General features: G+C 69.6%; 70 protein-coding genes and 8 pseudogenes. 39 read left to right on the top strand and 39 right to left on the bottom strand.

The window, feature by feature from the left end; all coding sequences use genetic code 11:
* Nucleotides 1-435, top strand: a 435-nt coding sequence (locus tag AB0915_RS10300; protein ID WP_366690653.1) for a hypothetical protein, incomplete at its 5' end; no start/stop codon positions are given.
* 181 nt (nt 436-616) lie between these two features.
* Nucleotides 617-1,405, top strand: a pseudogene (locus AB0915_RS10295) (transposase); the annotation flags it as partial.
* 22 nt (nt 1,406-1,427) lie between these two features.
* On the opposite strand, the gene AB0915_RS10290 reads toward AB0915_RS10295, so the two are convergent.
* Nucleotides 1,428-1,622 carry a hypothetical protein gene (locus AB0915_RS10290; protein WP_366690652.1) on the bottom strand — a complete coding sequence of 65 codons (195 nt, stop codon included), beginning with the start codon at nt 1,620-1,622 and terminating at the stop codon, nt 1,428-1,430.
* A 147-nt stretch (nt 1,623-1,769) separates the two neighbouring features.
* On the opposite strand from AB0915_RS10290, the gene AB0915_RS10285 reads away from it, so the two are divergent.
* Both AB0915_RS10285 and AB0915_RS10280 read left to right on the top strand, forming a co-directional pair.
* On the top strand, nt 1,770-2,129 hold the full coding sequence (locus tag AB0915_RS10285; RefSeq protein WP_366690651.1) for a helix-turn-helix domain-containing protein: 360 nt from the start codon (nt 1,770-1,772) through the stop codon (nt 2,127-2,129).
* Nucleotides 2,130-2,305: 176 nt separating this feature from the next.
* Nucleotides 2,306-4,522 (top strand): S8 family serine peptidase, encoded by a 2,217-nt coding sequence (locus tag AB0915_RS10280; protein WP_366690650.1) that lies wholly within the window; start codon nt 2,306-2,308, stop codon nt 4,520-4,522.
* Between the two features lie 193 nt (nt 4,523-4,715).
* Here AB0915_RS10280 and AB0915_RS10275 read toward each other — a convergent pair whose 3' ends face one another.
* Nucleotides 4,716-5,090, bottom strand: coding sequence for a hypothetical protein (locus tag AB0915_RS10275; RefSeq protein WP_366690659.1), 375 nt, complete (start codon nt 5,088-5,090; stop codon nt 4,716-4,718).
* Here AB0915_RS10275 and AB0915_RS10270 point away from each other — a divergent pair.
* A pseudogene (locus AB0915_RS10270) lies at nt 4,971-5,261 on the top strand (transposase); the annotation flags it as partial. The gene AB0915_RS10275 and the pseudogene AB0915_RS10270 overlap by 120 nt on opposite strands.
* Before the next feature lie 201 nt (nt 5,262-5,462).
* Here AB0915_RS10270 and AB0915_RS10265 read toward each other — a convergent pair.
* From AB0915_RS10265 to AB0915_RS10250, 4 genes and pseudogenes are all read right to left on the bottom strand, one after another.
* Nucleotides 5,463-5,636 (bottom strand): annotated as a pseudogene (locus tag AB0915_RS10265) (ISAzo13 family transposase); the annotation flags it as partial.
* Nucleotides 5,637-5,855: 219 nt separating this feature from the next.
* On the bottom strand, nt 5,856-6,377 hold the full coding sequence (locus AB0915_RS10260; protein ID WP_366690649.1) for a hypothetical protein: 522 nt from the start codon (nt 6,375-6,377) through the stop codon (nt 5,856-5,858).
* A gap of 125 nt (nt 6,378-6,502) precedes the next feature.
* Nucleotides 6,503-7,372, bottom strand: coding sequence for an ABC transporter permease (locus tag AB0915_RS10255; protein ID WP_366690648.1), 870 nt, complete (start codon nt 7,370-7,372; stop codon nt 6,503-6,505).
* Nucleotides 7,369-7,983, bottom strand: a complete 615-nt coding sequence (locus AB0915_RS10250) for an ABC transporter ATP-binding protein (protein ID WP_366690647.1) — start codon at nt 7,981-7,983, stop codon at nt 7,369-7,371. The genes AB0915_RS10255 and AB0915_RS10250 overlap by 4 nt, the downstream gene beginning before the upstream one ends.
* Before the next feature lie 414 nt (nt 7,984-8,397).
* Between AB0915_RS10250 and AB0915_RS10245 the strand changes: the two genes are divergently transcribed.
* A complete protein-coding gene (locus AB0915_RS10245) occupies nt 8,398-9,759 on the top strand; it encodes an NAD(P)-binding domain-containing protein (RefSeq protein WP_366690646.1) in 1,362 nt (453 codons plus the stop codon).
* A 25-nt stretch (nt 9,760-9,784) separates the two neighbouring features.
* Nucleotides 9,785-11,005 (top strand): wax ester/triacylglycerol synthase domain-containing protein, encoded by a 1,221-nt coding sequence (locus tag AB0915_RS10240; protein WP_366690645.1) that lies wholly within the window; start codon nt 9,785-9,787, stop codon nt 11,003-11,005.
* 64 nt (nt 11,006-11,069) lie between these two features.
* On the opposite strand, the gene AB0915_RS10235 is transcribed toward AB0915_RS10240, so the two are convergent.
* Nucleotides 11,070-12,386, bottom strand: coding sequence for a wax ester/triacylglycerol synthase domain-containing protein (locus tag AB0915_RS10235; protein ID WP_366690644.1), 1,317 nt, complete (start codon nt 12,384-12,386; stop codon nt 11,070-11,072).
* Between the two features lie 924 nt (nt 12,387-13,310).
* Here AB0915_RS10235 and AB0915_RS10230 point away from each other — a divergent pair.
* The 7 genes and pseudogenes from AB0915_RS10230 to AB0915_RS10200 form a co-directional block, all read left to right on the top strand.
* Entirely contained in the window at nt 13,311-14,498 is a 1,188-nt protein-coding gene (locus AB0915_RS10230; RefSeq protein WP_366690643.1) for an SDR family oxidoreductase, read from the top strand.
* Nucleotides 14,499-14,531: 33 nt separating this feature from the next.
* The gene (locus tag AB0915_RS10225; RefSeq protein ID WP_366690642.1) at nt 14,532-16,115 is read left to right on the top strand and encodes a PfaD family polyunsaturated fatty acid/polyketide biosynthesis protein; all 1,584 of its coding nucleotides are present in this window, start codon (nt 14,532-14,534) and stop codon (nt 16,113-16,115) included.
* Between the two features lie 56 nt (nt 16,116-16,171).
* A complete protein-coding gene (locus AB0915_RS10220; protein ID WP_366690641.1) occupies nt 16,172-22,267 on the top strand; it encodes an SDR family NAD(P)-dependent oxidoreductase in 6,096 nt (2,031 codons plus the stop codon).
* 215 nt (nt 22,268-22,482) lie between these two features.
* On the top strand, nt 22,483-29,094 hold the full coding sequence (locus AB0915_RS10215; RefSeq protein WP_366690640.1) for a beta-ketoacyl synthase N-terminal-like domain-containing protein: 6,612 nt from the start codon (nt 22,483-22,485) through the stop codon (nt 29,092-29,094).
* On the top strand, nt 29,012-30,085 hold the full coding sequence (locus tag AB0915_RS10210) for an ABC transporter ATP-binding protein (RefSeq protein ID WP_366690639.1): 1,074 nt from the start codon (nt 29,012-29,014) through the stop codon (nt 30,083-30,085). The genes AB0915_RS10215 and AB0915_RS10210 overlap by 83 nt, the downstream gene beginning before the upstream one ends.
* Nucleotides 30,082-30,327, top strand: a complete 246-nt coding sequence (locus tag AB0915_RS10205; RefSeq protein ID WP_366690638.1) for a hypothetical protein — start codon at nt 30,082-30,084, stop codon at nt 30,325-30,327. Before AB0915_RS10210 ends, AB0915_RS10205 begins: the two co-directional genes overlap by 4 nt.
* Nucleotides 30,317-30,856 (top strand): annotated as a pseudogene (locus AB0915_RS10200) (SAM-dependent methyltransferase); the annotation flags it as partial. The gene AB0915_RS10205 and the pseudogene AB0915_RS10200, both read left to right, overlap by 11 nt.
* Before the next feature lie 113 nt (nt 30,857-30,969).
* Here the strand turns inward: AB0915_RS10200 and AB0915_RS10195 are convergent.
* Together AB0915_RS10195 and AB0915_RS10190 are read right to left on the bottom strand one after the other, a co-directional pair.
* Nucleotides 30,970-31,743 (bottom strand): hypothetical protein, encoded by a 774-nt coding sequence (locus tag AB0915_RS10195; protein ID WP_366690637.1) that lies wholly within the window; start codon nt 31,741-31,743, stop codon nt 30,970-30,972.
* Nucleotides 31,740-32,543, bottom strand: a complete 804-nt coding sequence (locus tag AB0915_RS10190) for an IS3 family transposase (RefSeq protein WP_366690636.1) — start codon at nt 32,541-32,543, stop codon at nt 31,740-31,742. The genes AB0915_RS10195 and AB0915_RS10190 overlap by 4 nt, the downstream gene beginning before the upstream one ends.
* A gap of 306 nt (nt 32,544-32,849) precedes the next feature.
* Between AB0915_RS10190 and AB0915_RS10185 the strand changes: the two genes are divergently transcribed.
* From AB0915_RS10185 to AB0915_RS10135, 11 genes are all read left to right on the top strand, one after another.
* Nucleotides 32,850-33,368, top strand: a complete 519-nt coding sequence (locus AB0915_RS10185) for a cupredoxin family copper-binding protein (protein WP_366690635.1) — start codon at nt 32,850-32,852, stop codon at nt 33,366-33,368.
* Entirely contained in the window at nt 33,365-34,315 is a 951-nt protein-coding gene (locus AB0915_RS10180) for a metallophosphoesterase (protein ID WP_366690634.1), read from the top strand. The genes AB0915_RS10185 and AB0915_RS10180 overlap by 4 nt, the downstream gene beginning before the upstream one ends.
* Nucleotides 34,312-34,770: a hypothetical protein gene (locus tag AB0915_RS10175; RefSeq protein ID WP_366690633.1), complete on the top strand. Its 459-nt coding sequence runs from the start codon at nt 34,312-34,314 to the stop codon at nt 34,768-34,770. The genes AB0915_RS10180 and AB0915_RS10175 overlap by 4 nt, the downstream gene beginning before the upstream one ends.
* A 773-nt stretch (nt 34,771-35,543) precedes the next feature.
* Nucleotides 35,544-36,755 carry a hypothetical protein gene (locus AB0915_RS10170; protein WP_366690632.1) on the top strand — a complete coding sequence of 404 codons (1,212 nt, stop codon included), beginning with the start codon at nt 35,544-35,546 and terminating at the stop codon, nt 36,753-36,755.
* 5 nt (nt 36,756-36,760) lie between these two features.
* On the top strand, nt 36,761-37,126 hold the full coding sequence (locus tag AB0915_RS10165; RefSeq protein ID WP_366690631.1) for a hypothetical protein: 366 nt from the start codon (nt 36,761-36,763) through the stop codon (nt 37,124-37,126).
* Nucleotides 37,114-38,739, top strand: a complete 1,626-nt coding sequence (locus AB0915_RS10160; RefSeq protein ID WP_366690630.1) for a hypothetical protein — start codon at nt 37,114-37,116, stop codon at nt 38,737-38,739. The genes AB0915_RS10165 and AB0915_RS10160 overlap by 13 nt, the downstream gene beginning before the upstream one ends.
* Nucleotides 38,736-39,155 carry a hypothetical protein gene (locus AB0915_RS10155; RefSeq protein ID WP_366690629.1) on the top strand — a complete coding sequence of 140 codons (420 nt, stop codon included), beginning with the start codon at nt 38,736-38,738 and terminating at the stop codon, nt 39,153-39,155. Before AB0915_RS10160 ends, AB0915_RS10155 begins: the two co-directional genes overlap by 4 nt.
* Nucleotides 39,152-39,565: a hypothetical protein gene (locus AB0915_RS10150; protein ID WP_366690628.1), complete on the top strand. Its 414-nt coding sequence runs from the start codon at nt 39,152-39,154 to the stop codon at nt 39,563-39,565. The genes AB0915_RS10155 and AB0915_RS10150 overlap by 4 nt, the downstream gene beginning before the upstream one ends.
* Entirely contained in the window at nt 39,562-40,782 is a 1,221-nt protein-coding gene (locus AB0915_RS10145) for an acyl-CoA dehydrogenase family protein (protein WP_366690627.1), read from the top strand. Before AB0915_RS10150 ends, AB0915_RS10145 begins: the two co-directional genes overlap by 4 nt.
* 407 nt (nt 40,783-41,189) lie before the next feature.
* The gene (locus AB0915_RS10140) at nt 41,190-41,354 is read left to right on the top strand and encodes a hypothetical protein (protein ID WP_366690626.1); all 165 of its coding nucleotides are present in this window, start codon (nt 41,190-41,192) and stop codon (nt 41,352-41,354) included.
* Between the two features lie 4 nt (nt 41,355-41,358).
* Nucleotides 41,359-41,925: a DUF6529 family protein gene (locus AB0915_RS10135; protein ID WP_366690625.1), complete on the top strand. Its 567-nt coding sequence runs from the start codon at nt 41,359-41,361 to the stop codon at nt 41,923-41,925.
* Nucleotides 41,926-42,280: 355 nt separating this feature from the next.
* Here the strand turns inward: AB0915_RS10135 and AB0915_RS10130 are convergent, their stop codons facing one another.
* Nucleotides 42,281-44,338, bottom strand: coding sequence for a phosphocholine-specific phospholipase C (locus tag AB0915_RS10130; protein ID WP_366690624.1), 2,058 nt, complete (start codon nt 44,336-44,338; stop codon nt 42,281-42,283).
* A 429-nt stretch (nt 44,339-44,767) separates the two neighbouring features.
* On the opposite strand from AB0915_RS10130, the gene AB0915_RS10125 reads away from it, so the two are divergent.
* The gene (locus AB0915_RS10125) at nt 44,768-45,106 is read left to right on the top strand and encodes a hypothetical protein (protein ID WP_366690623.1); all 339 of its coding nucleotides are present in this window, start codon (nt 44,768-44,770) and stop codon (nt 45,104-45,106) included.
* Here AB0915_RS10125 and AB0915_RS10120 read toward each other — a convergent pair.
* Nucleotides 45,057-45,173: a hypothetical protein gene (locus tag AB0915_RS10120; RefSeq protein ID WP_366690658.1), complete on the bottom strand. Its 117-nt coding sequence runs from the start codon at nt 45,171-45,173 to the stop codon at nt 45,057-45,059. The genes AB0915_RS10125 and AB0915_RS10120 overlap by 50 nt on opposite strands.
* Before the next feature lie 103 nt (nt 45,174-45,276).
* Here AB0915_RS10120 and AB0915_RS10115 point away from each other — a divergent pair, with 103 nt between their 5' ends.
* Entirely contained in the window at nt 45,277-46,374 is a 1,098-nt protein-coding gene (locus tag AB0915_RS10115) for a hypothetical protein (protein WP_366690622.1), read from the top strand.
* 40 nt (nt 46,375-46,414) lie between these two features.
* Here the strand turns inward: AB0915_RS10115 and AB0915_RS10110 are convergent, their stop codons facing one another.
* Nucleotides 46,415-46,867 (bottom strand): YbhB/YbcL family Raf kinase inhibitor-like protein, encoded by a 453-nt coding sequence (locus AB0915_RS10110; RefSeq protein ID WP_366690621.1) that lies wholly within the window; start codon nt 46,865-46,867, stop codon nt 46,415-46,417.
* A gap of 110 nt (nt 46,868-46,977) precedes the next feature.
* Here AB0915_RS10110 and AB0915_RS10105 point away from each other — a divergent pair, with 110 nt between their 5' ends.
* A complete protein-coding gene (locus AB0915_RS10105) occupies nt 46,978-47,529 on the top strand; it encodes a nucleoside-triphosphatase (protein ID WP_366690620.1) in 552 nt (183 codons plus the stop codon).
* An 82-nt stretch (nt 47,530-47,611) separates the two neighbouring features.
* Here the strand turns inward: AB0915_RS10105 and AB0915_RS10100 are convergent, their stop codons facing one another.
* Nucleotides 47,612-47,746 carry a hypothetical protein gene (locus AB0915_RS10100; protein ID WP_366690619.1) on the bottom strand — a complete coding sequence of 45 codons (135 nt, stop codon included), beginning with the start codon at nt 47,744-47,746 and terminating at the stop codon, nt 47,612-47,614.
* A gap of 260 nt (nt 47,747-48,006) precedes the next feature.
* Here AB0915_RS10100 and AB0915_RS10095 point away from each other — a divergent pair, with 260 nt between their 5' ends.
* Nucleotides 48,007-48,852 carry a polysaccharide deacetylase family protein gene (locus AB0915_RS10095; RefSeq protein WP_366690618.1) on the top strand — a complete coding sequence of 282 codons (846 nt, stop codon included), beginning with the start codon at nt 48,007-48,009 and terminating at the stop codon, nt 48,850-48,852.
* Between the two features lie 331 nt (nt 48,853-49,183).
* Here the strand turns inward: AB0915_RS10095 and AB0915_RS10090 are convergent, their stop codons facing one another.
* From AB0915_RS10090 to AB0915_RS10075, 4 genes are read right to left on the bottom strand one after another with little or no spacing between them, the layout of a single operon-like run.
* Nucleotides 49,184-49,999, bottom strand: coding sequence for an ABC transporter permease (locus AB0915_RS10090; protein ID WP_366690617.1), 816 nt, complete (start codon nt 49,997-49,999; stop codon nt 49,184-49,186).
* Nucleotides 50,000-50,042: 43 nt separating this feature from the next.
* Nucleotides 50,043-50,927 (bottom strand): ABC transporter permease, encoded by an 885-nt coding sequence (locus tag AB0915_RS10085; RefSeq protein WP_366690616.1) that lies wholly within the window; start codon nt 50,925-50,927, stop codon nt 50,043-50,045.
* 13 nt (nt 50,928-50,940) lie between these two features.
* Complete coding sequence (locus AB0915_RS10080) at nt 50,941-52,143, bottom strand: ABC transporter substrate-binding protein (protein ID WP_366690615.1); 1,203 nt, start codon at nt 52,141-52,143, stop codon at nt 50,941-50,943.
* A 53-nt stretch (nt 52,144-52,196) separates the two neighbouring features.
* Nucleotides 52,197-53,231: an ABC transporter ATP-binding protein gene (locus AB0915_RS10075; RefSeq protein WP_366690614.1), complete on the bottom strand. Its 1,035-nt coding sequence runs from the start codon at nt 53,229-53,231 to the stop codon at nt 52,197-52,199.
* Between the two features lie 113 nt (nt 53,232-53,344).
* Here AB0915_RS10075 and AB0915_RS10070 point away from each other — a divergent pair, with 113 nt between their 5' ends.
* The 3 genes from AB0915_RS10070 to AB0915_RS10060 all read left to right on the top strand — a co-directional run bounded on the left by AB0915_RS10070 (nt 53,345) and on the right by AB0915_RS10060 (nt 56,326).
* Nucleotides 53,345-54,154, top strand: a complete 810-nt coding sequence (locus tag AB0915_RS10070) for a GntR family transcriptional regulator (protein ID WP_366690613.1) — start codon at nt 53,345-53,347, stop codon at nt 54,152-54,154.
* Between the two features lie 4 nt (nt 54,155-54,158).
* Nucleotides 54,159-54,941, top strand: coding sequence for a cache domain-containing protein (locus AB0915_RS10065; protein WP_366690657.1), 783 nt, complete (start codon nt 54,159-54,161; stop codon nt 54,939-54,941).
* Between the two features lie 515 nt (nt 54,942-55,456).
* On the top strand, nt 55,457-56,326 hold the full coding sequence (locus AB0915_RS10060; RefSeq protein ID WP_366690612.1) for a hypothetical protein: 870 nt from the start codon (nt 55,457-55,459) through the stop codon (nt 56,324-56,326).
* A 79-nt stretch (nt 56,327-56,405) separates the two neighbouring features.
* On the opposite strand, the pseudogene AB0915_RS10055 reads toward AB0915_RS10060, so the two are convergent.
* Nucleotides 56,406-56,960 (bottom strand): annotated as a pseudogene (locus tag AB0915_RS10055) (DUF4032 domain-containing protein); the annotation flags it as partial.
* A gap of 1 nt (nt 56,961) precedes the next feature.
* Nucleotides 56,962-57,591, bottom strand: a complete 630-nt coding sequence (locus tag AB0915_RS10050; protein WP_366690611.1) for an alpha-ketoglutarate-dependent dioxygenase AlkB — start codon at nt 57,589-57,591, stop codon at nt 56,962-56,964.
* A 363-nt stretch (nt 57,592-57,954) separates the two neighbouring features.
* On the opposite strand from AB0915_RS10050, the gene AB0915_RS10045 reads away from it, so the two are divergent.
* The 3 genes from AB0915_RS10045 to AB0915_RS10035 all read left to right on the top strand — a co-directional run bounded on the left by AB0915_RS10045 (nt 57,955) and on the right by AB0915_RS10035 (nt 63,201).
* Nucleotides 57,955-60,501: an ATP-dependent Clp protease ATP-binding subunit gene (locus AB0915_RS10045; RefSeq protein WP_366690610.1), complete on the top strand. Its 2,547-nt coding sequence runs from the start codon at nt 57,955-57,957 to the stop codon at nt 60,499-60,501.
* Nucleotides 60,502-60,728: 227 nt separating this feature from the next.
* On the top strand, nt 60,729-62,054 hold the full coding sequence (locus tag AB0915_RS10040; RefSeq protein WP_366690609.1) for a geranylgeranyl reductase family protein: 1,326 nt from the start codon (nt 60,729-60,731) through the stop codon (nt 62,052-62,054).
* Between the two features lie 400 nt (nt 62,055-62,454).
* Nucleotides 62,455-63,201 carry a DUF4118 domain-containing protein gene (locus AB0915_RS10035; protein ID WP_366690656.1) on the top strand — a complete coding sequence of 249 codons (747 nt, stop codon included), beginning with the start codon at nt 62,455-62,457 and terminating at the stop codon, nt 63,199-63,201.
* Here AB0915_RS10035 and kdpC read toward each other — a convergent pair.
* The 8 genes and pseudogenes from kdpC to AB0915_RS09995 all read right to left on the bottom strand — a co-directional run bounded on the left by kdpC (nt 63,182) and on the right by AB0915_RS09995 (nt 70,812).
* The gene (gene kdpC, locus AB0915_RS10030; RefSeq protein WP_366690608.1) at nt 63,182-63,850 is read right to left on the bottom strand and encodes a potassium-transporting ATPase subunit KdpC; all 669 of its coding nucleotides are present in this window, start codon (nt 63,848-63,850) and stop codon (nt 63,182-63,184) included. The two genes, AB0915_RS10035 and kdpC, sit on opposite strands and share 20 nt — an antisense overlap.
* A 32-nt stretch (nt 63,851-63,882) precedes the next feature.
* A complete protein-coding gene (gene kdpB, locus AB0915_RS10025; RefSeq protein WP_366690607.1) occupies nt 63,883-66,012 on the bottom strand; it encodes a potassium-transporting ATPase subunit KdpB in 2,130 nt (709 codons plus the stop codon).
* Complete coding sequence (gene kdpA / locus AB0915_RS10020; RefSeq protein ID WP_366690606.1) at nt 66,012-67,676, bottom strand: potassium-transporting ATPase subunit KdpA; 1,665 nt, start codon at nt 67,674-67,676, stop codon at nt 66,012-66,014. The genes kdpB and kdpA overlap by 1 nt, the downstream gene beginning before the upstream one ends.
* A 12-nt stretch (nt 67,677-67,688) precedes the next feature.
* Nucleotides 67,689-67,778 carry a K(+)-transporting ATPase subunit F gene (kdpF, locus tag AB0915_RS10015; RefSeq protein WP_366690605.1) on the bottom strand — a complete coding sequence of 30 codons (90 nt, stop codon included), beginning with the start codon at nt 67,776-67,778 and terminating at the stop codon, nt 67,689-67,691.
* Between the two features lie 370 nt (nt 67,779-68,148).
* Nucleotides 68,149-68,459, bottom strand: a pseudogene (locus AB0915_RS10010) (class I SAM-dependent methyltransferase); the annotation flags it as partial.
* A gap of 95 nt (nt 68,460-68,554) precedes the next feature.
* Entirely contained in the window at nt 68,555-69,559 is a 1,005-nt protein-coding gene (locus tag AB0915_RS10005; RefSeq protein WP_366690604.1) for a MerR family transcriptional regulator, read from the bottom strand.
* Between the two features lie 3 nt (nt 69,560-69,562).
* A complete protein-coding gene (locus AB0915_RS10000; protein ID WP_366690603.1) occupies nt 69,563-70,225 on the bottom strand; it encodes a HEAT repeat domain-containing protein in 663 nt (220 codons plus the stop codon).
* Between the two features lie 275 nt (nt 70,226-70,500).
* Entirely contained in the window at nt 70,501-70,812 is a 312-nt protein-coding gene (locus tag AB0915_RS09995) for a hypothetical protein (protein WP_366690602.1), read from the bottom strand.
* A 397-nt stretch (nt 70,813-71,209) separates the two neighbouring features.
* Here AB0915_RS09995 and AB0915_RS09990 point away from each other — a divergent pair, with 397 nt between their 5' ends.
* Entirely contained in the window at nt 71,210-72,472 is a 1,263-nt protein-coding gene (locus AB0915_RS09990) for a phosphatase PAP2 family protein (RefSeq protein ID WP_366690655.1), read from the top strand.
* A 479-nt stretch (nt 72,473-72,951) separates the two neighbouring features.
* Here AB0915_RS09990 and AB0915_RS09985 read toward each other — a convergent pair.
* The 4 genes and pseudogenes from AB0915_RS09985 to nthB form a co-directional block, all read right to left on the bottom strand.
* Nucleotides 72,952-73,035, bottom strand: a pseudogene (locus AB0915_RS09985) (IS5/IS1182 family transposase); the annotation flags it as partial.
* Between the two features lie 153 nt (nt 73,036-73,188).
* A complete protein-coding gene (locus AB0915_RS09980) occupies nt 73,189-73,551 on the bottom strand; it encodes a nitrile hydratase accessory protein (RefSeq protein ID WP_366690601.1) in 363 nt (120 codons plus the stop codon).
* On the bottom strand, nt 73,548-74,147 hold the full coding sequence (gene nthA, locus AB0915_RS09975; protein WP_366690600.1) for a nitrile hydratase subunit alpha: 600 nt from the start codon (nt 74,145-74,147) through the stop codon (nt 73,548-73,550). Before nthA ends, AB0915_RS09980 begins: the two co-directional genes overlap by 4 nt.
* A complete protein-coding gene (gene nthB, locus AB0915_RS09970) occupies nt 74,144-74,815 on the bottom strand; it encodes a nitrile hydratase subunit beta (protein WP_366690599.1) in 672 nt (223 codons plus the stop codon). The genes nthA and nthB overlap by 4 nt, the downstream gene beginning before the upstream one ends.
* A gap of 91 nt (nt 74,816-74,906) precedes the next feature.
* Between nthB and AB0915_RS09965 the strand changes: the two genes are divergently transcribed.
* From AB0915_RS09965 to AB0915_RS09955, 3 genes are all read left to right on the top strand, one after another.
* Entirely contained in the window at nt 74,907-75,266 is a 360-nt protein-coding gene (locus AB0915_RS09965; RefSeq protein WP_366690654.1) for a Mu transposase C-terminal domain-containing protein, read from the top strand.
* A 383-nt stretch (nt 75,267-75,649) separates the two neighbouring features.
* Complete coding sequence (locus tag AB0915_RS09960) at nt 75,650-75,829, top strand: hypothetical protein (protein WP_366690598.1); 180 nt, start codon at nt 75,650-75,652, stop codon at nt 75,827-75,829.
* Between the two features lie 31 nt (nt 75,830-75,860).
* Nucleotides 75,861-76,616, top strand: coding sequence for a class I SAM-dependent methyltransferase (locus AB0915_RS09955; RefSeq protein WP_366690597.1), 756 nt, complete (start codon nt 75,861-75,863; stop codon nt 76,614-76,616).
* Here AB0915_RS09955 and AB0915_RS09950 read toward each other — a convergent pair.
* The 8 genes and pseudogenes from AB0915_RS09950 to AB0915_RS09915 all read right to left on the bottom strand — a co-directional run bounded on the left by AB0915_RS09950 (nt 76,602) and on the right by AB0915_RS09915 (nt 82,481).
* A complete protein-coding gene (locus AB0915_RS09950) occupies nt 76,602-77,603 on the bottom strand; it encodes a sugar kinase (protein ID WP_366690596.1) in 1,002 nt (333 codons plus the stop codon). The two genes, AB0915_RS09955 and AB0915_RS09950, sit on opposite strands and share 15 nt — an antisense overlap.
* Nucleotides 77,600-78,025: pseudogene (locus AB0915_RS09945) on the bottom strand (SMP-30/gluconolactonase/LRE family protein); the annotation flags it as partial. The gene AB0915_RS09950 and the pseudogene AB0915_RS09945, both read right to left, overlap by 4 nt.
* Nucleotides 78,026-78,044: 19 nt before the next feature.
* On the bottom strand, nt 78,045-78,692 hold the full coding sequence (locus AB0915_RS09940; RefSeq protein ID WP_366690595.1) for a bifunctional 4-hydroxy-2-oxoglutarate aldolase/2-dehydro-3-deoxy-phosphogluconate aldolase: 648 nt from the start codon (nt 78,690-78,692) through the stop codon (nt 78,045-78,047).
* Nucleotides 78,680-79,531: a hypothetical protein gene (locus tag AB0915_RS09935; RefSeq protein ID WP_366690594.1), complete on the bottom strand. Its 852-nt coding sequence runs from the start codon at nt 79,529-79,531 to the stop codon at nt 78,680-78,682. Before AB0915_RS09935 ends, AB0915_RS09940 begins: the two co-directional genes overlap by 13 nt.
* Nucleotides 79,532-79,536: 5 nt before the next feature.
* Complete coding sequence (gene dgoD, locus AB0915_RS09930) at nt 79,537-80,682, bottom strand: galactonate dehydratase (protein WP_366690593.1); 1,146 nt, start codon at nt 80,680-80,682, stop codon at nt 79,537-79,539.
* Nucleotides 80,679-81,422 (bottom strand): FadR/GntR family transcriptional regulator, encoded by a 744-nt coding sequence (locus AB0915_RS09925; RefSeq protein ID WP_366690592.1) that lies wholly within the window; start codon nt 81,420-81,422, stop codon nt 80,679-80,681. Before AB0915_RS09925 ends, dgoD begins: the two co-directional genes overlap by 4 nt.
* Before the next feature lie 40 nt (nt 81,423-81,462).
* Nucleotides 81,463-82,221 carry an SDR family NAD(P)-dependent oxidoreductase gene (locus tag AB0915_RS09920; RefSeq protein ID WP_366690591.1) on the bottom strand — a complete coding sequence of 253 codons (759 nt, stop codon included), beginning with the start codon at nt 82,219-82,221 and terminating at the stop codon, nt 81,463-81,465.
* Between the two features lie 71 nt (nt 82,222-82,292).
* Complete coding sequence (locus AB0915_RS09915; protein ID WP_366690590.1) at nt 82,293-82,481, bottom strand: hypothetical protein; 189 nt, start codon at nt 82,479-82,481, stop codon at nt 82,293-82,295.
* Nucleotides 82,482-83,164: the final 683 nt, after the last annotated feature.

Raw genomic sequence — 83,164 nt, 5'->3', positions numbered from 1 at the left:
TGGGCAATGTCATGCGGAGCATCCTGCCGCGTCACGCTCGCCCCCGACCATCCGTTTATCCGGACGGTCGGGGGCGCGTACGTCCCCGGTGACGCCGGACGCGCCGTATGGGCGATGAGTCCGCAGTACCTTGCCGGCATGGCGAGCAAACGGCGGCCGTACTGGCGCACCCTCAGGTCGCCGACCAGCCTCGTCCTGTACCGGACCCCGGACGGATGGAGGTACGCCGTCCACTTCACCGGGCCGGCCGGCATCGCCGACGGCGCGCTCGCTGGTCCTCCGCCCTCGTCCGAGCCGGACATCGCGCAGGCGGCCCTGGTTCAGAAGGCGGAGGAACTCACCCACCGCCGGCTCGACGTCCTCTGGCACGCACCCGATCAACCGAACTGGTGGACCGGCACGGTCACCATCGCAGGGCCACTTCCACCTGCCTGAAGCCGGCGCACCGATGCGGTCGGAGTACTAGACCCCGACGGCGTCGGCCATCGCACCCCCAGCAGCAACCTCTCCGTACCAGTGCTGCTGTCGAAACCCGTGAACATTTCGATTCCCTCTCGGGCGGCGGCTGCCTCCCAAACCGGTGTACATCCGCTGCCCGTTCTCGCGGACAGAGCCACTGGCCAAACTGACCGACTTCCTGGTTGCCGAGGGGGTGGTCGACGACATCAGCCACGAGGGCCTGCGGGTCCTGCTTCGCCAGGAGGGCGTGTCCTTTCAACGCATAAAGACCTGGAAGACCTCCCACGACCCCGACTACGCCACCAAGAAGGCCCGCGTCGAGCACCTCTACGCGATCGCCGACGGCGAGGTCATACCCGAGCAAGGCGAGCCCGACGTCATCTTCTGCCTGGACGAGTTCGGCCCGCTCAACCTCCAGCCCCACCCCGGACGACAGTGGGCCGAGCGCGGCGGACGGCACAAGGACCCCGACCGGGAACCCCGGCCCCGGCGCCGGGCGACGTACACCCGCCCGCACGGGGTCCGGCACCTGTTCTCCGCCTACGACCTGGCCAAGGACAAGCTCTACGGACACATCAAGCCCAAGAAGAACCGCACGAGGTTCCTGGAGTTCTGCCGCTACCTGCGCAGCCTTTACCCGCTGGAGATCCGTATAGCGATCGTGCTCGACAACTTCTCCCCGCACCTGACCACGAAGAAGGACACCCGAGTCGGCGACTGGGCCGCAGCCAACAACGTCGAGTTCGCCTACACACCAACCAACAGCTCCTGGCTCAACCGCATCGAGGCCCAGTTCACCGCCCTGCGCTACTTCACCCTCGACGGCACCGACCACGCCAGCCACAAGGAGCAGGGCAGCATGATCCGCCGCTACATCATCTGGCGAAACCGCCACGCCACCGACGAACGCCTACGCCAAGTCGTCGACAGGGCAAACGTTGTCTGATGCGGCACTAGAGGGCGAAGCCTCAGGTGGTGGCGGAGCCGCCGTAGCGCAGGCGCATGAGCTTGATGCCTTCGCCGTCGGCCAGTTCGCCGTCCACGTAGGCGAACTGGCCGCGGTGGCGGATGTGCACCGCGGCAAGTTGGGGCCAAGTGGTACGGGCTCGTGTGGTGAGTTTCTGGGCGAGGGAGGACTTGGTCGACTCCGGCATGGTGGGCATGGGGTCATCCCGCCTGGTGGTGGTTGAGAGGGCTGCGGCAACATCCAGGCGGAAGATCCACTTCTGCTGATCGGCCGCCCTGCCTTGCCCGTTGCCGCCGCCCGCCGGATATCGCTGACCACCTCACAGAGGCATCGACTGAAGAAGATGGCCTATGGCCACAAGACCGCCTACCACACCCGGATGCGCGCACACGTCGTGCTTCATACGGCCCGGGGCCGTTCCCATGCGCGTATCGCCCGGGAGACCGGTCTGCACCTGGACACCGTGCGCACGTGGCGACGCCGGTTCGCCGAGGAGGGCATCTCGGGGCTGACCGACCGAAAGCGCTCCGGCCGGCGACCCTCGTTCACCGCGCTGCAGGCCGCCCAGGTCAAGGCCCTGGCCCCAACTGCCCGCCGAGACCGGGGCGCCGCTGTCCCGCTGGTCATGCCCGGAGCTGGCCCGCGAGGCGTGGCCAGCGGCGCCGGCTACGCGCTGCGCCGGTGGTTGGCACGGCGCCGGTAACCGGCCGCCCGCCTGGCACGCACCGTCCATGGAACATCCGCCAGCGCTGCCACGTCACGGATCGCCCGGCCTCTGGTGCTTACTTCCAACGTAGATACAAACGTGTCCGCCGACGCCTTGATCCGCTCCCGGAGGAGGAATAGCATCCGGCGCAATCGATCTTGGAGGGGGTCGGAGTGTCGAACACAAAACGCGTGAAGCCGGCGCTGATCGCAACGCTGATACCGATAGTGGTGCTCGGCGTCGCCGCGCAGCCGGCGATGGGGCAGGTGCCCGTGCCACCGCCGATCAAGACCTACGAGGGAGATCCCGGCCGGCTCGGCGACGCGGCGAGCTGGCGTACCCCTGAGTTCAAGCGGGACGCCGGCCTGGTGTCGATGGGAGCCGAATTCGCCTACGCCGCCGGCTACTCCGGCACCGGGATGAACATCGGCGTCGTCGACTCGGGCGTCTTCGCCGGGCACGTCCGGGAGCACGGAAGCCTGGACACGAACTACGCGGTCGGGGACCGCTACTTCTCAGTGGAGGCCCAGGGCGGCCAGACGGGCCCCACGCCGGGGTTCTACAACCCGGCGCTCAACGACAGCCACGGCACCCACGTCAGCGGGACCATCGGTGCAAGCCGCGACGGCGTCGGCGAGACACAACCGGCCGGGCCGGAGGCCAACATGCACGGCGTTGCGTTCAACAGCAACGTGTACATGGGCAACACCGGCAAGACGGACGGCGTGCTCTACGGTCTCCTGCCGGCGAACGCGACCGCCGCGCAGACGCCGGACGACGCCTACATCGGCAATGTCTACCGGGCCGTGAACTCCGCCAAGACGGCAAACGGCGAGCCCATCAGAATCGTCACCAGCAGTTGGGGTAGCCAGCCCAAAACGGAAAACTACAACACGTATGACGCGCCGCCCGGCAGCCCGGCGGGCTTCGGTCTGAACACGGCATGGCGCCTCTGGTCCACTCCGGACGGCGTCGTCGACGCGAACGGCAGCGCCGCCCACTGGCTGAACGGTGCCATCGAGGCCGCGCGTACCGGCACGGTCATCCAGTTCACCGCCGGTAACAGCGGCTACGTGAACCCGTCGCCGCGAGGCGCCGCGCCGTACTTCATGCCCGAGTTGGAGGGCAGCTGGTACACGACGTCGGGGATCAACCCCACCCAGGGGCGCACGTTCAACCCTGACGGCTCCGTCCTGGTCCCCGGCCAGCAGACGTTCAACCAGTGCGGCGTCGCGAAGTGGTCCTGCGTGACGGCGCCGGCCAACACCATCAACAGCACGACCGTGTCGGTCGTCAACGGCGTGCCCGAGCCCCGTTACGGCAGTTCGTCGGGGACGTCGATGGCCGGCCCGCACTCGGCGGCCGCACTGTCGTTGATCATGCAGCGCTTCCCGTACATGACCAACGAGCAGGCGCTCTACACGATGTTCACCACCGGCCGGCAGAACAACACGATCAGTGACGCGGCGGGCAGCGCCGTGCTGAACCCCACCAGCGGCCAGATCGTGCAGGTGCCGGACAGCCGCAACGGCTGGGGCACGGTCAGCCTGCGGGAGGCCATGAACGGCCCGGGCCAGTTCCTGGGGCCGTTCGTCGTCGACACGCAGGGGCGCGACGACGTGTGGTCGAACGACATCTCGGATGTCGCGATCCGGGCCCGCCAGCAGGAGGACGCCGCCGAGGCGGCCGCCTGGGCGGCGACCAAGGCCGCCAAGGGCTGGACCACGGGCCTGCCGGCCGACGCGAGCGACGCCGACAAGTCGGACTACGCCATCGGGGTCCGCCGTGAGCTGGCCCGCAAGGCCCGCGCCTACGAGGGCAGCCTCACGAAGCGTGGCGCCGGCACCCTGTTCCTCACCGGCAGCGAGACCTGGCACGGGACGAGCACCGTCCTCGACGGCAAGCTCTCGGTCGTCGGCTCGCACGCGAGTCCTATCGACGTGCGCGGGGGAACGCTCGGCGGCAGCGGCACCGTGGGTGACAGCATCGACGTCAGCGGCGGCGTGCTGCAGCCCGGTCTCACGGCCGACGAGGCCGCGCAGATCACCGGCGCTTCCGGGTCCGCAGGCAATGTCCTGAACGTCGGCGGGAACGCGACCATTGGCAAGCAGGGTCGCGTTGCCGTCACGATCTCCGACGACCGGGACTACACGAGCGTCCGGGCGGCGGGGAACCTGGTGCTGGACGGTGAGCTGGACCTGGACGTGCGGGGCAAGCTGACCCCGGGCACCGTGTTCACGATCATGAGCGGTAGCTCGATCAAGGGCGCCTTCCACGCGCTGCCGGAGAACCGGGCCCTGAACGTGGGCGGTTACCTGTTCCGGGTGTCCTACAAGAACAACAGCATGACGCTGACCGTCATGCACGCGGTGCCGAACAACGGGAATTGAGCCGTGACCCGTTAACTCAACTCGGCTTGACCACGGTCGAGCCGTGGTGAAGGGGCAGAAAGGAAGGGTGGGCCGCGACGCCGATCTCGCCGTCGCGGCCCATCGATTCACGTGGTCATCTGTTGCGACCGGGCGTCGACTCAGCCGCGCCGAACCCGTGTCGCTCGACCTCTGACGGCCGACGGAGCTCCATCTACTGGGCAGGCGCCGCCGGCCCGGAGTCGGCCACCCAGCCCGGTTGGGCGGCGACGAACGCGTCGACGGTGTCGTCCCGGACCGCCTGCAGCAGTTGCATGCTGGTCGGGCTGGGGATCTCGGCGCTGCCGACGCCCGGCACGGTGCGGCTGTTGAACGTGCCGTTGGTGGTCTTGATCGTGGTGATCGAGTCGGGGCGGATCCTCCGCAGGGCAAAGGCCCAGTCCTCCAGGCCGGCTCCCGTCTGTCCGAGGTGCTGGCCGTCGGGACCAGTCGATCCACGCGGCTGCGGCTGGTCCGTGCTCTGCCCGATCCCGAGGCCCGCACGCCCAGGGTGCTGGGCGTGGACGAGTTCGCCCTGCGCAAGGGGCACGTCTACGCCACGATCCTGGTGGACATCGAGACCCACCCGGTCGACGTGCTGCCCGACCGGGCCGTGGACACAGTCGCCGCGTGGCTGGCCAGTCATCCCGGTGTCGAGGTGGTCTGCCGTGACCCCTCCACCGTCAACGCCGAGGCAGCACGCCTGGGAGCGCCCCCCGCCGTCCACGTCGCTAATCGCTGGCATGTCTGGCACAACGTGGTCGAAGCCGTCGAGAAGACCGTCGTGAGCCACCGCGCGCTCCGCCTTCTGGGATACACCCCGCCGACCAAAGGTGCCCTGCACCACTCAGACTCCCCTACGTCCTTCCGCGGGACTGCATCCGGGCCAGAGAGGACGGCGGACCCGACCTCACCGCCCCGTATCCACCTCGGCGGCTTTCTTGCGCCCGCCGCCGGGGCGGCGGACCCGGACCAGCGGCTCCGCCCCCGCTTCCCACTCCTCGACGCCCTTGCGGACGGTGGTCCCGCCGGCTTCGGCCGCCTGCGAGACGGCCCGGCTCCCGCCGTGTCCCAGGATCCGGGCCTCGTCCCCCATCAACAGACGGCGCTGGCGCTCGTCCAGGCGCGGAAACAACACCGCGAATCTCACAGGCGGGGTCTCGTCTGACGCTTCCGCACCGTCGGCCAAGACTACGACCGCGGCCTCGACACCCTTGCGCACAGCTACGGAGTCGATGTGGCCGACTGAGGCCGTCGGGTCGGACCACGGACGGAACGTCAGGCGGCGGACGGGGGCGTCATCCGACGGGTCTCGCTACCAGCCGGCCTTCACTCCGTTGTAGGCCGTACGGCAGTCGGCGTTGGTGGCCTCCACGGCGAGCTTCTGCATGGCGTTCTGCCAGACCTTCTTGGCCACCTTCTCCAACTCCCGTGCCTGGGCGGGGACGTTCGGGGCGTACTTCTTGATCGTCCCGATGGCGGAGGTGGTGAACTTGTTGCACGCGGGTCCGGAGGCTTTCCGGTAGCGGGTGTCAAGGTCCGTGGCCACCGCTTGGCCGTTCTTGGTGGCCCAGTTGTTCCAGGCCGCACACGCCTCCTGGGTGAAGGCCTGCTGGTCGGCCTCGCTCAGGTTCCCGACCTCGTTCAGCATGGCGGTCTGGACCTTGTCGGGGACCGTGAAATCCGTGACGGGGAACTTGTCGAGGGTTGTGAGCAGCGCCTCCTGACACGCGGGCGGCAGCGGAGCCGCCTGCGCGGAGGAGGGGAAGGCCAGGGCGGAGGCGGACAGGAGAGCCGCAGTGAGGACCGCGTGCTGGACGGTACGCGAAAGAGTCATGAGGGTGGTGCTCCTTGCATGAAGAGTGTGGTGGTCAGGGGACGAATCAACGCCCGGTTACAGAACGATCTCCAGCTCCCGCAGGTCACGGCGGCTGTCCGGCCGGACGGCCGGTGGCCCGCCGGTCAGGTGGGTCGTACGTGCTGTGCGGCTGCGCCGGGCTCCATCGTGTGCGCGGGCGCGCCCGCGTTCACGCCGGGCCCGGAGTGGTCTGGGGTGCGTCGATTCCGTTCCGGTGGGAGTGCGTCGCGGGTACGCCGGCGGAAGACCATGAGCCCGGCCAGCGCCGCCCCCATGAGCCAGAGCAACTGGATCACGAGGCCCTGGGCCACCGGCGCGTGGGAAAAGGCCGCGGACATGCTGGCCTGCACGGCTCCGTACGACGGCAGGAAGCGCACGACGGCACTGTCCGACCCGGAGCTCGACAGGGGGTTCTGCAGGGCGGTATCGATGATGCTGATCATCAGGATGGCGAACATGCCCTCCACCTCACGGCGGAGCATCGAGCCGAAGACCACTCCGAGCGCGCCGTAGGTCAGGGCGGCGCAGAACAGCGCGACAGCGAGCATGAGGGGTTGTCGGGGGGACCAGGCGAAGCCGACGGCGGCCGTGGCGTATGCCGCGACGGCGGCGCAGACCAGGGTGAGCGCGGAGAGCTTGGCGAGGACCAGGTGGTGACGCGGGTACCCCGCCATGGCCAGGCGCCGATCGAAGGCACCGCCTGTGAAAGTGGCGGCGAACATCATGAAACCGGCGATCAGGGTGACCGCGTTCAGCGCGCCGGTGATCTGGGTGAGGTTGTTGCCGGGTGGGGTCAGGACCTCGTCCGTAGCCCGCAGCCGGAACGGCGCCGGCCGGTCGGGAATGGTCACGTAGGCCAAGGCGATCCATACGGGGATGTACAGCACCACCAACAGCATCGCGAACCGGTTGCGGGCGTGACCGATCAGCGCGTACCGGGAGGCCGTGGTGAACAGGGACCAGTGCCGCCTCATGCCGCCGCCTCCGCACACCGGTCCTGGCGGTGGAGGCGCCCGTCCTCCAGGCGCCACAGCTGGTCCAGCCGGTCGATGTCGTACGCCAGGTGCGAGACGACCAGCACCGAGCGGCCGGCGTCGCGCAGCCTTGTCGCCAGCTCCCAGAAGCGCAGATACGTCTCCCAGTCGAAGCCCTGGTAGGGCTCGTCCAGCAGTAGCACGTCCGGGTCGTGCATGAGCGCGAGGGTCAGGTTCAGCTTCTGCCGTGAGCCCCCGCTGAGCAGACCCGCACGCTGGTCGAGGTACTCGGTGAAGGCCAGGGTCTCCATCACTTCCTCGGCTCGCCGCAGGTCCGCGAGCCCGAAGGCGTGCCGGAAGAAGTCCAGGTGCTGGCGGACGGTGAAGGAATCGTCCAGGACGACGGACTGCGGGCAGTAGCCGAACCTGCCGCTGTGGTGCACCGAGCCCCGGTCCGGCCTGAGTTCACCGGAGAGGATCCTCAGCAGCGTCGTCTTGCCGGCGCCGTTCTCCCCGACGATCCCGGCGAGGATCCCGGGCCGCAGCCGGAGATCGACGCCCCGTAGAACGGCGTGCTGCCGGTAGGAGTGGTGTACATCTGTGACGTCCATCGCGCTGCTCCGTTGTGCCAGGTCTTCCGGATGGCCACGGAACCGGTCCGCGTCTTTCGAATCGGTGGCGGAACCGGGCCGCCCGTGCCCAACGAGCGGGCAGCGCAACGGAAACGGCGCCAGGAGCGGTTCCGTTCCACGGCGTCAATCCGGCGCACACCGCTTCACGCGTGCGGCGGTTTTGCCGGCCGAAGCAGGTTTCGGGGCAACCGGGGAGGCTAGCGTGGCCAGGACCGGGGTGTCGGCAGGTCCGCCCAGGTTCCGCCCCGGTCCACGGGTCAGGTACCGGGCCCGGGCGTCCAGGTCCGCCCGCCCTGACGCCGTCGCCGCGCCCCTCTGGCGGTCCTGTTCACATGGATGCCGGAGACGTCACGCACGTACGAGGAAGGTCGGTCAGTCATGCGGAGAACATGTGTGATCGGCGCCGGCCCGTCCGGCCTGGCCGCGAGCAAGGTCCTTGCCTCGCGGAACGTTCCGTTCGACTGCTTCGAGGCCGGGACGGGCATCGGCGGACTCTGGCGGTACGGCAACGACAACGGCATGTCGGGGGTGTACGCGTCGCTGCACGCGAACATCTCGAAGGAGAGCATGTCGTTCTCCTCCCTGGCCATGCCGGAGACCTACCCGGTCTTTCCGCACCACAGCATGGTCCTGGCCTATCTGGAGAATTACGCCGCGTCGTTCGGCCTGCACCGCCACATCGTGTGCGGCACAAGGGTCACCTCGGTGCGGCCCCGGGGCGACGGAAGCTGGGAGGTGGTCTGCCTGCGCCGCGGCGACGCGGCAGAGGAGACGCGGCGATACACCGAGGTGGTGGTGGCCAACGGGCACCACTGGGACCCGCGCCTCCCGGCCCCCGCCGTGCCCGGTGCCGAGGAGTTCGAGGGGACTGCGATCCACTCGCACGACTACCGCGCCCCTGGCCCGTACGCCGGCCGGCGGGTGCTGGTGATCGGCATGGGCAACTCCGCGTGCGAAATCGCGGCGGAGATCTCGCGTACGGCGGCGCGGACGTTCCTCTCCGCGCGCGACGCGGCCCATGTGTTCCCCAAGATGCTGCTCGGCCGTCCGGCGGACCACCTGGCGTGGAGCCCGCTGGCCGATCTCCCGCGGTTCCTCAAGGACCCGGCGTTGCGGCTCCTCCTGCGGCTCACCCGCGGTGCCCCGGCTCATTACGGGCTCCCCGAACCGCTCCGCGGACCGCTCGCAAGCCACCCCTCCACTTCCGACGAACTCCTCGTCCAGCTGGCCCGGGGAGCGGTCACACCGAAGCCCGGCGTCAGTTCCTTCGGCCGGGACACAGCGGCCTTCAGGGACGGCAGCCGTGAATCGGTGGACGCCGTGGTATACGCCACGGGCTACAAGATCTCCTTCCCCTTCCTGGAACCCTCCGTGTTCGCCGCCCCGGACGGCCGCACGGAGCTCTATCTGCGCACGGTCCCGCCCCGCATCCCCGGGCTCTACTTCATGGGGCTCGCGCAGCCCTCCGGTGCGGCCTTCCCGCTGCTCGAACCGCAGGCGGAATGGATCGCCGAGCTGATCGAGGGCGCGGTCGCCCTGCCGTCGCCGACGGACATGACGCGGGCGATCGCGCGCGAGTGGCTCCGCCATCGCAAGACGTACGTGTCCACCTACCGCCACGGGATCGAAATTGACTTCCACTCCTACCGAAGAGCCCTTCGCCGGGAACGCCGAGCAGGCAGCCGTCGGGCACGCGGCGCCGTCCCGGCCCTGCCCGCCGTGGCCGGCCTCGCCCCGGCAGCCGACGCCATGTGATCCGCTCAGCCAGGTGTTCCAACGGATGTCCGGCACACACCAGTTGGCGGTGGGGTGGGCGGTGCGCTTCCGTGGGGAGCCGCCCTCACCGGACGCCTTGCGCCGGCACGTACGGGCCAGGCTCGCGGACCTTCCGACGCTGACCCACCGTGTCGAGGCGGAGCTGGGGCCTCGTCCCTGCTTCGTGCCCGTCCCGGACCTCGACCTGCGTCAGCATGTACGCGGTCTCCTCGTGACGGATCCCCGGGAGCGGTGGCAGGACTGTGTCCAGGAAGTGCTGGTGCGGCCGCTGCCGACCGCACCCCGCCCGCCCTGGGACCTCTGGCTGATTCACGGGTACACCGGTACCACTGGCCTGCCCGAGTACGTGCTGGTGTTCCGCATCCACCACGCTCTGGAAGACGGCGCGGGGCACCACTACGTACTACGGACGCTGTTCACCCCGCGCGTCGCACCGCAGAAATCGCCCGCTGTCCAGGACACGCCTCCGCCCGCCGACGGCGTGGGGCGGGGCTCCTCCCGTGCCGTGCTGGGCATCATGGGCGACGTAGCCCGGAGCCTGCGGGGCACCGGCACCTGGTCCGTGTTGCGTCGGCCGCCGACGGGGAAGCTCGCCACGGCCGTCGGGACGGTGGAGACCCGGCGGCTGCTCGCTGTCTCCCGGGCCCTGGGTACCGACGTCAGCACGGTCTTCCTGACCGCGCTGACCGGGGCGATGCGGGCTGTCGCCCTGGCCGAGGAAGAGCGTCCGGCTCCTCTCACACTCCTCTGGCCCCTGTCGGTCCGGACCGGTGGCGAACGGGGCGCGGTGGGCAACTTCCTCACCATGGTGCGTCTCCGGCTGCCCTGTGAGGAGCCCCTTCCGCTGCGCCGTCTCGCCTCGTTCTCACGCCAATTGGAGCCCGGGCGCGTCGAGCGGAGGATGCACACCTCCCGCGCTCTCATGCGGCGCGCGCCGCGTCCGGTGAGCCTTGGCACGCTGCGACTGCTCATGCGTCCGCGCCACGCCTCCCTCACCGGCACCTATTTCCCCGCGGCCGTGCCACGGCCGGTCCTCGGTGAGGCACGGATGGACGGCGCGCTCGGGCTGGGCGCTCCCCTGCCGGGCCAGCTCTGCCATCTGACGCTGCTCAGGTACCGGGCCGAGTGCACGCTCTCCGTCGTCCACGACACGGCGTTCGCCCACGGCTCGGACCTCCCGGGGCTGTGGCTGACGGCCCTGGCAGAACTCGAAGCGGTGGTCTGACACAGACATCTTGGCCCGGGGGCCGCACCCGAGCGGGTCCGTAGGGCCCCCGGTGCCGCCCCGTTCACACCGGCGCCGAGGTCCCCTCCAGTTCACCCACGGCCTTCTCCCACAGTTCCGGAAGGAGTTCCCCGAGCGGAAGGGCGCGGTCGGCCACGAAGGACACCTCGGTCCAGCTCCCGAAGAACGACAAGCCCACTCCGAAAAGATGCCCGGGCACGAGCAGGGGGAGCAGGGCGACGCCCGTCACCTGGCTGTCCCCCAGGCTTCCCTTGTCGGCGACCGGCATGGACGTGGCCATGACGTCGGTGACGCGCGGGGAGAGCATCCTTCGCAGGTACCACTCGGTCGGGCGGTCCGGCATGTAGCGGACCAGGTCCTGAATCGCCTGCCGCCATGCCTCGCCCCGCAGTTTCCGGGTCATCGCCATGACGTGCTCCAGTCGCCGAAGGGGCGAGTCGCCGTCCTGGGTCCGGGTCCCGCGTTCCGGGGCGGTCCGCACGGGCAGCTCCAATGGCAGGGCGAAACAGCGGTTGCCCCAGGTCTGTTCCTCGTCCGGGCGGCGTGCGTCGACGGGCAGCAGTGCCGTCACCCGGGGAAGCGGTACACCGGACTTGGCCGACCAGACCGACAACGCCCCGGCGAGCGCGGCCAGATGGGCGTCGTGGGCCGATCCGCCATGTGCCGTACCGATCCGGCGGAGGGCGTCCGCCGGTACGCGCCCCCGCCACAGCCGCCGCTCTCCCGTGGGAACGAAGGGGATGGCCGGACGGTGGCCGCGAACGGCGAGGGAGTCGGCCAGGAACACCGTGGTCAGCCCGACTGCCGTGCCCACCCGCCGGGGCAGACCGGCCAGGCGGCCCTTCCTCGGCACCGGGCGGGCCGAGGGCTCCCCCTCGCCCAGCATGGCCCGGAACGTCATCGCGGCGGCCGAACCGTCCTGGCAGGCGTGGTGGAAGCGGTAGCACAGGGCGTACTCGTCGGGCGCACGGCCGTGGACCAGCCAGAACCCCCAGTAGGTGCCGGGCGCGAACGGCGCGTTGAGCGCGGTGTGCAGGGCGGCGTCCCACCCCGCGGGCCCCCTTGCGACCACCTCGTGGACGTGCCGGTCAACGGTGAAGGCCGCATCCGGCCGCCACCGGGGGCGCCGTGAGCCGCCCTCGACCCGGCTCGTGAGCAGGGGCAGCCGGCCCAGGCGTAAGCCCACGTACGCGCGGAGGTCTGCCAGGCTCGGGGGCGGACCGCTCAGGTACACGACGCCACCGGCGTCCCAGCGGACGTCGGGGTGGCGGCGTTCCATGCTGAGGAACGCGCGGTCGAGCGAGTGGGTGGGGTGGCTGGGGAAGGGAACGGACTGGGCTGACGGATCGGACACGGGCATCGGGGAACTCCAGTTCGTGACAACGGACGGGCAGGCGGGGCGAGGCCGGGCGCTCGGCCACCCCGACCGACCGGGACGGACCACCGGTCAGAAGGGCCGCCGACCAGTGCGAGTCCGCAGCGACGCCGAACGCGTCACCTCGCCCTGAATGAGACCGACCAGCGATAGGGAGCGTGGAGTAAGGAGCGGGTCGAGAGCCGAGTCTGGGCGTTCAGCGGGAGGAGAGCGCTGCGGCGCTGCGCGCGACGAGCGGTGTGCGTCCAGGCGAGAGCTGTCGGCACGCGACGCCGCGGGCCCTCTTACCGGTCGGTCTCAGTACGGTTTATATCCGGCCGCGGTGAACGGTCGTACGCGCCCGCAGCCCCCGAAGCACGTGCTCCCCTCCTGCCGTACCGGGCTCGTCGCCCGGCACCGCCCGCCGGCGGGGACGCGGACCCGCCCGGGACCGCCTACCGGCCACCGCCCGCGAGATCACCCGAAAGGGGGACGGCCCTCCCGGCGGCCCGCTCGGTCCCGCTGCCTCCGTTGCGTCCGTACGGCCAGGCGCCCCGGCCCGCGGCGGGGGCGCCGACGAGCCGCCCGGGACACACACGGACCGTGGCGTGGGTACTTCGTTCGGGTGAGCCGGTGGGATCGGGGGCTCCATCACCGTCCGCCGTCTGGCACTGTGTGCCCTGCGCCAGTGGTCATCAAGCCCGGGAGAGGGCCTGAGGAGCCCCCGGCGGGGCCGGAGGACCGGCGGACGCCCGTTGCACCGGGTCGGCCGGATGAGTCAGGCCGCGCACGCCGCGACCGCCGGTGTCATGCCGCGCCGTGGGACGGCCGGATGCATCTCGCTCCTGGCCGCCGCAACGGCCCCGGCGTCAACCGCCATCGCACGCGGTTAGTGGTCCTGTCCCTTTCCGAGCTCTTGGAGCCAAGGTCATGCACGTCGCCCTCACCGGCGCCACCGGATTCCTCGGACTGCGCCTGCTGCGCTGTCTGCTCGACACGCACCGGTCGGTGACGGTCCTCGTCCACGCGGGGTCCGGTGACGCGCTGCGCCGCATCACCCGGTTCTTCGCACTGACCGGCGCTCCCGAGCCGTTCGTCGCCGAACTCCCCGACCGGCTACGGGTGGTGGAGACCGAGTTGGAGCAACCCAGGCTGGGGCTGCCCAGGCGCGCGTTCCAGGAGTTGGCCGACGGTCTCGGCGCGATCTGGCACAGCGCGGGCAGCATCAACCTGGAGGGAGACCTTCCCGAGCTGCGCCAGACCAACGTCGAAGGGACCCGGCATGTACTGGAGTTGGCCGCCGCCGGACGCGAGAGACCCGTGGTCCACCACGTGAGTACCGCTTTCGTGGCCGGGAGTCGGCGTGAGGGGGTGGCGTATGAGGACGAGCTGGACGACGCGTACGGCTTCGAGAACGCCTACGAACGCTCCAAGTACGAGGCGGAGGTGTTGATCCACGCGTGGTCGCGGGAGCACCGCCGTCCGGTCGTGGTGCTGCGGCCGAGCATCCTCGTCACGGACCTGCCGCCGCACCCGGAACTGCCCTCGCATCCGCTTCAGGCCATCGAGCGGGTCCTGCGCGACGCGCGACGCACCGTCGGTCCCGGGAGCCTGGGCCACGACGGCGACGGGCCCGGCGGCCCCCACGGCGCCGACCCGGGCGGCCGTCCCCGCGTCCGGTTGGTGGGTCATCCGCACGGCCGGCTGAACCTGATGCAGGTGGAGCACGCGGCGGAGGTCATGGTGCGGCTGGCCGGCCGGACGCCCTCGGGCGGAGTCGACACGTACCACATCGTCCATGACCGCGACGTGCCCGTGCTGACGATCGCAAGCCTGCTGGAACGGCTGGTTCCGTTGTCGATCGACCTGGTCGCCACGAAGCCGGACGACCCGTCGGCGCTGGAGGCCCTGGTGGACTTCTACCCGGGCCTGACTGCCTACCTGACCCACCGACGGCGCTTCGACGACACCCGGGTCCGGGCCCTGTTCGGGCCGTCGGCGGCCTCCGGCCGGGTGGACCTCGACTACCTGTGGTCCGGCCTGGTTCCGAGGGACCGGGTTCCCGCCGGGCCGCCGCCCACGCCCACCGCCGCCTTCCATTCCGCCCGGCACGCCTGATCCGCACACCTCCTCTCCCGCTGGAGCCCCTCCGTGTCCGTCCTCTCCGCTCCCGACGCCCCCGCCGCGTCCCCGCCGGTCTTCTCCCCCGAGGAGATCGCCACCCGGGCCCGACGGATCCGGGAACCCGTACACATCGTCAGCGGGCCGAGCGGCCGTGAGCTGGGAATCGCGACCGGCCCCGTACCCGACGGCCCGGTGCTCGGGACGCTGCCGCCGCTGTACCCCGAGTGGCTCGGCGGCCGCACCTTCTGCGAGGCGCACGGCGTCCGTTTCCCTTATGTGGCGGGCGAGATGGCGAACGGCATCGCGACCACCCGGATGGTGTCCGCGATGGCCCGGGCGGAGATGCTCGGGTTCTTCGGCGCCGGCGGCCTGGCGTATGCCGAGGTGGAGCGGGCCGTGCACGCGCTGGCCCAGGAGTTGCGGTCCCGGCCGAACTGGGGCGTGAACCTCATCCACTCACCGGCCGAGCCCGCGCTGGAGTTCCGCGTCGCCGAGCTGCTGCTGCGCTGCGGTGTGCCCCGGATCTCGGCGTCGGCGTTCATGGAGCTGACCCCGGCTGTCGTGTTGTGCTCGGCCCGGGGACTGCGCCGGGGCGCCGACGGCGGGATCGTCCGGCGCACGCGGATGCTCGCCAAGGTCTCCCGGCCCGAGGTGGCCGAGAGGTTCCTCTCGCCCGCCCCGGCCGCGCTGCTGCACCGGCTCGTCGCGCAGGGGAAGCTGACCCCGGAGGAGGCCGACCTGGCGGCCCTGGTGCCGGTGGCCGAGGACATCACCGTGGAGGCCGACAGCGGCGGTCACACCGACAACCGGCCGTTGTCGGCGCTGCTGCCGAGGATCGTCCTGCTGCGCGACGCGCTGTGCCGGCGGTTCGGCTACCGCCGGCCGGTCAGGATCGGCGCGGCCGGCGGGCTGGGCACGCCGGACGCGGTGGCCGCTGCCTTCGCCCTGGGCGCTTCCTACGTGGTCGTCGGATCGGTGAACCAGACGGCCACCGAGGCGGGCCTGTCCGAAGAGGCCAAGGCGATGCTCTGCGAGGCGGATGTCGCCGATGTGGCCATGGCGCCGGCGGCGGACATGTTCGAGCTGGGTGTCACGCTGCAAGTGCTGTCCCGGGGGACGATGTTCGCCCAGCGGGCCGGCAGGCTCCACACGGCCTACCGGGCGCACGGTTCGCTGGAGGAGATCCCGCCCGCGGTGCGCGCCGCGATCGAACGGGACGTGCTGCGCGCCTCGTTCGACGAGGTCTGGCAGCGCACGCGCGCGTTCTGGGAGCGGCGCGATCCCTCGGAGATCACGCGTGCGGAGACCGATCCCAAGCACCGTATGGCGCTGGTCTTCCGCTGGTACCTGGGCAGTTCCAGTCGGTGGGCGATCACCGGCAAGGCGGCCCGGCGTGCCGACTACCAGATCTGGTGCGGGCCGGCGATGGGCGCGTTCAACCGCTGGGTCGCGGGCACATTCCTGGCCGAACCGGCGAACCGGTCCGTGGTGCAGATCGCGCTCAATCTGCTCGAAGGCGCCGCGGTGCTCACCCGCGCCCACCAACTGCGCACCTACGGAGTTCCGTTGCCGCCCGAGGCATTCGCCTACACCCCGTGCGGGCTGGCATGAGCGGCCCCGGCGCCCCGGAGGCGTCAGCAGCAGCCGTCCACCCCCGAGGAGATGCCGTGTCCGCCACCGCCCCTGGGCAGGTGCCCATCGCCGTGGTCGGTGTCGGCGCCCTGGTGCCCGGCGCGACGGACGCGGCCGGCTACTGGCGGATCGTGACCGGCGGCCGGGACCTGATCACCGAGGTGCCCGCCTCCCGCTGGCTGGTGGCGGACCACTACGACCCGGACCCGGCCGCCCCCGACAAGACGTACGCCCGCCGGGGCGCCTTCCTGCCGGAGGTGGACTTCGACCCGTTGGCGTACGGTGTGCCGCCCGCCAACCTGTCGGCGACGGACACCTCCCAACTGCTCGCCCTGATGGTCGCCGACCAAGTGCTGTCCGACACCGGCGGTCTGTCGGGCGTGGACCGGGACCGGATCGGCGTCGTCCTCGGCGCGGCCGCCCTGGAGCTGCTCCCGCACATGTACGGGCGCGCCCATCGCCCGGTGTGGCTGAAGGCGTTGCAGGAGAGCGGTCTCGCCGAGGCCGAGGCGCAGGCCGTGTGCGACCGCATCTCTGCGCACTTCAGCCCATGGCAGGAGTCGACCTTCCCGGGCCTGCTCGGCAATGTCGTCGCGGGCCGGATCGCCAACCGGTTCGACCTGCACGGCACCAACCACACCACCGACGCCGCCTGTGCCAGCTCCCTGGCGGCACTGTCCACGGCGGTCGGTGAGCTGGCGCTCGGGCGGGCCGACCTGGTGATCAGCGGCGGTGTGGACACCGGGAACGACATCGGCATGTTCCTGTGCTTCTCCAAGACGCCCGCGCTCTCCCGCACCGGTGACTGCCGACCGTTCTCGGATGCGGCGGACGGCACCATGCTCGGCGAAGCGGTCGTCATGTACGCACTGAAGCGGCTGTCCGACGCGGAGCGGGACGGCGACCGGATCCACGCGGTGATCCGGGGCATCGGCACCTCGTCCGACGGCAGGAGTACGGCGATCTACGCGCCACTTCCCGACGGTCAGGCACGGGCTCTGCGACGCGCCTATGAGGAGGCGGGCTACGGTCCGGAGACCGTGGAGCTGGTCGAGGCACACGGGACCGGCACGAAGGCCGGTGACACCGCCGAACTGACGGCGCTGCGCGAGGTGTTCGAGGCGTCGGGGCGTACGGACGGGCAGTGGTGCGCGATCGGCTCGGTCAAGTCGCAGATCGGCCACACCAAGTGCGCGGCGGGCGCGGCGGGGCTGCTCAAGGCGGTCATGGCCCTGCACCACAAGGTGCTGCCGCCGACCATCAAGGTCGACCGGCCGATGCCGGCGGCCGCCGCCCCCGACGGCCCGTTCTACGTCAACACCGAGGCCCGGCCGTGGGTGCGGTCCGCCGGTCATCCGCGCCGGGCGTCGGTGTCGAGCTTCGGCTTCGGGGGCAGCAACTTCCACGTCACGCTGGAGGAGTACGTGCCCTCGGGCACCCCGGCCCGGGTGCCGTCGCGCCATCGCTCCGCGCCGAGCGAACTCGTCCTGTTCAGCGGCGCGTCGCCGTCCGACCTGGTGCCGCCGGAAACGTGCGGCGACCGTCCGCTGGCTGCGCTCGCTCGGGAGAGCCACAGCGCGTTCTCGCCCACCGACCCGGTGCGGCTGGCCGTCGTCGCCACGGGCACCGAGGACCTGAGGAAGAAGTACGCACAGGCGCTCACCCTGATCCGGCAGCGGCCCGGCACGGCGTTCTCGACACCGAACGGCGTCCGGTACGCCTTCGGGGACCCCACGCCCGGCCGTCTCGCCTTCCTGTTTCCGGGGCAGGGATCCCAGTACATCGGGATGGGCGCCGACCTCGCGATGCTGTCGCCGGCCGCCCAGGCCGTGTGGGACCGGCTGGGCGGGACCAGGTTCGACGGGCGGCCCCTGCACCGGGTGGTGTTCCCGCCGCCTGCCTTCGCCGACGAGGAACGCGCGGCCCAGGCGGCACGTCTGGCCGCCACCGAGTGGGCGCAGCCCGCGCTCGCGGTGCACGCGCTCGCACTGCTGGACGTACTGCGGGGTCTGGGACTGCAACCGGACTGCGTGGCGGGCCACAGTTTCGGTGAGCTGGTGGCGCTGCACTGCGCGGGTGTCCTGGACGCCGATTCGCTGGTCGGTCTGGCCCGCAGACGCGGTGAGCTGATGCGGGACGCGGCCGTCGCACCGGGCGCGATGCTGGCCGTGGCGGCGGACCGCGAGCACGTGGTGGCGGTGCTGGCCGGTGACGAGTTCGGCGACATCTGGCCGGCCAACCTCAACTCCCCCAGCCAGGTGGTGCTTTCGGGTACGACGGAGGCTGTCGCGCGCGCCGAGAAGGCGTTCGCGGCCGAGGATGTCGGCACGCGCCGGCTGACCACTTCGACCGCTTTCCACAGCCCGCTGGTCGCCCCGGCCGGTGAGCCGCTCGCCGCGTTCCTGCGCACGGTCCCGCTCACGGAGCCCCGGATCGAGGTGTACGGCAACGCGGACGCGGCACCGTACCCGTCGTCGCCCGACGAGGTACGCCGCCGGATCGCAGGCCACCTGGCCTCACCGGTGCTCTTCCAGGACCAGATCGAGGCGATGCACGCGGCGGGGGTGCGGACCTTCGTCGAGGTCGGCGCGGGCACCGCGCTGACCGGCCTGGTCGGACAGATCCTCGGTGACCGCGAGCACGCGGCCGTCCCCCTGGACCGGGCGGACCGGTCCGGGGTCAGCACCCTGCACACCGCGCTCGGCGAACTCGCCGTACGCGGTATCCCTCTCGACTTCGATCCCCTCTGGGCGCCGTACGCCTCGCCTGGAACCTCAGTGAAGGAGCGCAAGCCCCGGATGACCGTGAAGATCAGCGGAGCCAACTACGGTCAGCTCTACCCGCCCCGCACCGAAGCCGCCGAACCACCGCCGCCCGCACCCACGCTGGAACGCAGGCCGGAACACCACCCGCATCCCGCCCCCGCCCCCTCGTCCGACATCCCGACGGTTCCCATGTCCGCGTACACACCCGCTCCCGCCCACACTCCGGAGCCGTCGGCGTACGAGACGGCGCCCGCCCAGGAACCGGAGCCCGCGTACGGAGCCGAGCCGTCGCACGACCCCGGGCCCGCCTACGACCCTGTGTCCACGTACGGTGCCGAGCCCGATGCCGCCCTCGGCGCCGAGTGGTACGCCGCGGTGGAGAGCGTCCAGCGGCAGACGGCGGAGGCCCACGCGGCCTGTCAGCGCATGCTGACCGAAAGCCATATGGCTTTTCTGCGGATGGCCGAGACCACCCTGGCCGCGATGCTCGGGGTACAGGGCATCGGCGGTGTGCTCGACGCCCCGGCTCCCCCGGCACCGCTGCCACTCCCCCGGCCTTCGCCACCCCGGCGGGCCCCTGCACCCGTGACACCGCCCCCGGCAGCGGTCGGCGTTCCCGGGGCCATGCCCGCCTTGGTACCCGCCGTGCCCGGCGAGGCGCCGTCGCCCGCACCGGTCGCCGCCGAGGAACGGGCCCCGGCCGCCGTCCCGGTGGACCCCTCGGCACCGGCCGCCGATGCCGCACCTCTGTCGGCACCGGAACTGGAGGAATTGCTGCTCTCGGTGGTGGCCCGGCTCACCGGCTACCCGACGGAGATGCTCAACGTGGACATGGAGTTGGAGGCGGATCTGGGAGTCGACTCGATCAAGCGCATCGAGATCCTGTCGGCCGTACGCCGGAGGGTGGGCGACGTGGCGACGGGAGACGTCGGACAGCTCGGTAAACTCCGCACGCTGCGCGAGATCGTCGAGGCGCTCACCGCGGCCGGCCGACCGCCCGGCGCCCCGGCGCCGGACTCCCCGGCCGTGGCCGAATCCCCCGCCGGGACGGCCGCCGCCGTCCCGGCGATCCCCGCCATGCGCACCGGGTCCGGGCAGGAGACGGCGCTGACGAGGCTGGTGCCGCGCGCGGTGGAGTCACCGGTGTCCGGCCTGGCGACGGCGGGGCTCCTGGACGGGCCGCTCGTGGTGACGGGCGGGGGCGCCGACGGCGCCGCGATCACCGCCCTCGTCGCGCGGAAGCTGGCGGAGCACGGCGTGGACGCCACCGCCGTGGCGGAGGTGCCCGAGGATGCGCGCGGTGTCGTGCACCTCGGCGGGCTGACCGGGGGCGGCACGCCGGACGATGCGCGGGAGGTCCACCGGTCGGTGTTCCGCGCGGCGCGCGCGGTGGCGGCACAGGCCGCCGAACGGGGCGGACTGTTCGTGACCGTGCAGGATACCGGAGGCGACTTCGGGCTCGGCGGCCACGCACCCGACCGCGCGTGGCTGGGCGGCGTCGCTGGTCTGACCAGGACCGCGGCGAAGGAGTGGCCGGGTGCCTCGGTCAAGGCCGTCGACTGCGAGCGGGGTGGTCGGAGCGACGAGGAGGTCGCCGAGGCGATCGTGCGGGAACTGCTCGAAGGCGGCCCCGTTCCGGACGTAGGTCTCCGCGCGGACGGTACCCGCATCACCCTGCGGACGGTACCCGCGCCGGTGATGCCCGGTAAGACCTGGCGGATCACCTCGGAGTCGTTGATCGTGGCCACCGGAGGGGCCCGCGGGGTGACCGCCGCCGCGCTACTGGACCTGGCCAGGACCCACCGTCCGCGGATCGTGCTGCTCGGCAGGACGGCACCGGCTCCCGAGCCCGCAGGGCTCGCGTCGGCCGCCGACGCACCGACGCTCACCCGTCTACTCTCCGAGCGTTCGACCGAGGACGTGGAGAACTCCTCGCCTGCCCGGATCGCGGCGCGGGCCCGGGAAATCCTGGCCGCGCGCGAAGTGCGGGCAACCCTGGCGGCGCTGGAGGCGGCGGGGTCCCCCGTCCGGTACGTCCAAGTGGACGTCCGCGACGGCGACGCCGTCGCCGCCGCACTGCGCGACGTACGTGACGCGTGGGGGCCGGTCACCGGCATCGTGCACGGTGCGGGAGTACTGGCCGACAAGCGGATCGCCGACAAGACCGACGAGCAGGTCGAGCAGGTGATGTCCACCAAGGTGGACGGTCTGCGCGCGCTGCTGGCCGCGACGGCGGACGATCCGCTGGACGTGATCTGCCTGTTCTCCTCAGTGGCCGCCGTGTTCGGCAATGCGGGGCAGAGCGACTACGCCATGGCCAACGAGATCCTGGGTCAGGTCGCGTCCGCCGAGCAGGCCCGCCGCCCTGGCTGCCTGGTGCGGTGCGTCGCCTGGGGTCCGTGGCGCGGCGGCATGGTCACGCCCGCTCTGGCCGGGCATTTCGGCCGGTCCGGGGTTCCGCTGATCCCTCTGGAGCAGGGGGCGGCCGCTTTCACGGCCGAGCTGGACGGCACAGCCGGCGAGGCCCGCGTCGTCCTGGTGGCCGGAGACGATCCGGCGGCCCTGTCCCCGGCCGGCGATCCGCGTCCGGCACAGCTGCTGGTCCGGGCGGACAACCTGCCACAGCTGGCCGACCACGCGCTCACCGGGGTTCCCGTGCTGCCCGTGGCGATGGTCCTGAACTGGTTCGCAGGGGCGGCCACCGCCTGGCTGCCAGGTGCCGGCCCACTCGTCCTGCGCGACCTGCGGGTGTACAAGAAGTGCACCCTGCCCGAACTGGCCGGCACAGGCCACCGGCTCACCGTGCACGGCAGCCGGGGCGCGGCCGGTTCGCCGTCGGGGCTGGAGGCGGAACTGCGCGGGGAGAACGGGGTTGCGCACTTCCGGGCCGTGCTGGACACCGGGGCCGAAGAGCAGGATCCGGCCACGTGGGGCAGCCCGGACGGCCTCAAGCCGCTGGACCGCACCGAGTTGTACGACGGGGAGAGCCTCTTCCACGGCCCCCGCTTCCACTCCGTCCGCTCGCTGCACGGTGTTTCAGAGCACGGAGCCGAGGCGATCGTCGCGGGCGTGCGCGTCTTGGAATGGCCGGGTGAGCACTGGTCGCTCGACCCGGCCGCCATCGACGGCGCGCTCCAACTCGCCCTGGTCTGGGCGCAGGAGGTACTCGATGCGGCGACGCTGCCGATGGCCGTCGCGGAGTGCAGGGTGCACCGGCGCGGCCCGGTGGACGGCAGCGTGCGGTGTGTGCTGCGAGGCCGCAAGGTTCACAGCACGGGGGCGCGCTGCGACGCGGCGCTGATCGACGCCGACGGAGCCGTCCGTCTGGAACTGCTCGGCGTGGAACTCGTCCGCCGCCCCTCCTGAGAGCCTGTCGGGTGACCTTCGATCGGAGAGCGGACGCGGCGTGGTGCGTGCGATTCCAAGGCGCCGGGATGGCCTCGTAGCAAAGCTACCAGGGCATTTCGGCAACGCCGGAAGCGTGCGTGCCACGCCGTGGCCACCCGATCAGAGGTCGCCCGACAGGCTCTGAGCCCCGGCCCCTCCGAACCAGCCCCGCCCTGCCGTGAAGTGAGACCTGCATGACATTCGAACCGATCGCCGTCGTCGGCCGGGGCTGTGTGCTGCCCGACGCGCTCGATCCGGACACGTTCTGGGACAACATCGCCGCGGGCCGCACCAGCCTGTCGGCCATCCCGGAGGGCCGGTGGCGGCTGCCGCGCCACTGGGCCATGGGCTCGGTGGACGACCACCTCGACCGCACCTGGACCGATGTCGGCGGGCACGTACGGGGGTTCGAGTCCGTCTTCGACCCGAGCGGTTTCCGCATCGCCCCGGAGCGGATCCTGTCGCTGGACCCGCTCTTCCACTGGGTCATGTACGGCGTCCGGCAGGCGCTCACGGAGGCGGGCCGCGAAGGCCCCCTGCCGCGCGCGGGGCTGGTGCTGGGAAACCTGTCCTATCCCACGCCCACAGGGGCGGCTTTCGCCGAGCACGTCTGGCTGTCCGCCCAGCGGCCCCCGCTCCGTGACGCCTTGTTGACGGGAGAGCGCCGGGAGCGGCCCGACGCCCGGAATCGCTTCTCGTCCGGGCTGCCCGCCCGGCTCGCGGCCCGAGCCCTCGGATTGGGCGCGGGCGCGTGGTCCCTCGACGCCGCCTGCGCGTCGTCGCTGTATGCCATCAAGCTGGCGTGCGACCGGCTGCACGACGGCACGGCGGACCTGATGGTGGCCGGTGCGGTCTCCCGGGCGGACCCCCTCTATCTGCACGTGGGCTTCTGCGGGCTGTCCGCGACGAGCCGCACGGGGCGCAGCCGGCCCTTCCACCGGGACGCGGACGGGCTGGTGCACGGCGAGGGCGCCGGGTTCGTCGCCCTGATGCGGCTGTCCGAGGCCCGCACCGCCCATCTGCCCGTGCTCGGTGTGATCCGCGGTGTCGGGTTGTCCAACGACGGGCGCGGCACCGGGCTGATCAGCCCGTCGGAGGAGGGCCAGGTCCGGGCCATGCGCCTGGCGTACGACGTGGCGGGCGTCGCGCCCGAGACCGTGTCACTCGTCGAGTGCCATGCGACGGGGACGCCGGTCGGGGACGCAGTGGAGGCGCGCGGCATGGCCCGGGTCTTCGGGACCGGTGACGACGTGCCCATCGGTTCGGTGAAGTCGAACGTCGGGCACCTGCTGGCCTCGGCGGGCGTGGCCGGGCTGCTGAAGGTGCTCGGCGCGCTGCGTGCGGGGATCCGTCCGGCGACGCTCGGCGCGGAACGGCCGCTGGAGGCGCTGGCGGGCACGCCGTTGCGGGTGTTGACCGCGCCGGAACCGTGGTCGGGGCCGCGCCGGGCGGCGGTGAGCGCGTTCGGGTTCGGCGGGACCAACGCCCATCTGGTGGTGGACCTTCCGGACGGCGACCCGGTGTCCGGTGTACCGCAACCGATCCGCCCCGCCGCCGTGCCCGCCCCGATCCGGGTACAGGAATCGCCGGGCGGCCGTACGCCGGTGGCGATCGTCGCCCTCGGCGCCCGAGTCGGCGACGGGACCTGTACGGAGGACTTCCGGCGGGCGGTGCTGGGCGGTGAGCGGCGTGGCCCCGCCCCCGAAATCGCTGTGGAGTTGAGGGACCTGTGCTTCCCGCCACTGGCCCTGAAGCGAACGGTGCGCCATCAGCTCCTGGTGCTGGAGGCCGCCCGGGAGGCCGTCCGGTCGGTGTCCCTGCCCCGGGAGCGGACCATGGTGGTCATCGGCATGGGGGTGGACCCCGAGGTGGCCCGGGCGGGCGCCCGCTGGAGGGTTCCCTATTGGCTGGAGCAGGCCGGACCCTTCGCCACGGCACCGTCGGCGGACCTCGCCCGGGACGCGTTCGTGCCGCCCGTGACCGCGGAGGGGGTGGTGGGCACCATGCCGAACCTTGTGGCGAACCGGATCAGCACCCAACTCGACCTGGCGGGCCCAGGTTTCGCGGTCTCGGCGGAGGAGGCGTCCGGGCTGGTGGCACTGGAACTCGCGGCCCGGGCCCTCCGTTCGGGGGAGGTCGACGCCGCGCTCGTCGGTGCCACCGACCTGTCCTGCGAGGCGGTGCATCAGACCGCCCAGCGGGATCTCGGCCGCGAGGACGAACCGGGGGACGCCGCCGTCGTCCTGGTCCTCAAGTCCTTGGACACCGCGCGCAGGGACGGCGACACCGTCGTCGCCCTGCTCGACGAGGACACCGCCGGCGCACCCGACATGGTCATCGGGGACGGCCCGGACGCGGTGTTCGACCCGGCGTCGGCCTTCGGGCGCGCCCACGCCGCGTACGGGCTGATCTCCGTCGCGGTCGCGGCGCTCTCGCTCCAGCACCGCGCGGTGCCGCGTCCGGGCGGTCCTGCGGACACTGCGACCGTCGCGGACACCGCGAAGGCCGTGGTGACACCGTTGGAAGGGCCCACCGCGAGTGTCCGGCTGCGCGCGGGAGACGCTCGGCCGTGGCTGCGGGGCCCGGCTCCGCGCCTGCACGTCTTTTCGGGGGCCGACCGCCGGGAGGTGCTGGCCGCGCTGGAGTCCGGTGCGGAGTCCGACGCCGGACCGGCCCGGCTGGCACTCGTGGTCGACGACGACGCGTTGCCGGGCCGCAAGGAGGCCGCCCGCCGCTGGCTGGCCGAGGGCGGGACCCGTCCGGCCGATGTGCTGTACCGGGACAGGCCGGTCACGGGGCAGACCGCGTTCGTGTACACCAACGGCTCGGCCGCGTACCCGGGTATGGGCCACGAGCTGATGCTCGCGCTGCCGTCGCTCGGCGAGGCCGTCCGTGCCAGGCACGGGGCGATCGGTGCACGACTGCGGTCCCAGGCGGAGCGCGGAGTGCTCGACCAGATCTGGGGTGCCGCCGAACTCGCCGTCTGCCACACCGTGTTCACCCGGGAGGTGCTCGGGCTCCGGCCGGACGCCGCTCTCGGGTACTCCTCGGGCGAGTCGGCCGCCCTGGTGGCGCTGGGTGCCTGGCCGGACGCCGCAGGGCTGTACGACGCCACCCGGGACAGCGGTCTGTTCACGACCGAACTCACCGGTGAACTCCGGACGGTCCGGCGCCGCTGGGAGCGTCTGGGCGTCCAGGGCCGGCGCTGGTCGAGCTATCTGGTCAGTGCGCCCTTGGAGGCGGTCCGTGCCGAGCTCGCCGCCGAGGTCGCAGTCCATCTGATGGCGGTGAACGCCCCCGGAGTCTGCGTCGTCGGCGGCGAGTCCCGCGCGTGCGCGGCCGTCGTGGCCAGGATCGGCGCCGACCGCGCGATCGAGCTCGACTACGACATGGCCGCCCACGCACCGGAGTTGGCGGAGATCCGAGAGGTATGGCGTGCGGTCCACCATCGTCCGACCGTCGACGTGCCCGGTGTGCGGTTCTACAGCGGGGCCACCGGGCAGTCGTACCGGCCGACGGCCGAGCGAGCCGCCGAGGCGCTCACCGCGCAGGGACTGAACACGATCGACTTCGCGGCCACGGTCGAGCAGGCGTGGGCCGACGGTGTCCGGGTCTTCGTGGAGCACGGGCCGCGCAAGCTGTGCACCGGCTGGATCAAGCGGGTACTCGGCGACCGGGACCATGTGGCCGTCGCACTCGATGCCCCGGGCGATACTCGGCTGCGGCAGCCCTGCCTGGCGGTGGCCGAACTCGTCGTCGCGGGCGTGCCGGTACACGCCGACGAGTTGTTCGCCCGGCTCGCGGAAGCCGCCACGGAGGTCCCCCGTCCCGGGCCCACCGTCACCGTGCCCGTACCCGTGCCTCCGTGTCTGCCGCCGCTGGAACCGGCCCTGGTCACCCTGCCCCGGGCCCCTGAGCTGGCGCCGGTACCGGACCGGGAGGCCGGCCGGTCCGACGCACCGACCGGCGTGGCCGTGCCCTGTCCCGGTACCGTGGGGCTGCGCCCCCTGCCGGACGTCCGGCCGACAGGCTCAGACGGGTGGGATCCGCGGGCGGCGGGCGCCCGTGCCGCAGTCCTCCGGCAGAGCCTGCAGGTCGCCGCGCTGCACCAAGAGATCATCGCCGGGCACACCGAGGCCCATCAGCGGTTCCTGCAGATGTCCGCTCTCGCCGTCACCGCGCTGCGGAGCACCGTGCCCGTTCCCGTACGGCCACCGGGCCTCCCGGCACCGCGTCCGACCGCCGGGCCGCCGCCGGTCCCCGTACGGCCCACGACCCGCTCGGTGTTCCTGCCCGCTTGCCCGCCGGAAGCGGCAACCGCACCGCCCCAGAGGCCGGGGCCGAAGTTCGACCGCGCCCAGCTGGAGCACCTCGCCTCCCGGGAGATCTCCACGCTGTTCGGCCCGCGGTTCGCCGAGCAGGACGGGTACGCGGTGCAGACACGGATGCCCGAGCCGCCGATGCTGTTCGCGGACCGGGTCACCGGCATCGACGCCGTGCCGACGGCGCTCGCCGCGCCCGGCCCGGTGCGCACCGACGGGACGATCTGGACAGAAACCGACGTCCTGCCCGACAGCTGGTACCTGGACTCCACCGGACGTATGCCGGCCGGGCTGCTGATCGAGGCGGGGCAGGCGGATCTGCTCCTGCTCAGCTGGCTGGGCGTCGACCTCCTCAGCCGGGGCGAGCGCGCCTACCGGCTGCTCGGCTGCGAGGTGACGTACCACGGCAGCCCGCCGCAGCCGGGCGAGACCCTGTGCTACGAGATCCACATCGACGGCCACGCGGAGCACGACGGCATCCGGCTGGCCTTCTTCCACTACGACTGCTACGTGGACGGAGAACTCCGGCTCAGCATCCGCGAGGGCCAGGCCGGGTTCTTCACCCCCGAGGAACTGGCGGGTGGCGGAGGTGTGCGGTGGGATCCCGCCGAGCGGCCGCCCGGCGACGACCTGCCGCTCGACCCGCCCGCAGTGCGCTGCGGACGGACCCGCTTCAACGCGGACCGGGTGCGGGCCCTGGTCGAGGGGCGGCCGGCGGACTGCTTCGGCCCCGGCTGGGAGGCGACGGCGGCCCACGTCCGCTCACCGGGACTCGACGACGGCAGGCTGCGGCTGGTGCACGAGGTGACCGCGTTCGACCCGGCCGGAGGGCCGTGGGGCCGCGGCTATCTGCGGGCCGAGACCCCGCTGTCGCCGGACGACTGGTTCTTCGCGGGGCACTTCAAGAACGACCCCTGTATGCCGGGCACCCTGATGCTCCAGGGCGGTCTCCAAGCGATGGCGTTCTACCTGGCGGCCATGGGCTTCACCATGAACCGGGACGGCTGGCGTTTCGAGCCCGTCGACGGTCACCCCTGCAAGGCGATGTGCCGAGGCCAGGCGACTCCGGTCGGCAGGCGGGTCGTCTACGAGGTGTTCGTGCGCGGTGTCTCGGCCGGGCCGGTGCCGACGCTGTACGCCGATGTGCTGGGCTCGGTGGACGGGACGAAAGCATTCCTGGGCCAGGACGTGGCGCTGCGGCTCGTGCCCGACTGGCCGCTGTCGCACTGGCGGCGCTCGGGCCCGCCCATCGCGCAGGGCAGCGGTACACCGGTGCCGCTCCCCTTGCTCGGCGGGCTGGCCGGGCACCGGGAGGAGAAGCCGGTGGCGACGACGGCCGATGGATTCCCCTTCGGCTACGCCTCGTTGCTGGCGTGTGCCTGGGGCAGACCGAGTGAGGCGTTCGGCACCGCGTACGAGCCCTTCGACGGCACCCGTAAGGTCGCGCGGCTGCCCGGTCCCCCCTACCACTTCATGAGCCGGATCGTCTCGGTGGACGGTCCGCAGGGCGGTATGCAGGAGGGCAGCAGTGTCGTCGCGGAGTACGACGTGCCCGCGCGGGCCTGGTACTTCGAGCAGAGCGGCGGCCGTACGATGCCGTTCGCCGTCCTGATGGAGATTGCGCTGCAACCCTGCGGGTGGCTGGCCTCTTACGTGGGCAGCGCGTTGACCACCGACACGGATCTGCTGTTCCGCAACCTCGACGGGTCGGGAACGGTCACCGGTGAGGTCACTCCGGCGACGGAGACGGTTCGCACCCATGCTGAACTGACTCGTATCTCCCACAGCGGGGACATGATCATCGAGTCGTTCCGGGTGAGGTGCACGGCCGACGGCGTGCCGCTGTTCGAACTCTCCACGGACTTCGGCTACTTCCCGCCGTCGGCCTTCGACCACCAGCAGGGCCTCACGGCGTCGGCCCAGGACCGGGCCCGTCTCGACGAGCCCTGCGAGCGTGTGGTCGATCTGACCGCCCGGCCCGCTCGTTACTGTGCCGGGGAACCGCGGCTGCCGGGCCCCATGCTGCTGATGCTCGACCGGATCACCGGCTGCTGGCCGGACGGGGGCAGCATGGGGCTCGGGCGGCTACGGTCGGAGAAGATCGTGGTCCCGGACGAGTGGTTCTTCCGGGCGCATTTCTTCCAGGACCCGGTGCAGCCGGGGTCGTTGGGTGTCGAGGCCATGTGCCAGCTGCTCCAGTACCACCTGCTCGAGCGCGGCGCGGCGGACGGCATCCCACGCCCCCGGTTCGAGCCGGTGCTGCCCGGCCGCGAGACAACCTGGACGTACCGCGGCCAGATCACCCCGGCCAACCGGCTGATCCGGGTGGACATGGACATCGTGGAGAGCGGCACGGACGCGCGGGGGCCCTATGCGAGGGCGGACGCGTCGCTGTGGGGCGATGACACGTGCATCTACCGAGTGCGCGGGCTGGGCATGCGTGTGGTGTCCGACGCGCCTCCTGGGTCCTCACCCGCTCCGTGACGCGAGTGCCCGGCTGACCTCGCTGGTTCAACAGGTCAACCGCCTCTACGAGGAACTGCTGTTCCTCACCGACACCGAGGACGCCATCACTCTGGTAACCGAGAACGCCATCCCCACCACCGGCGCTCCGCTGCCGGCCCACGTCCACCAGATCCACGTGGACAACGTGTCCTACACCTACCCCGGGGCCGACTCCCCTGCGTTGCAGAACGTCAGCTTGAGGGTGCGCCGCGGCGAGGTGACCGCGCTGGTGGGCGCGAACGGATCCGGCAAGACCACCCTGACCAAGGTGCTGTCCGGACTGCTGCTGCCCCCCGGCGGAAACGTGTGGTGGCAGGACGCCGACGGCAGCGGGCAGGTCGAACTCCGGGACGCCAACCGGGCGGAGATCTTCTCCATGGTGGGGCTGCTCGCGCAGGACTTCCCTCGCTGGGAGATGACCGCGGCCGCGAATGTGGCGATCGGCGCCGGCGACCGCGTCCGCGACATGATCCAGGTCAGGGCCGCAGCGCTGTCCGCCGGCGTCTTCAAGCTGATCGAGAGCCTGCGCCACGGCTGGGACTCCATCGTCTACAAGGGCTACGAGCGCGGCGTCCAGCTCTCGGGCGGACAGTGGCAGAAACTCGGCACGGCGCGAAGCCTGTACCGAGGCGCCCCATTTCTCCTGGTCGACGAGCCGACCTCGGCGCTCGACCCGCACGCGGAAATCGCCGCGTTCGAAGGCCTGTGGTCCCTCGCGGAAGAAGGCCACGCAGTTGTTCTCGTGACCCACCGCCTCGCGGCCACGGCCAACGCCGACCGCATCTACGTCCTCGACCAGGGTCGGGTGGCCGAAGAAGGCGCGCACGAGCAGCTCATGACCCGGCCTGACGGCATCTACCGGGGCATGTTCACCGCTCAGGCCGCCCAGTACGGGGCAGACGCCCCGACCGTTCCTTCGCAGGCCGGGCACGCCTCGACGCCGGATCCAGGGAAGGGCGGCTCGCAGTGAACGTCTCTGCGCCGGACAGCAGCCTGTGGCGGCATGCGGATTTTCGGAGGTACTGGGGCGGGCAGGCCGTCACCGTCGCCGGTTTCGGGATCACCGCCATCGGTATCCCGGTCATCGCCGTGGTGGACCTGCACGCCTCCACCATGCACGTGGCACTGATCGCCGTCGCGGGGAAGGTCGAGCAGCACCACGACCGGGTTGCCGCCCGGCCTGCTCCATATCCGCGCGTCCAACACCCATGAGGTCGCCCAGCGGCTCGCCCCCGAGACCAGGATCGTCTACGTCGACCACGACCCGCTGGTCCTCGCGCACGCCCGCGCCCTGCTCACCTCGACCCCCGAAGGTGCGACCGCCTACGTCGACGCCAACCTGTCCGACCCTGATCGCATCCTGGCGGCCGCCGCCGAGACGCTGGACCTCACCCGCCCCACCGCCCTGATTCTCAGCAACATCCTGGGCCACATCGCTGACTACGACCATGCACGCGACACCGTCACCCGCCTGATGGACGGACTGCCGTCCGGCAGCTACCTCTCCATCAACGACGGTTCACGGGGCACCGACGCCGACTACGAACAGGCCCAGGACGCGTACAACGATACCGGCGCCGTACCGTACTTCCTGCGCCCCGTCGGCGAAATCGCGGCGTTCTTCGACGGTCTGGAACTTTTGGACCCCGGGGTCGTGTCGGTCCCGTTCTGGCGCCCGGACCCCACTTCCCCCACCCCGGAACCCATCGGCGAGCACGGCGGTCTCGCCCGCAAGCCATGACACCTTGACGGATCGGGCCCGCGTACGACTGGACAGACCGCCGTCTCGTGCGAGACGGCGGTCTTGTCACACGCACGCGTGGCCGACGCCCCAACCTGCGACGAACGCCGCTCTCATGGCCGGCGCTGCTCACGGCCGCGACCCTGACCGAGGATTCCGTCACTCCTGACGGCCCCGGTAGCATCGCTGTCAGCGAGATTGATCACGACCTCGGACTCGGGTTCCCGGCGGCTGGCGCGGTGAGCCCCTTCGGCAGCCTCCCCCATTCGCTTACGCATCGACCTGACATATTCACTCTGGCCGATTCCGTGTGGCCACTGTGTCGCCCCGAGGCCCATGTGGTCCCGCGGAGGGGCTCGACCCGCGACCGGCCATGGGCCGGCATCCCACAGCGGCTGGGCGTGGGCCGGAGGTGACGGCAAGGTGGATGGGCCACTGACTGAAGTTCCCGCTGATCTTGGACAGCGGATGGTTACGCTGCGGGGGCGAGGTCTTGCGTCGTCAAATTCCTGGTCTCGACCGGGGTGACGTACCCGTACACGGGATGCTTCCGCAGGCGAGTGCGGTTGAACTCGACCTCGATGAAGCGGATGACATGGGCCCTGGCCGACGCGTGGAACTCCGAGACGGATGGTCCCGATCTCTGCTTTGAACAGACCGAAAAAGCTTTCGGCCGCGGCGTAATCGTCACGTGAGCCCGTTCTTCCCATACTCTGCCTCGACTTCAACTCCCTTATCTGGCTGCTGTATTCACGCGCGGCGCATTCCGAGCCGCGATCCGAATGCGCGCTGCAGCCCTCCTTCAAAGCGCCCCGCCCGGCAGCCATCTTCAGCGCATCAACAACGAGCTCGGCGCGATGGTGATCGACCATCGCGTACCCGATCACTTCACGTGTCGCCAGATCGATGACCTTCGCGAGATACCACCAGCGGCGAGGGTGGGCAGACAGGTGATGTCCGAGACCAGCTTCGTGCCGGGCTCGGCGGCGGTGAAGTCGCGCCCGAGCAGGTCGGGTGACGGGGCGACTTTGGTGCCGGCCTTGGTCAGGCTCCGGCGCTTGCGGCGGGTGTTCCCGCGGATGTCGCGCTCACGCATGATCCGTTCGACCTTCTTCCGGTTGATCCGCCTGCCCGTGCGTCGTAGGGCCGCGGTCACTCGCGGGGCCCCGTAGGCGCCCCGCGAGTCGGTGTGGACCTGCCGTATCTCCCCGACAAGCTCCTCCTCGGCCGCCTGCCGGGTCTCGGCGGCGGGGCGGGCCGCGAAGTAGGCGTAGCGGGCCGAGCGCGTCACCTTCAACGCCCGACAGAGCAGCGGCACGCTGTAACCGCCGGGGTTGCCCCGGGACGTCTTCTCCGCGTCGACGAACGCATAGCGTACTGCTGCTTCGTCCTGTGCTGCGCGAAGAAGGCCGTCGCTTTTCCGAGCACCTCGATCGTCTGCTCCTGCTCGCGGACCTTGCGCCGCAGCCGGACCAGTTCCTCGCGCTCCGCCGCCGTCAGGGAGCCCGCCGGCCCATCGCCCCCGGTCGCTCTTCGCCTGCTTGACCCAGCCCCGCAGGCCCTCGGTGCTGACCCCGAGCTCCCGGGCGACCCCGGCCACCGTCCGCCCGGAGGAACGGACAAGCTCAACGGCGTCCTTCTTGAACTCGGTCGTGTACCGCTTGCTCGCGTTGCTCTTTTTACTCACTACCTGGACTGCTTCCTCCGGGACCCATACGTCCCAGTATCAAGCTGTCCCGACCTAGGGGAACTTCACCTGGCTCCAGGCGTACTGTTACCCGCCGCCGCAGTGAAACAACGAAGACTTCGCTGTGGGATTCGTTTCGCTGAATGGAATCTACTGTCCGCCCACTTAAAGTAACCCACCGGGTTACGCCCCTTCAAATTCCCCCGGGAGGGCATATCCCGGTCGCCTATCTGCCTGAAACAGGCAGATCCCGGTTTGCTCTTGGATCACACCCGCCCGTGCGGCGGGGAACGCCTAGAAAGAACGATGACCATGAATGCGAACTCCTCTGTGCGGGTCCGGCGGTCACGCACGTGCCTGGCCGCTGTCGCTGTTGCCGGAGCACTCGGACTGCTCAGTGCGTGCGGCGGATCATCACAACCCAAACCATCGGGTGCACTGAGTCCCGGCACTGGCCAGACCCTGCCTGGAACGCCCGGTACCTCCGGAACCGGCGGTACCGTCAGCCCGCCACCAACCACGCCCTCGACCTCACCTACCGCCAGCCAATCGTCCGCTCCGGCGTCCGCCAACGCGGTGACGATCAAGAACTTTGCGTTCTCCCCGGCCAAACTGACGGTCAAGGCGGGCACGAAGGTGACCTGGACCAACACCGACTCCGACACTCACACCGTCACCAGTAAACAAGGATCGGGCGGGCCGCTGAAGTCGGCAGGCCTAGCCACGAATGCCACCTACAGCTACACCTTCACCAAACCCGGCACCTACGCCTACTACTGCACCATCCACCCGTTCATGACGGCCACCGTGGAGGTGACCCCATGACCGAACCCCCACACGACTCCAACGGCGGCGGCAAGCACGGCATGTCCCGCCGTCAGCTCATGCGGCACTCCGCCTGGTTCGGTGGCGCCGTGGTCCTGACAGTCACCGGGGGAGAGGTGATCAGCCATATCTCCGGTTCGACGGACCCCACCCCGGCGGGCAGCGCAGACCTGCGATTCGTGCAGATTTCCGACAGCCACATCGGCTTCCATGGTCCGGCCAACCTGAATGTCACCGGAACGCTCACCGCAGCGATCAACCAGGTCAACTCACTCGGATTCCGCCCCGACTTCGTCATGCACAGCGGCGATCTGACACACCTTTCCACCCCCGCCCAGTTCGACCAGGTCAAGCAGATGCTGTCGCAGCTGCGCACGGACCGGATCTTCACCGTGCCGGGCGAGCACGACTCGATCGGAGACAACGGACGCGCATACCGACAAACTTTCGCCAAAAACACCCTCGGCGACGGCTGGTACAGCTTCGACACCCACGGTGTGCACTTCATCGCGCTGGTCAACACTCTGCACCTTGAGCATCTCGGCCACCTGGGCAGCGATCAGATCGATTTCTTCCGCAAGGACATCGCCGGCCTGTCATCGGACACCCCAATCGTCGTCTTCAGCCACATCCCGTTGTTCGCGATGTATCCGAAGTGGGGCTGGGGCACCGACGATGCGGTGCAGGTGCTGTCGATGCTGCGCCGTTTCTCCTCAGTCACGTGCCTCAACGGGCACGTCCACCAGTTGTTCACCAAGACCGAGGGCAACATCACCTTCCACTCGGCCGCCCCCACCTGCTACCCGTTTCCCAAACCCGGCCACGGCCCCGGCCCCATTCCCCAGGTGCTGCCCGCCGGACGCCTCAAGGACGCACTTGGCATCCGCACCGTCAACTACCGGCAGGGCAGCCACGCACTGGCGGTCAAGGACGAGAAACTCACATGACCACCCGGAGCCTGCCCGCCCTCGCCTTGCGCTTGGTGCTCGCCACCACGCTCGCGGCAAGCGGATACATCCACGCCCAGCTGTACATCGACGGATACCGCTTCATCCACGTCATCGGCCCGCTGTTCCTGCTGCAGGCCAGCGCCGCCTTCGCAGTTGCCGCACTTCTCCTGTTGGCGGCACCCCTGCTACTCCGAATCGCCGCCGCCGCAATCGCCATTGGCGCGCTCGCCGGATTCGCCGCATCCCGCACCATCGGATTGTTCGGGTTCACCGAACGCGGCCTGCAGCCCGCTCCGCAGGCCCTGCTCAGCCTTATCGCCGAGACGCTCACCCTGCTGATTGTCGCGGCCTGGCAGGCATCGGAGGTCCGGCGACACCGTCGCACCCGGCCGCACCACGACGAGACCAGCCGAGCGCGGCCCAACCTCCGCACCACGGCACCGGACAGATGAACCAGACACCGACGCGCCTCCCACGCGGTGGACACCACTCGGCGCGGTGACCCGCCCGCCGGCCGACAAGTGGCAGGCCGGCTATCGAAGAGGGAGCATAGGCAGGAAGCGTGCGCTAAATGCGTTGGCCGCGTGTCCGCGCGAACGGTAAAATTCTTCAGAAAGCGCACCTGAATGACTACAAGGCGCGAATTTCTTGCACGGGCTGCGGAATATGCGCAGTGGGGTGACGTGATTTTGTTACCCTGAGACGCGCCCTTTCGGTTCGCGACGCTAGCACAGTAGGTGGTCACGAGCGGGACGGATACGCGACTCGACCGTGCGTGTCGGTCTAAAACCAGAGCGTTTATCAGGGTTTTGTTTTCGAGTGACAGGCGGACACGTCGATCCCAGGGCACCCCCCGAGAGTTGAGTGCCGCCTGCCGGACTTCGCCACTCCACCAGTAGGAATATCCCGAACACTCGATCGGAAACGGGGCCTGCGCATGGGATGGCTCACCTTCGGTTACTTCATATCGTATGTTCCGTACGCCATGCTGGTGAAGGCACTGGCCAGCGGAGTGACTCCGCTGTCGGGGAAGCCGATCAGCGGCTTTGAGTTGCTGCCCGCAGCCGTCCTCGGACAGCTCGTGGTGATGCCTGTGTTCGTAGCCCTGTCGGGTTGGTGGCGGCACATGCGGCGGGGTGGGATCGGGGGGCGTCGAATTCCAGTGGCGGGTCGGGAAACGTTGGCAGCCGGCTTCTTCGCTTCGCTCATTATCGGCACCACCACGATGAACTACACCTTTTCCGGCGTATCGATCCTCTTCATGCTGTTGTTGATGCGTGGGGGAGTTCTGATTGTCTCTCCGTTGGTCGACAAGGCGCGCAAACGGCGGGTGACGGCATCTTCCTGGGTGGGGTTGTGCCTCAGCCTGATCGCGGTTTCAGTGGCACTCGGTGATGTGAACAGCTACCACCTCACCCTGGCTGCCGTGCTGAGCGTCCTGATCTATCTCGTTGGCTACATGGGCCGGTTCGAAATCATGAGCCGGGTGGCCAAGTCGGGGGTTCTCGCAACAGACCGTCGCTTCTTCGTGGAGGAGCATGTCGCCGCACCGGTTTGGCTGGCTCTGCTGCTGGCGGCAGGGGCACTGGCCGGGCAAGCACAGTTGCGTGCGGGCTTCACCACATTCCTCGGTACCCCTGTCGCGTTGGCGGCGGCGGGTATAGGCGTGGCGTACGAAGTGCTGTTCGTGTTCGCTTCGCTGATCTACCTCGACCGGCGCGAGTACACCTGGGGCGTGCCGGCATGGGCGTTCGCCAGCCTGATGTCCGGTCTGGCCGCCTCCTTCTCGCTGGCGTGGGTGGCCGGGCTGCAAGCTCCGGGGGACGCTCAGCTCCTCGCGCTCGTCTTCGGCGTCGGCGCGGCGGCGGCGCTGTGCTACCCGTCGGCCGTCACCTGGTGGAGGGTACGCGCCACCGGGGCGGTGTGCCGCGTACTGTTCGTCTGCGGCGGGAACACCTCCCGTTCCCCCATGGCCGAGGTCATCGCGTGGGCCCAGGCCGCGGAGGCGGGAGTCGCGTACGCCTTCCGGTTCTCCAGCGCGGGTGTTGCGACGACGCGGCCTGGGGACCCGATGGCTCCCGAAGCCAGGTCCGCGCTCGCTGAGCTCGGACTGGACCGAGTGCCGGGCCGGGGGAATCCCTGGCTTCACCGAGCACGCCCGGTCACCCCTGAGCTCTGCCGGGACAGCTCCGTCATCTACTGCATGACCCGGGCCCATCGCCACGGGGTGATCGCCATGGCACCCGAGGCCGAGGGCCGCACCCTGTGTCTGGATCCGCGCTGTGACATCCCCAATCCGGAGGGGCAGTCCTCGGAGGTGTACGGCCGGTGCGCCCGGCACATCCAGCGGTCCGTCCGCGTCCGCCTGGGGGAACTCCTTCGCTCCGACCTCCTCGCGGCGCACCGTCGAACCGCAACACCCGGATGGGGCAGGTGATCGCGGTGATCGGCAGCATCCCGCAGGTGTTGGTGGACGCCCTGTGCGAGGCGTTCGACCGCGGTGATCGGCCCACGCCTGATGACGCCAACCGGCTACCGTCGCTGGACGACATCGTCGAACGCCGTACCCGCGCCGCCAGGCCGGGAGCGCTGCCGGCCAAGGGAGACGCCGCCGCGGACATCGCCGCCGCACGGGCCCACCTCCGCGACAACCTGCGCTTCTACGGGCCGCCGACCGCCGACTACGCGGATGTCCTGCGCCTGCGGCTGGGCATCGACTCTGACCGTCCCACCGTGTGCGCCCCGACTGTCACTCGGTTCGTCCTGCCGCGGGCCCCTCTGGAGGAGTACGTCCAATGGAGCGGCTGACGAGCGGATGCGATGCCGCCGTCACGCGGCGGGCCCACATAGTCGCAGTGGTCGCCCAACCTGAGGATCTCACCACGCCTCGCCTGCGCGGCCTCGCAGGGGTGGCCGACGCGCTGGAGGTGCGTGCCGACCTGGTCGGCGACCCCGATCCGCACCGGCTGCGCCGACACTTCACCGGGCCAGTGACCTACAGCCTGCGCTCCACGCGCCACGGCGGTCGCTCGGCTGCCGGCCCGGTCGAACGCCGCACCCGGCTCCTCCGCGCGGCGGACCACTATGACGTGGTCGATCTGGAGGCCGTGGACGACTTGGTCCCCGAACTGCTGGCGGGCATCCCCGCCCGGCAGCGGCGCGTCTCCTGGCACCAGCCCGAACCCCCACGCCCCGAGCAGAGCGCCGACCGCAGGGCCGGCGTGCTGGAGGCATCCGCGGAACTGCGGGAGCGGTTCGCCGCGATGGCCACCACACCTGCGCTGCTGTACCTCCTCGTCCCGCAGTCGGGAGCTCAGCAGTATGGGTCGGCCTCGCCGCTGCTGCTCACCGGGCTCGGGCGCTCCGACGTGACGGCGTTCGCGTCCGGTCCGGCCGGCATCTGGACCCGGGTGCTGGCGCCGTGGCTGGGCGCGCCTCTCGCCTTCGGCCGGGCCGGTGCCCCGGGAGCGGACGGAATGCCGAGCGTGGGCCAACTCCTGACTGACTACGGACTGCCCGCTCTGCCACCGCTCAGTGCCCTGTTCGGCATTGCCGGCCATGCCCCGGGACGCTCGCTGTCACCCCGGCTCCACAATGCGGCGTTGCGGGAGCTGCAGCTGCCCGCACTCTACCTGCCCTTCCAGGTGGACACGTTCCCCCGCTTCTGGCACTGGGCCAACGGCTTCGGGGCGCTGGCCCGGCTGCCACTACGCGGGCTGACCGTGACCGCTCCCCACAAGCAGAGCGCGATCGAAGTGGCCGACATCGTCGGCCCGCAGGCGCTGCGGTGCGGCGCGGCCAACGTTCTGTGGCACGACGCCGGGCTCTGGCGGGCGGCCACCACCGACACCGCCGCTGCCCTGCACATCCTTGCCCGGGCCGGGGTCGATCCCAGCGGCCGCAGGGCCGCCGTCATCGGTTGCGGCAGCACCGGGCAGGCCGTCGCGCTGGCCCTGCTCCAGGCCGGAGCCCGCGTGACCCTGGTCAACCGGGGGCATGCGCGCGGCCGGGAAGCCTCCTCACGCCTCGGGGCTCCCTACGTACCGCTCTCCCGGTTCTCCCCGGCAGGACACGCTGTGCTCGTCCACGCCACGCCTCTGGCGGAAAGGCAACCGTTTCCGGTTGCCGCGGTCGACCCGGACGCGGCGGTGTTGGACATGGTCTACCGCGACCCTCCGACCGCGCTCATGAACGCCACCCGCGCCCGCGGACTGCTCGGCATCGACGGCTGGGACGTCCTGTTCGTCGAAGTGAGCGAACAATTCAAGCTGTTGACAGGCCATCCGTTCCCCGATGCGCTGCCACTGCGATCCCTCTGCTTCAGCCAGGTCGAGCGCACCGACGTCCACGACCTCACCGAGCCGGGGGAATCGCCCCCGGCGCAGTCCCCGATGCTACCCACGAGCGGAGAGGCACCATGACGACCCGTTCGGCCTCCCCCGCCGGACCGGCCGCACCGCGGCCGCCGGACGCCCCCGACGTCTCGGCTCTGCTGGGCGACTGGGTCAACACCGACCAGGGCAGTTCGAAGGGCGCCCTACGGCTGAATGTTACGTGGCACGAGAAGGGCCTGTTCGTCAGAGCTTTCGGCACCGGCAGCCCGCAGCCGCGCGACTGGGGTGAGGTGTCGGCGGTCGTGTACACCGCGCCAGGAACCCCATCGGTCGCCTGGTCGTTCTCGGCGATCTACAACTTCGGCTCGCTGCGCACTGTCCTGTGCGCTTACCACAAGACGGGCATCCTGGTGGCCACCACAAGCAGCATCTTCAGCGATGGCAGCGCGGGGTCCGACCACTGGGCCCGCTCGTTCTTCCACCGGGCGGAGGGGTCGGCGTGACGGCACGGACGGTCGATCCGGCGCCGCTGGCCGGTGGCTGGGTCAACTTCGACACCACCGCCACGGGTATCCACTTGGTCGATGCCGGGGTCGACGGCAGCCAGCTCATGCTGCGGATCACGGAGCGCGGCGACCAGGAGCCGTCACACGAGGCGCTCGTACCCACCGCAACGGCCGTCACCGGCGCCACCCTGCCCGCCGTCCCGCTGGCCGATGACATGGACGCCCCCGAGGCCGTGGCCTTCCTCGCCGAAGGTCCGCTCGGCTCCCGCCAGATCATCCTCTGTGGCTACCTCAACCGCGGTCTGCTGACCATCGATGTCCATACCGTCCATACCGCCGATCCGCAGATACCGAACGTGATGTACCGCGCCCACTTCTACCGTTCGGAAGGGGCCGTCCTCCTATGATCGACGACCTGGGCCACGGTCCGGCCCGCGATCCGGTGGCCGGGGGCGACCGGGCCGTTCTCGACGCCGTGGCGAAGCTGGCCGCGGACAACTTCGCCCCCCGCGCCGAGGAATACGACCGCAGGGCCGCCTTCCCCGCCGAGGACTTCGACGATCTGTTCTCCGGCGGGTTCCTGGCCGCCCCTGTGCCGCGGGAGCACGGCGGCCTGGGCTACGGCCCCCAGCAGCGCAACACCCTGCCCCTGTGGGAGATAACCACCACGCTGGCCAAGGCCGATCTGTCACTGGCCCGCTGCTGGGAGGGGCACGCCAACGCACTCGTCCTCATCGACGCCCTGGCCAGCCCGGAGCAGAAGCGACACTGGTTCACCGGCGTGGTCGAACACGGAGAGATTTGGGCCGCCTGGAGCGGCGAACCCCAGGCCCCCAAGCCGGGCGAGAGCGGTCGCTTCGGCACCATGCTGACACCCGTCCGCAGCGGCTGGACCCTCCGCGGCAGCAAGGCGTTCGCCACGAGCGCCACCGGAGCCCAGTGGGCGATCCTGCTCGTCGATCCGGCCGGCCCCGGCGGAGCCCGGCACAGCCGAGAGGCCCACGGAAGGCTCCTGCTGCTCGCCTGCGACCTGTCCGACCCGACTGTAACGGTGGACAGTTCGTGGTGGGACCCGATGGGCATGCGCGCGACGGTCAGCCATGTGGTGCGGTTCCACGACACCTTCGTACCGCGCGAGCATCTCATCGGCCGCCCCGGCGGCTACTTCGAAGGGCACTGGCAGACCGCTTTCATCCCGCACTACGCGGCCAGTTTCCTCGGCGGCGCCCTGGCCGCGAACGAATACGGACTCGGGTATCTGATGCGGCAGGGCAAGGGCGGTGATCCCCATGTGCAGCAGCGGGTGGGCAGCATGGCGGTCAACATCGACACCGCCCGCCTCTGGTTGCGCTACGTCGCCGGTCTGTGGGACGAAGGCAGGGTCGAGGAGGCGCGGATCGCCGGCAGCAGGGCCTGGCATGCGATCGAGCATTTGGCGGAAGAGACAGTGCACCACGTCATCCGCGCGTGCGGTGCCCGCAGTCTGATCCGCCCGAGCCCCGTGGAGCGGATCCTGCGCGACCTGACCTTCTACGAGCTCCATGACAGCGACGACCACGTCCTGGCGACCATCGGACAGGCCGTACTCGGCGAGCTGCACGACCCGTCGTTCCACAGACCATGACTCCGAACCCTCAAGGCAGGTAAGGGAACACGTCATCTCAGGGCATCCATCGGCGGCGATGCATGGACAGGCGAGACCAGCGACCTACGAGTGCTTGGGCACGCAGCCGTCGCGGCTGAGGCCGGGTCGGCCCGCGGGGTACGTATGGCTCGCACGTCCCTCCTCCATCTGGCTCGGCATGTCGCTCTCGTCGGCCGTCCGGCCCAACCGCTCTCCTCGATGCGCGTACCTGCTGACGCGCCGACTGGACCCGGCAGGGACCCTTCGGACGTACTGACGAGATCGGCCCGCAACGCCTGGAGAACATGTTGAGAAACCCTCGCCGCGCGACCGCCTCGGTCGCCGCTGACACCATGCGTGCCACCGTGCACATCGGTTGCTCCGGCAGGAGAAGGACAACGATCGGCGTGAGCCCGCAGCCCGCACCGGCGGCGGTCGCATCCGCCCGCACCGATCCTCGCTCTGTCTCCGGGCCACCGGCCCGCACCACCGGCACTCCCGGCGCCGCGCTCGGCACCACGTGGTGTGCCGTCCAGCTCCAGGGCGGCAAAATCGAGAGCGGGGGCGGCTGATCACGTGGACGGTCTCGCTCACCCTGCCAACCACCGACGGCTCTACGGCGTCCTGTGGATGCTCCTGCCCGTGGCGGTCACGGTCGGCCTCTACTGGTACGGCCGGGTACACACCCCCGCCTACGAGAGCAGCCTCTTCGGGCAGCGCGGCGACGACGCCAGACTACTCAAAGCCCAACTCGGCTCCGCACTGATGGGCCTGGCGCTGATTCAGCTGCTTCTCGCCCTCTGGATGTACGGCCGCCTGCCCGCACTGCGAACCGCACCGCACCGGGTCCACACCACGCACCGCCTCATCGGCCTGACCGCCTTCCTCCTCTCCCTCCCCATCGCTCGGCACTGCATCACCGCCTACGGCGTCCAGCTGACCGACACCCGTCTGGCGCTGCACTCGCTCACCGGCTGCTTCCTCTACGGGGCCTTCGTCGCCAAGGTCATCGTGGTCCGCCACCGCCGCTGGCCCGGCTGGGCACTCCCGCTGGCTGGAGGCATCCTCGTCACCGCGATCGCCCTGCTCTGGTACGCCGCCGCCTTCTGGTACCTGAACGGCTTCCAGGCACCCGGCCTGTGACCGGAGCACGAGGCGTCTCTCCCGACGGCCAACGGCGGACCCGGCCGGACCGACAACATCGCGGTGAGCGACACGCTGCCCAGTGACACCCTGTACTTGGGCGGCGCCTGCCGGTTCGGGCGAGGTCAAGCAAGGCTGGGGCCATGAAGTCCAGAAGCCCTGCCAGTTGTTCTCGTGGCAGCCGGACCCTCGGGAGTTACCGGCCGTCAGCTTCACTTTTAGCGCTTCACGTCCAACCCTGGGTATGACCTACGAGAACTGAATCCCGCGGACGGCAGCGGCCGACGGGTGGTCAGACGTCAGACCGATCAGGGGTGCGGGCGTGGACACCTGCGCCCCACCCCGGCCCGCTGGTTCAGCCTGCCATCAGGCCCGGATCGCTCGTACCCGCCTCGCCCGTCTCGACGTGTCCGGCAAAGCGGCGCAGGAATGTGGTATCCGTGTCGGAGACCACCGAGATGTCGTACCAGCGGCTGCTCCCCCGTAGGTCCACCGAGTGGTTCACGGTCGCACCCGCCCGCACCGTGAACGTCTGGACAGAACCGCCGTAGGCGTCGCTCAGCGTCAAATGAGCGTCCGCAGAACCAGTATGAGTCATCGTCAGGTCAAGATTCCCATTGGTGGCGTTGTGGCGGGCGGCCACCTCGGGCCCTGCCGCTTTGCCGGGCCCCTTGAAGGTACGAAGGAATCCGTTCGGACCGTACACGCTGACGTTGGTCACTCCGTTCGAGTAGGCCGTGTTCCAGGTGTCGAAGAGCGACTTGCCGGCCTCGGCGGTGTACGTCCACGGTCCGTCGGTACGGTTCGCGGACGTCACCAGGAACTGTGCCCCGGCCGCGGCGCCGCCGCTGAAGGTGAGGGTGTACTTTCCGGTCGCCGGATTCGCCGAGCCGTCCACGAACGGGGCGTACAGCAGCGGCCGGGTGGGCCGGGAACCCGGTTCCTGTTTGGGAACGCTGCCGACGGCCGGCGGCACAGGCACATAGTCGGGATGCCGGTTGCGGTCCGGCGGCAGGTAACCGTCGGTGGAGGGGAGGGCGACGGGGGTGGTATCCGTACGGCGGAAGTCGAACGCGGAGGTGAGGTCACCGCAGATGGCGCGTCGCCAGGGCGAGATGTTCGGTTCCTTCACCCCGAAGCGTCGCTCCATGAACCGGATGATCGAGGTGTGGTCGAAGACCTCGGAGCACGAGAACCCTCCGGTGCTCCACGGCGAGACGACCAGCATCGGAACGCGCTGCCCCAGACCGTAAGGGCCTGCGGCGTATCTGATATTGCCCGCAAAACAGTCGGCGGAGGTCGCCACGGTGGACAGCCCCTGCGCGGCCCCGGACGGCGGGTACGGCGGCACGATGTGGTCGAAGAATCCGTCGTTCTCGTCGTACGTGATGAACAGGGCTGTCCTGCCCCACACCTCCGGGTTGGACGTCAGCGCGTCCAGTACCTGCGCGATGTACCAGGCACCGTAATTCGCGGGCCAGTTGGGATGCTCACTGAAGGCTTCCGGGGCGGCGATCCAGGAGATCTTCGGAAGGGCCCCGGCCTTCACATCGGCCCTGAGCCTGTCGAAGAGCCCGTCGCCGTTCTTGGCGTCAGTGCCGGTGCGAGCCTTGTCGTAGAGCGGATCGCCGGGCTTGGCCTTGCGGTAATTGTTGAAGTACAGCAGCGAGTTGTCGCCGTAGTTCCCCCGGTATGCGTCGCTGATCCATCCCCAGGACCCTGCGGCATCGAGCCCGTCGCCAATGTCCTGGTAGATCTTCCAGGACACCCCGGCCTTCTCCAGCCGCTCGGGGTACGTCGTCCACCCGTACCCCGCCTCTTCGTTCCCGAGCACGGGGCCGCCGCCGGTGCCGTCGTTGCCGGTGTATCCCGTCCACATGTAGTAGCGGTTCGGATCCGTTGAGCCGATGAAAGAGCAGTGGTATGCGTCGCACACGGTGAACGCGTCGGCGAGGGCGAAGTGGAACGGTATGTCCTCGCGAGTGAGATAGGCCATCGTCGTCGCCGACTTGGCGGGCACCCACTTGTCGTACGCGCCCTTGTTGAACGCCCGGTGGCCGCCCGCCCAGTCGTGGTTGAGGTCCTGGATGAACTGGAGTCCGAGGTTGTCAGCCGTCGGCCGGAACGGCAGCACATCCTTGGTGCCGGACGACTGGTGCCACACCGGTTTACCGCTCGGCAATGTCACCGGACGTGGATCACCGAAGCCGCGTACACCCCTCAGTGTGCCGAAATAGTGGTCGAACGAGCGGTTCTCCTGCATCAGCACGACGATGTGCTCGACGTCCTCGAGGGTGCCGGTGGCGCCCTTCGCCGGGAGGGAGGCAGCGCGGGCGATGCTGTTCGACAGCATGGTGAAGGCGGCTGTGCCTCCGGCGAGTTGCATGAAGCGACGTCGGTCGAGTTCAGCCATGGATGAGGACCTCTGTGGGGTGAGGAGTTGTGGGGGCGAACGCGACTGGAGTGTTCCAGAGTCCGCCGGGCCGCGAAAGACCGACGCGATGTGGACACGGTGGCGATCCGACGAACAGCAGTTGGCGAGCTAGTGCACGACCCGCGCGGCGGGCGCGGCCGCGGTGGCCTGTCCGACCCTGCTCCCCCGGACAGACCGGAGGGCCGCCCGGAGCCGGCGACTGCACCAAGGCACGGCCACGAGCAAGTGGGGCCGGCCCCGAAACCCGGGCCACAACACGGCAGTACGGGCTCCAGGCGTCGTCGCGGATGCCCGAGAACTCCAGGCCCGAGACCCGGCTGTACAGCTGCCCGGACTTCGGGAGACCGCCGACGACGAGGTCGTCGTGGATGAGCATGCCCGCCGTCTTCCGAGGAAGATGCCCGCGACGTGCGGCCCGGCCAAGCAGATGGTCGCCGTCTCTCGCCCCGGCCACCCGCCGAGGGCTCGCCCACCACTCATGCCATCGTCCCCACCCTCGGCCGGCCCGGGCAGCACCACTGCGTCGACGGCGACATCTGGTGCTTGCACGGCGATCCGGAGCGGATCGGCGCTTGTCCGGCGCCGAAGGAGCGCCGGATCAGATCGCACGAGCGGAAGGGCCGGCCGCTGCTGGTGGCGTCACCCGTGCCGACTGGCCGGGACGCGACGGCCATCGATCGAGTGGTGCTGGACAAGCTCAAGACGCGCGACGCCACTGCGCCGGAGGGGTACCGAAGCGCCTACTGAAGGCGGTTTCGGAGGTGTAGCCGACTTCGCGGGTGATCGCGCTGACTGCTTGCTGCGTGCTGCGCAGCAGGGTGGCGGCGACCTCCGGGCGGCGTTCGGCGAGGTGGGCCGCTGGGGAGCGGCGGCGGGCGCATCATCGAAGGTGTGGAGACCATCGACGAGGAGTGGCGATGAGGCTGTCGTTCCTTGAGCCCCTCTACGCGGAGCCGGGCCCGTACGTCTCCGTGTACCTGGACACCTCCCGAGACGTCGACCATCCCGAGCGGGCGATCGCGCTGCGCTGGCGGCGACTGCGCGAGAGCCTGTCCCGTCAGGGCGCGGACCGATCTCTGCTGAACGCGCTGGAGGAGGTCGTCGGCGCCGACACGGAAGTGCCGGGGGTGCACGGGCAGGCCGTCTTCGCCGCCCACGGCACGCTCGTCCTGGACGGGGAGCTTCCGAGCCCGCCCGAACACGACTCCGCGCGCTACAGCACCCTGCCGGACGCAATGCCCCTGGTCACCCAGCACGTGCCAGAGATCCCCTACATGGCCGTGGTCGTCCACTACGGCGGCCTTCCGACCGCCGTCACCCACGGCTGGGTGACGCTGGAGGCGGAGACCGGCACCTGGCCCGCGTCCACCGTCACTCCTGGTGAGCGGCTGCACCGCAAGGTAGCGGTGGCGACCTGGCACCGCGCCTCCGTCCGGCTCGGCCACCGGCTGGACGAGCGGGCGCGGCGCGCCCATACCGACGCCGTCGTCGTGGGCGGGGACGAGTGGGCGTGCAACGTACTGATCCGCCGTCTGCCGCACACCCTGCGGGACAAGGTCGTGCGCGTGGGCGGCCCCACCCCCACCGACACCGGACGCGCCCTGCTGGAGCCGCAGCTCGACGGCGTCTTCCGCGGCCGCATGGCCGCTCACGACTGGGAACTCGTGGATGTCTTCATCAGCCGGCGTGCCCTGGACGGGCCCCTGACGGAGGGGCTGGCTGCCACCGTCGCCGCCCTCCAGCGTGGTCAGGTCGCGGTGCTGCTGCTGAACCGGCCGCCCGAATCCTCGCTGCGGCTCTGGGTCGGCTCCCGGCCCGCCCAGCTCGCGCTGACCGAGGCGGAGCTGGTGTCCTTCGGTGTGCGGGCCCCGCGCGAGGAGCGCGCCGACGAGGCCCTCGTCCGGGCCCTCGTCGGCACCGGTGCCGAGCTGGTCGTCGTACCGGAGAGCGCGCTGAGGCTGTACGAGGGCGTGGGAGCCCTGCTGCGGTACACCGACGCGAGCACCCCGTCCTGACGCCGACGCGCTCCGCTGCCCGGATCACCGGCTGATGCGCTCAGCGCTGATAGGTCCCGACCAGGGTGCCGGAGGCCAGCTCCCGGCCCTGCAGGGCGCGGTGCACGTCCTCGGCGCTCGGGTGGTCGCGCAGCGGCAGCGGCTCGGACAGGGCGTACAGGCGGAAGAAGTAGTGGTGCGGCCCGTGCCCCGGTGGCGGCATCGGCCCGCCCCAGCCCACGCGCCCGAAACCGTTGGGCCACGGCAGGCCGCCCGAGGGCTTCTGCCCCTCCACCACCCCAGTGGTCCCCGGATCGATGCCGGTCACCAGCCAGTGCAGGAAGGTCTTCCCCGGTGCGTCCGGATCCTCGCACAGGAGGACCAGCTCCGTGGCCTCATGGGGCACCCCCGACCAGGTCAGGGGCGGCGAGATGTTCTCTCCCTCCCCGCTGTACCGCCGGGGGATCACCGTATGGTCGTCGAACGCGGTACTGCTGAGTTCAATTCCGCTCATGTGCGCCGCCATACCCGCAAGGACGGCACCGCCACCGGTCCGCACCGCAAACCCCCCGTTCGGCCGAGCCCGACCGGCCCGCCTCCGGCAGGCGGGGGGAGGATGGCCGTGTGCCGACAAGGATCCTGCTTGAGGCCCGCCCTGGCGCGGGCAAGACGACCGCCCTGCGCCGACTGGCCGCGTTGCTGCCCACCCGCGCAGCCACCGGCTTCACCACGGAGGAGATCAGGCAGTCTGGGGCCCGCGTCGGTTTCGCCCTGGAGACCTTGGCGGGTCAACGGCAGGTGCTCGCCCATGTCGACCTGCCCGGTCCGCCGCGGGTGGGGAAGTACGGGGTCGACCTGGGCGTCATGGAACGGCTGGCGCTGCAGTCGCTGCGGCCGGCGGCGACCGACGAGGCGCCAGGCCGACTGGTGCTCATCGACGAGCTGGGCCGGATGGAACTGGCGTGCACGGCGTTCCGCGACGCGGTCGAGGCGCTGTTCGCCGCAGAGGTCGACGTCGTCGCTACGGTCCACGCACACCGTGACCCGTTCACCGACGCCCTCAAGCGCCGTACCGACATCGAGGTCATCCCCCTCACGCCGGCCAACCGGGACGCCCTGCCCGGGGAGCTCGCGTCCCGACTGCAGCAGCCCGGGGCGCACGAAGGGCCTGGTTGATCGATTCCAAGGGTTACGGCCTCCCCCGCGGTACGGAGTGGATCAGCGAGCGCAGGACGGGCTGTCCAGTCTGGTCGTTGTGTCAGATGGCGGTGGTCAGCGTGAGCATGCACTGCATGACGCGGGCGACGACACCGGCGGGTGTGCGGCCGTGGTGCTGTTCAAGGTTGAGCCGGCCCTTGACCTTCCGCGCCAGGCAGACCCGGGGCATCGTCATCACCTGGCGGGAGTTGGCCTACGCCGAACTGCCCGAACTCCCGGGCCCGCAGCCGACTTGATCGCCCGCCGGTCCACCGCTGGCGCTTCGAGCCGCTGGGGGTCCCTCAGCGGGACTCACGTCCCGGAAAGTGTCCCGATCTTCGTCCGCCGACCCACTGAACCCCCTTTCACATCACACGGACCTGCGGGAACCCCGCGGCCGCGTCTTCCGTCAAGCAGGACGCCATAGAAGATATGTACGGGACTTGAGGTTCTCAGGTGGACAAGAAAATCGCGGGACTGGCGCTCGCCGGCGTCCTGCTCATATCGGGCTGTTCGGCGGGCTTCCAGGCGGCAGAGCCTGCCGCTTCGAGCTCCGTTCGCGCGCCGACGGCGTCCCCCCGGGCGGAAGACACAGCGCCCGTCGCAGGCACCGCGCACGACGCCGCGGCCTTCCGCGCCTGGGGCCTCAAACCTCTCGCCGCGCCGCCCGCCCCGCCGAAGGTCAAGCCGGTAGAACGCCGGCCGGGCGAACCGGTTCCGGTCATCAGTGACATACCCACCACAGACAAAATCGTCTTCATCACCTTCGACGACGGCGCCGAGAAAGACCCCAGGTTCGTGAAAATGATGCGCGAACTGAAGGTCCCCTTCACGATGTTCCTGACCGACTCGATCATCAGCGCCGACTACGACTACTTCAAGCCGCTGCAGCAGCTCGGGAACACGATTCAGAACCACACCCTGACCCACCCCAACCTGCGCACCAAGAGCGCGGCCGCGCAGCGCGAGGAGATCTGCGGCCAGCAGACCAGGCTCAGCAAGGAGTACGGAACCGTCCCGCGTCTGCTGCGACCGCCCTACGGCAACTGGAACGAGAACACCCGCAGCGCCGCGGGACAGTGCGGAGTCGAGGCGATCGTGCTCTGGCGCGAGTCCATGCAGATCACCAACATGCAGTACCAGCGTGCCGACAAGAAACTCCACCCCGGCGACATCATCCTGGCCCACTTCCGTGGCCCCGGAGAGCTCAAGGGGCATTCGATGACCGAGATGACGGCGAACATGCTGCGCCACATCCAGGAACAGGGCTTCACGGTGGCACGCCTGGAGGACTACATCTGACCGTACAGACAGGTCATTCCCGAGGCCGTCGACACCGTCTCGCGCGTCGAAGGCGCACTGGATCACTGACGCGCACTGCGAGGTCGGGAAGGCCGAGTGCGTCCCGGGGGAGAAGGGGGAGCCATACCGCAGCGGTTGGCCCGACGGTCGCGTTCGCCTGGCGTGCTTCGGACCCTCCGCCGGAGTGACCCCGTCCCGGGTGCGGACGACGACTCCCCGGCTTCGCTCGACGCGCGGCTGCGCATCAAGGACGCCGAGGGCCTGCAGGTCACGGACGGCCCCGTGACCTGTAGGCCCTCGGCGCGGTCAATCCGTGCGTAGGCTGCCGTAGTCAGATGCGGCTGCCGTAGGCGGTGTCCGACGACAGCCGCTGGGCGAGGTAGATCGGCATGGCGGACAGCAGGACGAGGACGGCGGCGACGACGTTGACGACGGGGGCCTGTTGGGGGCGGGCCATGTTGGAGAAGATCCAGACGGGGAGAGTCTGGACGCCAGGCCCGGCGGTGAAGGTCGTCACGACGATCTCGTCGAAGGACAGGGCAAAAGCAAGGAGTCCGCCCGCTACCAGCGCGGAGCGCACCAGCGGGAAGGTGATGTCGACGAACGCACGGAAGGTGTGAGCCCCGAGGTCCATGGCGGCTTCCTCGTACGTTACCTGCATCCGGCGCAGCCGGGCGATCACGTTGTTGAAGACGACCACCATACAGAAGGTGGCGTGGCCGACGACCACCGTGAACATCCCCAGGCCCACGCCCAGCGGTTCAAGGACCGTTCGGAAGGCGGTGTTGAGCGCGACGCCGGTGACGATGCCTGGCAGCGCGATCGGCAGGACGACCACGAAGGAGATGGCCTCGCGTCCGAAGAACTTGTAGCGCTGGCAGGCAAAGGCGACGAGCGTACCGAGGACCAGGGCGATCGCGGTTGCGCCGATCCCGGCCTTGACAGAGGTCCACAGCGCGTCGCGGGCGCCGGTGCTGTGCCAGGCGTCGACCCACCAGTCGAAGGTGAGGCCGGGTGGCGGCCACCCTGAACTTCGGTCTGGGTTGAGGGAGTTGACGAGAACCAGGAGCAGCGGAATGTAGATCACCGCAAAGCCGAGCCCGGCGGCGATGCGCAGTGTGACGCGCGCGGGGCGGGAGAGATTCATCGGGGGCCTTCGCTATGCGTGATGCGGAGGTGCGGGAGAGTGGTCAGAGACTGCTGAGGGCTCCGGTGCGGCGTACCGCGAGCAGATAGAGCACGATGATCACCACGGGCACCGTGCCGAGTGCGGCAGCCAGCGGCAGGTCCAGGGTGATGTTGGAGTAGATGAGGTTGCCGATGAGCTGCGTCTTGCCGCCGACGATCTGTACGGCGATGTAGTCGCCGAGGCTGAGCGAGAACGTGAAGACCGAGCCGGCTGCGATGGATGGCAGGATCATCGGCAGCACCACGGATCGGAGGGTCCGACCGGTGCGGGCGCCGAGGTCGGCGGAGGCATCCAGCAGGTTGGCCGGGAGCTGTTCAAGTCCGGCGTGGATCGGCAAGATCATGTACGGCACCCACAGGTACGTCAGTACGAGGACGGTCGCGGTCACGCCGTAGCCGGGTCCCTTGATGCCGAGTGGCCCCAACACCCAGTCGAGCAAGCCGCCTTGAGCGAGGATGAGCCTCCAGGCATACGCCTTGACCAAGTAGCTGGCCCACAGTGGAGTGAGGATCGCCACCACGAGGAGCGGCCGCCACTTGCGGCTCGCGATGCGCGCGGTATAGAAGGCGATCGGGAAGGCGATCAGTACACACAGCCCGGTGACCGCGAGGGCAACGCCGACGCTGCGCAGGGCGACCTGCCGGTAGACGTCGGCGGTGAACAGCGCGGTGAAGTTGTCCGTGTTCCAGATCTTCACCACGTTGGAGGTGAAGGAGTCCGTGGCCCAGAAAGCGGACAGGAACAGGACGGAAAGCGAGCCGAGGTAGGCCAGGACCAGCCACACCAGTGGCGCGGAGAGCAGCAGAGACAGCTGCAACCGGGGGCGACGGTGCAGGGTCCCGGCGAGCCGCCGGACGAAGTCGGCGGCCGGCACGGAGTCGGTCATCGGTACGTAACCCTCAGCCCTTGATCTCGGTCCAGGCCTGTACCCACTTGGCGTACGGCACGCACGTGGTGTCCGTACGCCCGTCAACGCACTGTGCGATGGGCGTGGTCCAGAAGTGGACGTTCTTCCAGTACGACTCATCAGCGGCGTGATAGGTGGTGCAGTGGTTCTCGTCCGCGGTCAGCTTGCAGGCCTGCGCGTTGGACGGGGCCTCACCGAAATACTCGGCAACCTGGGCGTTCGCCTTCGGCGAGACAATCCAATTCATCCACTTGTAGGCGCAGTTGGGATGCTTCGCCTTGGCTGAGAGCATCCATGTATCGGACCAGCCGGTGGCGCCCTCCTTGGGAAGGACCGCCTTGACCGGAACCTTCTCGGCCTGAGCGGTGTTCAGGATGACCTGCCAACTGGTGCCTAGCACCGAGTCACCGCTCTTGAAGGCGGATACCTCCTTCAGGTAATCGCTCCAGTACTCACCGATGTTGGCATTCTGCTTCTTGAGCAGGGCGACGGCCTCGTCGAACTGCTTCTGGTTCAGAGCGTACGGGTCCTTGATGCCGAGGGACGGCTTGGTTTTCATCAAGTACAGGGCGGCGTCCGCGATGTAGATCGGCGAGTCGTACGCGGTGACCTTCCCCTTGTACGCCGACGACTCGCCGAAGACCGGGGACCAGGAGTCGGGCGCCGGCGTGACCTTCTTCGTGTTGTACATCAGCAGATTGGCGCCGCGGCCGTGCGGGATGCCGTAGGAGACACCCTTGACCGAGTTCCACTGCTGGTTCTTCAGCCCGGAGAAGACGTCCTTGTAGTTGGGTACCAGCTTGGTGTTGACGGGTGCGGCGTCGCCGGAGGCGATCAGCCGCAAGGCTGCATCACCGGAGGCGGAGACCGCGTCGTACTGGCCGGTCTTCATCAGGCTGACCATCTCGTCCGAGGTGCCTGCGGTCTTGGTGTTGACCTGACAGCCGGTCTGCCCCTCGAAGTCGGTGACCCAGTCGACCTTCGGGTCGTTGGATCCGTCCTCGGCGTATCCGGCCCAGGCGATCAGGTTCACCTGGCCCTCCGCCTTGCCGAGGGTCTTCTGGGCGACGAGCTTGGGCGGAGTGAAGCCGCTGCCGCCGGACGACGTAGCGGCGTTGTCCGACGAACCGCAGGCGGTAGCGAGAAGCAGGGCGCCGGCCGCGGCCGCTGCTCGGGACGTTCGGTTCAGACGCACAGGGATCTCCACGGAGAGGGAAGGGGCGGGGACTGAGTCGTGCGGGTTTGCGCTCACCGGGCCTCAGGCACCCTGAAGTTGTGCCGTTGGTGCCACTGGAGCCTGACCCGGGAGCCACGGAAGGCGGCGACGTCCTCGGAGGAGGTCTCCAGGTTCTGCTGGAGCGCGGTGAGCCGGCCACCGGCGTCGAGATCTACCAGGAGGCGGGTCGTGTCGCCCAGGTAGACGACCTCCGCGACGATGCCGGTGGCACTGGAGTGCTGCGCCTCACCGACGGCGGTTTCCTTGAGCACGCGAATCTTCTCCGGCCGGATGCTGTACGTTCCCCTGTCGCCCACAACCTGCTCCGCCGCGCTACCGGTCAGGAGGTTCGACGTACCGACGAAGCCCGCGACGAACGGGGTGGCGGGACGTTCGTAGATCTGGGCCGGGGTGCCGATCTGTTCGACGCGGCCCTGGTTGAAGACCGCAATCCGGTCGCTCATCGTCAGCGCCTCCTCCTGGTCGTGCGTGACGAAGACGAAGGTGATGCCGAGCTCGCGCTGGATCGCCTTGAGCTCGACCTGCATCTGCTCGCGCAGCTTGAGATCGAGGGCACCGAGCGGCTCGTCGAGCAGCAGCACCTTCGGGCGGCCGACCAGGGCGCGGGCCAGCGCCACGCGCTGGCGCTGGCCTCCGGAGAGCTGGGACGGGCGACGCGTGCCGAAGTCCGCGAGGCGTACGCTCGCCAGAGCCTCCCTGGCCTGCTTCAGGCGCTCCACCTTGGGCACTTTACGGATCTTGAGACCGTAGGCGACGTTCTGCTCCACGGTCATGTGCGGGAAGAGCGCATAGTCCTGGAAGACGGTGTGCACGTCGCGTTCGAAGGGTGCCAGAAGGGTGACATCGGAGCCTGCGAGCTCGATGGTTCCGCTGGTAGGAGCCTCGAAGCCGGCGATCATCCGGAGCACTGTGGTCTTGCCGGAGCCGGATGGCCCCAGCATCGAGAAGAACTCGCCGTCCGCTATCTCCAGGTCGACTCCGGCCACGGCCTCCGTCCGGCCGAAGGACTTGCCGAGGCGCTGTAGCCGGATCGCCATTCCCTCCATGGGCGGGAACCTTTCTGGTGCTGTGGGGAGTTGGCCGCAAACATATGAAGGCATAGTTCTCAGTTCAATACCCCGCTAAGGTAAAAGCTGAGTCAACTGGCAAGGTGTTGATCGTGAACCGAGACAAACCCGACGCCCGTAGAGCCGTGTTCACGCCCGTTGACACCCTGGCCCGGGTGGAGGCCGTCGTGCGGCGGCTCGGTGACGCCATAGACCTCGGGCTGCTCGCCGACGGCGAGCAGCTTCCTGGCGAGACCGACCTCGCAGCTCAACTCGGCGTCTCCACCGTGACCCTGCGCGAAGCTCTGATGGCACTGCGGCAACAGGGTCTGGTCACCACCCGCAGAGGCCGTGGCGGAGGCAGCTTCGTCACGGTGCCCGACGGTCCTGTGGAGGACCGACTCCTTGCCCGCCTTTCCGACTGGAGCACCGAGGAACTCCGCGATCTCGCCGACCACTGGGCAGCAGTCTCAGGTGCCGCCGCCCGGCTCGCGGCCCAACGCACCGAGCCCGGGGATCTGCAGCAACTGCAAAGATCTCTGGGAGAGTTGGTGGCAGCCGAGGACTCGAAGGCGTGCAGCCGCATCATTGGGCGCTTCCATGTCGAGCTGGCCGCAGCCGCCCAGTCCGCCCGGCTGACCAGGGAAGAGGTCACTCTTCAAACCGAGGTGGGCGCACTGCTCCCCCTCGCACTTGGAGAGGACGAACACCTCAAGGACATAACGGATCGTCACCGCGCCGTAGTCACCGCCGTGCATGATGGTGCGGATGACCGTGCCAGGGCCCTGGCCGAACAAAGCGTGCAGGCCGCCATGGCGCGCCTGATCGAACTCCGACTCGGCTCGGCCGACAGTCCCCGTCCGAGGGAGGACCCCGATGGGCAGCAGTCCCCGTCTCGCAAGCGCCGGATCGGCGCTACCTGACGAGATGGCGGTCGCCGACATGGCTGCCCGTGTCCGTGACGCGCTCGAAGGAGTCTTCGACGCGGTTGGCAGGACCGGTTCGGACACGGAGGCGGTGCTCGCCTCGGCCGCCACAGACCGCCGTCGGCCGGTCTCGGCCGATCTGACCGCGCTCCGCACCGGCCTGCACGCACGTCTCGCCCAGTACGACCTGGTCTCAGGGCTCGGCTTCGTGGCTGCCCCAGGACTGCTCGACGACGTACCGGCGTGGCTGGAGTGGTCGCAGAGGGCCGTGGACGGCTCCGTACATCCGCTGTTGCTCGACCTGGACCCGGAGCGCTCGGCATACTCCGACTACACCCACTGGGACTGGTTCGCCCTGCCGCGCGACACCGGACAGCGGGCGGTCGCGGGACCGTATGTCGACTACCTTTGCTCCGACGAGTACAGCCTCACCCTCTCCGCACCGGTGACGGTCGAGGGACGCTTCATGGGGGTGGCCGCTGCCGACGTCTATCTGCGGCACTTCGAAGCGGTGGTCATGCCCTTGCTCCAACGCCTGACGGGACCCGCGCGCCTGGTCAACGCGCGCGGCCGCGTCGCCGCCTCCACCGACCCCCACCACCTGGTCGGATCGCTCACCAAGGGACCGAACTTCGCGGCAGTACTGGCCGCACCGGCAAGCGCCGCCGAACACAGCGGGCTGCGACTGCGGCCCTGCGACGGCGTCCCCCTCATCCTGGTGACGGCGGCACCGTCCGGTCGGCCCCAGGAGGCCGGCCTGTGGGCCGAGGAGCCCGGGGCGTAGATCGCCGCGCTGGCCAATCAGATGGCCCTCCCTCACTTGACGCGGCTCGCGAACGTCGCCGACGTAGCGGTACCGAGATTGCGTATCCGGCGGGCAAGTCCGCGTCCGCATGGCCGTAAAGACCGCCTTGGACGGATGAAATATGTGATGCGGCGTTCGTGGTCAAGGCGCTCACGCCGAAGTACCGCATCTCCGGTGGGAAGCCGTTGGAAAGGGGCCTGGTCACAGGTACCTCGCTGGCGGCCTACCCAACGCATGCACGACGTGAAGCGGCGAGGACTGGAAACGGAGCGTCAGCCACCGCGCCAGTCCCCGACCCTACTGAATGCCTGGAAGACAGCTCCCGTCAGATGCCGTATGTCTGAGGGCCGCTGCGAGCTGTGCCGAGGGCCTCCAGGTGGGCGAGGAGATCATCGGTCTCCGGGTCGGGCGCGGGACGCGGCAGGCGTGGGGGAAGCGTGGGATGCCGTGTCTCCCCCTGGCACACTGCCCTCAGTCGTACGCAGGGGGAACACATGAGTGAGCGGGATGTCGACGCGCGGGTCGAGGAGCTGACCCGGGGGTTGCGGCGCATGGCCGCGGGGCTGTTGGAGGCGGCGGCCGAGCATCCGGATGCCGTACGGGCGCGGGAGTTGTCGGCGGCAGCCGGGGTCCTGACGAACAACGTGCTGGCGCGCCTGGACGGGGCAGCCGTCGAAGACTCCCCGTCGCACCGGAGCGAGCCCGAGGTGCAGGACACCGTACCGTCGGCGAAGAGCGCGGTCGCCGAGCCCGGGACGGCGCTCGACGAGCTGGTGGAGCTGTATCTGCCGGACTATGCGCGGCGCCTGGACGACCCGGTGATGACCGACCCGGATCTGCCCTACGAGCGGTGGAACCATCTACACCGGGTCCGTTTCGGGCGCGGCAAGCCCTTCGAGGCCGCGCCGTTGTGGAACGACGCCGTGCCCAGCCGGGGGAAGGCAGTGGTGCGCGGCATGACCTCCAAGGCGGAAGTGCTGCGCCGCCTGCACCACAGCTACGTGATCCAGCGGGACCTGGACAGCCCGGAGGGCGAGATGGCGGTTCAGGTGCTGCAGGGATGCGCGGCGATCCGTCGCTCCCGCGCGATCGACGGCGGCGACTTCGTCGACAAGTCGGATCTGGCGCTGAAGCTGGACGCCCTGCAGTGGCACGCCCTGGTGATCGCCGCTCGTCGGAGCGAGCACGCCCGTGCCCAAATCCTCACCCAGCTGCGACAGCTGGAGGTGCTGGCCGCCGCGGTCCTGGAGCTGGACACGGCGTTCCGGCAGCGCAACAGCAGCCCCTCCCTGGGCGCCCCGATCGCCGGGGCCGCGCACGGGGTGAAGGCGGTGCTCCGGCACTGGCCGCCGAAGGTCGTGTAGGCCGTTACGGAATCAGGTCATACGACAAGTCGCAGGTCAGGGCAGGCATTAGGCCCGCTGTGCTCGCCGCCGTCTCCCATGTCGCCATCCAGCTCTCGAGGTCGTTGAGGATGTCGTCGGGCCTGGTTCTCCTCGGCGTCGAGCCCGGGGAGGCGCAGCAGCTGGCGTTGATGATGGCCTGCGTCGACAACCTTGGGGACGAACGTGATCGTGTTGCCGGTCGGGGAGTTGGCAAGCTGCATCTCGGCGACGTCGAAGCCGAGGTCGTTGAGCCGACGCATGCGACGTTCGATGGAGTGATACTTACCGGCCGGATATACCGAAGTACGGGTCAGCTCACTCCGCAGCTCCTCGTACAGCTGGCAGATCTCAGCGCCGAAAGCGATCGGATCCACCGAGGGATGAGCGCACCCGCGGCCTCCAGCTCCAGCATCTCTCCGCTGATGTTCACCCGGGCCAGATCGATGTCGTATTCACGCTGCCCTGTGCTGAGTTGGTTGTGCACCTCGCCGGCCTCGGCATCTACAAGGTAGCCGGCATAGGCGCCGGCTTCCCGGCGGAAGAGCGTGTTGGACAGAGAGCAGTCGCCCCGGGCGAAGCCCGCCAGGTGCAGCCGGACCAGCAGTACGGCGAGGTCACTGCACCCCGTGCGGCCGGAACTGGATGCTGATGCGCCCTCCCGCGGCCCGCGAGGTCTTGGGGATGGCGTGCTCCCAGGTCCGCTGGCAGGAACCGCCCATCACGATCAGGTCGCCGTGTCCGAGCGACCGCCGGACGACATCGCCGCCGCGGCACGGGCGCAGCAGCAGGTCGCGGGGCGCACCCACGGAGAGGATGGCGACCATCGTGTCCTCGCGGGCGCCCCTGCCGATGCGGTCGCCGTGCCAGGCCACGCTGTCGTGCCCGTCGCGGTAGTAGCACAGGCCGGCTGTTGTGAAGGGTTCACCGAGCTCGGCAGCGTAGTGCGTGGAGAGTGCCTGCCGCGCCTCGTCGAGGACGGGGTGCGGCAGCGCTTCGCCGGCACGGTAGAAGGCGAGCAGGCGCGGGACGTCCACGACCCGCTCGTACATCTGCCGTCGCTCGGCCTTCCAGGGAACGTCCGTGGCCAGCTGTTCGAACAGAGAGTCGGCGCCGCACAGCCAGCCCGGCAGGAGGTCGATCCAGGCGCCGTCGCCGAGCCCCGTTCTGCGGAGGCCGTCCAGTGGGCGTAGAAACGCGTCGTCGCCCTGATCGAACAGGGACCCCTGGAGCTGGTGCGATGCCATACCTTCAGCCTACCCAGAATCGAACACATGCGCTATTGGTTAAAGTCCCCCGCTTCCGCCGCCCAGGGGCGCCTGGGCGTTACGGGTGGGCGCCGCGGTACGGGCCAGCCACCCCGGGGACTGCCCCGGCAGGCACCGGCCATCCCGTGCGCCGGGAATAGCGGATCGATGCGCGGCGTGCACCGCTGCGGCCCCGCTGCTCCCTGGTCACGCGTAACGACACATAGCGCTCATATCGTCTAAATTGGTGCAAGTGGGGTTGTGGTGTCTGTGGTCACGCCGGACTTGCGGGACTGCGTCCATGGCCGCACGTGTACTGAGACAGCGTGACCCGGTCCGGCCGGGCCACGGGGACGGATACCCATGACCGACGGCCATCAGGGTCCAGAAGACCACGGTCCGGACCCCCTCGGAGACTTCCTCTTGCACTTTCTCGGCACCGGACAGGGTGGGGAGCCGCCCGACCCGCGGCGCATCGACTTCAGCCGTATGTTGAGCGGTCCCGCACGGCAGCTCGTCACCGTCGCAGCGTCCTATGCCGCCCGGCACGGGAGTACCGACCTCGACACGGAGCACCTCCTGCGGGCCGCACTCACCACCGAGCCGACTCGTCGCATGGTCTCACGAGCGGGCGCCGATCCCGACGCGCTCGCGGCCGAGATCGACCGGCAGGCCGGGGAAGGGCCACGAAGCCACTTCATCGCCGTCACGCCGGCGGTCAAGCGCGCTCTGCTCGACGCCCATGAGATCGCGCGCTCCACTGGATCCTCCTACATCGGCCCGGAACACGTGCTGACGGCACTCGCCGCCAACCGCGACTCCACCGCGGGGCAAATGCTCAACGCCGCGCACTTCTCGCCGCCCGCCGGCGCCCGGGACAGCCACGGGCCCGTGCCCGGCAGCGCCGGCCAGCGTATCGGCCCCGGCGAGCGAAACACCCCCAACCTGGACAAATACGGCCGCGATCTCACCGACCTGGCCCGGGAGGGTCGTATTGACCCGGTCATCGGCCGTGACGGGGAGATCGAGCAGACCATTGAGGTCCTCGCCCGCCGAGGGAAGAACAATCCCGTCATGATCGGCGAAGCCGGAGTGGGTAAGACCGCCATTGTCGAGGGACTGGCCCAGCGCATCGCGGACAGCGACGTGCCGGACATCCTGCTCGATCGGCGTGTCGTCCAGCTCGACCTCTCAGGAGTCGTTGCCGGTACCCGCTTCCGTGGGGACTTCGAGGAACGGCTCAACAGCCTCATCGAGGAAATCCGCGCCCACTCGGGCGAGCTGATCGTCTTCATTGACGAACTGCACACCGTCGTCGGGGCGGGCGGCGGCTCCGAGGGCGGCCCGATGGACGCGAGCAATATGCTCAAGCCCGCCCTCGCCCGCGGCGAACTCCACGTCGTGGGGGCCAGCACGCTCGAGGAGTACCGCCGCTACATCGAGAAGGACGCCGCGCTTGCACGCCGGTTCCAGCCGGTTCTGGTGCCCGAGCCCAGCCCGGCGGACGCCGTCGAGATCCTGCGCGGTCTCCAGGACCGCTACGAAGCCCATCACCAGGTCCGCTACACCGATGAGGCGCTGCTCGCCGCCGTCGAGCTGTCCGACCGCTACCTCACCGACTTCTATCTGCCCGACAAGGCGATCGACCTCTTGGACCAGGCCGGCGCCCGGGTCCGGCTGCGCTCCTCCACCCGCGGCACCGACATCCGCGCCCTGGAACGCGAAGTGGAGCAACTCACACGGGACAAGGACCAGGCCGTCGCCGCCGAGCAGTACGAGCGGGCGACCGAGCTGCGCGACCGGCTCGCCGACCTCGAACAGCGGATCGACCAGGCAAACCACGCGCCGCAGCCGCGCAGCCACGTCGCCGAGGTCACCGTCGAAGACATCGCCGACATCGTGTCCCGCCGGACCGGAATTCCCGTCAGCAGCCTCACCCAGGAGGAGCGGGACCGACTGCTGAACCTGGAGCAACATCTGCACCAGCGCGTCATCGGCCAGGACGAAGCGGTGACCGCCGTCGCCGACGCCGTCCTTCGCTCGCGAGCGGGCCTGGCCGACCCCGGCCGCCCGATCGGGAGCTTCCTCTTCCTCGGTCCCACCGGGGTCGGCAAGACCGAACTCGCCCGCGCGCTCGCGGAGGCACTCTTCGGGAGCGAGGACCGGATGATCCGTCTCGACATGAGCGAGTACCAGGAACGGCACACCGTCAGCCGCCTGGTCGGCGCTCCCCCCGGCTACGTCGGCCACGAGGAGGCCGGACAGTTCACCGAAGCGGTACGCAGGAACCCCTACTCGCTGCTGCTCCTGGACGAGATCGAGAAGGCGCACCCCGACGTCTTCAACATCCTGCTGCAGGTGCTCGACGACGGGCGGCTCACCGACTCCCAGGGCCGCACAATCGACTTCAAGAACACCGTCATCGTCATGACCAGCAACCTCGGTTCGCAGGCCATCACCGGTGGCGGCGGCGCGATGGGCTTCGGCTCCGGCTCCGCGGACACCGACGAGCGGGCCCGCCGCGAGCGGGTGCTGCGCCCACTGCGCGAACACTTCCGGCCGGAGTTCCTCAACCGCATCGACGAGATCGTGATCTTCCGCCAACTCGCCGACCAGCAGCTACGGCAGATCACCAACATGCTGCTGGACGACTCCAGGCGCCGGCTCCGCGCCCAGGACGTCACCGTCGAGATCACCCTGGACGCCGTCGAATGGCTCGCCCAACGCGGCTACCAGCCCGAATACGGCGCCCGCCCGTTGCGCCGTACGATCCAGCGTGAGGTCGACAACCGGCTCTCCCGCATGCTGCTCGACGGCAGCCTGCAGCCCCACAGCCGCCTCCGGATCGACGTCGCCAATGGCGAGCTGACCATCCACAAAGAGGAAGAACCACAGCGCCCCGCGACCTGACCCCGAGCGGCGTCCCGGACAGCTCACCCTGACCCGCCACCTCACGACACGTGCGCCGTCGGTGCGGAGAAGATCGCGAGTGTGCTGAGGAGATCGGCCGAGGTGAACCGGCGTGCTGGGGCGTGCCGGGCATCCTGCCATGTTCCGCACCGGCTCGTCCTGATCGATGATGACGTACCGGGCTGCCGTCCTCGGTACGCCACCGGCTGTCCCAGGAAGGGGTTCCTATGCGGGAAACGACGCCAGCGCAGTCCCCGTCGGACGACCGCTCCGTCCACGGCTCGAACGAAGAGGCCGATGTGATCGTGGTGGGGGCGGGGCCTGCGGGCTCGTCCGCGGCCTTCCACCTCGCCAAGGCAGGCATCGATGTCCTGCTCCTGGAAAAGACTCACTTTCCCCGGGAAAAGGTGTGCGGAGACGGCTTGACCCCGCGAGCGGTGCACCAGCTCATCCGGATGGGCATCGACATCAAGGCTCCGGGGTGGACGCGTTCACGCGGGATGCGATGGGTGGCCGGTGAGCATCAGGTGCACATCGACTGGCCCGCCCTGGGGCGCTACCCGGACTTCGGGCTCTCGCGCAGCCGGCATGACTTCGACAACATCCTGGCCCGCCACGCCGTTGCTGCCGGAGCACGGTTGCGCAACGGGGTGAAGGTGACCCGGCCCGTGACCGACCGCGCGGGCCGCATCACCGGCGTGACCGCCACGGCCGGAACGAAGGAGCTGGTGGTCTTCCACGCACCGATCGTCATCGCCGCCGACGGCGCCTCCGCCCGCCTGGCCCTCGCCATGGGCCTGCAGCGGGACAAGAGCAGGCAGATCGCGACAGCCGCCCGCCGCTATTACCGCAGCCCAGAACGGTCTCAAGAGGAGTACCTGGAGTTGTGGGCCGATCTCCGCTTCCCGGGGAGCGATCACTACCTGCCGGGATACGGTTGGATCTTTCCCATGGGAGACGGCCGCGTCAACGTCGGGCTCGGTGCGCTGCCTCACCGGCGGCACGGCATCGCGGACCTGCGGACCACGTTGGACCATTGGCTGGCCCGCACTCCTCACGCCTGGGGGCTGCATGAGGAGAACGCCGAGGGCCCTGTCCGGAGCGCGGCGCTGCCCCTGGGTTTCAACCGTCACCCCCTCTACACTCGGGGGCTCCTCCTCGTCGGCGACTCCGGAGGCATGATCAGCCCCTGGAACGGGGAGGGCATTGGCCAGGCCATGGAAGCCGGCGAAGTCGCAGCCGAGAGCGCTGCGCTCGCCCTCGCCCTTCCCCCAGGCCCCGGGCGGGAGCGAGTGCTGCACGGCTACCCTGTCGAGATGAACCGCCGCTGGGGGCGCTACTACCGTCTCGGCAACGCGGCCGCCGACGTCGTCTTCAGCCGTTCGGGCTTCCAGCCGATCCTCAATCGGTACGTCATGGGATCGCCGTTTCTGCTCAACACCCTGGCCCGGATGCTCACCAATCTCACGGACAAGCCCTCGCACGACGTGATCGACCATGTACTCAACACCGTCGTCCGTCTGGTCCCGTCGCCGCATGCGCGCAGACGCTGAACGGCCCGCCGGCGGTGCCTCTCCCAGCGTGGCCGCACGCCGCCAGGCCGGAGGAAGGCAGGTCCATGGAGCCGACGGCGGACCTGACGGCCACCGGTCGCCATCCTCGCTGATTCCGTCGGAGAGCCCGGCGTTCGGCAGGCCTGCGGGAGGACCAGTGGCAGGCGGTGGCGGCTCTGGCGGAGGAGCGCCGACGTGCACCGGTGGTGGGGACCGCCCCTCGGCTTCTCGGGACTGCAGGGGGCCGCCCCCTTGGTGCTCCCTGTGTTGCCGGCCACCCTGTCCGCGACGTGCAAGGCCGACAGGCCGGTAGTCGCCTCATCAAGGTTGCGTCAAAGCGGGATGGAACGGAACGCGGGAGCGGTCACCTGTGACTACAACTGAGGTGGAGGTGAACCCCATGCTTCCGTACCTCTCCCGGGACCGGGTGGCGCTCGTGGCGGCTGTGGCTCTGCCGCCGGTCGTGTGCGCGGTGCTGGTGCCCTTCCGGGCCAGCATGTCCAACACCAACGCGGCTCTGGTGCTCGTCGTCGCCGTGGTGGGCGTGGCGGCGCTGGGCCATCGCCTCGCCGGCGTGCTCACCGCGCTGTCCGCGGCAGTGTGGTTCGACTTCTTCCTCACCCACCCCTACGAACAGTTCACGATCACCAAGTCCGCCGACATCACCACCGCCGTGCTGCTCCTCGTCGTCGGCGTCGTCGTCTCCCAGCTTGCGGCCCGCGCCCGGGAACTGAAGGTCATCGCCATCACCGACGACGACTACCTGGCACAGATCCACCACACCGCTCGCCTTGTCGAGACCGCCACCGACCCGCACACCGTGATCGACCACGTGCGTGGGCAGCTGGTGGGGCTGCTCGGCCTGAGCGGCTGCCGCTTCGAATACGGCACCCTCATCGGACACCCGCCCAGTCTGAGGGAGGACGGCAGCATCTCCTGGGGCCGCCGGCGCTGGGACGTCGACCACAACGGACTGCCGGGCGAGGAGCTGGAACTGCGCGTCTTCCACAACGGGCGCTTCTACGGCCGGTACATGCTCCAGGCCGCACCCGGTGCCGCCCCGCCGCTAGCCGCCCGCCTCGTCGCGGTGACCTTGGCGAACCAGGTCGGGACGGCACTCGACACCATCAGCCACGTGCGCGCTTGAGACCCAGGAGCGCCGAATCTCCCAGCCCGGCCAGAGCGTGGTTGAGCTCGACGACGTTGACGCGCTGCTCCCCCAGAATGCCCAGCACACGTTCCTGGACGTGCTCGGTGACCAGTCTCCTTACCCGGGCGGGGGCGAGGTGACGGGCCTTCGCAACGCGATTGACCTGCTCGTAGGCGTATGCCGGGGAGATCGCCGGGTCGAGACCGGAGCCACTGGTGGTGACGGCGTCCACGGGGACGGACGCCGGCGGGACGCCGTCGAGCGCGGCGACGGCGGCGCGACGGTCCCGGACAGCGCTGATCAGTTCGGTGCTGTTCGGGCCGAGGTTGGAAGCGCCGGAGCTCATGGGGTCGTAGTCAGCAGCGGACGGGCGGGGCTGGAACCATGCAGGATCCGGGCGCAGCGCCTCGTTCAGGTCACGAGGGTTCTTCTTCGGCAGGGCGAAGTTCTGGCCGATCAGGCTGGAGGCCACGGGTCTGCCGTTCGTGGTGAGCAGCGAGCCATTGGCTTGGTGGGAGAGGCCCGCCTGAGTAATGCCGGTGACGAGCAAGGGATACGCGAGGCCCGTGATCACGGTGAATACGAGCAGCATCCGTAGGGCCGCCAGATGGTGACGGAGTACGGCGGGAAGGGCGGTGGGCGCCATGAGATCACCTTGTTCTCTCGTCGGGCCGTTCGTCAGCGCAGGCCGGGAATGAACTGGATGACAAGGTCGAGCAGTTTGATGCCGACGAACGGCATGACCAAGCCGCCGAGCCCGTACATCCAGATGTTGCGGCTGAGCAGTTGGGAGGCGGAGGAGGGCCGGTAGCGCACGCCACGCAGCGCCAGCGGGATCAACGCGATGATGATGAGTGCGTTGAAGACGATCGCGGAGGCGATCGCCGACGTGGGGCTGTGCAGACGCATGATGTTGAGCCGGTCGAGACCTGGGTAGACGCTCGCGAACATCGCGGGGATGATCGCGAAGTACTTCGCGACGTCGTTGGCGATGGAGAAAGTCGTCAACGCACCTCTGGTGATGAGGAGTTGCTTGCCGATCTCGACGATCTCGATGAGCTTCGTCGGGTTGGAGTCGAGGTCGACCATGTTCCCGGCCTCCTTGGCAGCCGACGTGCCGGTGTTCATCGCCACGCCCACGTCGGCCTGGGCGAGGGCCGGAGCGTCGTTCGTGCCGTCGCCGGTCATGGCGACGAGTTTCCCGCCCTCCTGTTCGCGCCGGATCAGGGCCATCTTGTCCTCGGGTGTCGCTTCTGCGAGGAAGTCGTCCACGCCGGCTTCCTCAGCGATGGCGCGCGCGGTGAGCGGGTTGTCCCCGGTGATCATGATGGTCCTGATGCCCATGCGCCGCAGTTCGTCGAAGCGTTCACGCATGCCTGCCTTGACGACATCCTTGAGGTGGATGACGCCCAGCACGCGAGCGGTCTGCGTACCGCCGCCCCGGGAGACAATGCCGACCACCAGCGGGGTTCCGCCGCTCGCGGAGATGCCGTCGACGATTTGGCCGACGTCGGCGGTGGGATGGCCGCCGTTGTCGCGGACCCAGCGCATCACCGCGGTCGCAGCGCCTTTGCGCAGTGAACGGTTCTCTTGTGGATCATTGAGGTCGACTCCGCTCATCCGGCTCTGTGCAGTGAACGGGACGAACGCGGCCTGCTCCAGTTCGCCCTCGCTGCGCCCGCGCAGTGCGTACTGCTGCTTGGCGAGAACGACGATCGAGCGGCCCTCGGGTGTCTCGTCGGCGATGGACGACAGCTGAGCGGCGTCCGCGAGTTCGTCGACGCTCACCCCGTGCACGGGCAGGAATTCGGCGGCCTGGCGGTTGCCGAGGGTGATGGTTCCGGTCTTGTCGAGGAGAAGCGTGTTGACGTCGCCTGCGGCCTCCACGGCGCGTCCGGACATCGCCAGCACATTGCGCTGGACGAGTCGGTCCATGCCGGCGATACCGATCGCGGAGAGCAGCGCGCCGATGGTCGTCGGGATCAGTGCCACGACGAGGGCGACGAGGATGACGATGGTCTGCTCGGCCCCCGCGAAGATGGCGAAGGGCTGCAGGGTCACCACGGCGATCAGGAAGACGATCGTGAGGGATGCCAGGAGGATGTTCAGCGCGATCTCGTTCGGCGTCTTCTGGCGGGCAGCCCCCTCGACAAGGGCGATCATCCGGTCGATGAAGGTCTCCCCCGGCTTCGAGGTGATCTTCACTACGATCCGGTCCGAGAGAACCTTCGTGCCGCCCGTGACCGCCGACCGGTCGCCGCCCGACTCGCGGATCACCGGCGCCGACTCGCCTGTGATGGCCGATTCGTCGATACTCGCGATGCCCTCCATCACATCGCCGTCGCCCGGGATCATCTGCCCGGCTTCGACGACCACGTGGTCACCCACCCGCAGGTCGACGCCCCGCACCTCCTCCTCTGCGGCGTCGGTCGCGCCGGCCCGCCAACCGGTGAGGCGCCGAGCCATCAAGGTGGTCTTGGTGCGGCGCAATGTCTCCGCCTGCGCCTTGCCCCGCCCCTCGGCCACGGCTTCGGCCAGGTTGGCGAACACGGCCGTCAGCCACAGCCCTGCGGTGATCACCCACGCGAAGACGCTGGGGGTTCTGATCGCCGACAGTGTGGTCAGAAGCGCCCCGACCTCCACCACGAACATGACCGGGTTGTGGACCATTGAGCGCGGATCCAACTTGCGCAAGGCATCAGGGAAGGACCTCAACAACTGCAGCGGATCCAGCAGCCCGCCCGAGAGCCGGTCCTGCCGAGGGCCGGCACCCGGCGGGGTGGGGCCGGAAGCGACGGTTGTGGACATCAGCGCAGCCCCTCTGCGAGGGGGCCCAGTGCGAGGGCCGGGAAGTAGGTCAGCCCCACGACGATGAGGATCACGCCGGTGAGCAGGCCGACGAATTGCGGACGGTGGGTGGGCAGAGTGCCCGCAGTGACCGGTACGGGTTGTTGGCCGGCGAGCGATCCGGCGAGAGCGAGGACGAACACCATCGGCAGGAACCGGCCGAGCAGCATGACCACGCCGAGCGTGGTGTTGTACCAGACGGTGTTCGCGCTCAGACCGGCGAACGCCGAGCCGTTGTTGTTCGCCGCGGACGTAAAGGCGTACAGAACCTCGGAGAAACCGTGTGCCCCAGGGTTGAGCATGGCCGCCCGCTCGCCGGGGAACGCCATGGCCAGGCCCGCTCCTACGAGCACGAGGACGGGTGTGGTCAGGATGTAGAGCGAGGCGAACTTCATCTCCCGGCCGCGGAGCTTCTTGCCCAGGTACTCGGGCGTGCGGCCGACCATCAGCCCGGCGACGAAGACTGCGACGACCGCCAGGATCAGGGTTCCGTAGAGGCCGGAGCCGGTACCGCCCGGTGCGATCTCGCCGAGCATCATGTCGAAGATCGTCATTCCGCCGCCGCCCGGCGTGTACGAGTCGTGGGCGGAGTTGACCGCGCCGCACGACGTGAGGGTGGTGGACACCGCGAACAGGGCCGAGGCCCAGATCCCGAACCGTGTCTCCTTGCCCTCCATCATTCCGCCGGCCGCGTGCCCGGCCGTGCTGCTCACGCTGTGGAGCTCATTGGCGGTCGCGACGGCGACGAAGGCGGCCCAGATCACTCCCATCACGGCGAGGATCGCATAGCCCTGGCGGTGGTCGCCGACCATCGCGCCGAAGGTCCGCGGCAGCGAGAACGAGATCACCAGCATCAAATAGTTCTCGATCAGGTTGGTGAAGGCGTTGGGGTTCTCGAAGGGGTGGGCGGAGTTCGCGTTGTAGAAGCCGCCCCCGTTGGTGCCCAGTTCCTTGATGGCTTCCTGGGAGGCTACGGGACCGCCGGTCAGGCTCTGGTGGCCGCCCCCGATGGTGGTGATGTCGTGGGCGCCATGGAAGTTCTGGATAACGCCGGCGGCCACCAGAACGATCGCGAAGACGAATGCGATGGGCAGCAGGAGGCGCAGGACGATCCGGGTCAGGTCCACCCAGAAATTGCCCACACGATCGGTCTTCTTCCTGGTGAAGCCGCGGATCAGTGCGGCGACGACGGCGATACCCATGGCCGCGGAGGTGAAGTTCTGCACGGCGAGGCCCGCCATCTGGACCAGGTGGCCCATCGTCGACTCGCCCGAGTACGCCTGCCAGTTGGTGTTGGTGACGAAGGACGCGGCGGTGTTGAACGACAGGCCCGCAGCGACCGGCTTCGTGCCCAGGGAGAGCAGAAAGTGGTTCTGCAGACGCAGGAACCCGTACAGGAACAGCACCGACACGGCAGCGAAGGCCAGAACACTGCGCAGGTAGACCGGCCAGCCCTGGTCGGCGTCGCCGTTCACTCCACCCAGCCGGTAGATCAGGCGCTCCGCCCTCCAGTGGCGATCGGTGGTCAGGACGCGGGCCATGTAGTCGCCCAACGGGCGAAACGACAGTGCCAGCGCCACCACCAGGGCGATCGCTTGGAGCCAGCCCGCGAGAGTGTCGTTCATCCGGGCGCGTCCCTAGAACTTCTCGGGAAGAATCAAGCAGACGACCAGGTAGATCACCAGACCGACGGCAACGATCAGGCCGACGATGTTCTCGACGCTCACAAGCGTTCAACCCCCTTGGCGGCCAGACCGATGAGGACAAACACCACGACTGTGAGGCCGATGTACGCAACGTCCGACATGTGCTAGGGACCCCCGCAGAGTCATCAGGGGCGGAAGGTCCTGCCTCGCCCACGTATGGGGTTATGCCCGATTCTGATGCTATATCAGGCACTGCTGGGATCGACCTGCCATCATGCGGGCCGATGGGGTGACGAGCTATTGCGTCAGCGGTCCGGGCAGTTGCGGGTCCCTCGCGCGGGATCCCGTAAATCGAGGATCGCCGAGATGAGCCAAACAGGGGCCACGGGATGATCTTCCCTGTCCGGCACGTTGGATGCGGTCGTGCGTTCGGCCAGACAGCCCCTACCTGGGCTTTGCGGGCGAGCAGTTGAATCTCCTGGAACTGCCGTCGGTCGGTGGGCTGAGGCTCGCGAACCATCCGGGCCACCTCGGCCAACCCGGATTTGCGAGCATCGCGGCGAGGTGATCAGGCGACCACCGATAGGCCAGCGCGACTGTGTGATCGAAGACCTGCGTCGGGTGAGATGGATCATCGCTGGCCGAAAAGCCGACCAGAAGGTGGCCGCCAGGTGCCAGAACGCGGTGGAACTCCGCCAAGATGAACGGGAGTTCTTGCGGCGGAGTATGGATGATGGACCAACGTGAGAGTACGCCGCCCAGGCGCGGTACAGCCGGGGTCCTCGGCGATGCCGTGGGCCTGTCTGCGGTGACCAGCAACAACTGGGCCCCACACACAGCACCCCAGGAGAGATTCGCTATCGTGCGTTGCGTAGCTTGAGAATGTATGTCGCAGTAAGCGCAACGGCACGGTCTTCGTCATGTGACAGATCTGCGAGGGCACGTGACGTCGTGATCCCCGGGATGTCCGCGAGCGCCTGTGTCAGCCGTCGACGTGCAGACGATTCAATGGCGCGGTCGACGAGGCAGTCGACGAGCCCAGTAGCGATCTGGTCCGCCAACGCGGGATCACTCGCCAGCGCGCTCAGTGCATCGGCTGCGTCGGCGTCGTTCCTCTCCTCGACGATCATGTCGATGAGCGTCGGGACCGCGTCGGCTACTCCACGTGCCCCGAGCGCCAGAGCCGCGTATCTGCGAACCACGATGTCGGGGTTCGTGAGGGCGTCCTGCAGCAGTGCGGTCGCCTCACCGTTCGGAATCTCGGCGATGGACTGGACGGCACGTTTCCGCACCTCGGCCGCGGGTGAGCCGAGGCCCTCCGCCAGCAGTGCCAGCCCGTTCTCGCCCGATTGCGCCAGAGCCCAACGAAGGGCTCCGGCGACGTTCGGGTCCGACTCGCTCAGCACGGCCTCGACCAGTGCTTCCACCGGCACGGAAACTTCCTCGACCGCGGAGAGGGCCGCGCGCTGCCGCGCCCCCGCGTTCTTCGACCCCAACGCCTGGAGGAGCGGGGCGACCTGAAGGACGTCCTCCCAGCGGGCGGGTTCCGCGGCACCGATCCGACGGAGTCGCGTGAGCAGCTCCGTCTCCGCTGCGATGCGGTCTCGCGTCTGGCGGATGAGGTCGTCGACGAGCCCCGCGGGCGCGAAGCCGGGTTCATCGAGCGCGCGCCTGACGTCGCGCAGCGACAGCCCCAATGACCGCAGGCTCTCGATGTGGAAGATTCGCCGGATGTCCTCGCTGGAGAACTCTCGATAGCCAGAATCGGTACGACCCGTTGGCCGCACCAGGCCGAGCGATTCGTAATGCCTGAGCATGCGGGCGCTGACCCCGGACCGTCGCGCGACATCACCGATCAACACTGTCTACCGTCCCTCCTGGCCGAGGGCTACAATGCGCTTCGCCTCCTCGATCGCGAACTCGAATCCGGCATCCGGCTCGCGCCACAGCCGTTCCGTGGCGATCGCGTGCGCGCGCACGCGAGGGTCGAGATCCGTCGTCGCGGCGCCCAGTGCCGGCAACATCACCTCCCCGAGCGCGATCAGCGCCCGGCTGAGGCTCAGCTGCGTCTCGCGTTCGCCGCGCCCGAGCTGTGTCGCCAACACTGCGGCCAACTCGTGCTCCTCACCTTCGGGCACGAGCACGACCGCTGCCCGCCAGGCGCTCCGGGCCACCTCGTCGTCGGCATCGGACAGCAGCGCCGGTGTGATCGCCGGCCACGCTTGCCGATCCCCGATCTTGGACAGCGTGTGCAACGCCTGGCTCCGTGCCTGCGCAGGCTCCGAGCGGACTTCGTCGAAAAGCACCGGGACCGTCATCGATGCCGCGTGGCGGGCGAGTGCCCATGTCAGCATTTCGCGCACGTAGAACTCGGGTTCGATCGCGCATCGCTCGATGAGCTTGCCGATGAACCCCGGGTCCGGGGTCGTGCCGACCGCCAGCGCTGCCTGCAGCCGAACCGACGAGCTGTTGTTCTCCAGCCCCTGGAGAACTCGCATCGTGATCGTGTCCACTTTCGGCATGGTCATCGGGACCACCTCCTTGACACAGTGAAGCCCTTGTCACTGTGTCAAGGTCAAGCGGAGCCAGGTCGGGAGATGGCCAGGCATCCTCGGCCCACCGAGTCCGGTGCTTGTCAGGTCAGACGAGACGTGCGTGACGTCATGAGGCTTGTGGTGTGGCCAACGGCGTCCAGGTGCAGGACCTCGTGTGCGATGCCGGCGGCATCGACGTAGACCCGCTCGGCCCGGTAGAGGCAGCGGCCCGGGCATACGCGGCGGACATGGCGGGAGTCCCTCGGTTCTCAGGCGGCTTGGCCGAGGCCGATGAGGGTCACATCATGCTCGCGCAGCGGGGTGAAGCCGACGTCGGGCTTCGAGTCGTACGCCTCGGGCTCGATGGCGAGTTCGTGCGTGCTGTACTCGCCGAACCGCTTGATGTGCTCGGTCAGGTACGGCGAGACGTGGGCCAGGTCCTCGGGGAGGAAGGGCCGGACAGCTGGGCGTTGTGGCCAAGGACGAACATACCGACGGCCCCAGTCGACAGGACCGTTGTCCCAGGCTTCGTCACGAAGGGAGAACTGATCGCTGTAATGGGCGTGTTGGCGGTATGCCAACGCCTCCGCCCAGGCCGCCAGTTCACGGCCCTTTGCACACGCTTCAAGGCCGCTGAGTAGCCCGTGTCGCCCTCGATGCCCGCCGGGCGTTCGAGAGTTCCGTGGTCATTTTCAAGACGCTGGACCATCGAGCCAGGGTCGACCGGCCTTCGCACCACCCGTGGCCATCGACCCACCCGCACCACCCCGATAGCATGTTCGAACTCACGACGAGCGCCATCGCCCGTCCTTCACCGGAAATCCACGTATCCGGCGTGAAGAGTGTCGTTAACTAACATCTAACAAATCGGCTAAACAATTGATACCTATAGCATCGCGGGTTCTTTCACGAAGAAACAACAGAATTTCGTTCGCCGTGTGGCGTCAACCACGGGCGATACTGTGGGCCACGGCGGCGCTGGTGACCCTCGGATTCCTCATCGCGTTGGAGATCGCCGCGCGTCGCTACGGCCTGCCGGGACCGATCACCACCCAGGCGCAAGAGGTGGTATTCGCCCCCCAATCGGGTTTCCTGTTGTACGCCAGCATGGCGCTGATGATGGTGGTGCTCACCTGGCGACAACGGTTCATCGCGACTGGTGTCGCGATCGGCATCGACCTCACCTTCCTACTGGTGCGGTGGGCGGCCGACGCCAAAGTGACCGACGGGCACCCCTTCGGCAACGGCGCGTTGTGGGTGATTTTGGGCTATGCGGTCATCGCTCTCACGCGCCGCACGGGCCAGGAACGTATGCTGCTGCTGAAGGGTGTCGGGCTGGGCCTGCTGCTGGTGACCGGCCGTAAGACTGGCGACACCTGGCTACTCATCACGTCGAAGACCCGCCCGGCGGTCCTCGACCAGTACGTGGCAACCGCCGATCATGCGCTGGGCGACCCGTCGTGGCTGGTAGGCCGGATCGTCACAGCCACTGGCTCGATCGGCGCCCATTTTCTCGACTCCGTCTACACTCTGCTTCCGGTGGCCGCGGTCGTCGTCACGGTGTACCAGCTACGTAGCGTGGCGGTCGACCGTCGCTTCCCGCGCCACCATCTGGTGCGCACCTTTCTGGTCATCGGCCTCCTCGGGCCGGGCATCTACATGATCTTCCCCGTGGTCGGGCCGATCTTCGCCTACGGCGCCGATGGCGGGCACTGGGCGGTGGCCAACCTGTGGCCGGGCACGCCGCCGCCGATCAATACTCCGCACCACATGCCATTCGACGAGATCACCCCACGCAACTGCATGCCCAGCCTGCACACAGCGTGGGCTACCGCGATCTTCATCCATTCCCGCAAGGGCCCACGGATTCTGCAATTCGCAGGCGCGGGCTGGCTGATTGCCACGCTCGGCGCGACGCTGGGCTTCGGCTACCACTACGGCGCCGATATCGTTGCCGGCGTGGTGTTCACGTTTACGATCGAGGCAGCGCTGCGCTCGATCGAACGTGGCTGGGACCGGTCAGGAATCCAGCTGGTCACCTACGGTACAACGATCTTCACTGCACTCTTGGTGTCATATCGCTATCTGCCGATGGAGATGGCCAAACATCCGTGGGTGTTTGGACCACTTCTCCTTCTGGCGATGGCCTCAGTGGTCCACGGCTACGTACGGGCCACCAAACTGTGGGAACCGAAGGCCGCACCAGCTCCGCAACCGGAACCGCAACCCGAACTGGTTTGAGTCATGTTGCATCAGGAGGTGTGCGAGCTCCAGGTGCGACTCATGGATCCCGTGACTGTGCGCCGTCGCCAACCAGTAGGCCCCCGAGTAGCGCTTCAGACCTTTTACCAGCGAAACGTCCGCCACGGAGTGGCCACGGGATCTGAGATCCCACACTTAGACCAACCGTCACATGGGGGGTGGGAGAAGGAGCGGGGCTGGGTGCGTGCAGCTGCAAGGCGGAGGACGGAGGCAACGCGAAGGGGGTCCCCCATGCCTTCAGGGCTATGGGGGAGTTGTCGACTGACGACAACGCCGGAGGGGGTCCCCCTGGCCCTCAAGGCGAGTGCGTGCCCAGCCCCGCGACGCCGCCCCCCATGTGCCGGTCGGCCTTGACGAACCTGACGTTGCGCTGAGTCGGCCGCGGTCTTCGGCATCTCGAAGTCCGTGGCCGACCGGACCATCGACCAACCATTCACTGAAGCGCCGGTGAGCCGTCGGCCCCGAAGGCCCGAAGGTGGAGGTAACTGATTCCACGTGCAACCCGAGGTGGCCACGAAGATGATCGCCGCCAGCACTTCCCGCCGGTCGTCGCACTCGCGCACGGGGTCCCCACCGCCGCGGAACGCTCTCCACCGCCGCCCGCGCGCTGCTCGCCCTGGCACGGGGCCACGGGGCCACGGGGCCACGGGGCCAGCGGCGGGTTGCGATCCGCCGTCGGGGGAGGACGCTGCGGATCAGTGCGAGTGCGGATGGTCGTGATCGTGACGGTGGTCATGGCCCTCGGGGCGTTGCGCCAGGGCCTCGGCGCGTGTGGTGACCTCGTCCGTGGACACGGTGCGCAGGTCGACGAGCACGTCCTCCAAGGCACCCAGCCAGAGCAGGTAGTAGTTGTAGGGCTCCTCTCGCGCCGACGCACTCTCCCAAGCAGCGATCCGGGCAGTCAACGCGGCCTGGAATTGCGGCCATGCGAACGCGCCCGCCTCGTACAAACTGACGGCCATGCCAAAAGCGCGGCTCTCCCACGGCTCGGAGAACACCAACTCGCCGTTGGAGCGGGGCGGTGCAGTCGGGCCCTCGATGTCCAGCGGCGCGCTCATGGGGCCTTGACCTTCGCCACGCCCACCATCGCGTCCCTCGTCACCAGCGGCACGAGCTCTTCCTCGGACAGGTGCTCGGTGCCGGCCGGACGTTCCGGCAGCACCAGCCAGCGCACCTCGCTGGTGGAGTCACGGACGGTGATCCGCACATCGTCGGAGAGTTCGAGTCCCATCTCGGCCAGCACCGTCCGCGGCTCCCTGACGATCCGCGCGCGGTAGGCGGGGGCCTTGTACCAGCTCGGCGGCAGGCCGAGCACCGGCCACGGGTAGCATGAGCACAGCGTGCAGACCACCACGTTGTGGGTGGTCGCGGTGTTCTCCACGACGACGATGTGCTCGCCCTGCTGCCCCGAGAAGCCCAGCTCCTTGATGGCGGCGGTGCCGTCCTCGAGCAGCCGCCGTCGGTACTCCGGGTCGGTCCACGCCTTGGCGACGACCTTGGCCCCGTTGAGCGGGCCCACGTTGGTCTCGTAGGTGGTGATGATCCCGTTCATCACCTTCGGGTCGATCAGGCCCCGCTCGGTGAGCAGTTGCTCGAGCGCCTCGGTGCGCAGCGCCGCAGGAAGCCTCTCGCCCGGTCCACCGGTGGTGGTCATGAGGTTGCCTCCAGGTAGCTCTCATACAGCTCTGCGGTGAGCGCGAAGGGTTCGGCGTCGGCGCCCCACAGCTCCTGCGAGTCGAACCGAACCGAGTAGACATGCTGCGGGTTCTCGCCCAGGAAGTGCGCATGGGTGTCCGGCAGCACCGCGGCGGGCTGGATGAGCTCGACGATGCCGGTATGGCCCCGCACATAGCCGGGCAGCCGAGTGTGCCCGGGCGGCGACATGTCCTTGGCGCGCACACTCTCGCCGACGGCGAAGACCGGGGCGGCGTCCACAGTGCGCAGCGAGCCCTCGACGGTCGGCGCGTAGTCGGGCCGGGCGGGCTCCGGGATCGGCGGTTCCTCGACCTGTTCACCGCGCAGGTTGCGGGCGCGGGCGTCGATCGCGCCCGGCGCCAGGATGGCGCTGTCGGTAAGCATCAGCTCCCCGGCGTTGAGCCAGCGTCCGTAGTAGCCGTCGTCCAGGTAGGCGGCTCGGTCCAGGCGCTCCAGCGCGTGCCGGAAGGCGTCCGTGTTGATGCCGCCGCACGCAACGCGGCTGGAGAGGATGGCAAGCGCAAATGCCTTGCGCTGCCAGGACTCCTCGAAAACAGGTTCATCGCGTCTCGGCGGATGAACGGGACCCCATCCCTGGGTTCCCCCCATATCGGCAATACCATCCATCACATAAGCTCTCATATATCTGCAATGGTGGACATATTCACTGGAATTGTACGGGGTGGTGTTCTCGGCACCGCGGCATCGGCCGCATGTGATGTACATCGAGTTACTGACCCGCTGCCGGCGGAGGATCAACTCCTACGGCATCCGCCTGGGTCACTGCACCTTCGACAGCGCGGAGTTGAACCCCTTCCGACGCCAGCCGTCCGGCGCCGACCCGGACGGGCGGAACTTGGAGGTCCACTACGACCTCTGCGACATCTCCCGGGCCTGGGTACGCAACCACCGCGAAGCGGCGTGCCGGTCGACACGCCTGAGGATCTTGCCCGAGCCAGCCTGCTTCTGTCCCAGCGCTCCGTACTCTCGGGCCGGGCGGCAGACCTCAGCGGTCACACGCGTATCAGCCGCGGCGATTCGGCCATCAGCGTGTGAACTCTTGCCCTCGTATATCTGAGGACCGTGCCTGGCCCCCTGTCACGCACGGATTCCGTTGCGGCCGAAACACGTGTGTTCGACATAGCGGGATCTGTCGTTGAGTTCCGTGACGCCGCCCTCATCCCGCCACACCGCTTCAGGAGACGCACAAGTGCCCTCTACTTCCAGCACCGTCCCACCCCCGCCACCCGCAGACATCACGTACTCCGGGCAATACTCCGTCAACCCGCTCGGCGAAGCAGGCTTCCGCGCCCTGGGCACCCAGCTCCGCAAGTCCGGCCATCTCCGGAGACCGGATCACCATGGTCGTCACACATCGGCTGGAAACCAGGTTCGCTGATCACATCGTCCTCATGGACCACGGCCGCCTCACCGAGCAGGGCACGTACGACGCCCTCGTCGATGCCGGCGACACCTTCGCGGATCTCTTACGTGGTCACCTCCGTCCACGCCCCCTCCCGGGGACAACCCAAGGCATGGGACCTCGGCACCGAAGAAGCCGACCTGCTCACCACGTCGTGGTCGCAGGTCCGCCTGACGAAACTCGGCCCCTCCTTCCACTGCTACTTGCTGCGGCTCTGAACCCACCCATCCCCTCGGAGGAAGCCCGCCCATGACGGCGCAGTCGATCAACGAGCAGAGCTGGACCATCTACGGGCAGCGGCAGCTGGATTACGGCTACTCGCCACCGGTACCGGACCGCATCGACTGGGCGTTCTGGCCCGGCGTCGGCCCCGGCGCCGAGGTCCTCGGCGACCTACGGGGAAAGCGCGTACTCGACATCGGGTCGGGGCCCGGACATCACGCCGTGCATCTCGCGCGTACCCACGGAGCCCTCGTGGACGGCATCGACATGTCGCCCACCCAGCACCAACGCGCCATGGCCGACCACGGCAACGAGCCCGGTGTGCGATTCGTCTGCGCCGACGTCGCCGACCATCTGAACGGTGCGGAGCCCTACGCCGTTGCGTACGGCATCCGCACGTTCGGCTGCATCGACCCGCACCATCTGTTCCCGGCCCTACGAGACGGCCTCGCCGAGGGCTCGCCCCTCGTCTTCTCCGCCCTGCATACCGACGGCGACGGCCGAGGTCCGTCCAGCACCGTGGCACCGCGCGAGCAGGTCATCCGGCTACGGGACGAGGAGCCCATCGCCACCCAGATGTGGGTGCTCACTCCGCAGCTGTGGGAGGACCTGCTCACCGATCACGCCTTCACCGTCGAAGCAGTGGATCTGTTGCGGGCGCCGCAGGACGACAACCCCGTCGTGATCCAGCTCGTCCGGGCAAGGCGCCGGGCAGCGGAACTGCCCGGCATGGGTACGGACTCGGCGACGCGTGGCCGGATCGCCAGGTCACCCGCCTCCTGACCACTCCTCGGGCGCCGCATCCAGTAGCTCTGCCAGGCGGGCGCGGTCCGGCAGCGGGCCGTGGTCGCCGGTGACCCGCAGCGCGGCGCCTGCCGTGAGATGCCCCAGCCGCAGCGCCCGTACGGTGTCGTCGCCGCGCAGCAGCCCGGCGAGGAACCCGGCCGCGAACGCGTCACCGGCGCCCACCGGTTCGACAACTTCGACCCGCGGTGCGGGCACCGTGTGGACCTGGGAGCCGTCGAAGGCGGTGGCCGCCCTCCCGCCGTCCTTGACGACGAGGATGCGCGGTTCCGGCATCAGGTCCCGCACGGCACAGGCGTCGGCCAGTCCGCCTCCCCAGAGGGCCTGGGCCTCGTCGAGACCGACGAACGTGATGTCCGCCCGCCGGGCGAGCCCGAGCAGGACGGAGGCCGCCGTACCGTCCGTCCACAGGGCGGCCCGGTGGTTGACGTCGAAGCTGACGGGGCAGGGGCGTTCACCGGTCGCGGGCTCCAGCAGCGCGGTGACCAGATCCCGGCAGCCCGCCGAGAGCGCCGGGGTGATGCCGCTGAGGTGGACGAGCGCGGCGGTGCGCACGGCGTCGTCGTCCAGAAGGGCCGGGGTCAGGGCCGCGGCGGCGGAGCCGCGGCGGTAGTAGTGGACCCGGGTGCCGTCGGTGCCGGGGTCCTTGACGAGCAGTCCGGTCGGGCGGTGCCGGTCGGTGCGTACGCCGCTGATGTCGACGCCGGACGCGGCCACTTCGGCGCGGATCCGGCGTCCGAACGGGTCGTCACCGAGCGCGGAGACCCAGCGGGCGGGCACCCCGTGGTCGGCCAGGTACATCGCCACATTGGACTCGGCGCCCGCGATCCGGACCCCGAGCAGACCGGCGCCGTCCAGCGGGGCGGCGGGTTCCGGGACCAGCGCCGCCATGGTCTCACCGATACAGGTCACTGGTCCCGGGGCGGGCCGCCAGCCGGCTTGGTGGGACGTGTGGATCGCGGTCACTCGGCCCTCCCGGGTCGGTAGGCGGAATGCGGCAGGCCGGGCACCCCGACCCGCACGGCGAAGACCGCACCGTCCAGCGGGCCGGGTGCGGCGAGGCCGTGCCGGGCGCTGGTGACGTACAGGGTGTCCCCGTCGAGGCACAGCCCGGCGGGCTGCGTCGCGGGGAGCCTGATCTGCTGGTCCAGGGTGCCGTCGGCGCGGTAGCGGTGGACGGTGCCGGTGCCCCAGACCGCGGTCCACAGGGCTCCCTCGGCGTCCACCGTCATGCCGTCGGGGCTGCCGCGGTCGAGCACGGCGAAGGTGTCCGGCGTACCCGGCAGCCCGGTGCCCGGGTCGACCGGGTAGCGGCGGATGACCCCCTTCGCGCTGTCGGCGAGGTACATCACGGTGCCGTCCGCGCTGAACGCCGGGCCGTTGGGCACACGGCCGGTGTGTCGGCGGTCATCGCCGGGGATCCGCAGGGGCGGTGGCACGTACGGCGTCGCGGAAGGCGCGGGCCCGCTCGCGGAGCGCGTCGAGGCTGCCGCCGTCGGCCGCGTCGCCGGTCAGCGGTGAGCCGACGCCGACTGCGGTGGCGCCGTGCGCGAGATAGGTACCGGCCGCGTCGGCGTCCACTCCCCCAACGGGCACGAACGGCGCGTCCGGGAACGGGCCGTGCAGCGCCTTCAGATATCCGGGGCCGCCGGCCTGCGCCGCAGGAAATATCTTGAACGCGTCCGCGCCGAGCCGTTGCGCGGCAACGATGTCGGTCGGGGTCATCACCCCCGCGAGCACGGGCAGCCCGAGGCGCTTGGCCTCCGTGACGGCCTCGCAGACGGCCGGAGTGACGACGAAGTCGGCTCCCGCGTCGCGTACCGCCTGCGCGTCCTGTGCCGTCAGGACGGTGCCCGCGCCGAGCGGAGCACCGGAGCCGAGGGCGGCGCGGGCCCGGCGGAGGACGTCGAGTGTGTCCTTGCCGCTGAGGGAGACCTCGATGAGCGGGAGGTCCTCCTCGGCCAGGGTCAGTACGGTCCTGAGTGCGGCGTCCGCGTCGTCGCCGCGCACGATGGCGACGATCCGGTGGGTGCGCAGCGCGGTCAGCAGATCCACGTGCGAGTTCCCTTCCCTGTCTGTATTGGTGTCACTGTGTCTGTTTCCGGCTCTGTCGCCGCTTCCGCGGTCACGGTGAGACGCCAGCGGACCTCGCCGCTGCGCGGGACGCACGCGGCGTCCCCGTCCTGCGCGGTCGCCAGATCGAAGACCCGGCCGAGCATGGGCTCGACCCCGACGGACCGGTACGGCTCCTGCTCGGGGAAGCCGCCCAGGTTGCGCCAGAGCGCGACGGACACCGGCTGGCCCTCGGCCTCGACGGCCATCCGCAGAGTGGCCGCGCCGTCGTGGACGGACACCTGCGGGGTGTGGACGATCGCGCCGACGGCCGTCCCGTCATCCGGCCCGAGCCGGTCGAGCCCGTCCGTCCGTCCGGGCTGCGACGGCCAGGAGCAGGGGGTCCACCGGGCGCCGCCGTCCGGATAAAGGCGGGTAGGCACGCCGTCCCTGATCCCGATGCGGGCCTCCTCCGAGAGATCGAGCAGCGCGTGGGCGGCCCACAGGAAGCGATAGCCGGGCTCGGCCGTGAGCCGGTAGTCGACCACGGCACGCCCCCCGTCGCTGCGAATCCGGCGGCTGAGCCGGAAGTCCTCGCAGTCGACGGACTCGGTGCCGTCGGCCCGCTGCCAGGGCCGGGCCCAGGCATCGCCGTGGTCGGGTGTGCCGCGTACGGTCGGTACGCATTCCTCCAGACCACCGGCGTCGGCGAAGGCGTCGCCGGGAACGGCACCGGAGCGGCGCGGCTCGTCCCGGTGCCAGAGCCATTCGCGGCCGGCGGCCCGCAGCGACGTCCACCGTCCGCCGTGGGCCGGGTCGGTCTCGATGCCGAGAGGGGTCACCGTGCTCACCACTCGGCGAAGGCGCCGTCGGCGTGCCGCCACACCGGATTGCGCCAGGCGTGTCCGGTCCGGTCGGCCGCGCGCACGGCGCTCTCGTCGACGGTGATGCCGAGCCCCGGCAGGAGCGTGCGCCGCGCCCGTCCGCCGACGAAGCGGAACGGGTCGGTGTCGACGACGTAGGACAGCAGGTCGGCGTCCTTGTTGTAGTGGATGCCCCGGCTCTGCTCCTGGATGAGGAAGTTCGGGGTGGAGAACGCGATCTGAAGACTGGCGGCGAGTGCGATGGGACCGAGGGGACAGTGCGGGGCGAGCTGCACCCCATAGGTCTCGGCGAGCGAGGCGATGCGGTGGACCTCGGAGATGCCCCCGGCGTGCGAAAGATCCGGCTGGGCAATCGCGATGCCGGCCGCGAGCGCGGGCAGGAACTCGGCACGCCCGTACAGCCGTTCACCGGTGGCGATGGGTACGGAGGTGGCGCCGACGAGCGCGGGCAGCAGGTGTCCCTGTTCGGGAAGGAGGGGTTCCTCCACGAACAGCGGGTGCAGGTGTTCGATGGCATGCAGGACCCGGCGGGCACCGGCCGGTCCGAACCTGCCGTGCATGTCGATGGCGACGTCGCGGCTGGGGCCGAGCACCTCGCGGGCGGCGGCCACCCGGTCGACGACGGCGGCGGTCTCGGCGGGGGTGGTGAGGGGTGAGGTGCGGCCCGCCGCGTTCATCTTCACGGCCGTGAACCCGGCCTCGACCTGGGCGGTGATCTCCTCGACGAGTTGGGCGGGTTCGTCGCCGCCGACCCAGGCGTAGACCCGGACCTCGTCGCGAACCGGGCCGCCGAGCATCGCGTGCACGGGTGCGCCGTACGCCTTTCCGGCGATGTCCCACAAAGCTTGGTCGATGCCGGCGACAGCGCTGGAGAGTATCGGGCCGCCCCGGTAGAAGCCGCCCTTGCTGAGCACCTGCCAGTGGTCCTGGATGCGCAACGGGTCCTGGCCGAGCAGGTATTCGGCGAGGACGTCGACGGCAGCGCGGACGACCTCGGCCCGCCCCTCGACCACGGGTTCGCCCCAGCCGACGACTCCTTCGTCGGTCTCGATCCGGCAGAACAGCCAGCGGGGCGGTACGAGAAAGGTCTCGATGCGAGTGATCTTCACCGGGCCCCGGCCCCCACGTCGTTGGCCGGTCCGGTGCCGTGGGCCCGGTCCAGGTCGCGTACGGCCTGGTCGAGCAGGGCCCGCATGGCGCGTTCGGCGGCAGCCGGGTCCCGGTCGCGTATCGCGTCCAGGACGGCACGGTGGCTCGGAACGGGGTCCTCGCCGTGCGGCGAGTTGTGCACGATCTCGTCGCGGTGCGCGAGGCCGGACTCGATGAGCATCTCCATGCGTTCGAGCAGTTCGTTGTGGGTGGCCGCGAGGAGCGCGCGGTGGAAGGCAAGGTCCGCCTCCACCGCATGGGCCGCGCCGCCCTCCTGCTCGCCCATCGCGGTCAGGGCCGCTTCGAGCGCGTCGAGGTCGGTATCGGTGCGGCGTTCGGCCGCCAGCCGGACGGCGGCCGGCTCGATGATGCCGCGCACTTCGCCGAGATTGCGCAGCAGCGCCAGGTCGGTGCCGGATCCGGTGCCGCCTGTGAACTGCCAGCGCAGAACGTCCGCATCCAAGAGGTTCCAGTCGCAGCGGGCTCTGACGAAGGTGCCGCGCTTCTGGCGGGCGTCGACCATCCCCTTGGCCGCGAGCACCTTCAGGGATTCCCGCAGGGCGGTCAGGCTGACGTCCAGCTCGTCCTGGAGCGCCACGAGGTCGAGTGTCGCCCCTTCGGCGATCTCGCCGCTCAGCACCCGGCGCGCAAGAATCTCCACGGTCTGGCCGTGCACTCCGCGGCGCGCGTATGGCGTCATGTCTGTGTGCCTTTCTGAACTGCGATGGGTACGGCGGCGGTCAGGCCGAGGCCTTGACGACGGACCAGCCGCCGTCCACGAGCAGGCTCGACCCGGTGATGTAGGACGCTTCGTCGGCGGCGAGGAAGGCGATGGCCGCCGCTGCCTCCTGGGGGGTTCCGAAGCGCTGTGCGGCGGTCTCGGTGACGCTCTTTCTGCGGTCCTCCTCCGAGACCCGGTCCCATGCCGCGGTGAGGATGGGACCCGGCAGCACGGCATTGATCCGCACCTCGGGTCCGTACTCCACCGCGAGCTGTCCGCACAGGGAGAGCAGGGCGCCCTTGGACGCCGCGTAGGCAGAGTGCCCGGGGATGCCCTTGTGGGCGTGGACCGAGGAGGTGAGCACCACGGCGCCGCGCCGTTCGCGCAGATCCGGCAGTACGGCCCGGAAGCCGAGGAACGCGCCGGTGAGGTTGACGGCGAGCTGGCGGTCCCACGAGGCGACGGTCATCTCGTGTGCGGGGGTGACATCGACCGTGAAGGCGTTGCTCACCAGGACACCGACAGGGCCGAAGGTGTGCGCCGCCGAGACAATCCGTTCCCAGTCACCCTCGTCCGCGACGTCCGCGCGGACGAAGAGCGCCCGGCCTCCCTGTGCGCGGATACCGGCGGCAGCGCTCTCGCCGGGACTTGCGGCGATGTCCACGAGGATCACCGCGGCGCCTTCCGCGGCGAGTCGTTCGGCGGTGGCAGCGCCGATGCCCGAGGCGGCTCCGGTGACCACGGCCACCTTTTCGGCGAAGCGGGTGTTTCCGTTCATGGGGCGGGTCGACTCCTCAGTGTTCGTGAACGCTATCGGCGACTTCATTGACGGTGCCGTCGAGCGGACAGCTACTGCCTGACCAGGACGACGGGTTCCGCGTCGTCCTGCGCGGTCCAGGCGAACAGCAGTCCGCAGTGCAGCAGATGGGCCCCGCTGTGGACCGTCTTGGTGTGCTGGTCGGTGCAGCGGGCGGCCGGGTCGCTGACGCCGAGCAGCAGGTCTTCCTTGCGTACGACTCCGCGACGGATCCCGGGCACGAGGTGCAGAAGTCCGGCGGGGTGGCGGAGGTGAGGTACGTCGGCAGGTGCATACGGAAGGTCTCCGAGGCGACGGCGTTGACCGAGCCCTTCGCCCCGCCCCGCTTGTTGAAAGCGTCGACGACCTCCTGCATCGCCGAAGTGGCCTGCGGCGAAGAGAGGTTGGACTGCAGGGTGACCGCACCACCCGAGGCCCCCTTCCCGCTCGTCGACGACGAGGCGACGCAGCCGCTCATCAGCGCGGTGGCGCCGCCGGCCGCGGCACCCGCGAGGCAGATACGGCTGCTCCGTGCTGTGGTGTTCATGGGACTTCCTATGCGCCCACGGAACGGGGCCCGGCGCCCTGACGGCCGGCCCCTCGTTCGGCTGATACAGCTTGGCGTGGCGACCGAACCACCGTCAAGATTAATTACTAATTATTTTCCAGCGCGTTGACCAGGTACTTTTCCTGTCCTGAGGCCTGGCCACGCCACGGAAGGCCGTGAGCAGGGCGCCGTCCGGCCCGGACACGGCGCTGAGCTCCCCGTCGAAGGCCCCGCTGGCGAAGCGCCTCTCCCGGAACCAGTCGCCCCAGCCGGCGCCCGTGGCCTAGGGCGTGTTTCGAAAGTAGCGTCGTCCGCCCGTAGGGCGGGCCTGGCGGCGTCTGGTGCGTGCGATCGCAAGGCGGAGGGTCGCCCCGATAC

The organism is Streptomyces sp. NPDC048411 (assembly GCF_040704695.1).
Lineage (GTDB): Bacteria > Actinomycetota > Actinomycetes > Streptomycetales > Streptomycetaceae > Streptomyces.
The sequence above is the reverse complement of the archived record's forward strand: the minus strand, read 5'-3'. Positions and strand labels throughout refer to the sequence as shown.

What these genes read in the sequence shown, in the direction of transcription:
- AB0915_RS10235 (WP_366690644.1), bottom strand. Translation starts at nt 12,386, where the DNA reads ATGCCCGTGTCCGATCCGTCAGCCCAGTCCGTTCCCTTCCCCAGCCAC.
- AB0915_RS10260 (WP_366690649.1), bottom strand. Translation starts at nt 6,377, where the DNA reads ATGACTCTTTCGCGTACCGTCCAGCACGCGGTCCTCACTGCGGCTCTC.
- AB0915_RS10210 (WP_366690639.1), top strand. Translation starts at nt 29,012, where the DNA reads ATGACACGTGCATCTACCGAGTGCGCGGGCTGGGCATGCGTGTGGTGT.
- AB0915_RS10290 (WP_366690652.1), bottom strand. Translation starts at nt 1,622, where the DNA reads ATGCCCACCATGCCGGAGTCGACCAAGTCCTCCCTCGCCCAGAAACTC.
- AB0915_RS10045 (WP_366690610.1), top strand. Translation starts at nt 57,955, where the DNA reads ATGACCGACGGCCATCAGGGTCCAGAAGACCACGGTCCGGACCCCCTC.
- AB0915_RS09920 (WP_366690591.1), bottom strand. Translation starts at nt 82,221, where the DNA reads ATGAACGGAAACACCCGCTTCGCCGAAAAGGTGGCCGTGGTCACCGGA.
- AB0915_RS10145 (WP_366690627.1), top strand. Translation starts at nt 39,562, where the DNA reads ATGATCGACGACCTGGGCCACGGTCCGGCCCGCGATCCGGTGGCCGGG.
- AB0915_RS10170 (WP_366690632.1), top strand. Translation starts at nt 35,544, where the DNA reads ATGAACTACACCTTTTCCGGCGTATCGATCCTCTTCATGCTGTTGTTG.
- AB0915_RS10240 (WP_366690645.1), top strand. Translation starts at nt 9,785, where the DNA reads ATGTCCGGCACACACCAGTTGGCGGTGGGGTGGGCGGTGCGCTTCCGT.
- AB0915_RS10065 (WP_366690657.1), top strand. Translation starts at nt 54,159, where the DNA reads ATGGCGGTCGCCGACATGGCTGCCCGTGTCCGTGACGCGCTCGAAGGA.
- AB0915_RS09925 (WP_366690592.1), bottom strand. Translation starts at nt 81,422, where the DNA reads ATGACGCCATACGCGCGCCGCGGAGTGCACGGCCAGACCGTGGAGATT.
- AB0915_RS10085 (WP_366690616.1), bottom strand. Translation starts at nt 50,927, where the DNA reads ATGACCGACTCCGTGCCGGCCGCCGACTTCGTCCGGCGGCTCGCCGGG.
- nthB (WP_366690599.1), bottom strand. Translation starts at nt 74,815, where the DNA reads ATGGATGGTATTGCCGATATGGGGGGAACCCAGGGATGGGGTCCCGTT.
- AB0915_RS10180 (WP_366690634.1), top strand. Translation starts at nt 33,365, where the DNA reads ATGACCGAACCCCCACACGACTCCAACGGCGGCGGCAAGCACGGCATG.
- AB0915_RS10215 (WP_366690640.1), top strand. Translation starts at nt 22,483, where the DNA reads ATGACATTCGAACCGATCGCCGTCGTCGGCCGGGGCTGTGTGCTGCCC.
- AB0915_RS10050 (WP_366690611.1), bottom strand. Translation starts at nt 57,591, where the DNA reads ATGGCATCGCACCAGCTCCAGGGGTCCCTGTTCGATCAGGGCGACGAC.
- AB0915_RS10230 (WP_366690643.1), top strand. Translation starts at nt 13,311, where the DNA reads ATGCACGTCGCCCTCACCGGCGCCACCGGATTCCTCGGACTGCGCCTG.
- AB0915_RS10000 (WP_366690603.1), bottom strand. Translation starts at nt 70,225, where the DNA reads ATGACCATGCCGAAAGTGGACACGATCACGATGCGAGTTCTCCAGGGG.
- AB0915_RS10285 (WP_366690651.1), top strand. Translation starts at nt 1,770, where the DNA reads ATGGCCTATGGCCACAAGACCGCCTACCACACCCGGATGCGCGCACAC.
- AB0915_RS10175 (WP_366690633.1), top strand. Translation starts at nt 34,312, where the DNA reads ATGACCACCCGGAGCCTGCCCGCCCTCGCCTTGCGCTTGGTGCTCGCC.
- kdpC (WP_366690608.1), bottom strand. Translation starts at nt 63,850, where the DNA reads ATGGCGCCCACCGCCCTTCCCGCCGTACTCCGTCACCATCTGGCGGCC.
- AB0915_RS10160 (WP_366690630.1), top strand. Translation starts at nt 37,114, where the DNA reads ATGGAGCGGCTGACGAGCGGATGCGATGCCGCCGTCACGCGGCGGGCC.
- nthA (WP_366690600.1), bottom strand. Translation starts at nt 74,147, where the DNA reads ATGACCACCACCGGTGGACCGGGCGAGAGGCTTCCTGCGGCGCTGCGC.
- AB0915_RS10075 (WP_366690614.1), bottom strand. Translation starts at nt 53,231, where the DNA reads ATGGAGGGAATGGCGATCCGGCTACAGCGCCTCGGCAAGTCCTTCGGC.
- AB0915_RS10155 (WP_366690629.1), top strand. Translation starts at nt 38,736, where the DNA reads ATGACGACCCGTTCGGCCTCCCCCGCCGGACCGGCCGCACCGCGGCCG.
- AB0915_RS10040 (WP_366690609.1), top strand. Translation starts at nt 60,729, where the DNA reads ATGCGGGAAACGACGCCAGCGCAGTCCCCGTCGGACGACCGCTCCGTC.
- kdpB (WP_366690607.1), bottom strand. Translation starts at nt 66,012, where the DNA reads ATGTCCACAACCGTCGCTTCCGGCCCCACCCCGCCGGGTGCCGGCCCT.
- AB0915_RS09965 (WP_366690654.1), top strand. Translation starts at nt 74,907, where the DNA reads ATGTACATCGAGTTACTGACCCGCTGCCGGCGGAGGATCAACTCCTAC.
- AB0915_RS10255 (WP_366690648.1), bottom strand. Translation starts at nt 7,372, where the DNA reads ATGAGGCGGCACTGGTCCCTGTTCACCACGGCCTCCCGGTACGCGCTG.
- AB0915_RS10035 (WP_366690656.1), top strand. Translation starts at nt 62,455, where the DNA reads ATGCTTCCGTACCTCTCCCGGGACCGGGTGGCGCTCGTGGCGGCTGTG.
- AB0915_RS10060 (WP_366690612.1), top strand. Translation starts at nt 55,457, where the DNA reads ATGAGTGAGCGGGATGTCGACGCGCGGGTCGAGGAGCTGACCCGGGGG.
- AB0915_RS10250 (WP_366690647.1), bottom strand. Translation starts at nt 7,983, where the DNA reads ATGGACGTCACAGATGTACACCACTCCTACCGGCAGCACGCCGTTCTA.
- AB0915_RS09955 (WP_366690597.1), top strand. Translation starts at nt 75,861, where the DNA reads ATGACGGCGCAGTCGATCAACGAGCAGAGCTGGACCATCTACGGGCAG.
- AB0915_RS09980 (WP_366690601.1), bottom strand. Translation starts at nt 73,551, where the DNA reads ATGAGCGCGCCGCTGGACATCGAGGGCCCGACTGCACCGCCCCGCTCC.
- kdpA (WP_366690606.1), bottom strand. Translation starts at nt 67,676, where the DNA reads ATGAACGACACTCTCGCGGGCTGGCTCCAAGCGATCGCCCTGGTGGTG.
- AB0915_RS10090 (WP_366690617.1), bottom strand. Translation starts at nt 49,999, where the DNA reads ATGAATCTCTCCCGCCCCGCGCGCGTCACACTGCGCATCGCCGCCGGG.
- AB0915_RS10115 (WP_366690622.1), top strand. Translation starts at nt 45,277, where the DNA reads ATGAGGCTGTCGTTCCTTGAGCCCCTCTACGCGGAGCCGGGCCCGTAC.
- AB0915_RS09960 (WP_366690598.1), top strand. Translation starts at nt 75,650, where the DNA reads ATGCCGGCGACACCTTCGCGGATCTCTTACGTGGTCACCTCCGTCCAC.
- AB0915_RS10185 (WP_366690635.1), top strand. Translation starts at nt 32,850, where the DNA reads ATGACCATGAATGCGAACTCCTCTGTGCGGGTCCGGCGGTCACGCACG.
- AB0915_RS10130 (WP_366690624.1), bottom strand. Translation starts at nt 44,338, where the DNA reads ATGGCTGAACTCGACCGACGTCGCTTCATGCAACTCGCCGGAGGCACA.
- AB0915_RS10110 (WP_366690621.1), bottom strand. Translation starts at nt 46,867, where the DNA reads ATGAGCGGAATTGAACTCAGCAGTACCGCGTTCGACGACCATACGGTG.
- AB0915_RS10100 (WP_366690619.1), bottom strand. Translation starts at nt 47,746, where the DNA reads ATGACGATGCCCCGGGTCTGCCTGGCGCGGAAGGTCAAGGGCCGGCTC.